The sequence below is a fragment of the Pantoea sp. Ap-967 genome, from assembly GCF_011752565.1.
Lineage (GTDB): Bacteria > Pseudomonadota > Gammaproteobacteria > Pseudomonadales > Pseudomonadaceae > Aquipseudomonas.
In genome coordinates this window covers 1-115,343 of record NZ_VWXK01000010.1, presented here as the reverse complement: position 1 = coordinate 115,343, position 115,343 = coordinate 1, and the positions used below count along the sequence as shown (strand labels likewise).

At 64.5% G+C, this 115,343-nt stretch carries 94 protein-coding genes; 43 read left to right on the top strand and 51 right to left on the bottom strand.

All coding sequences use genetic code 11. The features are described from left to right. Positions 1 to 309: 309 nt before the first annotated feature. Both F3J45_RS12925 and desA read right to left on the bottom strand, forming a co-directional pair. Positions 310 to 1,296, bottom strand: a complete 987-nt coding sequence (locus F3J45_RS12925) for a sensor domain-containing diguanylate cyclase (protein WP_167062794.1) — start codon at positions 1,294 to 1,296, stop codon at positions 310 to 312. A 142-nt stretch (positions 1,297 to 1,438) separates the two neighbouring features. Further along, a complete protein-coding gene (gene desA / locus F3J45_RS12920) occupies positions 1,439 to 2,623 on the bottom strand; it encodes a delta-9 fatty acid desaturase DesA (RefSeq protein ID WP_167062790.1) in 1,185 nt (394 codons plus the stop codon). A 149-nt stretch (positions 2,624 to 2,772) separates the two neighbouring features. On the opposite strand from desA, the gene dibA reads away from it, so the two are divergent. After that, entirely contained in the window at positions 2,773 to 4,668 is a 1,896-nt protein-coding gene (gene dibA, locus F3J45_RS12915; RefSeq protein ID WP_167062787.1) for a phosphodiesterase DibA, read from the top strand. An 84-nt stretch (positions 4,669 to 4,752) separates the two neighbouring features. On the opposite strand, the gene F3J45_RS12910 is transcribed toward dibA, so the two are convergent. From F3J45_RS12910 to tcyJ, 9 genes are all read right to left on the bottom strand, one after another. Further along, positions 4,753 to 5,397 (bottom strand): methionine ABC transporter permease, encoded by a 645-nt coding sequence (locus tag F3J45_RS12910; protein WP_167062784.1) that lies wholly within the window; start codon positions 5,395 to 5,397, stop codon positions 4,753 to 4,755. Then, positions 5,387 to 6,496, bottom strand: coding sequence for a methionine ABC transporter ATP-binding protein (locus F3J45_RS12905; protein WP_167062781.1), 1,110 nt, complete (start codon positions 6,494 to 6,496; stop codon positions 5,387 to 5,389). The genes F3J45_RS12910 and F3J45_RS12905 overlap by 11 nt, the downstream gene beginning before the upstream one ends. A gap of 1 nt (position 6,497) precedes the next feature. After that, positions 6,498 to 7,298, bottom strand: coding sequence for a MetQ/NlpA family ABC transporter substrate-binding protein (locus F3J45_RS12900; protein ID WP_167062778.1), 801 nt, complete (start codon positions 7,296 to 7,298; stop codon positions 6,498 to 6,500). Then, positions 7,291 to 8,676 (bottom strand): LLM class flavin-dependent oxidoreductase, encoded by a 1,386-nt coding sequence (locus F3J45_RS12895; protein ID WP_167062775.1) that lies wholly within the window; start codon positions 8,674 to 8,676, stop codon positions 7,291 to 7,293. The genes F3J45_RS12900 and F3J45_RS12895 overlap by 8 nt, the downstream gene beginning before the upstream one ends. Continuing rightward, the gene (locus F3J45_RS12890) at positions 8,676 to 9,857 is read right to left on the bottom strand and encodes an SfnB family sulfur acquisition oxidoreductase (protein ID WP_167062772.1); all 1,182 of its coding nucleotides are present in this window, start codon (positions 9,855 to 9,857) and stop codon (positions 8,676 to 8,678) included. The genes F3J45_RS12895 and F3J45_RS12890 overlap by 1 nt, the downstream gene beginning before the upstream one ends. Before the next feature lie 118 nt (positions 9,858 to 9,975). Then, on the bottom strand, positions 9,976 to 11,217 hold the full coding sequence (locus F3J45_RS12885; protein WP_167062769.1) for an SfnB family sulfur acquisition oxidoreductase: 1,242 nt from the start codon (positions 11,215 to 11,217) through the stop codon (positions 9,976 to 9,978). Positions 11,218 to 11,463: 246 nt separating this feature from the next. Then, positions 11,464 to 12,222: an L-cystine ABC transporter ATP-binding protein TcyN gene (gene tcyN, locus F3J45_RS12880; protein WP_167062766.1), complete on the bottom strand. Its 759-nt coding sequence runs from the start codon at positions 12,220 to 12,222 to the stop codon at positions 11,464 to 11,466. Positions 12,223 to 12,224: 2 nt separating this feature from the next. After that, the gene (tcyL, locus tag F3J45_RS12875) at positions 12,225 to 12,890 is read right to left on the bottom strand and encodes a cystine ABC transporter permease (RefSeq protein ID WP_370526374.1); all 666 of its coding nucleotides are present in this window, start codon (positions 12,888 to 12,890) and stop codon (positions 12,225 to 12,227) included. Continuing rightward, the gene (tcyJ, locus tag F3J45_RS12870) at positions 12,890 to 13,684 is read right to left on the bottom strand and encodes a cystine ABC transporter substrate-binding protein (protein ID WP_167062760.1); all 795 of its coding nucleotides are present in this window, start codon (positions 13,682 to 13,684) and stop codon (positions 12,890 to 12,892) included. The genes tcyL and tcyJ overlap by 1 nt, the downstream gene beginning before the upstream one ends. Before the next feature lie 337 nt (positions 13,685 to 14,021). Between tcyJ and epsC the strand changes: the two genes are divergently transcribed. Beyond that, on the top strand, positions 14,022 to 14,954 hold the full coding sequence (gene epsC / locus F3J45_RS12865) for a serine O-acetyltransferase EpsC (protein ID WP_167062757.1): 933 nt from the start codon (positions 14,022 to 14,024) through the stop codon (positions 14,952 to 14,954). A gap of 240 nt (positions 14,955 to 15,194) precedes the next feature. Then, positions 15,195 to 17,198, top strand: coding sequence for a choline transporter BetT (betT, locus tag F3J45_RS12860; protein WP_167062754.1), 2,004 nt, complete (start codon positions 15,195 to 15,197; stop codon positions 17,196 to 17,198). 81 nt (positions 17,199 to 17,279) lie between these two features. On the opposite strand, the gene tauD is transcribed toward betT, so the two are convergent. From tauD to tauA, 4 genes are read right to left on the bottom strand one after another with little or no spacing between them, the layout of a single operon-like run. After that, a complete protein-coding gene (gene tauD, locus F3J45_RS12855; protein WP_167062751.1) occupies positions 17,280 to 18,113 on the bottom strand; it encodes a taurine dioxygenase in 834 nt (277 codons plus the stop codon). A gap of 47 nt (positions 18,114 to 18,160) precedes the next feature. Next, positions 18,161 to 19,000, bottom strand: coding sequence for a taurine ABC transporter permease TauC (tauC, locus tag F3J45_RS12850; RefSeq protein ID WP_167062748.1), 840 nt, complete (start codon positions 18,998 to 19,000; stop codon positions 18,161 to 18,163). Beyond that, positions 18,997 to 19,779: a taurine ABC transporter ATP-binding subunit gene (tauB, locus tag F3J45_RS12845; protein ID WP_370526373.1), complete on the bottom strand. Its 783-nt coding sequence runs from the start codon at positions 19,777 to 19,779 to the stop codon at positions 18,997 to 18,999. Before tauB ends, tauC begins: the two co-directional genes overlap by 4 nt. A 30-nt stretch (positions 19,780 to 19,809) precedes the next feature. Then, positions 19,810 to 20,781 (bottom strand): taurine ABC transporter substrate-binding protein, encoded by a 972-nt coding sequence (gene tauA / locus F3J45_RS12840; RefSeq protein ID WP_167062742.1) that lies wholly within the window; start codon positions 20,779 to 20,781, stop codon positions 19,810 to 19,812. 501 nt (positions 20,782 to 21,282) lie between these two features. Between tauA and F3J45_RS12835 the strand changes: the two genes are divergently transcribed. From F3J45_RS12835 to F3J45_RS12805, 7 genes are all read left to right on the top strand, one after another. After that, positions 21,283 to 22,611 (top strand): OprD family porin, encoded by a 1,329-nt coding sequence (locus F3J45_RS12835; RefSeq protein ID WP_167062740.1) that lies wholly within the window; start codon positions 21,283 to 21,285, stop codon positions 22,609 to 22,611. Between the two features lie 163 nt (positions 22,612 to 22,774). Next, the gene (locus F3J45_RS12830; protein ID WP_016497546.1) at positions 22,775 to 23,413 is read left to right on the top strand and encodes a peroxiredoxin; all 639 of its coding nucleotides are present in this window, start codon (positions 22,775 to 22,777) and stop codon (positions 23,411 to 23,413) included. Positions 23,414 to 23,749: 336 nt separating this feature from the next. Then, positions 23,750 to 24,715, top strand: a complete 966-nt coding sequence (locus tag F3J45_RS12825) for a sulfonate ABC transporter substrate-binding protein (RefSeq protein WP_167062738.1) — start codon at positions 23,750 to 23,752, stop codon at positions 24,713 to 24,715. 59 nt (positions 24,716 to 24,774) lie between these two features. Continuing rightward, positions 24,775 to 25,923: an FMNH2-dependent alkanesulfonate monooxygenase gene (ssuD, locus tag F3J45_RS12820; RefSeq protein ID WP_167062736.1), complete on the top strand. Its 1,149-nt coding sequence runs from the start codon at positions 24,775 to 24,777 to the stop codon at positions 25,921 to 25,923. A gap of 10 nt (positions 25,924 to 25,933) precedes the next feature. Continuing rightward, a complete protein-coding gene (gene ssuC / locus F3J45_RS12815; protein WP_159412850.1) occupies positions 25,934 to 26,731 on the top strand; it encodes an aliphatic sulfonate ABC transporter permease SsuC in 798 nt (265 codons plus the stop codon). Then, positions 26,728 to 27,543 (top strand): aliphatic sulfonates ABC transporter ATP-binding protein, encoded by an 816-nt coding sequence (gene ssuB, locus F3J45_RS12810; protein WP_370526371.1) that lies wholly within the window; start codon positions 26,728 to 26,730, stop codon positions 27,541 to 27,543. The genes ssuC and ssuB overlap by 4 nt, the downstream gene beginning before the upstream one ends. A 44-nt stretch (positions 27,544 to 27,587) precedes the next feature. Then, complete coding sequence (locus tag F3J45_RS12805; protein ID WP_003255829.1) at positions 27,588 to 27,803, top strand: molybdopterin-binding protein; 216 nt, start codon at positions 27,588 to 27,590, stop codon at positions 27,801 to 27,803. 154 nt (positions 27,804 to 27,957) lie between these two features. On the opposite strand, the gene F3J45_RS12800 is transcribed toward F3J45_RS12805, so the two are convergent. The 4 genes from F3J45_RS12800 to F3J45_RS12785 all read right to left on the bottom strand — a co-directional run bounded on the left by F3J45_RS12800 (position 27,958) and on the right by F3J45_RS12785 (position 33,023). Further along, entirely contained in the window at positions 27,958 to 28,584 is a 627-nt protein-coding gene (locus F3J45_RS12800; protein WP_167062734.1) for a TetR/AcrR family transcriptional regulator, read from the bottom strand. Next, on the bottom strand, positions 28,584 to 30,161 hold the full coding sequence (gene gshA, locus F3J45_RS12795; RefSeq protein ID WP_205299761.1) for a glutamate--cysteine ligase: 1,578 nt from the start codon (positions 30,159 to 30,161) through the stop codon (positions 28,584 to 28,586). The genes F3J45_RS12800 and gshA overlap by 1 nt, the downstream gene beginning before the upstream one ends. Before the next feature lie 154 nt (positions 30,162 to 30,315). Then, positions 30,316 to 30,699, bottom strand: a complete 384-nt coding sequence (locus tag F3J45_RS12790; protein WP_167062730.1) for a PaaI family thioesterase — start codon at positions 30,697 to 30,699, stop codon at positions 30,316 to 30,318. Beyond that, positions 30,699 to 33,023 (bottom strand): Tex family protein, encoded by a 2,325-nt coding sequence (locus F3J45_RS12785; protein ID WP_167062727.1) that lies wholly within the window; start codon positions 33,021 to 33,023, stop codon positions 30,699 to 30,701. Before F3J45_RS12785 ends, F3J45_RS12790 begins: the two co-directional genes overlap by 1 nt. 217 nt (positions 33,024 to 33,240) lie before the next feature. Here F3J45_RS12785 and ompR point away from each other — a divergent pair, with 217 nt between their 5' ends. Then, positions 33,241 to 33,981, top strand: a complete 741-nt coding sequence (gene ompR, locus F3J45_RS12780) for a two-component system response regulator OmpR (RefSeq protein WP_167062724.1) — start codon at positions 33,241 to 33,243, stop codon at positions 33,979 to 33,981. A 13-nt stretch (positions 33,982 to 33,994) separates the two neighbouring features. Further along, positions 33,995 to 35,308, top strand: coding sequence for an ATP-binding protein (locus F3J45_RS12775; protein ID WP_167062721.1), 1,314 nt, complete (start codon positions 33,995 to 33,997; stop codon positions 35,306 to 35,308). A gap of 83 nt (positions 35,309 to 35,391) precedes the next feature. On the opposite strand, the gene rimK is transcribed toward F3J45_RS12775, so the two are convergent. Further along, a complete protein-coding gene (gene rimK / locus F3J45_RS12770) occupies positions 35,392 to 36,297 on the bottom strand; it encodes a 30S ribosomal protein S6--L-glutamate ligase (RefSeq protein ID WP_015268602.1) in 906 nt (301 codons plus the stop codon). Then, the gene (locus tag F3J45_RS12765; RefSeq protein ID WP_167062718.1) at positions 36,294 to 36,776 is read right to left on the bottom strand and encodes an ATP-dependent zinc protease; all 483 of its coding nucleotides are present in this window, start codon (positions 36,774 to 36,776) and stop codon (positions 36,294 to 36,296) included. The genes rimK and F3J45_RS12765 overlap by 4 nt, the downstream gene beginning before the upstream one ends. 109 nt (positions 36,777 to 36,885) lie before the next feature. Here F3J45_RS12765 and F3J45_RS12760 point away from each other — a divergent pair, with 109 nt between their 5' ends. Continuing rightward, positions 36,886 to 37,287 (top strand): RNA-binding S4 domain-containing protein, encoded by a 402-nt coding sequence (locus F3J45_RS12760; protein WP_167062715.1) that lies wholly within the window; start codon positions 36,886 to 36,888, stop codon positions 37,285 to 37,287. A gap of 25 nt (positions 37,288 to 37,312) precedes the next feature. Here F3J45_RS12760 and F3J45_RS12755 read toward each other — a convergent pair whose 3' ends face one another. Next, positions 37,313 to 38,107 (bottom strand): phosphatase PAP2 family protein, encoded by a 795-nt coding sequence (locus F3J45_RS12755; RefSeq protein ID WP_167062712.1) that lies wholly within the window; start codon positions 38,105 to 38,107, stop codon positions 37,313 to 37,315. A 118-nt stretch (positions 38,108 to 38,225) separates the two neighbouring features. Between F3J45_RS12755 and hslO the strand changes: the two genes are divergently transcribed. From hslO to F3J45_RS12715, 8 genes are all read left to right on the top strand, one after another. Further along, on the top strand, positions 38,226 to 39,125 hold the full coding sequence (hslO, locus tag F3J45_RS12750; protein ID WP_167062709.1) for an Hsp33 family molecular chaperone HslO: 900 nt from the start codon (positions 38,226 to 38,228) through the stop codon (positions 39,123 to 39,125). A gap of 179 nt (positions 39,126 to 39,304) precedes the next feature. Next, complete coding sequence (locus tag F3J45_RS12745; protein ID WP_167062705.1) at positions 39,305 to 40,852, top strand: phosphoenolpyruvate carboxykinase; 1,548 nt, start codon at positions 39,305 to 39,307, stop codon at positions 40,850 to 40,852. Between the two features lie 374 nt (positions 40,853 to 41,226). Then, the gene (leuA, locus tag F3J45_RS12740; protein ID WP_205299785.1) at positions 41,227 to 42,921 is read left to right on the top strand and encodes a 2-isopropylmalate synthase; all 1,695 of its coding nucleotides are present in this window, start codon (positions 41,227 to 41,229) and stop codon (positions 42,919 to 42,921) included. 12 nt (positions 42,922 to 42,933) lie between these two features. Continuing rightward, a complete protein-coding gene (locus tag F3J45_RS12735; RefSeq protein ID WP_167062699.1) occupies positions 42,934 to 43,668 on the top strand; it encodes a helix-turn-helix transcriptional regulator in 735 nt (244 codons plus the stop codon). Between the two features lie 191 nt (positions 43,669 to 43,859). After that, entirely contained in the window at positions 43,860 to 45,293 is a 1,434-nt protein-coding gene (locus F3J45_RS12730) for an efflux transporter outer membrane subunit (RefSeq protein ID WP_205300496.1), read from the top strand. Then, positions 45,290 to 46,444 (top strand): HlyD family secretion protein, encoded by a 1,155-nt coding sequence (locus tag F3J45_RS12725; RefSeq protein ID WP_167062695.1) that lies wholly within the window; start codon positions 45,290 to 45,292, stop codon positions 46,442 to 46,444. Before F3J45_RS12730 ends, F3J45_RS12725 begins: the two co-directional genes overlap by 4 nt. Further along, positions 46,437 to 47,951 carry a DHA2 family efflux MFS transporter permease subunit gene (locus F3J45_RS12720; RefSeq protein ID WP_167062692.1) on the top strand — a complete coding sequence of 505 codons (1,515 nt, stop codon included), beginning with the start codon at positions 46,437 to 46,439 and terminating at the stop codon, positions 47,949 to 47,951. The genes F3J45_RS12725 and F3J45_RS12720 overlap by 8 nt, the downstream gene beginning before the upstream one ends. A gap of 129 nt (positions 47,952 to 48,080) precedes the next feature. Further along, on the top strand, positions 48,081 to 48,521 hold the full coding sequence (locus F3J45_RS12715; protein WP_167062690.1) for a thioesterase family protein: 441 nt from the start codon (positions 48,081 to 48,083) through the stop codon (positions 48,519 to 48,521). A 67-nt stretch (positions 48,522 to 48,588) separates the two neighbouring features. On the opposite strand, the gene F3J45_RS12710 is transcribed toward F3J45_RS12715, so the two are convergent. The 3 genes from F3J45_RS12710 to fdhD all read right to left on the bottom strand — a co-directional run bounded on the left by F3J45_RS12710 (position 48,589) and on the right by fdhD (position 52,529). Continuing rightward, complete coding sequence (locus F3J45_RS12710; RefSeq protein ID WP_167062688.1) at positions 48,589 to 49,065, bottom strand: glycine zipper domain-containing protein; 477 nt, start codon at positions 49,063 to 49,065, stop codon at positions 48,589 to 48,591. A 282-nt stretch (positions 49,066 to 49,347) separates the two neighbouring features. Continuing rightward, positions 49,348 to 51,693, bottom strand: coding sequence for an FdhF/YdeP family oxidoreductase (locus F3J45_RS12705; RefSeq protein WP_167062686.1), 2,346 nt, complete (start codon positions 51,691 to 51,693; stop codon positions 49,348 to 49,350). A 5-nt stretch (positions 51,694 to 51,698) separates the two neighbouring features. Then, positions 51,699 to 52,529, bottom strand: a complete 831-nt coding sequence (gene fdhD, locus F3J45_RS12700; protein WP_167062684.1) for a formate dehydrogenase accessory sulfurtransferase FdhD — start codon at positions 52,527 to 52,529, stop codon at positions 51,699 to 51,701. A gap of 175 nt (positions 52,530 to 52,704) precedes the next feature. On the opposite strand from fdhD, the gene lysM reads away from it, so the two are divergent. Then, positions 52,705 to 53,145, top strand: coding sequence for a peptidoglycan-binding protein LysM (gene lysM / locus F3J45_RS12695; protein ID WP_167062682.1), 441 nt, complete (start codon positions 52,705 to 52,707; stop codon positions 53,143 to 53,145). 87 nt (positions 53,146 to 53,232) lie between these two features. On the opposite strand, the gene yrfG is transcribed toward lysM, so the two are convergent. Further along, entirely contained in the window at positions 53,233 to 53,895 is a 663-nt protein-coding gene (gene yrfG, locus F3J45_RS12690) for a GMP/IMP nucleotidase (RefSeq protein ID WP_167062679.1), read from the bottom strand. Positions 53,896 to 53,959: 64 nt separating this feature from the next. Here yrfG and nudE point away from each other — a divergent pair, with 64 nt between their 5' ends. Both nudE and cysQ read left to right on the top strand, forming a co-directional pair. Next, the gene (nudE, locus tag F3J45_RS12685; RefSeq protein ID WP_054903565.1) at positions 53,960 to 54,526 is read left to right on the top strand and encodes an ADP compounds hydrolase NudE; all 567 of its coding nucleotides are present in this window, start codon (positions 53,960 to 53,962) and stop codon (positions 54,524 to 54,526) included. A gap of 11 nt (positions 54,527 to 54,537) precedes the next feature. Beyond that, complete coding sequence (gene cysQ / locus F3J45_RS12680) at positions 54,538 to 55,341, top strand: 3'(2'),5'-bisphosphate nucleotidase CysQ (RefSeq protein ID WP_205300507.1); 804 nt, start codon at positions 54,538 to 54,540, stop codon at positions 55,339 to 55,341. A 183-nt stretch (positions 55,342 to 55,524) separates the two neighbouring features. On the opposite strand, the gene F3J45_RS12675 is transcribed toward cysQ, so the two are convergent. Genes F3J45_RS12675 through rfbC form a run of 5 tightly spaced genes read right to left on the bottom strand, consistent with a single transcriptional unit; the run spans position 55,525 to position 60,637 of the window. Continuing rightward, positions 55,525 to 55,980 (bottom strand): YiiD C-terminal domain-containing protein, encoded by a 456-nt coding sequence (locus F3J45_RS12675; RefSeq protein ID WP_167062672.1) that lies wholly within the window; start codon positions 55,978 to 55,980, stop codon positions 55,525 to 55,527. After that, positions 55,977 to 57,386, bottom strand: coding sequence for a sigma-54 dependent transcriptional regulator (locus F3J45_RS12670; RefSeq protein WP_167062669.1), 1,410 nt, complete (start codon positions 57,384 to 57,386; stop codon positions 55,977 to 55,979). The genes F3J45_RS12675 and F3J45_RS12670 overlap by 4 nt, the downstream gene beginning before the upstream one ends. After that, entirely contained in the window at positions 57,383 to 59,197 is a 1,815-nt protein-coding gene (locus F3J45_RS12665) for an ATP-binding protein (protein WP_167062666.1), read from the bottom strand. The genes F3J45_RS12670 and F3J45_RS12665 overlap by 4 nt, the downstream gene beginning before the upstream one ends. Before the next feature lie 37 nt (positions 59,198 to 59,234). Next, on the bottom strand, positions 59,235 to 60,095 hold the full coding sequence (gene rfbD, locus F3J45_RS12660; protein ID WP_167062663.1) for a dTDP-4-dehydrorhamnose reductase: 861 nt from the start codon (positions 60,093 to 60,095) through the stop codon (positions 59,235 to 59,237). Further along, on the bottom strand, positions 60,092 to 60,637 hold the full coding sequence (rfbC, locus tag F3J45_RS12655) for a dTDP-4-dehydrorhamnose 3,5-epimerase (RefSeq protein WP_167062660.1): 546 nt from the start codon (positions 60,635 to 60,637) through the stop codon (positions 60,092 to 60,094). The genes rfbD and rfbC overlap by 4 nt, the downstream gene beginning before the upstream one ends. Before the next feature lie 454 nt (positions 60,638 to 61,091). Between rfbC and aguA the strand changes: the two genes are divergently transcribed. Continuing rightward, positions 61,092 to 62,198: an agmatine deiminase gene (aguA, locus tag F3J45_RS12650; protein WP_167062657.1), complete on the top strand. Its 1,107-nt coding sequence runs from the start codon at positions 61,092 to 61,094 to the stop codon at positions 62,196 to 62,198. Positions 62,199 to 62,673: 475 nt separating this feature from the next. Here the strand turns inward: aguA and F3J45_RS12645 are convergent, their stop codons facing one another. After that, the gene (locus F3J45_RS12645; protein ID WP_167062654.1) at positions 62,674 to 64,770 is read right to left on the bottom strand and encodes a TonB-dependent siderophore receptor; all 2,097 of its coding nucleotides are present in this window, start codon (positions 64,768 to 64,770) and stop codon (positions 62,674 to 62,676) included. Here F3J45_RS12645 and F3J45_RS12640 point away from each other — a divergent pair. Continuing rightward, on the top strand, positions 64,769 to 65,044 hold the full coding sequence (locus F3J45_RS12640; protein WP_167062651.1) for a hypothetical protein: 276 nt from the start codon (positions 64,769 to 64,771) through the stop codon (positions 65,042 to 65,044). The two genes, F3J45_RS12645 and F3J45_RS12640, sit on opposite strands and share 2 nt — an antisense overlap. Before the next feature lie 198 nt (positions 65,045 to 65,242). After that, positions 65,243 to 66,547 carry an OprD family porin gene (locus F3J45_RS12635; protein WP_205300506.1) on the top strand — a complete coding sequence of 435 codons (1,305 nt, stop codon included), beginning with the start codon at positions 65,243 to 65,245 and terminating at the stop codon, positions 66,545 to 66,547. A 30-nt stretch (positions 66,548 to 66,577) separates the two neighbouring features. Here the strand turns inward: F3J45_RS12635 and F3J45_RS12630 are convergent, their stop codons facing one another. From F3J45_RS12630 to tssA, 13 genes are all read right to left on the bottom strand, one after another. Then, complete coding sequence (locus tag F3J45_RS12630) at positions 66,578 to 68,248, bottom strand: FMN-binding glutamate synthase family protein (protein WP_167062645.1); 1,671 nt, start codon at positions 68,246 to 68,248, stop codon at positions 66,578 to 66,580. A 139-nt stretch (positions 68,249 to 68,387) separates the two neighbouring features. Further along, a complete protein-coding gene (locus F3J45_RS12625; RefSeq protein ID WP_205300495.1) occupies positions 68,388 to 68,987 on the bottom strand; it encodes a hypothetical protein in 600 nt (199 codons plus the stop codon). 1 nt (position 68,988) lies between these two features. Then, positions 68,989 to 73,389: an RHS repeat-associated core domain-containing protein gene (locus tag F3J45_RS12620; protein ID WP_167062642.1), complete on the bottom strand. Its 4,401-nt coding sequence runs from the start codon at positions 73,387 to 73,389 to the stop codon at positions 68,989 to 68,991. A gap of 9 nt (positions 73,390 to 73,398) precedes the next feature. After that, positions 73,399 to 73,830 carry a DcrB-related protein gene (locus F3J45_RS12615; protein ID WP_167062640.1) on the bottom strand — a complete coding sequence of 144 codons (432 nt, stop codon included), beginning with the start codon at positions 73,828 to 73,830 and terminating at the stop codon, positions 73,399 to 73,401. Positions 73,831 to 73,838: 8 nt separating this feature from the next. Beyond that, a complete protein-coding gene (locus F3J45_RS12610; protein ID WP_167062637.1) occupies positions 73,839 to 75,782 on the bottom strand; it encodes a type VI secretion system Vgr family protein in 1,944 nt (647 codons plus the stop codon). A 23-nt stretch (positions 75,783 to 75,805) separates the two neighbouring features. After that, positions 75,806 to 78,466 (bottom strand): type VI secretion system ATPase TssH, encoded by a 2,661-nt coding sequence (tssH, locus tag F3J45_RS12605; RefSeq protein ID WP_167062634.1) that lies wholly within the window; start codon positions 78,464 to 78,466, stop codon positions 75,806 to 75,808. After that, entirely contained in the window at positions 78,459 to 79,499 is a 1,041-nt protein-coding gene (tssG, locus tag F3J45_RS12600; protein WP_370526370.1) for a type VI secretion system baseplate subunit TssG, read from the bottom strand. Before tssG ends, tssH begins: the two co-directional genes overlap by 8 nt. After that, positions 79,496 to 81,358, bottom strand: a complete 1,863-nt coding sequence (tssF, locus tag F3J45_RS12595; protein WP_167062631.1) for a type VI secretion system baseplate subunit TssF — start codon at positions 81,356 to 81,358, stop codon at positions 79,496 to 79,498. Before tssF ends, tssG begins: the two co-directional genes overlap by 4 nt. After that, on the bottom strand, positions 81,355 to 81,885 hold the full coding sequence (gene tssE / locus F3J45_RS12590; RefSeq protein WP_205300494.1) for a type VI secretion system baseplate subunit TssE: 531 nt from the start codon (positions 81,883 to 81,885) through the stop codon (positions 81,355 to 81,357). Before tssE ends, tssF begins: the two co-directional genes overlap by 4 nt. 84 nt (positions 81,886 to 81,969) lie before the next feature. Further along, positions 81,970 to 82,458: a type VI secretion system tube protein Hcp gene (locus F3J45_RS12585; RefSeq protein ID WP_167062628.1), complete on the bottom strand. Its 489-nt coding sequence runs from the start codon at positions 82,456 to 82,458 to the stop codon at positions 81,970 to 81,972. Between the two features lie 67 nt (positions 82,459 to 82,525). Next, positions 82,526 to 84,019 carry a type VI secretion system contractile sheath large subunit gene (gene tssC, locus F3J45_RS12580; RefSeq protein ID WP_167062625.1) on the bottom strand — a complete coding sequence of 498 codons (1,494 nt, stop codon included), beginning with the start codon at positions 84,017 to 84,019 and terminating at the stop codon, positions 82,526 to 82,528. 11 nt (positions 84,020 to 84,030) lie between these two features. Further along, entirely contained in the window at positions 84,031 to 84,546 is a 516-nt protein-coding gene (gene tssB, locus F3J45_RS12575) for a type VI secretion system contractile sheath small subunit (protein ID WP_167062622.1), read from the bottom strand. Positions 84,547 to 84,618: 72 nt separating this feature from the next. Further along, complete coding sequence (gene tssA / locus F3J45_RS12570) at positions 84,619 to 85,650, bottom strand: type VI secretion system protein TssA (RefSeq protein ID WP_167062619.1); 1,032 nt, start codon at positions 85,648 to 85,650, stop codon at positions 84,619 to 84,621. Between the two features lie 396 nt (positions 85,651 to 86,046). On the opposite strand from tssA, the gene tagH reads away from it, so the two are divergent. From tagH to F3J45_RS12500, 14 genes are all read left to right on the top strand, one after another. Continuing rightward, a complete protein-coding gene (gene tagH, locus F3J45_RS12565) occupies positions 86,047 to 87,423 on the top strand; it encodes a type VI secretion system-associated FHA domain protein TagH (protein WP_167062616.1) in 1,377 nt (458 codons plus the stop codon). Between the two features lie 38 nt (positions 87,424 to 87,461). Then, the gene (tssJ, locus tag F3J45_RS12560) at positions 87,462 to 87,956 is read left to right on the top strand and encodes a type VI secretion system lipoprotein TssJ (protein WP_167062613.1); all 495 of its coding nucleotides are present in this window, start codon (positions 87,462 to 87,464) and stop codon (positions 87,954 to 87,956) included. A 15-nt stretch (positions 87,957 to 87,971) separates the two neighbouring features. Then, positions 87,972 to 89,306 (top strand): type VI secretion system baseplate subunit TssK, encoded by a 1,335-nt coding sequence (gene tssK / locus F3J45_RS12555; RefSeq protein ID WP_167062610.1) that lies wholly within the window; start codon positions 87,972 to 87,974, stop codon positions 89,304 to 89,306. 6 nt (positions 89,307 to 89,312) lie between these two features. Then, on the top strand, positions 89,313 to 90,617 hold the full coding sequence (locus F3J45_RS12550) for a DotU family type VI secretion system protein (RefSeq protein WP_167062607.1): 1,305 nt from the start codon (positions 89,313 to 89,315) through the stop codon (positions 90,615 to 90,617). Beyond that, positions 90,614 to 94,120 (top strand): type VI secretion system membrane subunit TssM, encoded by a 3,507-nt coding sequence (tssM, locus tag F3J45_RS12545; RefSeq protein ID WP_167062604.1) that lies wholly within the window; start codon positions 90,614 to 90,616, stop codon positions 94,118 to 94,120. Before F3J45_RS12550 ends, tssM begins: the two co-directional genes overlap by 4 nt. Beyond that, positions 94,117 to 94,779, top strand: a complete 663-nt coding sequence (gene tagF / locus F3J45_RS12540) for a type VI secretion system-associated protein TagF (RefSeq protein ID WP_167062601.1) — start codon at positions 94,117 to 94,119, stop codon at positions 94,777 to 94,779. Before tssM ends, tagF begins: the two co-directional genes overlap by 4 nt. Next, positions 94,776 to 95,498, top strand: a complete 723-nt coding sequence (locus F3J45_RS12535; protein WP_167062598.1) for a PP2C family serine/threonine-protein phosphatase — start codon at positions 94,776 to 94,778, stop codon at positions 95,496 to 95,498. Before tagF ends, F3J45_RS12535 begins: the two co-directional genes overlap by 4 nt. Continuing rightward, positions 95,495 to 98,425 carry a serine/threonine-protein kinase gene (locus F3J45_RS12530; RefSeq protein ID WP_167062595.1) on the top strand — a complete coding sequence of 977 codons (2,931 nt, stop codon included), beginning with the start codon at positions 95,495 to 95,497 and terminating at the stop codon, positions 98,423 to 98,425. Before F3J45_RS12535 ends, F3J45_RS12530 begins: the two co-directional genes overlap by 4 nt. Then, entirely contained in the window at positions 98,425 to 99,141 is a 717-nt protein-coding gene (locus F3J45_RS12525; protein WP_167062592.1) for an ABC transporter ATP-binding protein, read from the top strand. The genes F3J45_RS12530 and F3J45_RS12525 overlap by 1 nt, the downstream gene beginning before the upstream one ends. After that, positions 99,141 to 100,343, top strand: coding sequence for an FtsX-like permease family protein (locus F3J45_RS12520; RefSeq protein WP_167062589.1), 1,203 nt, complete (start codon positions 99,141 to 99,143; stop codon positions 100,341 to 100,343). The genes F3J45_RS12525 and F3J45_RS12520 overlap by 1 nt, the downstream gene beginning before the upstream one ends. Next, on the top strand, positions 100,336 to 102,144 hold the full coding sequence (locus tag F3J45_RS12515) for an SUMF1/EgtB/PvdO family nonheme iron enzyme (protein ID WP_167062586.1): 1,809 nt from the start codon (positions 100,336 to 100,338) through the stop codon (positions 102,142 to 102,144). Before F3J45_RS12520 ends, F3J45_RS12515 begins: the two co-directional genes overlap by 8 nt. 73 nt (positions 102,145 to 102,217) lie before the next feature. Continuing rightward, a complete protein-coding gene (gene tagQ, locus F3J45_RS12510) occupies positions 102,218 to 103,123 on the top strand; it encodes a type VI secretion system-associated lipoprotein TagQ (protein ID WP_167062583.1) in 906 nt (301 codons plus the stop codon). 113 nt (positions 103,124 to 103,236) lie between these two features. Next, positions 103,237 to 104,142 (top strand): NAD synthetase, encoded by a 906-nt coding sequence (locus F3J45_RS12505; protein ID WP_167062580.1) that lies wholly within the window; start codon positions 103,237 to 103,239, stop codon positions 104,140 to 104,142. Then, positions 104,142 to 104,564, top strand: a complete 423-nt coding sequence (locus F3J45_RS12500) for a hypothetical protein (RefSeq protein WP_167062577.1) — start codon at positions 104,142 to 104,144, stop codon at positions 104,562 to 104,564. Before F3J45_RS12505 ends, F3J45_RS12500 begins: the two co-directional genes overlap by 1 nt. Here the strand turns inward: F3J45_RS12500 and F3J45_RS12495 are convergent. Then, on the bottom strand, positions 104,561 to 105,940 hold the full coding sequence (locus F3J45_RS12495) for an ATP-binding protein (protein ID WP_167062574.1): 1,380 nt from the start codon (positions 105,938 to 105,940) through the stop codon (positions 104,561 to 104,563). The two genes, F3J45_RS12500 and F3J45_RS12495, sit on opposite strands and share 4 nt — an antisense overlap. A 1-nt stretch (position 105,941) precedes the next feature. After that, positions 105,942 to 106,658: a response regulator gene (locus tag F3J45_RS12490; protein WP_167062571.1), complete on the bottom strand. Its 717-nt coding sequence runs from the start codon at positions 106,656 to 106,658 to the stop codon at positions 105,942 to 105,944. A gap of 138 nt (positions 106,659 to 106,796) precedes the next feature. Between F3J45_RS12490 and F3J45_RS12485 the strand changes: the two genes are divergently transcribed. Further along, the gene (locus F3J45_RS12485; protein WP_167062568.1) at positions 106,797 to 109,094 is read left to right on the top strand and encodes a TonB-dependent siderophore receptor; all 2,298 of its coding nucleotides are present in this window, start codon (positions 106,797 to 106,799) and stop codon (positions 109,092 to 109,094) included. A gap of 21 nt (positions 109,095 to 109,115) precedes the next feature. On the opposite strand, the gene narL is transcribed toward F3J45_RS12485, so the two are convergent. After that, a complete protein-coding gene (narL, locus tag F3J45_RS12480) occupies positions 109,116 to 109,754 on the bottom strand; it encodes a two-component system response regulator NarL (RefSeq protein WP_167062565.1) in 639 nt (212 codons plus the stop codon). 579 nt (positions 109,755 to 110,333) lie between these two features. Here narL and narJ point away from each other — a divergent pair. Beyond that, positions 110,334 to 110,951 (top strand): nitrate reductase molybdenum cofactor assembly chaperone, encoded by a 618-nt coding sequence (gene narJ, locus F3J45_RS12475; protein ID WP_167062562.1) that lies wholly within the window; start codon positions 110,334 to 110,336, stop codon positions 110,949 to 110,951. 1 nt (position 110,952) lies between these two features. On the opposite strand, the gene F3J45_RS12470 is transcribed toward narJ, so the two are convergent. The 3 genes from F3J45_RS12470 to F3J45_RS12460 all read right to left on the bottom strand — a co-directional run bounded on the left by F3J45_RS12470 (position 110,953) and on the right by F3J45_RS12460 (position 115,056). Further along, entirely contained in the window at positions 110,953 to 113,469 is a 2,517-nt protein-coding gene (locus tag F3J45_RS12470) for a TonB-dependent receptor (protein ID WP_167062559.1), read from the bottom strand. Between the two features lie 100 nt (positions 113,470 to 113,569). Further along, entirely contained in the window at positions 113,570 to 114,544 is a 975-nt protein-coding gene (locus F3J45_RS12465) for a FecR domain-containing protein (protein ID WP_167062556.1), read from the bottom strand. Continuing rightward, entirely contained in the window at positions 114,541 to 115,056 is a 516-nt protein-coding gene (locus tag F3J45_RS12460) for a sigma-70 family RNA polymerase sigma factor (RefSeq protein ID WP_167062553.1), read from the bottom strand. Before F3J45_RS12460 ends, F3J45_RS12465 begins: the two co-directional genes overlap by 4 nt. Between the last annotated feature and the right edge of the window lie 287 nt (positions 115,057 to 115,343).

Here is a 115,343-nt window from a genome sequence, read left to right as displayed (position 1 = left end):
ATCGCTGAACCATTCAGCGACCCGGAAAGCCTAGAGAGACGGGTTTCCAGTAACAATCAGACGCGAGCCGACAGGGTTTGTAGGATATTTTGCGGGTGGTGCTGGTACCAGTGCGGTTTTGTAGGAAATGCCGGGGGATGTTGTGAGGCTTTTGCGCCTGTTCTGAGCTGGGGCTGCTGCGCAGCCCATCGCGAGCTTTGCTCGCTCCTACCGGATTTGCGTAGGCTTGGCCTGGTAGGAGCGAGCGCAGCTCGCGATGCGCCGTGCTGGCGGCGCTCGATCTCACAGGCGCAACCTCAAACCGGTCCCTCACCCCCGCACAATCTGGTTCTTCCCCTGCCGCTTGGCCTGATACATCGCCGCATCCGCCCGCGCAAACAAGCTATCCAGCACCTCGTCCTCATCCGTCAACCCGGTCAGCCCCTGGCTCACCGTCACGTTGTACGCCTCATCCCCATGGCTGAACCCCAACCGCTGAATCTCCCGCTGCAACCGCTCGGCAATCTGCTCGGCCACCTGTGCCGTACAACCAGGAAACACCGCCGCGAACTCCTCGCCGCCAATGCGCCCGAACAAATCACCCCGGCGCAATACCGCCTTGCCCGTGTCGGCAATGCGCTGCAGCACCTGGTCGCCCTCCTGGTGCCCGTAACTGTCATTGATGCGCTTGAAATCATCGATATCCAGCAACAGGAACGCCAGCGGCGTACCCGCTTCGCGGGCGTCGTCGAAGGCCTGCTGGGCGCAGTCGAAAAAATGCCGGCGGTTGCTGCTCTGGGTCAGCACATCGGTCGTCGCCAGGCGGTGCAGCTCGCCTTCGAGCTGTTTCTTCTCGGTGATGTCCTCGGCAATGCCAACGATGATTACCCGGTCGCCCTCAAGCTGCTGGTTGATGTAGCACTTGTCGCTCAGCCAGCGCACCTCGCCGCTGGCATTGAGAATGCGGTACTCGCGGTCTTCCACTGCACCCTTGAGCAGCACCTGGGCCAGGCTGCGTTCAGCGTATTCCAGGTCGTCGGGGTAGATACTGTCGCGCCATTCGTTGTAGTCGGCCAGCACCTGGCTGACCGGGCGGCCGAAGATGCGTTCGTAGGCCGGGCTTACATACAGCACCTGGCGGGTTTCCCAGTCAAAGGCCCACAGCACGGCATTGACGCTGTCGAGCAGCGAGCTGTAAAGCTGCTCGCGCTCGCTCAGGCGGGCAACCTCGCCCTGTGCGTGAAGCAGGGCCAGCAAGGTTTGGGCGGCGGCGGGAGGGGCATTGCCGGGCAGGGTGGAATCGATAGTCTTGGCCATGGGCACGGAGCGGTTTCTCGACAGGGAAGCGCGCGGCCAGCAACCAGCCCGCCCGCGGGCGATGTGCAGGTTTTGAGTGGATTTTCAGGGGTTAAGTTCCAGCCTGGCATGCCCCATTGCGGGGCATGCCGATCAACGGCGGTCAGGCCCCGGTGGGGCGCAGGGAGTAGGTTTTAAGCTGCGCGGCGAACTCGTGCAGGGCGTGAATGCCACTGGCTTCGGCTTCGTGCACCCAATCCTTCATGGCCGCCAGCATGTCGTGGCCATTGGCGCTGGTGCGGGCCCAGATCTGCTGCAGGGCCAGGCGCTTCTCGTAGATGGTTTTCAACGCCTGGCTGTGGGCGAGCAGCGACTCGATGCGCACATGGTGGCGGTCTTCGAGCAGGCTGGTTTCCCGCGACAGCAGGCGCTTGGCGCGGCGGAAGCGGTGGCGCACCGAGGCGTCGACCTTGGCCAGCTCCTGCTTGACCAACGGGCCGATCACCAGCTTGCGGTACTGGGCCATGATCTGGAACCGGTTGTTCAAGATGGCCATGGCGGTGTCCATGTCCAGGCTGGCCTTGCCCTCCACCCGGTGGGCGATGGGCGCCACGCGCTGCACCTTGGCCAGGCGCAGCAGGCTGAACAGGCGGATCCACGCCCAGCCCATGTCGAACTCCCAGCGTTTCACCGAAAGCTTCGCCGAGTTGGGGTAGGTGTGGTGGTTGTTGTGCAACTCTTCACCGCCGATGACGATACCCCACGGCACCAGGTTGGTGGCCGCGTCGCGGCATTCGAAGTTGCGATAACCCACCGCATGGCCCAGGCCATTGACCACGCCGGCCGCCCAGAACGGAATCCACATCATCTGCACCGCCCAGATGGTGATGCCGATGGTGCCGAACAGCAGCAGGTCGAGCACCGCCATCAGGGCGATGCCGCCGAGCTTGTAACGCGAGTAGAGGTTGCGCTCGACCCAGTCATCGGGGCAGTTCTTGCCGTAGATACGCAGGGTTTCGGGGTTGCGCGCTTCTTCCCGGTACAGCTCGGCACCCTTGCGCAACACCGTACCCAGGCCTTTGTACACCGGGCTGTGCGGGTCGTCGGGGGTTTCGCACTTGGCGTGGTGCTTGCGGTGGACGGCGGTCCACTCGCGGGTGTTCTGCGCCGTGGTCAGCCACAGCCAGAAGCGGAAGAAGTGCTTGAGCGCGCCGTTGAGCTCCAGGGCGCGGTGGGCGGAGTAGCGGTGCAGGTACACCGTGACGCTGACGATGGTCACATGGGTCATCAGCAGGGTGACGGCGACCAGTTGCCAGGCCGACAAGTCGAGCAGGCCGTTGTACCACATAGGCAGGAAAACCCTCGGGATTGCAGGGAAGAGGGGCTGATTATCCCTTGGTGGGGAAATAAAACCAGTCACCCTTTCAGATAGGAAGTCACGGCATGTTTCATGCCTTTATAATCGCCCTTCCTTTTCAATGGATTATTCGCTCCGACATGTCTGTCTCCGTCCGCGACGCATTGCGCATGGCTGCGCTCTATGTGGTGTTTTCGATCCTCTGGCTGGTGCTGTCGGAGGGGGTGCTGCGCACGATGTCCGACGACCCGCTGGCACTGACCGTGGGGCGGCAGATCAATGTGGTGATCTGGGTACTGGTCAGCGCCTTGCTGATTTTCGTGACCCGGGCGCGGCTGCTCAACTTCATCGGCATCGGCGCCCGGCTGCGCCGCGACGACCGTGAGCGCCTGCGCATGGCCGCGGCGGTGTTCGACAGCACTTTGGAAGGGGTGCTGGTGACCGACCGTCGCGGCCTGATCGTGCACGTTAACCGCGCGTTCATGCGCATCACCGGTTACCAACAGGAAGAAGTGCTGGGCCAGCGCCCGAGCAAGTTCAAGTCGGGCCGCCACGGGGTGCCGTTCTACCAGCAGATCTACGCCACCCTGGCCGAGAAGGGTGAATGGAGCGGGGAAATCTGGAACCGCCGCAAAAGCGGTGAAATTTACCCACAATGGCAGACGATCTGTGCCATTAGTGACGATAACGGTGAATTGAGCCACTACGTGGCAGTGTTCAGCGACATCAGTGCGATCAAGCATTCGGAGCAGGAACTGGCCTACCTGGCCCACCACGACCCGCTCACCGGGCTGCCCAACCGCCTGTTGTTCAACGACCGTGCCGAGCAGGCACTGGCTGCGGCGCAGGCCAACAAGCGCGGCTGCGCCTTGCTGCTGCTGGACCTCGACCATTTCCAGAGCATCAACGATGGCCTGGGCCATACCATTGGCGACCAGTTGCTCAAGCTGGTGGGCGAACGCCTGCGTGAGGTGCTGGGCAGTGGCGTGACCCTGGCACGCCTGGGCGGCGACGAATTTGGCGTGCTGGCGGAGAACTGCCAGCAGGTGGGCCAGGCCGGCAAGCTGGCGCAGCTGATTATCGAGCGCATGCGCGAGCCGTTCGACTTCGACGGGCATCGGCTGTTCATCAGCGCCAGCGTGGGCATCAGCCTGTTCCCCAGCGATGCCCTGAGCGCCGAGCAGTTGCTGCGCAATGCCGACTCGGCGTTGTTCAAGGCCAAGGGCAATGGCCGCGCCTGCTACGCGCTGTACACCGAGGAGCTGACCGCCCACGCCCAGCACCGGGTGGAAACGGCCGGCGAGCTGCGCCAGGCGCTGGCCCAGGACGAGTTGCGGGTGTTCTACCAGCCGGTACACGACCTGTTCACCGGGAAAATGGTCGGCGTCGAGGCGCTGGCGCGCTGGCAGCACCCCCAGCGCGGGCTGGTGCCGCCGGGTGAGTTCATTCCAATTGCCGAGCGCACCGGGTTGATTGCCGAGATCGATGCCTGGGTGCTGCGCCAGGCATGCCGGCAGATGGTGCACTGGCAAGGTGAAGGCCGCGGGTTGGCGTTCGTGGCGGTCAATATCTCCAGCCGCCTGTTTGGCCAGCACGAGTTGTACCGGCAGGTGGCCGAGGTGCTGCACGAAACCGGCCTGGACCCAGCGCTGCTGGAGCTGGAGGTGACCGAGAGTGCGGTGATGGAAGACCCGGAGGTGGCGCTGGAGCAGCTGCATCGCCTGCGTGAGCTGGGCTTGAACCTGGCCATCGATGATTTCGGCACGGGGTATTCGTCGTTGCTGCGGCTCAAGCGCATGCCGGTGCAGAAGCTGAAGATCGATCAGGGCTTTGTGGCTGGCTTGCCGCAGGATGACGATGATATCGCGATTGTGCGGGTGATCATCGCCTTGGCGCGGAGCATGGGCATGCAGGTGCATGCCGAAGGGATCGAGCAGGCTGAACAGGCACAATTTCTGTTGGCGCAGCAGTGCCAGTTGGGGCAAGGGTATTGGTTCGGGCGGCCAGTGCCAGCGGGGGCGTTGAATTGGGGGTGAGCAAGCGCGCCGCCGTGGCGGCGCATCGCGAGCTGCGCTCGCTCCTACCACCCCCGTAGGAGCGAGCGCAGCTCGCGATCCGCCTCAACGCTTGTTCAAGCCCTTCGCCAGCCGGTCGCCACCCAGCTGAATCACCGCCACCAACGCCACCAGCATGGCAATCACGGTCAACATGATCTGGCTGTCGAAGCGCTGGTAGCCGTACCGGTAGGCAATGTCGCCAAGCCCCCCGGCGCCAATGGCCCCGGCCATGGCTGATGAATTGATCAGCGTCACCAGGGTGATGGTGAAGCCACCGACGATTCCCGGTAGCGCCTCAGGCAGCAGCACGTGCCAAACAATGTGCCAGCGCCGGCAGCCCATGGCCTGGGCCGCCTCCACCAAACCATGGTCGACCTCGCGCAGGCTCACCTCGGCAATGCGCGCAAAGAACGGCGTGGCAGCAATGGTCAGCGGCACCACGGCGGCCCACACACCATAGGTGGTGCCCACCAGCAGGCGGGTGAAGGGGATCAGCGCGACCATCAGGATCAGGAACGGCACCGAGCGGAACAGGTTGACGAACGCGCCCAGCACCCGGTTCAGCAGCGGCGCCTGGAAAATCCCGCCCTTGTCGCTGGTGACCAACAGCACCGCCATCGGCACCCCAACCAGCAGCGCGATCAACGACGACACGCCCACCATCAGCAGGGTGTCGAGCAAGCCTTCAAGCAGGCGGTCAAACCACATGGCCCAGTACCTCCACGTCCTCGGCCCAGCGGCGGGCACGCTCCAGCAGTTGATGGGTGTCGTGCGGTGCGCCTTGCACCGCCAGTATCAGCAGCCCCAGGGCATGCCCGCCCACGGTTTCCACGCCGCCCTGGAGCAGGCGCACATGCCCGCCAAGGTCTGCGAACAGGTCGGACAGCGCCGGCTCGCCGAGCACGCTGAGCTTGAGTACCACGGCACTGTCGTGGCCAACGGGGCTGGCGCGCAGTCTGGCTTGCAGGGCTTCGGGCAGCTTGGTCTGCAAGGGCGCCAGCAGGGTACGGGTGACCTCGTGGCGCGGGCTGCCGAACACCCGCCAGACCTCACCCTGCTCCACTACTTCGCCGCGCTCCAGCACCACCACGCGGTGGCAGATGTCGCGGATCACTGCCATTTCATGGGTAATCAGCACCACGGTCAGGCCCAGGCGCTGGTTGATGTCGCGCAGCAGTTCAAGGATCGACGCGGTGGTTTCCGGGTCCAGCGCCGAGGTGGCCTCGTCGCACAGCAGAATCTCCGGGTCGTGTACCAGTGCCCGGGCAATGCCTACACGCTGCTTCTGGCCGCCGGACAGCTGCGCCGGGTAGACGTGGTGTTTTTCCTGCAGGCCAACCAGCTCCAGCAGCGCGCGTACCTTGCGCTGGCGCTCGGCCTTGGCCACACCGGCCACCTTCAGCGGCAGTTCCACGTTCTGCCACACGGTTTTGGCCGACATCAGGTTGAAATGCTGGAAGATCATGCCGATGCGCCGGCGCAGCGCCACCAGGTGGTCCTCGTCGAACGGCGCGATGTCTACCTGGTCGATCAGCACCCGGCCCTGGCTGGGTTGCTCCAGGCGGTTGATGGTGCGCAGCAGCGACGACTTGCCGGCACCGCTGCGGCCGATGATGCCGAAAATCTCGCCACGCTGGATGTTCAGGTCGATGCCTTGCAGGGCAGGTTGCGCTTGGCCTGGGTAGGTTTTGCCCAGGCCGATGAAGCGGATGTGGGCCTGGTTGACCTCCGGGCGCAGGGCCTGCTCCCTGGCCGTTGGCGGCGATGGTTGTGCGGTGGGCGCCCGGAGCGCGTTGGCCTGGCTCATGTCAGCCTTCCCAACCGGCCTGGTACAGGCTGCCGTGGGCTTTGTTCAGCGCGGCGCGCACCGCCGGCGAGTGCTGGTAGATATCGACGAACTTGGCCAGGCGGGGGTCGTCCTTGCTTTGCGGGCGAATCACGAACTGGATCACGTACTCCTTGTTTTCCAGGCCGTCGAACAGCAGCGCCGAGGTGGCATCGAAGCTGTTGGCCAGGCGGATGTAGGCCGGGTAGCCCTGCACCAGGTCGGCATCGTCATAGGCACGCACCAGCTGCACGGCCTCGACCTGAAGGATTTTCAGCTTTTTCGGGTTGGCGGTGATGTCGTCCTCGGTGGCCTTGTAGCCCACCCCGGGCTTGAGGGTAATCAGGCCAGCCTTGGCCAGCAGCTGCAGGCCCCGGCCACTGTTGATCGGGTCGTTGGCGATGGCCACGCTGGCGCCTTCTGGCAACTCGGCGAAGGATGTGTACTTTTTCGAGTACAGGCCGACGTTGTTGATGATGCCCGGGGCGTAGGGCACCAGGTTGAAGCCAGCGGCGGCCTTGGCATTTTCCAGGAACGGGATGTGCTGGAAGTAGTTCACGTCGATGTCGCCGCTGTTGAGGCTGACATTGGGGGCGATCCAGTCGCTGAATTCGATCAGCTTCACGTCCAGGCCTTGCTTGTGCGCTTCTTCCACCGCCGCTTCCAGCGGGATGGCGAAGGCCGAGGTGGTGCCGATTTTCAACGGCTCGGCGGCCAGCACGCTGGCGGACAGGCTCAGGCCCAGGGCGATGGCCGCGACGGGCCGAAACAGTTTCTCAAGCATGGTGCAGGGCTCCAGTCGGGGCAGGGGTGTGGCGGTAGGCCGAACCTGGGTGGTCGGCGGGCAAGTGCGGGTGGTCACCCTGGAACAGCTTTTCGCGCAGGGTGCCGTCGGCGTAGGCGGTTTTGTAGCGGCCGCGCTGTTGCAGTTGCGGCACCACCAGGTCGATGAAGTCCTCGTAGCTTTCCGGGGTGACGGTGCGGGTCAGGTTGAAACCGTCCAGGCCGGTGTCGTCGATCCAGGCGATCAGCTGTTCGGCCACCTGCTCGGGCGCGCCGACCAGGGTCACGTAGCGCCCGCCGAGGGCGTGCTGCTGCAGCAGGCGGCGGCGGGTCCAGGCGTTGTCCTGAAGCTGGCGGGTCGCCGACTGGATGGCGTTGCCCTTGCTGGCACCAATCGGCTCGTCCAGGCCGTAGGCGGCGAAGTCGATACCGGTGGAGGCGGCGAAGTGCGCCACGCCGGCTTCTGCGCTGGCATGCTGCAGGTATTCGGCATGCTTGGCCTGCGCCTGCTGCTCGGTGGGCGCAACGATCACGGTGATGCCCATGAACACCTTCACCGCCTGCGGGTCACGGCCTGCGGCCTGGGCCGCGGCGCGCACCTTGTCGACCTGGGCACGGGTGGCGGCCTTGTCCTGGCCGCTGATGAACACGCATTCGGCATGGTTGCCGGCAAAGGCCAGGCCACGTGGCGAGCTGCCGGCCTGGAACAGCACCGGGGTGCGCTGCGGCGAGGGTTCGCACAGGTGGTAGCCCTCGACCTGGTAGAACTCGCCCTGGTGGCGCACCTTGCGCACCTTGGCCGGCTCTGCGTACACCCGCCGTGCGCGGTCGTTGACCACGGCGTCGTCGGCCCAGCTGCCTTCAAGCAGCTTGTACAGCACTTGCAGGTACTCGTCGGCCTGGTCGTAGCGGCGGTCGTGCTCGGGCTGGTGGGCCAGGCCCATGGCCCGGGCGGCGCTGTCGAGGTAGCCGGTGACGATGTTCCAGCCCACCCGGCCGTTGCTCAGGTGGTCCAGGGTCGACAGGCGCCGGGCGAACAGGTACGGCGCCTCGTAGGTGAGGTTGGCGGTCAGGCCGAAGCCCAGGTGGCGGGTGACCGCGGCCATGGCCGACACCAGCAGCAGCGGGTCGTTGACCGGCAGCTGGATCGACTCCTTGAGGGGGACGTCCACCGACTGGCCATAGACGTCGTAGGTGCCGACGATGTCGGCGATGAACAGGCCGTCGAACAGGCCGCGTTCGAGCAGGCGCGCCAGGTCGGTCCAGTAGGCGAGGGTCTTGTACTGGGTGGAGGTGTCCCGTGGGTGGGTCCACAGGCCGTGGTTGATGTGCCCGATGCAGTTCATGTTGAAGGCATTGAGCAGGATCTGCTTGGCCATCAGATGGTCCCCCGGCGTGGTGGGTGCTCGTCGTTGAGGTAGTAGTTGCCGATGGCGTGGTACTTCCAGCGCACCGGGTCGTGCAGGGTGTGCACGCGGGCGTTGCGCCAGTGGCGGTCGAGGTTGTGCTCGGCCAGGGTGGCCTGGCTGCCGGCCAGCTCGAACAGCGTGGTGCCGGCGGCAAGCGAGATGTCGGTGCTGATGGCGCGGGCTTCGGCCACGGCAATGGACGCAGCGGCGACCTTGTCGGCGGTGCTGTCCAGCTGGGCCTGGTCGAGGTATTCGCCAGCCCGTTCCAGCAGCGCTTCGGCGGCGTGCAGGCGGATGGCCAGGTGGCCGAAGCTTTTCAGGGTCAGTGGGTCGTCGCTGGCCTTGTCCAAGCCCGAGTCGACCCAGGGCCGGCTGCGGGTACGCACGAAGTGCAGGGCGTCTTCGAAGGCGGCGCGGGCGATGCCGGTGTCGATGGCGGCGTGAAGGATCTGCGCCAGCGGGCCGACCGGGGTGGGGCGCTCGAAGGCGCTCTGGAACGGCACCACGTCGGCTTCGTCGACGTACACGTTGTCGAACTGTACCGAGCCGCTGCCGGTGGTGCGCTGGCCGAAGCCGCTCCAGTCGTCGATCACCTGCAGGCCCTGGCTGGCGGCGGGCACGAAGGCCAGTTGCTGGCGGCCTTGCTCGTCGATCACCGAGGTGGGGATACGCTGGGCGTAGAGGGCGCCGGTGGCGTAGAACTTGCGGCCGTTGATGCGGTAGCCGGCGCCGTCGCGGGTCAGGCGGGTGGTGCGGTCGTTGGCGGTTTTCGTGCCCAGTTCGGCCAGGGCATTGCCGAAGCGGCGGCCGGCCAGCACTTCGGCGTAGAGGCGGCGTTGCTGTTCGGGGCTGCCGTTCACGCGCAGCACTTCAAGGGCGTAGAAGTGGTTTTGCGGGATTTGCCCAAGGGAGGCGTCGGCCTGGGCGATGCGGGCGATCACCTTGGCCAGGGTGACGTTGGACACACCTGCGCCGCCAAAGGCCTTGGGTACGCTGATGGCCCACAGGCCAGAGCGGGTGAACAACTCCAGCTCAGGGTGGGGCAGGCGGCGTTCGCGGTCGCGCAGGGCGCTGTCGCGGTGCAGCTGCTGGGCAAGGTGCTCGGCGGCTTCGAGGGCCTGGGTGTCGGTGGTGATGAGCGATGTTGTCATGGTGGTCTCCGGGGCCATGGGGTCGTTTTGCGGCCCATTCGCGACCTTTGGTCGCTCCTACGGTAGGAGCGACCGTAGGTCGCGATTGGGCTGCAACGCAGCCCCCTACGCCCTCAAATCAGATCCAGGAATGCCGCGCAGGCAAGGTCCCATTCAGGTGGTAGGCCCCAACCGCGTGGTACTTCCAGCGCACCGGGTCGTGCAGGGTGTGCACGCGGGCATTGCGCCAGTGCCGGTCGAGGTTGAACTCGGCCAGGGTCGCGCGGCTGCCAGCCAGTTCGAACAGCTTCTCGCTGGCCTGCAGGGCGATCTCGGTGGTGAGCACCTTGGCCTCGGCCACGGCGATCGAGGCCCGCGCCGCGGCAGCGGCATCGACCGGCCCTGCATTGACCTCGTCGAGTACCCGCGCCGCTCTGCGCAGCAGCGCTTGGGCGGCATGCAGTTCAAGCTTCAGGCGGCCGATATCGGCAATCACGTACAGGTCATCGCTGGCGCGCTCGACCTTGGCCTCGACCCACGGCCGGGCCTTCTCGCGAACGAAGGCGATGGCATCGTCGATGGCGGCCTCGGCAATGCCGGCGTCGATGGCAGCCTGGATCAACTGCGAAACCGCACCCTGGATGTTGGGCAGGTCGTGCTGGCGCCAGTTGTCGATCACCAGCTCCGCGTCCACCGGCACCTGGTCGAGTAGCACGGTGCCGCTGGCGGTGGTGCGCTGGCCGAAGCCAGACCAGTCATCGACGATGCGCAGCCCAGGGCTTGCGCGGCGGATGAAGGCGAGGCGCTGGCGGCCTTCGTCGTCCAGGGCCTTGACCGCTACCCAGTGGGCGAACAGGGCGCCGGTGGAGTAGAACTTCTCGCCGCTAACGCGATAGCCATCGGCGCTGCGGGTGATGCGGGCCTTGAGTGTCAGGGTGTCCTTGGTGCCGCGCTCGGGGCCGGCGTTGCCGATGCGCCAGCCGTCCAGCACGCTGCGAAAAATCAGCGCCTGCTGGGCCTCGGTGGCGGTCAGGCGCAGCAGTTGCAGCAGGCCGAACTGGTTTTGCGGGATCTGCCCCAGGGCCGGGTCGGCGGCGCTGATGATGCGAAACACTTCGGCGATGGTGGCGAAGGATACGTCGGGGCCGCCGTGGGCCTTGGGCACGCTGATGCTGCCCAGGCCGCTGCGGGTGAACTGTTCGATCTCGGCCCAAGGCAGCTTGCGTTGGCGGTCGCGGCGGGCGGCCTGCTCACGGGCGGCATCGGCCAGTTCGCGGGCGGCTTGCAGGGCTTCGGCGTCGTTGCGCAACACCTTGGCCGGCAGCAGCAGGGGCGAGCTGTCGAGGTCGCTGTGGAAGGGGGTATTTGGCTGGATGGTCATCAGAACCGAACCTCACAAAGTGGATGCGTCGCTTCAGCTGATGGCGACAGGCTTGTGCTGGTCCGGTGGTCCGGTCCATATACCCTAATGGCTTATTAAAGGTTTATGAGCTAACTCTTTGGAATATAGATAGAAGAGGGGAGTTGTGTAGGGCGTGATGGCCTCTTCGCGGGGCGAGCCCGCTCCTACAAGCGAGCGCGATGCCCTTGTAGGCGCGGGCTTGCCCCGCGAAGAGGCCGGCAAGGTTTACTCGGAAGCCGCGGTCCCGAGGAACTTGCGCAAAAACTGCCGGGTACGTTCCTCACGGGGGTTGGCGAACAGCGCCTTGGCCTCGCCCTGTTCCACGATCACGCCTTTGTCGAAGAAGATCACCCGGTTCGCCACGTCCCGGGCAAAGCTCATTTCGTGGGTGACGATGATCATGGTGCGCTTTTCCTCGGCCAGGCCGCGGATGGTTTCCAGCACTTCGCCCACCAGTTCCGGGTCGAGCGCCGAGGTGGGCTCGTCGAACAGGATCACCTCAGGCTCCATGGCGAGGGCCCGGGCAATCGCCACCCGTTGCTGCTGGCCACCGGACAGGCGCCGTGGGTAGGCGTCTTCCTTGCCCGCCAGGCCAACCTTGGCCAACAGGCGCCGGCCCAGCGCGATGGCCTGCTCGCGCGGGGTTTTCTTGACGATCACCGGCCCTTCGATGACGTTGTCCAGGGCGGTGCGGTGGGGGAACAGGTTGAAGTTCTGGAACACGAACCCGGCTTGCTGGCGCAAACGGCGGATCGCGCCCTGCTGGCCACCCAGCGGGCGGTTGGCGTCGATGCTGATGCTGCCGATGCGGATGCGCCCGGCATCCGGGGTTTCCAGCAGGTTGAGGCAGCGCAGGAAGGTGGTTTTGCCCGAGCCGCTGGGGCCGATGATCGCCACCACTTCGCCCGGCTGCACGGTCAGGTCGATGCCGTTGAGCACGGTCTGGCCCTTGAACCGCTTGGTCAGGCCTTCTACTACGATCATCGTCAGTGCTCCTGGTCGTGCTGGTTGACCCGCGCTTCCATGCGGTTCTGGAAGTGCGCGAGGATGCTGCACAGCACCCAGTAGATCACCGCCACTGCCAGGTACATGGTGAACACTTCGAAGGTGCGTGCGGTAATCAGCTGCGCCTGGCGGAACAGTTCAGGCACCTGGATGGTCGCCGCCAGGGCGGTGTCCTTGACCAGCGAGATGAAGCTGTTGCCCAGCGGCGGCAGCGCAGTGCGCAGCGCCTGCGGCAGGATCGCCCGGCGCATGGCCTGGGTGCGGGTCATGCCGATGCTGGCGGCGGCTTCCCACTGGCCGCGGTCGATGGAAGAAATGGCCGCGCGCAGGATTTCGCAGATGTACGCGGCCATGTTCAGCGACAAGCCGATCAGCGAGGCTGGAATCGGGTCCAGTTCTATGCCGATCTGTGGCATGCCGAAGTAGATCACGAACAGCTGCACCAGCAGCGGCGTGCCGCGAAAGAACGACACGTAGATGCGCGCCAGCCAGTCCAGCGGCAGGATCTTCGACAGCCGCATCAGCGCCAGGGCAAAGCCCAGCACCAGGCCGAAGAACATGCCGCCGACACTCAGCAGCACCGTGTAGCCCGCGCCCTTCAACAGAAAGGGCGCGGAGTCGGTAACGAGTTGCAGGCTTTCAGCGATCATTGGGTGACGTCAGCACCGAAGTATTTCTGCGACAGCTTGGCCAGCGTGCCGTCGGCCTTGAGCTTGTCGATGGCCTTGTTGATGGCGGCCAGCAACTCAGGCTCACCCTTGCGCAGGGCCACGCCGCTTTCCAGGCGCGAGAAGGCGGCGCCGGCAAGTTCGGTGTCCGTGGCTTTTTGCGCGTATTCCAGGGCCGCCAGGCGGTCGATCAGAATGGCGTCGATGCGGCCGTTGCGAAGGTCGGCGAACTTGCTTGGGTCGTCTTCATAGGTGCGCACATCGGCTTTGGGCACGTCTTGCTTGACCCATTGCTCGTAGTTGGTGCCCAGGCCCACGCCAACTTTCTTGCCGGCCAGGTCCTGGGCGGTCTTGATGTTCAGCTGCTCGGCCTTTTTCTTCAGGATCAGCGCCTGGATGCCGGAGATGGTGTAGGGCTCGGAGAAGTCGTACTTCTTCTTGCGCTCATCGGAGATGGTCACCTGGTTCACCACCACGTCGAGGCGCTTGGACTCCAGGGCGGCAAGAATGCCGTCCCACTTGGTGGGCTGAATCTTGGCCTTGACCCCCAGCTCCTTGGCCAGCAGCTCGGACAGCTCCACTTCGAAGCCGGTGAGCTTGCCGTTCTCATCCTGGAAGCTGAAGGGCGGGTAGGTGCCTTCGAGGCCGACGTTGATCACGCCTTTTTCCTGGATGGCCTTCAATTGCTCGCCGGCGAAGGCTTGGCCGAGCAGGCCGGCGCCCAGCAGGATGGCCAGGCTGGCGTTGAGTAGCGGTTTGGCGAATTTCGACATGTCAGGCCCCGCGCTTGTTGTGGAAGTAGTGGGTGGCGACTATAGAATCCGGCTGATAGGCCAGGAAATAATAAAAACTTATGTTGTTATGCTTTTTAATGCATTTGTCATTCGATGGGTGCTTTGAGGGTAGGCCAGGATGCTTCCGGCGTCATCGCGGCTTATGCCCGGCTTGGTGCAGCGTGGAATAAAGCGTTGTTTTTTCCAAGGGGCGGATTTGCCGTAGAGTGGATTGCAGAGGGCAGGTCCGGCCCTTTCGCTCCTGTAGGAGCGGGCTTGCCCCGCGAAAGGGCCGGACCTGCCAATACAACTATGTCCCCTTCGGCAGGAGAACACCGTGAGCGAACAACCTTCATCCGGGCATTGGCAGTTGCACACCATCGTCAGCGGCCTGCGCGGCGCCCGTGAGCAGTGGCGCAGCCGCAATGGCCGCAGCATCGGCGAGCAGGGCGGGCGCGAACTGCCGTCGCGCGAGGCCATGCGGCAGATCCTCGAGCAGCTGTGCGGCGCACTGTTCCCGATGCGCCTGGGGCCGGTTGACCTGCGTGAAGAAAGCGAAGACTTCTATGTCGGCCACACCCTCGACGCCGCGCTGACCGCGTTGTTGGCGCAGGCGCGGCTGGAACTGCGCTATGCCGCACGGCAGAACCAAGGCGACCTGGCAGCGGTCGATGGCCAGGCCCTGCGCCTGATCCAGGATTTTGCCGCGGCCTTGCCGCAATTGCGGGTGCTGCTCGACACCGACGTGCTGGCCGCCTACCACGGCGACCCGGCAGCGCGCAGCGTCGACGAGGTGCTGCTGTGCTACCCGGGCATTCTGGCAATCATCCACCACCGCCTGGCCCACCACCTGTACCAGGCAGGGTTGCCATTGCTGGCGCGGATCAGCTCGGAGCTTGCGCATTCGGCCACCGGCATCGACATCCACCCCGGCGCGCAAATCGGCCAGAGCTTCTTCATCGACCATGGCACCGGCGTGGTGATTGGCGAAACGGCGATCATCGGCGAGCGGGTGCGGATCTACCAGGCGGTGACGCTGGGCGCCAAGCGCTTCCCCAGCGATGAGTCGGGCACGCTGCACAAAGGCCTGGCGCGCCACCCCATCGTCGAGGATGACGTGGTGATCTACGCCGGGGCGACCATCCTGGGCAGGATTACCATCGGACAAGGTTCGACCATCGGTGGCAATGTGTGGCTTACGCGCAGCGTGCCGGCAGCGAGCAACATTACCCAGGCGAATCTGCAGTTGGATTGTCAGGACAAGAACTGAGCCTGGATTTGTATGGGGTGTGCCGGCCTTTTCGCGGGGCAAGCCCGCTCCTACAAGGGTGCCCCGCGAAAGGGGCGGGGCGCCGATCAGCGCCCCGGTTCGCATTGAAATGCGATCCATGTTTAACTTGAACGCTTGTTCAATGAAAAACGCTGGTCCGCTGCCGGTGTTCAACAGGAGGATTCCTTTGCTGAACCCGTTCATTCCGAGCCTCACCTCGATTGGCGAGGTGCCCGTTTCATGAGTGCATCGTCCCCCACCCTTGCCACTGGCAAGATCCGCATGAACCCCCCGGTGTTCTACTTCGCCGCCAGTTTCATCCTGCTGTTCGGCCTGGTGGTGATCGCCTTCCCGCAAGCTGCCGGTGAATGGCTGCTGGCAGCGCAGAACTGGGCGGCCAACACGGTCGGCTGGTACTACATGCTGGCCATGACCCTGTACCTGGTGTTCGTGGTGGTTACCGCGTTGTCCGGCTACGGCAAGATCAAGCTGGGCGCCGACCATGACGAGCCCGAATTCAGCTACCTGTCATGGGCCGGCATGCTGTTCGCTGCTGGCATCAGCATCACGCTGTTCTTCTTTTGCGTGTCCGAACCGCTCACCCACATGCTCACCCCGCCCCAGGGCGAGGGCGGCACGGCCGAGGCCGGGCGCCAGGCGATGCAGATTCTGTTCCTGCACTGGGGCCTGCACGGCTGGGGCGTGTTCGCCTTCGTCGGCATGGCGCTGGCCTACTTCGCCTACCGCCACAACCTGCCGCTGGCCCTGCGCTCGGCGCTGTACCCGCTGATTGGCAAGCGCATCAACGGGCCCATCGGCTACGCGGTGGACGGCTTCGGCATCATTGCCACGGTGTTCGGCCTGGGCGCCGACATGGGCTTTGGCGTGCTGCACCTGAACGCCGGCCTCGACTACCTGTTCGGTATCAGCCACAGCCAGTGGGTGCAGGTGATCCTGATTGCCCTGATGATGGGCGCGGCCGTGGCCGTGGCGGTCGCCGGGGTGGAGAAGGGCGTGCGGGTGATGAGCGACATCAACCTGTTCCTGGCCTGCGCGCTGCTGTTGTTCGTGCTGTTCGCCGGGCCCACCCAGCACCTGTTCAACACCCTGATCCAGAACCTTGGCGACTATTTGGGCGCCCTGCCGCGCAAAAGCTTCGACGTGTACGCCTACGGCGAGCAGCGCGACTGGCTGGGTGGCTGGACGGTGTTCTACTGGGCCTGGTGGATTGCCTGGGCGCCCTTCGTGGGGCTGTTCATTGCGCGGATTTCCCGCGGGCGCACCATCCGCGAGTTCGTGTTCGGCGTGCTGCTGATTCCGCTGGGCTTCACCCTGGCGTGGATGTCGATTTTCGGCAACAGCGCACTGGACCAGGTGATCAACCATGGCATGACCGCGCTTGGCCAGTCGGCGTTGGACAACCCGTCGATGAGCCTGTACCTGCTGCTGGAAACCTACCCGTGGAGCAAGACGGTGATCGCCGTGACGGTGTTCATCAGCTTCGTGTTCTTCGTCACCTCGGCCGACTCCGGCACCGTGGTGCTGTCGACGCTGTCGGCCAAGGGCGGCGGCGCCGACGAGGACGGGCCGAACTGGCTGCGCATCTTCTGGGGCGTGATGACCGCGCTGATTACCAGCGGCCTGCTGTTCGCCGGCAGCATCGATTCGCTGAAGTCGGCGGTGGTGCTCACCTCGCTGCCTTTCTCGCTGATCTTGCTGTGCATGATGTGGGGGCTGCACAAGGCCTTCTACCTGGAGAGCCAGCGGCAGATCGCGCAGATGCACTCGCTGGCACCGTTCGCCCAGACCCGGCGTGGCCGCGGCGGCTGGCGCCAGCGCCTGAGCCAGGCGGTGCACTTCCCGTCACGTGATGAGGTGTACCGCTTCATGGACGACGTGGTGCGCCCGGCGATTGCCGATGTGCGCGAGGTGTTCGAGCAGAAGGGGTTGGTGCTGGTGACCCAGGACGACCCGAGCCATGACAACGTCAGCCTCAAGGTTGGCCATGGCGAGGAGCAGCCGTTCATCTACCAGGTGCAGATGCGTGGGTATTTCACCCCGTCGTTCGCCTTGGGTGGGTTGGGTACGCAGGAGTTGAAGAACCGTCGCTACTACCGGGCGGAGGTGCATTTGAGCGAAGGCAGCCAGAACTATGACCTGGTGGGCTACAGCAAGGAGCAGATCATCAACGACATCCTCGACCAGTACGAGCGGCACATGCAGTTCTTGCATCTGGTCAGGTAGCTGCCTGTGCGGCCCCTCTCGCGACCTGCGGTCGCTCCTACCCGGTGTGTAGGAGCGACCGTAGGTCGCGAGAGGGGCCTTTCAAAAGGGTGCATCCCCAAGGATGGTCGCCCGGTGCATGACCCGCCGATTGGGCCGGTAGTCATCCACCGCAAAATGCTGGGTCACGCGGTTGTCCCAGAACGCCACGTCATTTTCCTGCCAACGCCAGCGAATGCTGAACTCCGGCCGCGTCGCATGGGCGAACAGCAACTTGAGCAGCGCCTCGCTTTCCAGCTCGCTCAGTTCATTGATGCGCGTGGTGAACCCCTCATTGACGAACAACGCCTTGCGCCCGCTCACCGGGTGCGTGCGTACCACCGGGTGCGACAGCGGCGGGTTGTTGCGCCGGGTTGCTTCCCAGCGCGCCAGGTCTTCAGGCGTGGTGCCGAAGCGCTCCAGCGGGAACGACTTGGTGAAGTCGTGGGTGGCGGTGAGCCCGTCGAGCAGCCCTCGCAAAGGCGCCGACAAGGCCTCGAAGGCAGCGATGCCGCTGGCCCACAGGGTGTCGCCACCAAAGGCCGGCAGTTGCTTGGCGCTGAGCACCGCGCCTAGCGCGGGGGTGGGCAGGAAGGTCACGTCGGTGTGCCAGACGGCATTGTCGCGCACGTCGGTCACCGCCGTGTCGAGGATCAGCACCTGGGGCGTTTCTGGCACGTTGGGGTAGATCGGGTGGATGTGCAGGTCGCCAAAGCGCGCGGCAAAGCGTGCCTGCTGCTCGGGCTCGATGGGCTGGTCACGGAAGAACAGCACCTGGTGCTGCAACAGCGCCTGCTCGATGGCGTCACGCTCGGCGGTGGTGATTTCGCGGCTGATGTCCACGCCACTGATCTGCGCGCCGAGCGCCGGGCTGAGGGGGGTGATGGTCAGGCTCATGTCGTTCTCTTCATCAGGCGCCAGTGTGCTGGCGTGGTCAGTCGTGTTCAGTGGCTCTGGCCATGCCAGGGCACCAGCTTGCGTTGCAGGGCACGCAGGCCCATCTCCAGGGCAAAGGCGATCAGGGCGATCAGCAGGATGCCCAGCACCACCACATCGGTAACCAGGAACTGCGCCGCCGACTGCACCATGAAGCCCAGGCCGCTGGTGGCGGCGATCAGCTCGGCGGCAACCAGGGTCGACCAGCCGACGCCCAGGCCAATGCGGATGCCGGTGAGGATGTCGGGCAGGGCGCTGGGCAGGATCACGTGACGAATCAGCTGTGCCTTGCTCGCCCCCAGCGATTGCGCGGCGCGCAGCTTGGCCGGGTCGACGGTGCGCACGCCGGTGGCGGTGGCAATGGCGATGGGGGCGAAGATCGCCAGGTAGATCAGCAGCACCTTGGACAGCTCGCCAATGCCGCACCAGATGACGATCAGCGGCAGGTAGGCCAGCGGCGGAATTGGCCGGTAGAACTCGATCAGCGGGTCGAGGATGCCGCGGGCCACGCGGTTGTAGCCAATGGCGATGCCGACCGGGATGGCGGTCAGGGTGGCGGCGGCCAGGGCCAGGCCGATACGCCCAAGGCTGGCGCCCAGGTGCTGCCACAGGCTGGCGTCCATGTAGCCCTGGGTGAGCAGGGTCCAGCCTTTGGCCAGGATGTCGCCGGGTGACGGCAGAAATAGCGGTTCGACCCAGCCGGCGGCCGTCACCAGCCACCAGGCCAGCAGCAGGCTGGCCAGGGTCAGGGTGCTGATCCAGCGGGTGGGCAGGGCGCGGCGCACCTTGGCGGCGGGCCGGTCGGGGGTGGCGTGCTTGCCGGCAACCGGCAGGTTCAGGCTGTTCATGCGCGCTCCTGCAGGCTTTGGCGTTGGGCGAACACGCGGGCCAACACGTGCTCGCGGGCTTCGATGAAACGAGGGTCGGACTTGATTGCCCGGGCGGGTTCGCCGGCGGCATAGCGCTGGCCGAAGTCCAGTTGCAGGCGCTCGACCACGCGACCGGGGTTGGGTGCCAGCAGCACCAACTCGCTGGCCAGGAACACCGCTTCCTCGATGTCGTGGGTAATCAGGAACACTGGCTTGGCGGTGCGTTGCCACACCTGCAGCAGCAACTCCTGCATCTGTTCGCGGGTGAAGGCATCCAGGGCGCCGAAGGGTTCGTCCATCAGCAGCACCCGTGGGTCGGCCGCCAGCGCCCGGGCCAGGCCCACTCGCTGTTTCTGGCCGCCGGAGAGTTGCCAGATACGCCGCTCGGCAAAGCCTTCGAGGTCTACCAGGGCCAGCATCTCGCGGGCCTTGGCCTCACGTTGGGCGCGTGGCACGCCAGCCAGCTCCAGGCCGAAGGCGACGTTGCCCAGCACGTTCTGCCAGGGCAGCAGGGCATCGTCCTGGAACACCACGCCCCGCTCGGCGCCGGGGCCTTGCACCGGGTTGCCGTCGAGGCTGATACGCCCGGCGCTGGGGGCGACGAACCCGGCGATCAGGTTGAGCAGCGAGGTCTTGCCGCTGCCCGATGGCCCGAGGGCCACCAACAGCTGGCGTGGGCCCAGGCTCAGGTTGATGTCGGCCAGCACCGGGGTGGCGGCGCCGGGGTACTGTGCGCTGATGCGCTCCAGCTCAAGCAAGGCCATGACAGGCTCCCTGGGTGATAAGCGTTAGTTGGGGATGTACTGGGCGCTGACGTAGGGCGCGTAGTCCGGCAGCACCGCGTCGACCTTGCCCTGTTGCTTGAGGAAGGTGGCCGTGTCGGTCAGCGCCTGGGTGGTGGGCGCGCCCAGTGCCTTGGCCTGGTCGGCGGCCAGCGGGTAGACGTTGCCCTGCAGCAGCAGCGGAATGTCGGTTGGCTTGGCCCCGGAAAGCTTGGCCAGCTTGGCCACGTTGTCTGGGTTGGCCAGCCAGGCTTGCGGGTCTTTGCGGTAGTCGGCGTAGGCGTCGAGGGTGACTTTGGCGAAGGCCTTGACCACCTCGGGGTGCTTGCTGGCGAAGTCCTTGCGCACGATCCAGGCGTCGAAGGTGGGCGCGCCTTGCTTGGCCAGGTCGCCGGAGGTAATCAGCACCTTGCCGTTTTCCTTGGCCACGCCCAGGGCTGGGTCCCACACATAGGTGGCGTCGATGTCGCCGCGCTTCCAGGCGGCGATAATTGCCGGTGGCGCGAGGTTGAGGATCTGCACCTTGGCCGGGTCGATGTTCCACTGCTTCAGCGCGGCCAGCAGGCTGTAGTGGCCGGTGGATACGAACGGCACGGCGACTTTCTTGCCGACCAGGTCCTGTGGGGTTTTGATGCTGTCGCGGGCCACCAGCGCTTCGCCGGCACCGATCTGAGTGGCGATCAGGAAGGTTTCGACCGGCAGCTTGCGGGTAGCGGCGGCGGCCAGCGGGCTGGAGCCCAGGTAGCCGATCTGCACGTCGCCACTGGCCACGGCGGTGATCACATCGGCGCCATTGTCGAATTTGCGCCAGTCGATGCTGGCCTTGCTGGCTTTTTCATAGTCGCCATCCACTTGGGCGACCTTGGCCGGGTCGACGGTGGTCTGGTAGGCCACGGTCAGGTCGGCGGCCTGGGCCAGCCAGCTGGTGCTGGCGAGGGTCAGGGCGGCGAACAGGCGCAGCGGAGCATGCGGGATCATGGTTGAACCTCTCGTCAGGCAATGTGGGGATTGGATGAAGAGAGACTAAATGATCTAAGAATTCTAAAATAAATAACTTTTTTGCATTAGCTTAGGATGCAAAGCTGTTAGCGCAGGTCAGGATCAGGGAATGCCCGATGGCGGAAGCTGGAAGGGCTGCTAGTCTCTTTTCCCTCCCAAAGGGGCGCAATGGAGTAGTTGGTCGGCAAACGTTTGCAAATAACCTAAAGGTATGATTGCGAGCTGCCGATACAACGTTTTGCAGTAAAGGTTCAGATGATATTCCGTAAAAATCTTAGGATTTCACAAAACGGTCATTTTGGATTTATAGGATTGTCATTATCCTGTAGCGCAGGAGTGTCTTAGACCAAAGTCGAGAAACGTTTGGAAATGATTGACTAAACGGTCACGGTTTTGGGCTAAATCGCCCATCCACGGTGAGCGGGGCAAAAGATCCCGCCGCCAGAGATACACAAGAATTAGAACGTAGAGGAGCAAAACATGTACAAGTCCAGCCTGGCTCTGGCCGTGGCACTGGGGGTTATCGCCCAATCTGCAGGCGCTGCCGGTTTCGTTGAAGACAGCAAACTGTCGCTCAGCTCGCGCACCATGTATTTCAACAACGACAACCGTGAAGGCGGCGCCGACAACCGTGAATCGGGTCAGGGCTTCAAGCTCGACTACATCTCCGGTTTCACCGAAGGCACCGTAGGCTTCGGCGTCGACGCCCAGGCCCTGTGGGGTATTCACCTGGATGGCGGCCGCGGCAAGCACCCAGACAACAGCAGCTTCTTCCCAAGCGATTCCGACGGCTCGGCTGTCGGCCAGTGGGCGCGCGTAGGCGCCAACGCCAAGGCTCGCTTCTCCAAGACCGAAGTTCACTTCGGTAGCGCTCTGGCGCCGAACCTGCCGATCCTGGTTTCCAACGACGGTCGTCTGCTGCCGCAAACCTTCGAGGGTGGCACCATCCAGTCGAAGGAAATCGACAACCTGACCATCAACGCCGGTCAGCTGACCCACGCCATGGGCCGTGCGTCGAGCAACCGTACTGGCCTGTCGGTCGCTGGCGCGACTGCAGACAGCAACAAGTTCCGCTACGGCGGCCTGGACTACAAGCTCACTCCAGACCTGACCCTGCAGTACTACTACTCGAACCTGGAAGACTTCTACAAGCAGCACTTCCTGGGCGCCACCCACGTCTTCAAGATTGCTGACAACCAGTCGTTCAAGACCGACCTGCGCTACTTCGACAGCAGCAGCGATGGCAACAACGGCCACGGCGGCGGCTTCAACTTCAGCAACAACGGTGGCTACGCCAAGAACACCGGCAAGGTCGACAACAAGACCTGGTCTGCCATGTTCACCTACACCCTGGGTGGCCATGCGCTGATGCTGGGTCGCCAGCAAGTCAGCGACGACGGTGCTTTCGTCTGGCTGAACCAAGGCAACGTGGTTGACGGCAACGGTCGCAACGAAGGCGCTGGCGGTTCCAGCTTCTACCTGTTCACCGACAGCATGATCAACCAGTTCGCCCGTGCTGGCGAGAACACCAACTTCGGCCAGTACTCGTATGACTTCGCCTCGCTGGGTGTTCCAGGCCTGAAGGCCTCGGTTGCCTACCTGCGCGGTGACGACATTCGTTACAAGAGCGGCCACGGCACCTACAACGAGTGGGAACGTGACGCCCGCGTCGACTACACCATCCAGGAAGGCACCCTCAAAGGCCTGGGCTTCAGCCTGCGCCAGGGCGTGTTCCGTGGTACTGGCGAAGCTAGCGCCGACCAGGACCAGACTCGCTTCATCGTGAACTACACTTACAGCTTCCTGTAAGCCGTAGCCACACAGAAAGCCTCGCCTAGTGCGAGGCTTTTTTGTGCCTGCGATTTGGTATGCATTAAGGTTATAAATAAATCATTATTTATTCTTTTTGTTTTTAATCGGATGCAGGCACATTGAACCCATACGGTCAGCACACTGCACAGGAGCCGCACCCATGAGCCTCAAACTCGGCGACATCGCCCCCGATTTCGAACAGGATTCCAGCGAAGGCAAAATCCGCTTTCACGAGTGGCTGGGCAATAGTTGGGGCGTGCTGTTCTCCCACCCGGCCGACTTTACCCCGGTGTGCACCACCGAGCTGGGCCTGACCGCCAAGCTCAAGGACGACTTCGCCAAGCGCGGGGTCAAGGCCATCGCCCTGTCAGTTGACCCGGTCGACTCGCACCACAAGTGGATCGAGGACATCAACGAAACCCAGAACACCGTGGTCAATTTCCCGATCATCGCCGACGCCGACCGCAAGGTGTCCGACCTGTACGACCTGATTCACCCCAACGCCAGCGACACCCTGACGGTGCGCTCGCTGTTCGTCATCGACCCGAACAAGAAGGTGCGCCTGACCATTACCTATCCGGCCAGTACCGGGCGCAACTTCAACGAGATCCTGCGGGTGATCGACTCGCTGCAACTCACCGACAACCACAAGGTGGCCACGCCAGGTAACTGGCAGGACGGCGACGAGGTGGTGATCGTGCCTTCGCTGAAGGACGAAGAGGAGATCAAGCAGCGCTTCCCGAAAGGTTACCGGGCGGTGAAACCTTACCTGCGGCTGACCCCGCAACCTAACCGTTGATGAATTCCTCGTTGCATTGCTCTTAGCCATAGCAGGGATATTCGGGCCGTTTCGACGGCCTTTTTTTGTGCCTGTGGGTTTTGTCATGCCTGGTAGGAGCGAGCGCAGCTCGCGATGCGCCGCGCGCGGCACCTGGCGAATTGAATAGGCTTTAATGGAATAAACAAATGAAAAAATATGATTTCTAGATATATAAACAGACTGGTAATGTTTCTTCAACCGAACACCCAGCAGCGCCGATACCACTAACCGGCACTGCCTTCGCTCCACCACCTTACTCGCCCGTCAACGAGGCAAGCAGGTGCAACCCGAACCCCATCGCATCAGGAGAGCGCCATGCGCACAGTCTTCTTGCGTCGAGGTCTGGTCGCCCTGTTTGCGGCGGCTGTCTCCTTCGGCGCCATCACCCAAGCCCAGGCAGAAAGCCTGCGCATCGGTTACCAGAAATACGGCACCCTGGTGCTGCTCAAGGCCAAGGGCACGCTGGAGAAGCGCCTGGCCGAGCAGGGCGTGCAGGTGCAGTGGACCGAGTTCCCCGGTGGCCCGCAACTGCTCGAAGGCCTGAACGTTGGCTCCATCGACTTTGGCGTCACCGGCGAAACCCCGCCTGTGTTTGCCCAGGCAGCCGGTGCCGACCTGCTCTACGTGGCCTACGAGCCGCCCGCCCCGCACAGCGAAGCCATCCTCGTGCCCAAGGGCTCGCCGATTCAGTCGGTGAAGGAACTCAAAGGCAAGAAAGTCGCCCTCAACAAAGGCTCCAACGTCCATTACCTGCTGGTTCGCGCCCTGGAAGACGCAGGCCTCAAGTACAGCGACATTCAGCCTGTGTACCTGCCACCTGCCGATGCCCGCGCCGCCTTCGAGCGTGGCAGCGTCGACGCCTGGGTGATCTGGGACCCGTACCAGGCGGCTGCCGAACAGCAACTGCAGGTCCGCACCCTGCGTGACGGCAAGGGCCTGGTCGACAACCACCAGTTCTACCTCGCCACCCGCAACTACGCCACCCAGCACCCGGCGGTGATCAGCACCCTGATCGACGAAGTGCGCGCCGTTGGCGAGTGGTCCCAGGCCAACCCGCAGGAAGTGACCCAGCAGGTGGCGCCGCTGCTCGGCCTGCCCGCCGACATCACCCTGACCTCGGTGAAACGCCAGGGCTACGGCGCTGCGCCGCTGACCCCGCAGGTGATCGCCGCGCAACAGAAGATTGCCGACACCTTCCAGGCGCTCAAGCTGATTCCCAAGCCGCTGAGCATCAAGGACGTGATCTGGACACCCCCTGCCAAGGTCGCCAGCGCGCCTTGACTGATTCGCCTGCGCCGGGGCACCGCCCCGGCTGAGCCACCCTTGAGGAGACAACTCCAATGAGCCTTAACATTTTCTGGTTCCTCCCCACCCACGGTGACGGCAAGTACCTGGGCACCTCCGACGGCGCCCGTGCAGTCGACCACGGCTACCTGCAGCAAATCGCCCAGGCCGCCGACCGCCTTGGCTTTGGCGGCGTGCTGATCCCCACCGGGCGCTCCTGCGAGGACTCCTGGCTGGTGGCGGCCTCGCTGATTCCGGTTACCCAACGCCTGAAATTCCTGGTTGCCCTGCGCCCTGGCATCATTTCGCCAACCGTGGCCGCACGCCAGGCCGCAACCCTCGACCGCCTGTCCAACGGCCGTGCGCTGTTCAACCTGGTGACCGGTGGCGACCCGGACGAACTGGCCGGTGATGGCCTGCACCTGAACCACCAGGAGCGCTACGAAGCCTCGGTGGAGTTCACCCGCATCTGGCGCAAGGTGCTCGAAGGTGAAACGGTCGACTACGACGGCAAGCACCTTCAGGTGAAAGGCGCCAAGCTGCTCTACCCACCGATCCAGCAGCCACGCCCGCCGCTGTACTTCGGTGGCTCGTCCGAGGCCGCCCAGGACCTGGCCGCCGAGCAGGTGGAGCTTTACCTGACCTGGGGCGAGCCGCCAAGCGCGGTTGCCGAGAAAATCGCCCAGGTGCGCGAGAAAGCCGTCGCCAAAGGCCGCGAAGTGCGCTTTGGCATCCGCCTGCACGTGATCGTGCGGGAAACCAACGACGAAGCCTGGGCGGCTGCCGACAAGCTGATCTCGCACCTGGACGACGACACCATCGCCCGTGCCCAGGCCTCGCTGGCGCGTTTCGACTCGGTGGGCCAGCAGCGCATGGCGGCCCTGCACAACGGTAACCGCGACAAGCTGGAAGTCAGCCCCAACCTGTGGGCCGGGGTTGGCCTGGTACGTGGCGGCGCCGGTACCGCGCTGGTTGGCGACGGCCCCACCGTGGCGGCCCGGGTCAAGGAATACGCGGCGCTTGGCATCGACACCTTCATCTTCTCCGGCTACCCGCACCTGGAAGAGTCGTACCGCGTGGCCGAGCTGCTGTTCCCGCACCTGGACGTGCAACGCCCGGAGCAGCCCAAGGCCGGGGGCTATGTAAGCCCGTTCGGTGAAATGGTCGCCAACGACATCCTGCCCAAGTCCGTCGCACAGAGCTGAGGGCCGGAGCATGAGTCGTGCAACTTCCACAACCCTGAGCCAGCGCCTGGCGCCCTGGGCGCTGCCGGTCCTGCTGCTGGCCGCCTGGCAACTGGCGGTCAGCGCCGGCTGGCTGTCGACGCGCATCCTGCCGGCACCCAGCGCGGTGGTCAGCGCCGGTGTCGAGCTGGTGCGCAGCGGCGAGATCTGGACCCACCTGGCCATCAGTGGCTGGCGCGCCGGGCTGGGCTTCGTCATTGGCGGCAGCATCGGCCTGGTACTGGGCTTTATCACCGGCCTGTCGAACTGGGGCGAACGCCTGCTCGACAGCTCGGTGCAGATGATTCGCAACGTGCCGCACCTGGCGCTGATTCCGCTGGTGATCCTGTGGTTCGGTATCGACGAGTCGGCGAAGATTTTCCTGGTCGCCCTTGGCACGCTGTTCCCGATCTACCTGAACACCTACCACGGCATCCGTAACGTCGACCCGGCGCTGGTGGAAATGGCCCGCAGCTATGGCCTGTCCGGCTTCGGCCTGTTCCGCCAGGTGATCCTGCCTGGGGCACTGCCGTCGATCCTGGTGGGCGTGCGCTTTGCCCTGGGCTTCATGTGGCTGACCCTGATCGTCGCTGAAACCATCTCGGCCAATGCCGGCATCGGTTACCTGGCAATGAACGCCCGTGAGTTCCTGCAAACCGACGTGGTGGTGTTGGCCATCGTCCTGTACGCCGTGCTCGGCAAGCTTGCCGACCTGGCAGCCCGCGGCCTGGAACGGGTGTGGCTGCGCTGGCACCCGGCTTACCAGGTTGCCAAGAAGGAGGGCGCATGATGACCGTGCTCAAGGAACAACCCCCGCGCCTGTTGCGTGGCATTCCACTGGCCAGCAACGGCCTGCGCAAGGCCTTTGGCCAGCGCGAAGTGCTCAAGGGCATCGACCTGCACATTCCGGCTGGTCAGTTCGTCGCCATCGTTGGCCGCAGCGGCTGTGGCAAGAGCACCTTGCTGCGCCTGCTGGCCGGGCTCGACCAGCCCACCGCCGGTGAATTGCTGGCCGGCGCCGCACCGCTGGCCGATGCCCGCGAGGAAACCCGGTTGATGTTCCAGGACGCGCGCCTGCTGCCCTGGAAGAAGGTCATCGACAACGTTGGCCTGGGCCTGCGTGGTGACTGGCAGCAACGGGCGCTGGATGCCCTGGAGGCGGTAGGCCTGGCCGACCGCGCCAACGAATGGCCGGCGGCGTTGTCCGGTGGCCAGAAGCAGCGTGTGGCCCTGGCCCGTGCACTGATCCACCAGCCGCGCTTGTTGCTGCTGGACGAACCGCTGGGCGCGCTGGATGCGCTGACCCGCATCGAGATGCAGCAACTGATCGAACGCCTGTGGCGTCAGCATGGCTTCACCGTGCTGCTGGTGACCCACGACGTCAACGAGGCGGTAGCCGTCGCTGACCGGGTGATCCTGATCGAGGACGGCGAAGTTGGCCTGGACCTCAACGTCGACCTGGCCCGGCCCAGGGCGCGTGGTTCGCACCGCCTGGCCGCGCTGGAAAGCGAAGTGCTCAACCGTGTGCTGTCGGTACCGGGCATCGCGCCCGAACCGGACCCTGTAGCCCCTTTGCCCACGCAGCTGCGTTGGGCGCACTGAATCACTCACTTACCCGACTGAAGCCATAGAAAAGGAAACAAGCCATGACCATCAAAGCGATCAACGTGCGCAACCAGTTCAAAGGCACCGTGAAGGAAATCCTCGAAGGGCCAGTGCTGTCGGAAATCGACGTGCAGACGGCCTCCGGCATCGTCACCTCGGTGATTACCACCCGCTCGGTACGCGAGCTGGAACTGCAGGTGGGCAGCGAGGTGATTGCCTTTGTGAAATCGACTGAAGTGTCTATTGCCAAGCTGTGATTGGCACCGCTGCGCGGCCCTACGGGTGTAGGAGCGAGCATAGCTCGCGATGGGGCGCGCAGCGGCCCCAGGGTTTCAGCTTCGCGGCTGATCACGCCGGGGCTGCTTTGCAGCCCATTCGCGAGCTGCGCTCGCTCCTACAGTGAAGGGCCGCTCAGCGCTTGGCCAGAAACGGCGGCAAATAAAGCCCCAGGTACGCCTCGAACACCCGCTTGCCTTCCTCGGCCATGCGCGGTGTGATCGCCTCGTGCAACTGCACCGAGCGCGCATACACCCGGTCGCTCAATTCCATCGCCAGGGCGAACACGTCCACGTCGGCCGGCATCACCGGCAGGTGGAAGTGCTGGTCGAACAGCTTGTGCATCAGCACGCCCAGCTCCATGTCGTGCTGGCGGTCGGCTTGCACCACTTCGCTCAGCCCGTGCTGAGCCAGAATCAGCTGCCGTGCGGCAGCGTCTTCATTGTAGATATCCAGCATGCGTTGCTCGATCACGCGCGACAGCGCGTGCCAGCTGGCAAACCCACTGCTGTCGATCGGCGCGCCCAAAGCTTCGCGAAACGCCCGGTGCACATCCGCGGTCAACGCCTCCAGCAAGGCCGGCACGCTGGCGAAGAAGTGATACACCGACGATGGCGGAATCTGCGCCCGCTCGGCCACGCTGTAGATCGACAGCGCCGCCACCCCCTGGCCCGCCAACAGCTCGCGGGCCGCGGCCAGGATCGCGTCGATCCTGGCCTGGCTGCTGGCCCGTGGCCGGCGCGGGGAGGCAGTGCGGTTCATCAGTTGCTGATCGCCAGGATACTGGCCTGGTAGGCACCGACGAACAGGTCGAAGTCGCCGACTTCTTCCTGCTCAAGCTGCGACTGCTTGGCCAGCGACTCGCGGGCGAGGGTTTCGAAATGCTGTTGCTGCTCGGCGGACAACGGCTGTTCGCGGAACGTCTCGGCGTGCAGGCGGCTCTGGCGCAGGGAGAACTGGATAAAGCTCTCGTCGTGCTCGGTCATGCGTGCCAGTACCTGGGCCGACGGGGTCAGCGACGGGTCATCGACCTTGGCCTGCTGGGTCGCCAGGGCCTTGGCATGCTCTTCGCCGCCCTGGGCGCGGTCGAGCAGTTCAGCCAACTGGCCAATGCGGCCGATCAGTTCGCTGGCCCATTCGCCCAGGCCCACTGGCTGGCCGTCGCGGTGCAGTTGCAGGCCCGGACGGCGGCCTTCCTTGACCACGGTGAGGAAGTTGCTGGTGCACTGGCCGCATTCGCCGTTGTCCAGCTGCGGGCTGTCTTCCAGGGCGCAGAACAGCAGGAAGGCGTCGAGGAAGCGCGCCTCGGTCAGGTCGATGCCCACCGGCAGGAACGGGTTGATGTCCAGGCAGCGCACTTCCACGTACTGCACGCCGCGCGACGTCAGGGCCTGGATTGGCCGCTCGCCGGTGTAGGTGACGCGCTTGGGGCGGATGTTCGAGTAGTACTCGTTCTCGATCTGCAGGATGTTGGTGTTCAGCTGCACCCACTCGCCGTCCACGTGCGTACCCACCTCGACATAGGGCGGGTAGGGCGTGCCCACCGCCTTGCGCAGGCTGTCGGTGTAGCTGGCGAGGTTGTTGTAGCACGGCGTCAGGCCGGCCTGGGCATTGCTCTGGTAGCCCAGGTCGCTCATGCGCAGGCTGGTGGCGTAGGGCAGGTAGAGGGTTTCGCCGTCGAGCTCTTCGAGCTGGTGCGGGCGGCCACGCAAAAAGCCTTTGTCCAGGGCCGGCGAGGCACCGAACAGGTACATCAGCAGCCAGCTGTAGCGGCGGAAGTTGCGAATCAGCGCAATGTACGCCGACGACTGGTAGTCGCGGTCGCTTTCCTGGCTGCCTTCGGCTTCGCGCAGCAGCGGCCACAGCGCTTCGGGCAGCGAGAAGTTGTAATGGATGCCGGCAATGCACTGCATGGTGCGGCCGTAACGCAGGGCCAGGCCCTTGCGGTACACATGCTTGAGCTTGCCGATGTTCGAACTGCCGTACTCGGCGATCGGGATGTCTTCCTCGGCCGGCAGCGCACAAGGCATCGACGGGCTCCACAGGTATTCGCCAGCCAGCTTGCCGTAGACGAAGCGGTGGGTCTGTTCGAGGCTTTCGAGCACCTTGGCCGGGTCTGCCAGGGCTGGGGTGATGAACTCCAGCAGCGACTCGGAATAATCGGTGGTGATTTGCTCGTTGGTCAGCGCCGACCCCAAGGCCTCGGGGTGTGGCGTCTGCGCCAGGCGACCTTCATCGGTTACGCGCAGGCATTCGCGCTCAATACCGTGCAGGCACTGCTTGAGCAGGGGGAGATTGGCGCCGAGCAGGCTCAGGCGGCGGTTGAGGAGGTCGCTCAAGATGTATTCCTTCACGCGTCAGTCGCCCCAATATGGGGGTAGAGATGACGGTCTACAAGGGTAGGAAGAAAGGAACTGGCGTTGTCGCCTGGTTTACGCGGTTCCGGCAGTGCCAGCGCACTGCCGAAAAATACCGCAGATACCCCTTGGTGAGCTAGAGAACCGCGAAGGTTCCTTGCGCTTTGGCCACCAGTTTGTCGCCTTGGACTACGTCGGCGTCGACCACCAGGGTGCGGCGCCCGGCGTGCAGCACACGCGCCGTGCACAGCACCTCGCCGTCACTGACGGCGCGCAGGTAGTTGATCTTGCATTCGATGGTCACGCTCTGCTGGTCGAAGCCATGGCTGGCCGAGCAGGCCAGGCCCATGGCGATGTCCACCAGGCTGAAGATCGCCCCGCCGTGCAGCTTCTGGCCACGGTTGCGCAGCTGCGGCTCAAGCGCCAGGGCCACCTCGGCAACGCCGGTATCCAGGCGTTGCACGCGGCAGCCCAGCAGCTGGCTGTAGGCGCTCTGGACCAAGTCCTTGGGAATTTCCATCACTTCTTCTTCAGCTGCTTGGCGTTGGCGAACAGGGCGGCCATGGCGTTGTTGGCCGGGGCTGCGGTGGCGGTTTCACGCGGGCGCGGCGCCTGCTGCTGGCGGTTGCCGCCGTTGCCACGGTTGCCGCCGCGGTTGCCTTCGACTTTCTCGCCCGGGGTGTCGCTCATGCGCATGGACAGGCCGACACGCTTGCGCGGGATGTCCACTTCCATGACCTTGACCTTCACCACGTCACCGGCCTTCACCGCTTCGCGTGGGTCCTTGACGAACTTCTCCGACAGCGCCGAGATGTGCACCAGGCCGTCCTGATGCACGCCGATGTCGACGAAGGCGCCGAAGTTGGTCACGTTGGTGACCACGCCTTCGAGAATCATGCCTGGCTCCAGGTCCTTGAGGTCTTCGACGCCCTCCTGGAAGGTGGCGGTCTTGAACTCCGGGCGCGGGTCGCGGCCGGGCTTGTCCAGTTCCTGGAGAATGTCGGTGACGGTTGGCAGGCCGAAGGTTTCGTCGGTGAACTTCTTCGGGTCCAGGCGCTTGAGGAAGCCGCTATCGCCGATCAGCGAGCGGATGTCACGCTCGGTGCCAGCGGCAATGCGCTGCACCAGCGGATAGGCCTCAGGGTGCACGGCGGAGGCATCGAGCGGGTTGTCGCCATTCATCACGCGCAGGAAGCCGGCGGCCTGCTCGAAGGTTTTCTCGCCCAGGCGGCTGACCTTTTTCAGCGCCGCACGGGTGGCGAACGGGCCATTGGCGTCGCGGTGGGCAACGATGTTCTGCGCCAGGGTGGCGTTGAGGCCGGAGATGCGCGTCAGCAGTGCCACGGACGCGGTGTTGACGTCGACGCCCACGGCGTTCACGCAGTCCTCGACCACGGCATCCAGGCCACGGGCCAGCTTGATCTGCGACACGTCATGCTGGTACTGGCCGACACCGATGGATTTCGGGTCGATCTTCACCAGTTCCGCCAGCGGGTCCTGCAGGCGGCGGGCGATGGACACGGCGCCACGGATCGACACGTCGAGGTCGGGGAATTCCCGGGCCGCCAGCTCGGAGGCGGAGTACACCGAGGCGCCGGCCTCGGACACCATGATCTTGGTGATTTTCAGGGCTGGGTACTTTTTCACCAGCTCGGCCACCAGCTTGTCGCTTTCACGGCTGGCGGTGCCGTTGCCGATGGCGATCAGCTCCACCGAGTGCTTGGCGCACAGCGCGGCCATGATGGAAATCGTGCGGTCCCAGTCGTTTTTCGGCGCGTGCGGGTAGACCGTGGTGTAGTCCAGCAGCTTGCCGGTGGCATCGACCACGGCGATCTTGCAGCCGGTGCGCAGGCCCGGGTCGAAGCCCAGGGTCGCGCGCGGGCCCGCCGGGGCGGCCAGCAGCAGGTCGTGCAGGTTGTGCGCGAAGACGTTGATCGCCTCGCCTTCGGCGTTGTCGCGCAGCTCGCCGAACAGGTCGGTTTCCAGGTGGGTGTAGAGCTTGACCTTCCAGGTCCAGCGCACCACCTCGCCCAGCCATTTGTCGGCCGGGCGGCTGCGGTTTTCGATGCCGACATGGTTGCCGATCATCAGCTCGCAGGGGTGCAGGGTGCCTGGCAGTTCTTCACCCACCTTCAGCGATGCGCTCAGCACGCCTTCGTTGCGCCCGCGGAAAATGGCCAGGGCGCGGTGCGACGGGGCGCTGCGCAGCAGTTCGTCATGGGCGAAGTAGTCGCGGAACTTAGCGCCTTCCTCTTCCTTGCCGGCCACCACGCGGGCGCTGAGCACCGCTTCCTGCTTGAGGAAGCCGCGCAGCTTGTCGAGCAGGGCGGCGTCTTCGGCGAAGCGCTCCATGAGGATGTACTTGGCGCCTTCCAGGGCGGCCTTGACGTCGGCCACGCCTTTTTCGGCGTCGACGAAGCGCGCCGCTTCGCTTTCCGGGGCCAGGTTCGGGTCGTTGAACAGGCCGTCGGCCAGTGCGCCAAGGCCGGCTTCCAGGGCGATCTGGCCCTTGGTGCGGCGCTTTTGCTTGTACGGCAGGTAAAGGTCTTCGAGGCGGGTCTTGGTGTCGGCCAGCTTGATCTCGCGGGCCAGTTCCGGGGTCAGCTTGCCCTGTTCCTCGATACTGGAAAGGATGCTGGCGCGGCGTTCGTCGAGTTCGCGCAGGTAACGCAGGCGCTCTTCCAGGTGGCGCAGCTGGGTGTCGTCGAGGCTACCGGTGACTTCCTTGCGGTAACGGGCGATGAAGGGCACGGTCGAGCCTTCGTCCAACAGGCCTACGGTCGCCTCGACCTGCTGGGGGCGTACGCCCAGTTCCTCGGCGATTCGGCTGTTGATGCTGTCCATGAGTACCACCTGACATGTCTGAATACGGGGGTCGCCGGCCGGCCGTTCGCCTGCTGGCGCTGGATGAAAGCGGCGCATTATACCCATCGTGAACCGCTTGCGGTGATGGCGCCCGGCCAGCCGGAAGTGGCGCCCGGGGAAAAATCTGCTAACAATGCTCACGGCACGCGCGGCATTGGCTACGCCATAATGCGCGGCGATATCAGAGGAGTTATTCATGACCGGCACCGCAAACACCGCAGAAGGTGACAAGATTCTCATCGTCGACGACGATCCGGGGCTCAGCAGCCTGCTGGAGCGTTTCTTCGCCAGCAAGGGCTACCGCGCCCGCGCGGTGCCCAACACCGAACAGATGGACCGCCTGCTGCAGCGCGAAGTGTTCAACCTGGTGGTGCTCGACCTGATGCTGCCCGGCGAAGACGGCCTGTCCGCCTGCCGCCGCCTGCGCCAGTCGAACAACCAGATCCCGATCATCATGCTGACCGCCAAGGGCGACGAGCTGAGCCGCATCAAGGGCCTGGAGCTGGGCGCCGACGATTACCTGGGCAAGCCGTTCAACCCCGACGAGCTGATGGCGCGGGTCAAGGCCGTGCTGCGCCGCCAGGCGCCGAGCGTGCCGGGCGCGCCGGGCAGCGAAGACGAAACGGTCACCTTCGGTGATTACGAGCTGTCGCTGGCCACCCGCGAACTCAAGCGTGGCAATGAAGTGCACATGCTGACCACCGGCGAGTTCGCCGTGCTCAAGGCGCTGGTGATGCACGCCCGCGAGCCGCTGACCCGCGACAAGCTGATGAACCTGGCCCGTGGCCGCGAGTGGGATGCACTGGAGCGCTCCATCGACGTGCAGGTGTCGCGCCTGCGCCGCATGATCGAACCGGACCCGTCCAAGCCGCGCTACATTCAGACGGTATGGGGCGTGGGCTACGTGTTCGTGCCAGACGGAAACGCCGGCAAATGATGCTTCGCCGTCGATGAAAACACCGCTGTGGTTCCCGCAAAGTTTCTTTGCCCGCACCCTGTGGCTGGTGCTGATCGTTGTCCTGTTCTCCAAGGCACTGACCCTGGTCTACCTGCTGATGAACGAGGACGTGCTGGTCGATCGGCAGTACAGCCACGGCGTGGCACTGACCCTGCGTGCCTATTGGGCGGCGGATGAAGAAAACCGTGACAAGATCGCCGAGGCGGCAGGGCTGATCCGCGTCACCGGTTCCGGCGTGCCGGAGGGGGAGCAGCACTGGCCGTACAGTGAGATCTACCAGCGCCAGATGCAGGCCGAGCTGGGTGAGAACACCGAGGTGCGCCTGCGCATCCATGCGCCACCGGCGCTGTGGGTCAATGCCCCGAGCCTTGGCCCTGGCTGGTTGAAGGTGCCGCTGTACCCGCACCCGCTGCGTGGGCAGAAAATCTGGAACGTGCTGGGCTGGTTCCTGGCCATCGGCCTGTTGTCCACGGCGTCGGCGTGGATTTTCGTGCGCCAGCTGAACCAACCGCTCAAACGCCTGGTGTTCGCCGCCCGGCAAGTGGGCCAGGGGCGCAGCGTGCGCCTGCCGATCAGCGATACGCCCAGCGAGATGGCCGAGGTGTACCGCTCGTTCAACCAGATGGCCGAGGACGTCGAGCAGGCTGGGCGCGAGCGCGAGCTGATGCTTGCGGGGGTTTCCCATGACCTGCGCACGCCGCTCACCCGGCTGCGGCTGTCGTTGTCGTTGCTCGACAGCGACAGTGAGCTGAGCGACGACATGGTGCGCGACATCGAGGACATGGACGCGATTCTCGACCAGTTCCTGGCGTTCATCCGCGATGGCCGGGACGAGCCGGTGGAGGAGATCGATTTCGCCGAGCTGGTGCGCGAAGTGGTGGCGCCGTACAACCAGCCGGAAGAACGGGTGCGCCTGTGCCTGGAGCCGATTCCGCCGTTCCCGCTGCGCCGGGTGTCGCTCAAGCGCATGCTGGGCAACCTGATTGGCAATGCCCTGCACCATGCGGGCAAAGGCGTGGAGGTTGCGGCCTATGTGTCTGGCGACGAGAGCGCGCCCTACGTGGTGCTCAGCGTGCTCGACCGCGGCGCTGGGATCGACGAGTCGGAGCTGGAAACCATCTTCAACCCGTTCATCCGCGGTGACCGTGCCCGGGGTGGCAAGGGGACTGGGCTTGGGTTGGCGATCGTCAAGCGCATTGCTGCGCAGCATGGCGGCATCGTGGAATTGCGCAACCGTTCCGGTGGCGGGATCGAGGCGCGGGTCAAGTTGCCGTTGGGGTTGTTGCTGCCGCGTAATGCGGTGTGAGGTTTTGAGCCTTATCGCGAGCTGCGCTCGCTCCTACAGGGCCGTGAAGGCTTGGTAGGAGCGAGTGCAGCTCGCGATGCATTTCAGCCCTTGCCCTTGGTCCGGGTCTGATTCGGCCCGCCATTTTTCTCCAGGTGCTCGATAATCATGCCGGCCACGTTCTTGCCGGTGGTCACCTCGATGCCCTCCAGCCCAGGCGAGGAGTTCACCTCCATCACCAAGGGCCCATGGTTGGAGCGCAGGATATCCACACCCGCCACGCTCAAGCCCATCACCTTGGCCGCACGAATGGCTGTCATGCGCTCCTCGGGGGTGATCTTGATCAGGCTGGCCACGCCGCCTCGGTGCAGGTTGGAGCGAAACTCCCCAGGCTTGGCCTGGCGTTTCATCGAGGCAATCACCTTGTCGCCGACGACGAAGCAGCGAATGTCCGCGCCGCCGGCTTCCTTGATGTACTCCTGCACCATGATGTTCTGCTTCAACCCCATGAACGCCTCGATCACCGACTCGGCGGCCTTGGTGGTTTCGCACAGCACCACACCGATGCCCTGGGTGCCTTCGAGCACCTTGATCACCAGTGGGGCGCCATTGACCATCTGGATCAGGTCGGGGATGTCGTCCGGTGAGTGGGCAAAGCCGGTGATCGGCAGGCCGATGCCGCGCCGCGACAGCAATTGCAGCGAGCGCAGCTTGTCGCGCGAGCGGGCGATGGCCACCGACTCGTTGAGCGGGTACACGCCCATCATCTCGAACTGGCGCAGCACCGCGCAGCCATAGAAGGTGACCGAGGCGCCGATGCGCGGGATCACCGCATCGAAGCCTTCCAGCGGTTTGCCGCGGTAGTGGATCTGCGGCTTGTGGCTGGCAATGTTCATGTAGGCACGCAAGGTGTCGATCACCACCATTTCGTGGCCCCGCTGGGTGCCGGCTTCGACCAGGCGGCGGGTGGAATACAGACGCGGATTACGCGACAGCACAGCGATCTTCATGCAGCACCTGTGACAGGAGATAGGGTGGCCGGATAGGCCGGTTTGTCTTGTACGTACTTCACGCCAGGGTTCACCACCAGCTGGCCCTGGATCAGCGCCTTGGAGCCCAGCAGCAGGCGGTAGCGCATGTTCTTGCGGCAGGCGAGGGTGAACTCGACCTCCCACACGGCATCGCCCAGGGCCAGCGACGTGCGGATCACGTAGCGGGTCTGCGCGTGGCCATTGGAGCTTTTGATGGTTTTCATGGTGACCAGCGGCGCTTCGCAGCGGCGGTGGCGCAACTGCACCACTGACCCCAGGTGCGCGGTGAACCGCACCCAGGGCTGGCCGTCGCGCTCGAACGGTTCCACCTCGGTGGCATGCAGGCTGGAGGTGCTGGCGCCGGTGTCGATCTTGGCGCGCAGGCCCGCCACGCCGAGGTCGGGCAGGGCTACCCACTCACGCAGGCCAATCACTGTCAGATGGTCAAATTTCTTCACGAAGCACACCCTGCGGATAAGGTGGTGAACTGTAAGCACGACGGGGACTTTTTGCATCCGTTAGTGAAGGTAGTACAGTTCGATGAAAGACAGAATTCGAGGAAACGCCATGGCACAAAAAGCCGAGGACGACGACAAGGTACGCCTGGACAAGTGGCTGTGGGCGGCGCGCTTCTACAAGACCCGCGCTTTGGCCAAGGCCGCCATCGAGAGTGGCAAGGTGCATTGCCGGGGCGAGCGCTGCAAGCCGGGCAAGGAGCCGCGGGTGGGCGATGAATTCGTGCTGCGCACCGGGTTCGACGAGCGCACCGTGGTGGTCAGGGCATTATCGGTGGTGCGGCGTGGGGCGCCAGAGGCGCAGACGTTGTATGAGGAAACCGAGGACAGCGTGCGCCGCCGCGAACAGGCGGCCGAGTTGCGCAAGGCGGGGGCGATGGGGGTAACGACCGATGGTCGGCCGACCAAGAAGCAGCGGCGGCAGATTCACCTGCTGCATGGGAGTTTTGAGTGATGAGGGCCGCCTTGCGGCCCCAAGTTCACCGAATGACGGCCAACCGCCGAACCACCGGCACCTTGCGGGCAATCGCAAACAACGGCGCCGTCCAGCGCAGCAGCAGGGCACTGCCCTTGGCCGCAAGCGGCGTATGGCAGCTCCAGCCCAATGCCAGCACCGCCATCAGCAAGCCACCGATATAGTCATCCTGCCCCCAGTGCGCACCGGCCACCAGCCGCGGCATCATGAACAGGAAGGCCAGTGCCCAGGTCACCAGGTGCTGCACCAGGCGGCGGCTGAACAGGCTCATGAACAGCGCCCAGATCAGCAGCACCGAGGCGTGGTCGCCCGGGAAACTGTTGCTGGAGCGGTCCTTGAGTTCCCAGGCTTTTTCCAGGTTCGGGTAGTAGCTGCTCAGGTGCACCACGTTGTCGAACACCATCGATGGGCTGTCATGTTGCCAACCCATTGCATCCACCCACTTGGAAAACAGTGCGCGAATCACCACTAATAGAATCAGCGTGACGAGAAAGCCGAAGAAGGCCTCGCGAACCTGGTTGGCCTTGAACACCCAGTTGCCGCGGATCAGCACGGTCAGCAGGATCAGGCCGACGACGATATCGAAGGGGCGCAGGCTGCCAACGGTCCAGATGTAGCGCCAGGCGGTGTTGTCAGCCAGGGGCGCATTGAGGCTGTGGAACAGCCATTCGTCGAAAGTCAGGCACAGGATCTGGCCAATAGGCCATAACCAGAAACACAGTAGAGCGATGGGTAGCAGCGTACAGGCTGCCAGTGGCCCCCAAGACCACCTTGCTTGGAACAGTGGTCGATTGTCCATAAAATACCTCTATTGCAAACAGATATCGGAGCACCTTGTGGGTGCTCTACCAGGGGATTTCGCCGTTCTGGATATCCCTTGTAACCATTTTGTCATCATTTTCAGATAGCCAAAACCTATGAGCGATTTGCCTGATACCGATTTCACCCAACGTTTCATCTTCGACGAGCGCGATGTGCGCGGCGAGTGGGTGTCGCTCGATGACAGCTACGCCGCGGTACTGGCGCGTCACCCTTACCCGCAGCCGGTGCAGACCTTGCTCGGCGAGCTGATGGCCGCCACGGCCTTGCTGGTGGGCGCGCTGAAGTTCGACGGCCTGCTGATTCTGCAGGCGCGCTCGGCAGGGCCGATTCCACTGCTGATGGTCGAATGCTCGGGCGAGCGCGATATCCGCGGCATGGCCCGCTACGAAGCCGACCAGATCCAGGCCGATGCCACCCTGGGGCAACTGATGCCCGACGGCCACCTGACCCTGACCATCGACCCGGTCAAGGGCCAGCGCTACCAGGGCACCGTCGACCTGGATGGTGCCAACCTGTCGGAATGCTTCACCAACTACTTCGTCCAGTCGCAGCAGCTGAACACCCGTTTCTGGCTCAACGCCGCCGAGGGCAAGGCCCGTGGCCTGCTGCTGCAGCAGTTGCCACGCGATCGCCAGCCTGACGATGAAGAACGCGAAGACAGCTGGCAGCACGTGATCGCCCTGGCCAAGACCCTCAAGCCCGAGGAGTGGGCCGAAGGCAACGAAACCCTGCTGCACCGCCTGTACCATGAGGATGCCGTGCGCCTGTTCGACATCCAGCCGCTGCGCTTCAACTGCAGCTGCTCGCGGGAGCGTTCCGGCAATGCGCTGGTCAGCCTGGGCGAGCACGACGCCAAGGCGCTGGTGGAAGAATGCGGTGGCAAGGTGGAGATCGATTGCCAGTTCTGCAACGAGCGCTATTTCTTCGATGCCAGCGATGTGGCGCAACTGTTTGCCGGTGGTGGCACGGAAGCGGCGTCAGAAACTCGCCACTGAAACGTTTAAGTTCAGGTGAATCTCCTGTCGAATTGCGCAAAAGCGCAGTTCTGACAGGAGGGGCCTACTTTTTTTGGGCGTTTCTGGCATAATCCGGCCACTTTTTTCGCTGTAGTAGTTTTTTCGAGACAACTACAAAACGTTTGGAGCACTCGGCCTCGGGCCGGATGGGGTATCTCATGACGCAAGCCAACAACACCGTGTACACCGACCTGAGCGTCGATAAGCTGGTTGAAGAAGCGCTGCAACGCGGTGAAGGCGTGCTGGCCGATACTGGCGCACTGGTAGTCGAAACTGGCCACCGTACTGGCCGCTCGCCGGCTGACCGTTTCATCGTCGAAGAACCTTCCACCCAGGCTGCCATTGCCTGGGGCCCGATCAACCGCAAGTTCCCGGCTGACAAGTTCGATGCCCTGTGGGCGCGCGTCGAGGCGTTCAACAACGCCCAGGATCACTTCGTTTCCTACGTTCACGTAGGGGCTGCAGCCGAGCACTACCTGCCGGTGAAGATGACCACCCAGACCGCCTGGCAGAACCTGTTCGGCCGTTGCCTGTTCATCAACCCGGAGCAAGGCCAGTTCAACCCGGCCGGTCGCGACCAGTGGCAGATCCTCAACGTCGCCAACTTCGTTTGCGAGCCTGAGCGTGACGGCACCAACTCCGATGGCTGCGTGATCATCAACTTCGCCCAGAAGAAAGTGCTGATCGCTGGCATGCGCTACGCCGGCGAAATGAAGAAAGCCATGTTCTCGGTGCAGAACTTCCTGCTGCCGGCTGCCGACGTGCTGCCAATGCACTGCGCTGCCAACATCGGCGAAGAGGGCGATGTGACCCTGTTCTTCGGCCTGTCCGGCACTGGCAAGACCACCCTGTCGGCCGACGAAAGCCGTTACCTGATCGGTGACGACGAGCACGGCTGGGGCGAAGGCGTTGTCTTCAACATGGAAGGCGGCTGCTACGCCAAGTGCATCGACCTGTCCGAGAAGAACGAGCCGGTCATCTGGAAAGCCATCAAGCATGGCGCCGTGCTGGAGAACGTCGTGCTCGACGCCAACAAGCACGCCGACTACGCCGATGTCAGCCTGACCCAGAACAGCCGCGCCGCCTACCCGCTGGAGCACGTTGCCAAGCGCGCCGAAGCCAACCTGGGTGGTGAGCCGAACGCAGTCATCTTCCTGACCTGCGACCTGACCGGTGTTCTGCCTCCGGTTTCGATCCTGAACAACGAGCAGGCGGCCTACCACTTCCTGTCCGGCTACACCGCGCTGGTCGGTTCCACCGAAATGGGTTCGGGCGGCGGCATCAAGTCGACCTTCTCCACCTGCTTCGGCGCGCCGTTCTTCCCGCGCCCAGCTGGCGAGTACGCCGAGCTGCTGATCAAGCGCATCAATGCCTTTGGCTCGAAAGTCTACCTGGTCAACACCGGCTGGACCGGTGGTGGCTACGGCGTTGGCAAGCGCTTCAGCATCCCAACCACCCGTGGCGTGATCGCCGCCATCCAGAGCGGTGCTCTGGTCGGCGCCGAAACCGAGCACCTGGACATCATCAACCTGGACGTGCCGAAGGTCGTTCCAGGCGTTGAGACCGAACTGCTCAACCCACGCGCTACCTGGGCTGACAAAGCTGCCTACGATGCTGCAGCCCAAGGCCTGGCCAAGCTGTTCATCGAAAACTTCAAGAAGTTCGAAGTTTCCGACGCCATCAAGGCCGCCGGCCCGCAGCTGTAAGCTGACTCAGCCGCAACCATAAGCTGCCTCGCCATACCGCTAGGCAGCGCTGCCAGCACTGGCCCAAATACCCCTCTCCGAGGGGTATTTTTTTGCGCCTCGGGTGGCCATCCAGTGATTTGCCATCAACTCCTCATGAACATCGTCTTTCGTTGCTATGCAGATAGCCCGTGAATATTTTTCGGCTGTTCAGCAATTAATAACCAATAAATTAAAAAAACGCGCAATTCTAAAAAACCTGTTCGCCGTCGTTGCGAAAAAACGCAATACAACCCAAGCCCTTCCAACTTAAATTGGATCCAATTCGTGATTTAGAGGTCGTCTCGGTGGGCGGCCAGTACGATCAGTGACAGGCAAAGGAGAACGCCGCCATGATGCTGAAGGATCCCTCTACCAAATATCGCCATTTCAATGTGGTGGATCTGCCGGACCGCACCTGGCCTGGCAACGTGCAAAAAGCAGCACCGACCTGGTGCAGCGTTGATATGCGTGACGGTAACCAGGCGTTGATAGAACCCATGAACGCCGAGCGCAAGCGTCGCTTCTTCGACCTTTTGGTCAAGGTAGGCTTCAAGGAGATCGAGGTAGGCTTCCCGGCAGCATCGCAGACTGATTTCGACTACGTGCGCGAGTTGATTGAAAGCGGTGCGATTCCCGACGATGTGACCATTCAGGTAATGACCCAGGCGCGTACTCACCTGATCGAGCGCACCTTCGAAGCCCTCAAGGGCGCGCCGCGGGCGATCGTGCACGTCTACAACGCCACCGCGCCCGTTTTCCGCGAGGTCGTATTCGGTGTCGACCGCGCTGGCTGTATCGACATTGCCACCCAGGCCACCCGCGAGATCAAGGCGCTGATGCAGGCCAACCCGCAAACCCAGTGGACCTACCAGTATTCGCCGGAAACGTTCTGTTTTACCGAGCTGGATTTCGGCCTGGAAATCTGCGATGCGGTCATCGCCGAGTTTCAGCCAACACCGTCCAACAAGATGATCCTCAACTTGCCCACGACCGTGGAGGTATCCACCGCCAATGTGTTCGCCGACCAGATCGAATGGTTTTGCAGGCATGTGAGCCAGCGCGACAGCGTGGTCATCAGCGTGCACCCACATAATGACCGCGGCACTGGCGTATCCACTGCGGAGCAGGCTTGCCTGGCAGGTGCCGAACGGGTCGAAGGGACCTTGTTCGGCAATGGCGAGCGTACTGGCAACGTCGACATCCTGACCTTGGCGATGAACCTGTATACCAGCGGTATCAGCCCTGAACTGGACTTCTCTGACATCATCCACGTTCAGCGTGAGGTTGAATATTGCAACCAGTTGCCCACTCATCCCCGCCATCCGTATGCCGGTGAGTTGGTGTTCACCGCCTTTTCCGGTTCCCATCAGGACGCCATCAAGAAGGGCTTCGCGCGCCGCCGCGACAACCCTGAGGGATACTGGGAAATCCCCTATCTGCCGATCGACCCAGCCGATATGGGGCGCAGTTACGAGGCTGTGATCCGGGTCAACAGCCAGTCCGGCAAGGGCGGAGTCGCCTATCTGCTGGAGCAGCAGGGCATCGTGCTGCCGCGTCGCCTGCAGATGGAGTTCAGCGGCCTGGTACAGCGTGTAGCAGATACTGCTGGCCAGGAAGTGACCAGCGACATGATTCTGTCCTGTTTCACCGAGAACTACCTGTTGCAAGGCAGGCCCTACACATTGACCCAGCCCATGCTCACCAGTGATGACGCCAGCTCCTACGTGAATGCGCAGCTGGTCTTCGACGGTGGCCGCCTGCCCTTGAGCGGTGAAGGTAACGGGCCGCTGGCTGCATTGGTCAACGCCTTCTGCGCGCTTGGCCTGAATTTCGACATCGCAGACTACCATGAGCATGCGGTGCGCGATGGCGCCCAGGCAGAAGCGATTGCGTACGTGGAAATCCGCGTCAACGGCCAGCTGCTTTTCGGTGTTGGCAGGGACAGCAGCATTCTCCAGGCTTCGCTGCAGGCATTGGTCAGCGCCGTGTGCAGGGCTACTCGCCAGGGCCTGCTCAAGCCATTGGGCAATGCTGTCGTCACGGCCTGAGGCGATATCAGCATGGAAGCCTTAGGAATGGACTACGGGCACGGTGAGGTGGTGGCCAGCCACTGCCACAGCGATGATCAACTGATCTACGCCTCCAGGGGGGTGATGCGTGTTTGCAGCGATGATGGTAGCTGGGTGATTCCCAGCGGGCACGCGCTATGGGTGCCCGCAGGGGTCAGCCACGAGATTCGCATGGAAGGTGATGTATCCATGCGGACCTTGCTGCTCAGCTCACGGGTGGATCACTGCCAGGTAATCGTGGTTTCCGGGTTGTTGCGCGAGCTGATTCTGGCAGCCTCGTGCATGCTCGGGCAGCGCGATGAGTTGCTGGGTGAGCATGTCCGTGCGCTGATCCAGCGCGAACTGGAAGCAGCAGAGCGGATCAATGCTTATGTACCGGTACCTCGGCATGCGAGGCTGCGTGCCTGGTGCGAACGCTTCTTCGACGACCCCGCCCAGGACTTGACGCTGGAGCAGTGTGGCGAGCAACTGAACATGAGCTCCCGTAGCGTGGCCAGGCTGTTTCAGCGAGAGGTGGGTATGTCGTATGGCGAGTGGCGTGCGCGTACGCGGATGATGCTTAGCCAGCGTTGCCTGGCTGATGGCATGCCGATCATCAACGTCGCGCTGGAGCATGGCTACCAGAGTGCCAGTGCGTTTGCCGCCGTGTTCAAGCGCATCCTGGGCTACACGCCCAGTGACTGGCAGGTCAGTATCCAGGAGGCTGCCGCGCCACGTGCGCATTGACGGCGGGTGCCAGGCGAACCGGATGCAACGTCCGGTTCGCTGCCTGGCAAGATTGTCTCGTTTGCGCGTACGGTTGTCCTGCTCACGGCAGAAGCGCCACCCCCTCCCTCGCTAATCTGGCAACACTCTCCCAATTGTGACGCCATGTGATGCCAGTATCGCGTTCATTCCCGTTTCCCCTTTGCGTGTGCATGTTTGCCCTCCTGTCGGCCTGTACTGCGCATGACTCGCGCACCCCGGCCGAGGCGTCGTTGCAGGCCGATGCACTGGCTGGCCGCTCCTCTGGGGTGAGCAGGCAAGCCTTGCCTGAAGGCTGGTGGATGCTTTACCACGACCCCCAGCTCAACGAGTGGGTGCAGCGGGCGCTGGCGCACAACCAGGACCTGGCCCAAGCGCAAGCCAACGTAAGAGCAATGTTGGCCGGTATCGATGAGTTCGATGCACAGCGCTGGCCTTCCACCTCCACCCGTTTCGCCGCGACCTACGGCAAGAGCGCCGACGACCAGACGTTGGCGCAAGCAACCGACAGCCATGCGCCGTCCCAGTGGACATTCAATCCAGGCATTGAACTGGCCTACCAGGTGGATGTGTGGGGGCAGGTACGCAACACGATCGAGCGCGCCAAGGCACAGGCTGACGCGTCACGTGATGCCTTGGGGCAGGTGCGCCTGGAGGTTGTGGCGCAGGCCAGCCGCGCCTATATCGACCAGTGTGTCTATGGTGCCCGTTTGCAGGAAGCCGAGCGCTCCTTGCTGACGCTGGACAGAAGCCTGCAGCTGAGCGAAAGGCAGCGCCAGGGCGGTATTGCCACTGAGCTCGATAGCGAGCGCCTGCTGAGCCTGCGCGAGCAGGTCAAGGCCGGTTTGCCGATGCTCGAAGCGCGCCGGCGCATGGCGTTGTACGAACTGGCCATGCTCAGTGGCCAGAACCCCGCACGCGTTGCTGTTGATACCGCCGCTTGCCGGACAATCCCCTCGCTTGATGCGCCGCTGCCCGGCGGCGATGGCTGGCACTTGCTCGAACGTCGCCCGGACGTGCGCAAAGCGGAGCGCGAGCTTCAGGCTGCGGCGCTGGAGGTGGCCATCGTGAAGGCCGATCTGTATCCGAAGGTGAGCTTCGGTGCCTCGCTGACGTCCTCCGACCATCACCTGTCGAACCTGGGTGACAGCCGCGCGGTGATGTTCGCCATCGGGCCCCTGATCCAATGGGAGTTTCCCAACCTCAAGGCCAACCAGGCGAGGGTGAGCAAGGCGCAAGCCTTGCATGAGGGTGCCGTCGCCCGCTACCGAGGTATGGCGCTGGCGGCGCTGAAGGATGTTCGCAAGGCCTTGGCCCGCTACGACGGTGAACGTCAACGGCTTCTTGCTCTGCAGGGGGCTCTGGCGCACAGCCAGCGCGGCTTTGACCTGGCTTCGGTGAATTACCGGGCCGGTACCCTCGATGCCTTGCAGTTGCTCGACGCAGAACGCGACCTGATCAGCGTTCGCGACCGCCATGTTCAGGCTTTGGGTGGGCTTGCTGGCGCACAAATCGATTTGTTCCGGGCCTTGGGTGGAGGCTGGCAACAGACCGCCCCCCCCACCACGGCCCAAGGGTTAGCTGCCGATACTGGAAAACAACCATGAATGTTGCCGTTGATGAACCGGTTCTCGCCAACGACGGGCGCCAGGATGATGCTGTTTCTCGCAAACAGGCCAGGCGCAGGCTGGCGTTGTACGGCGGGGCTGGTGTGGTGCTGGTCGGGGTGCTGGTATTTGGCGGTTACTGGTACAGCGTCGGGCGCTATCTGCAAAGCACCGATGACGCCTATGTGCGCGCTGACTGGGTGACTTCGAGTTCACGTGTGGCAGGTTTCGTCGCCAAGGTCGAGGTGGATGATGATCAACCCGTCAAGGCAGGCGATGTGCTGGTGCGCCTGCAGGATCGTGACTACCGCGCGCGGTACGAACAGGCCAAGGCCGATGTCGCTGAAGCTCATGCCGCCTTCACCGCTGCCCAGGCACTTGCCCAGGTGGCAGGGGAGCGTATCGCGCAACAGCAACAGGCGATCGTGCAGGCAGAGTCGGTGTTGCAAAGCACCGATGCCGAACGCCGCCGCACCACGCTGGACGTCAAACGCTACAAAGGCCTGGTGCGTGACAGTGCGGCCACCCTGCAACGCCTGGAGCAAGCCAACGCCAGCGCGGTGCAGGCTGGGGCAGCCTGGCAGGGCGCCCAGGCACAACTGCGCGAGCGCCGTTCCCAGTTGGCGATGGCCAAGGCCCAGGCAGCCTATGCCGATGCTCAAGTCGAACAGCGCCGGGCCGGCCAGGCCAGTGCCCAGGCCCGGCTGGTGCTGGCTGAACAGGATGTACAGGACACACTGATTCGAGCCCCGATCGACGGCGTCGTCGGCCAGCGTCGGGTACGTGCTGGCCAGCATGTGGTGGCCGGGCAGCCACTGCTGGCTGTAGTGCCGTTGCAGCAGACCTATATCGTGGCCAACTACAAGGAAACCCAGTTGACCCACATGCACCCCGGCCAGCCAGTGCGGATCAACGTCGACAGTTATTCGGACCGGCAGTTGCTGGGGCGGGTGGCCAGCGTCTCACCCGCTTCGGGCAATGTATTCGCGCTGCTGCCTTCGGACAATGCGACCGGCAACTTCACCAAGATCGTCCAACGCTTTCCCGTACGGATCCTGCTGGAGCAGCCGATGAGCGGGCAGCCGATTCTACCGGGCATGTCGGTGGTAACCACTGTTGACACGCGGCCGACGGAGTCAGCGGATGAATAGCGAGCAACCTGTCACGCTGCGTGCCTGGGTAGCTGTGCTGGGCGGATTGTTCGGCTGCTTCATGGCCGGCATGAATGTGCACGTGACCAGTGCGGCGCTCCCGGAAATCCGCGGCTCCCTCGGTGCGAGCTTTGAGGAAGGCTCTTGGATATCCACCGCTTACCTGGTCGCCGAGATCGTCATGATTCCATTGACGGCCTGGCTGGTCGAAGTCTTTTCCATGCGGCGGGTCATGTGGACGGGCTCGTTCATATTCCTGCTGGCCTCGATCGCTTGCTCCTGGGCGCCCAACCTTGAGGCGATGATCATCATCCGAGTCATCCAGGGGGCAGCTGGCGCCGTACTTATCCCCTTGTCATTCCAGTTGATCATCACTGAATTACCGGCCAGCAAGATGGCCATGGGGATGGCGCTGTTCAGCCTGGCGAACAGTGTGGCACAGGCGGCAGGGCCATCGATCGGTGGCTGGCTTACGGACGCCTATTCCTGGCGCTGGATCTTCTACCTGCAACTGGCACCCGGTATCGCCCTGTTGGCCGCCATTGCCTGGTCGATCGAAGCCAGGCCCATGAAGCTCGAACTCTTGCGGCATGGTGACTGGGTGGGTATTGCGGCCATGGTAGTGGGGCTGGGAGGGCTGCAGATTGTCTTGGAGGAGGGGGGGCGTCTGGACTGGTTCGGTTCGCGCTTCATTCTGGCGATGGCAATCGTGGCGGCCATCGCCCTGGTGGTGTTCGTGGGCACGCAGCTCTATGGCAAGCGCGCATTCATCAACCTGCGGCTGCTCGGGCATTACAATTTCGGCGTTGCCAGCGTTGCCATGTTCATCTTCGGGGCAGCGACCTTCGGCCTGGTGTTCCTGGTTCCCAACTACTTGTCCCAGTTGCAGGGTTTCAGCGCGAGCGATGTCGGTGTGGCGCTGATTGCCTACGGTGTGGTGCAACTGGTATTGGCACCGCTGATGCCACGCCTGATGGCTTGGACCAGTGCCAAGTTCATGGTGGCCAGCGGTTTTCTGATCATGGCACTGGGCTGCTGGCTGGGCGCGGGCCTGACCGCGGACAGCGCGGACAACGTCATTATTCCATCGACGGTGGTGCGTGGTATTGGCCAGCCCTTCATCATGGTGGCGCTTTCGGTGCTGGCAGTGGCCGGTTTGGACAAGCGTGAGGCGGGTTCGGCTTCTGCGGTCTTCTCCATGTTGCGCAACCTGGGCGGCGCTATCGGTACTGCGGCGCTCACGCAGGTGGTGGCCATGCGTGAACGTTTTCACAGCGAACGCATACATGAGCATGTATCGGTGTTTTCACCTGGGCTGCAGGAGCGGCTCGGACAGACCGTGCAGACGTGGCTGCCGGCGCAGCAACAAATACTCGAAGGGCTGGTGAACACGGTCCGTCGCGAAGCCTATTTGATGGCTTACAGCGATGCTTTTTATGTTTCTTGTCTGGCGCTGACGGGGTGTGCGGTGGCGGCCCTGATATTGAGAAAACAACGCGCTGGTTAATCTTAATTGACGGCGAAATAGATAGGGATAAGGGGTTGGTCGCATTCGTTAAGCCAGCTTTCATAGGCAGCTGCTAGACTTACTTGCTGTGGGAAGCTTCTCTTTGATGTAACCAACTGTGGATAACTCATGACCGAATCCCCAAACCGCACGGCCTTCTCCCACTTCCACCCCATCCTCACCCGCCCCCAGGACAACGACGTCAACGGCCACATTGCCGGTGCCACCGTGCACGGCTTTTTCGAGGCTGCGATCCAGGCGTTTCTTGTGGAGCAGGCTGACCTCGACCTGCGTGATGGCCAGTTGGCTGCGTTCGTGGTGAGTTCGTCGGCAGACTTCTTTGCCTTGCCGGGCTTTCCGGACGTGCTGGAGGTGGGGCTGGGGGTGACGCGCCTGGCGGGCAGTACCGTGGAGTACCGGCTGGCGCTGTTCCGCCCGGGGGAAACCGATGCCTGTGCGGCGGGGACGGTGGTGCAGGTGTTCATCGAGCGCGCAGAAGGGCGGCCGGTGCCCTTGCCGGAAACCCTGCAGGTGATCCTGGCGGGCCTGCAGCTCGAACCGCGGGCATGAAAAAGCCCCGCCGGTGGGGGCGGGGCTCTTCTCTGCTGGCTGGACTACCCGGGCAAGGCCTCAGGTATCAGTCACGCCAGTGGCGGTGATTACGGTGGCCGTAGTGGCGGCCACGGTCGTAATGACGACGGTCGTCATAGCCGCGACGGTAGCGGCGATCGTCATGGCGTTCGTCTTCGTCGGCCTTGTTGCCCATGTAGTTACCCAACGCACCGCCAGCACCGCCGCCTGCGGCTGCGCCAATCAGGCTGCCGGTGGTGCCGCCCATCGAGCGGCCAACCACGTTGCCGCCTGCAGCGCCCAGTGCGCCACCGATGGCGGCTTCGCCGCGCTGGTGCTTGTTGGCCCCCACCGCACTGCCGGCGGCGCCGCCCAGGCCGGCGCCGATGGCGCTGCCGGTGCTACCGCCGATGGACTGGCCGACGACCGAGCCCAGTACCCCACCCAATGCGCCGCCAATGCCGGCCTCGGTGGTGCCGCCTGCCATGGCAACGCCGCTGAGCAAGCTGAAAGACAACAACAGAATCGAGGAGTACTTCTTCATCAAGAGAGCCTCATAGGGATGACGAGGGCGAATTTGAGGCTAAGGCGGGTGGCTGGCAACGAAAATCCGACGAGTAACACGAGTTGTACACAATTCCATAAGTTACTGTATTTGCAGTGAAACTTAATCGATTTTCGTGGGTCTGAGGTCTTTATGGCAAAAGCCCTGGACCTTGCGGTTCAGGGCTTTTTTGGTTTTTGCGCCTATCGCGAGCTGCGCTCGCTCCTACGAAATCTACGTAGGTCTGGTAGGAGCGAGCAGAGCTCGCGATGCGGTTAACCGTCAGAGAATCCTGCCATCGTCCCGCGCGCGTTCGAGCTTGATGGCGACGAACTTGGACGTCGGTGTATGGCTGCCGTCACCGACGCTTTCCAGCGGGATCAACGGGTTCACTTCCGGATAGTACGCCGCCGCCTGGCCCGCCGGGATATCGAAGGCCAGCAATGTGAAGCCGTGCACACGGCGCACATGCGCATCCCCCCACAACGAGACGATGTCGACCTTCTGCCCCGGCTGGAAGCCCAGGCGGATGATGTCGGCTTCGTTGGCGAACAGCACCTCGCGCTGGCCACGCACGCCGCGGTAGCGGTCGTCCAGGCCGTAAATGGTGGTGTTGTACTGATCGTGCGAACGCATCGATTGCATGATCAGGTCCGGCAACTGGCCGCTGGCGCGCACGCGCTCGTCGAGCAGGGTGTCGGGCAGCAGGTTGGCCTTGAAGTTGGCACGCCCGGTGGCGGTTTTCCACTGGCGGCTGCCGGCACTGTTGCCCAGGTAGAAGCCCCCCGGGTGCTCCAGGCGCTGGTTGAAGCCGGCAAAGCCCGCGATGGTGTCGCCAATCAGGTCGCGGATGCGCGCATAGTCGGCCACCAGCCAGTGCCAGTCCACCGGGTGCTTGCCCAGGGTGGCGGCGGCAATCCCGGCAACCACCGCCGGTTCCGAGCGCATCTGCTTGGACAGTGGCTTGAGCTGGCCATTGGAGGCGTGGACCATGCTGAACGAGTCTTCCACGGTCACCGCCTGGGGGCCGTCGGCCTGCAGGTCGATATCGGTGCGGCCCAGGCACGGCAAAATCAATGCCTGCTTGCCGTGTATCAGGTGGCTGCGGTTGAGCTTGGTGCTGATGTGCACGGTCAGCTCGCAGTTGCGCAGGGCCTGGGCGGTGCGCTCGGTGTCTGGAGTCGCCTGGGCGAAGTTGCCACCCAGGCCGATGAACACTTTCGAACGGCCATCGAGCATGGCGTGGATCGCCTCGACGGTGTTGTGGCCGTTGTGCCGCGGCACCGGGAATTTGAAACGCTTTTCAATGGCATCGAGCAGGGCCACGGGTGGGCGCTCATTGATGCCCATGGTGCGGTCACCCTGCACGTTGCTGTGGCCGCGCACCGGGCACAGGCCGGCGCCGGGCACGCCGATGTTGCCGCGCAGCATCTGCAGGTTGACGATTTCCTGGATGGTCGGCACCGAATGGCGGTGCTGGGTGATGCCCATGGCCCAGCACATGATGACTCGCTTGCCACGGCAGTACATGCGCGCGGCCAGTTCGATATCGGCCAGGGTAAGGCCCGACTGCGCCTCGATGTGTGCCCAGGAGGTGGCGTCCACGGCGGCCAGGTATTCGTCCACGCCATGGCCGTGCTCGGCGATGAACACATGGTCGAATACCGCTGGCTCGCCCTTGGCCTGGGCCTCGCGTTCCCACTGCAGCACGAACTTGGCCATGCCGCGCAACAGCGCCATGTCGCCGCCCAGGGCCGGGCGGAAGAACGCGGTATTGGTCGGGCGGTCGCTGTTGGTCAGCATCTCCAACGGGTTTTGCGGGTGCTGGAAACGTTCCAGCCCACGTTCCTTGAGTGGGTTGACGCACACCACCTGGGCCCCGCGTTTCACCGCGTCGCGCAGCGGGTCGAGCATGCGTGGGTGGTTGGTGCCAGGGTTCTGGCCCCAGACGAAAATCGCATCGGCATGCTCGAAGTCGTCATAGGTGACGGTGCCCTTGCCGACCCCGACGCTCTGGCCCAAGGCCACGCCGCTGGCTTCGTGGCACATGTTCGAGCAGTCGGGGAAGTTGTTGGTGCCGTAGGCGCGCACGAACAGCTGGTAGAGGTAAGCCGCCTCGTTGCTGGCCCGGCCCGAGGTGTAGAACTCGGCCTGATCGGGCGTGGTCAGCTTGTTCAGCTCGCGGGCGATCAGGGCGTAGGCGGCGTCCCAGGCAATTGGCTGGTAGCGGTCGGTTTGCGGGTCGTAGACCATCGGCTCGGTGAGGCGGCCTTGGTACTCCAGCCAGTAGTCGCTTTGCTGCAGCAGCGCCGTGACGCTGTAGCGGGCGAAGAAAGCCGCATCGACGCGGCGCTTGGTGGCTTCCCAGTTGACGGCCTTGGCGCCGTTCTCGCAGAACTTGACCATGCCGCTTTCGGGCGAATCACCCCAGGCGCAGCCGGGGCAGTCGAAGCCGCCGTTCTGGTTAGTCTTGAGCAGGGCGCGGATATTCTTCAGCGCGTTGTCGCTGCCAACCCAGGCCTTGGCCACGCTGCGCAGCGCACCCCAGCCGCCGGCGGGGCCGTGGTAGGGCTGGTAGCGTGGGGTGGAAGCGGGGGCGTTGTCTGGAAGTTGCTGGTAGGAGGTCACGGCTGTTACGACTCCGCCGCAGGGCTGTAGACCCGCGGTGCACTGTGTTTGGGCAGGTGAATGAGGTTGAGGTTGTGCTTGCGCGCCCACTGCAGGGCAAGGCCGGTGGGCGCCGACAGGCTGACCAGGGTCTGGATGCCGGCGCGCAGCACCTTCTGGATCAGTTCCAGGCTGCAGCGGCTGGTGACGATGGCCAGGCCGCCGTCGGTGGCGATGCCCTCGCGCAGCAGGGCGCCGATCAGCTTGTCCAGGGCGTTGTGCCGGCCAATGTCCTCACGGCCCATCAGCAGCTCGCCGTGGGCGTTCATGAACAGTGCCGCATGCACGGCGCCGCAGTGTTGGCCCAGCGGGGTGAAGGCATCGATCCGCTCACGCAGGCCGGCCAGCCACTGGGCCGGGGGCAACGGCGCGCCCGGCAGCACGTTGAGTTCGGGCAGGGCCTGTTCCAGGGCCTCGACGCCGCACAGGCCGCAGCCGCTGGTGCCCGCCAGCTGGCGGCGCTGGTTTTTCAGGTTCCAGAACGCGCGGCTGGAAATCTCCAGGTCGGCGTACAGCGCCGAGCCACTGCCGGAAAGCTTGAGGTCATAGATTTCCGCGGTGCCTTCGACGATGCCGCTGCCCACGCTGAAACCGACCGCGAAGTCTTCAAGGTCGGTGGGGCTGACCAGCATCACGGCCTGGTTCAGGCCGTTGTAGACGATGGCCAGGGCCACTTCTTCGGCCAGCGGCGTGCAGGCGCGTTCGCCGTCGCTGAGCTGGGCGTAGTCGTAGGTATGGCTGGCGGCAGGCAGGGCCAAGGGTGTGGAGGCCGCGCAGACCGGAGGTTTGCTTTGCATCTGGGCTGAGCACCGGCGGCTATTTGATAGCACCAGCCTAGGCCGCCGGGTCGCGCGCGTCTAATCGCTAGGCTCTATGCCTTGATAGACCGCGTCGATTGGTCGCAGTGGGGCGCGGGGAGGGATCGTGGCCTAGACTGCTGGCTCCGAGGTTTACCTTAACAAGGAGCACGTCATGAGCCTGTTCAGTTTCGTGAAGGAGGCCGGCGAGAAGCTGGTCGACCTGCTGACTCCCGGCAATGCCAACGCCGAGGAACAGCTCAAGCAGCACGTGGAGAGTGTCGGCCTGGGCAACCCGAACATCAGCGCCACTGTAGAGGGTGACAAGGTCGTTCTCAAGGGCGAGGTGGCCAGCCAGGAGGAAAAAGAGAAAATCATCCTCGCCGCCGGCAATATTGCCGGGGTGGCCAGTGTTGAGGACCAGATCACCGTGACCGGGCCGGTAGTGGCAGCGGCAAGGTTCGTCACCGTGAAAAAGGGCGACACGTTGTCGGCGATCGCTGTAGTCGTGTATGGCAATGCCGGGCAGTACAACAAGATTTTCGAGGCCAACAAGCCGATGCTCAAGCACCCCGACAAGATTTATCCGGGGCAGGTGTTGCGGATTCCTGATTGATCTTTAGTGCCTGGTTTGGCCTCTTCGCGGGGCAAGCCCGCTCCTACAGGCGATGTGTAGGAGCGGGCTTGCCCCGCGAAAGGGCCGTCAAAGGCCAACCAATAATTCCCGGTAATCCTCGACCGCCGCGAACTCCTCGGTATCGCGTGGCTGCGCCCGGCTATCGGGCTGGCGCACCGCCAGCAGATGCCCCACACCAAAGCGCCGCGCACTGCGCAGGATGGCCAAGGTGTCATCGATGAACAGGCTGCGCTGCGGGTCGAAGCCGATATCCGCCTGCAAGGCATCCCAGAACTGCGGGTTTTCCTTCGGGTAGCCGTAATCGTGCGAGCTGATCAAACGCTCGAAATACGGCGCCAGTTCCACCCGCTCCAGTTTCAGCGACAACGAATCGCGGTGGGCGTTGGTGATCATCACCACCCGCTTGCCGGCCTTGCGGATGGCCGCGAGGAAGGTGTCGGCGTCCGGCCGCAGGGCGATCAGGTCGGCGATCTCGCGTTTGAGCTCGCGGATGGGCAGTTTCAGCTCGCGGCTCCAGAAGTCCAGGCAGTACCAGTTGAGCGTGCCGGCGTTGCGCTCGAACAGCGGCTGCAGCTCCATCTCTGCCATGGCCCGGCTGACCCCGTGCAGCTCGGCATAGCGCTGGGGCAGGTGGTCGAGCCAGAAGCGGTTGTCGTAGTGCAGGTCGAGCAAGGTGCCGTCCATGTCCAGCAGGACGGTGTCGATGGCGGACCAGGGAAGAACAGGCATGGGAAACTCTCGTTCAGTCGGCAAGCCACGGTATAGTAACCCGTTCACGCCAAGGAGCCGCCCCATGCGCCAGAAACCCACCGTCCTCAGCCGCGAAATCGTCGCCAGCAGCCGCCTGTTCCGCGTCGAGGCCGTGCAATTGCGCTTCAGCAACGGCACCGAGCGTACCTACGAGCGCCTGGTCGGGCGCGGCAACGGCTATGGCGCGGTGATGATCGTGGCCATGCTCGATGCCGAGCACGCGGTACTGGTGGAGGAATACTGCGGCGGTACCGACGAGTACGAGCTGTCGCTGCCCAAGGGCCTGATCGAGCCGGGCGAAGACGTGCTGGCGGCGGCGGACCGCGAGCTCAAGGAAGAAGCCGGCTTCGGCGCTCGCCAGTTGGAACACCTGACCGAGCTTTCACTGTCGCCGGGCTACATGAGCCAGAAAATCCAGGTGGTGCTGGCCAGCGACCTCTACGAGGAGCGCCTTGAGGGCGACGAGCCGGAGCCGATGCGGGTCGACAAGGTCAACCTGCGCGAGCTCTCGGCCCTTGCCATGCACCCGCAATTTACCGAAGGGCGGGCGCTGGCGGCGTTGTACCTGGCCCGTGACCTGTTGATCCAGCGGGGGCTGCTAGACGCATGAACGACCTGCAATTGATGCATGAAGTGGTCAAGCTCGCCCGCTTGGCGGGCGAGGCGATCCTGCCGTTCTGGCGCGCCGATGTGGCGGTGAGCAACAAGGCCGATGATTCACCGGTGACCGCCGCCGACCTGGCCGCGCACCGGGTGATCGCCGATGGCCTGTTGGCCCTGGCGCCGCAGATTCCAGTGCTGTCCGAAGAGGACTGCAACATCCCCCTGAGCGAGCGCCAGGGCTGGAGCCGCTGGTGGCTGGTCGACCCGCTGGACGGCACCAAGGAATTCATCGCTGGCAGCGAGGAGTTCACCGTCAACATTGCCCTCATCGAGCACGGTGAGGTGGTGTTTGGCGTGGTGACGATGCCTACCAACGGGCGCGCCTATTTCGGTGGCCGTAGCCTGGGGGCGTGGCGTGCCGAGGCTGATGGCGAGGCCTTGGCGGTTCAGGTGCGCACTGCGCCGCCTGCCGATGGGCGTTTCACCGTGGTTGCCAGCCGCCGCCATTCCAGCCCCGAGCAGGAGGCGCTGCTGGCAGGGCTGGGCGCGGCGGTGGGCGAGCTGGCGCTGGCCAATATCGGCAGTTCGCTGAAGTTCTGCCTGCTGGCCGAAGGCAGCGCCGATTGCTACCCGCGCCTGGCGCCGACCTCGCAGTGGGACACGGCGGCGGCGCAGGGGGTGCTGGAAGGTGCTGGGGGGGAGGTGATTGGCGTGGATGGGCAGCCGTTCCGCTACCCGGCGCGTGAGTCGCTGCTCAACCCGTTCTTCCTCGCGCTGCCGGTCAAGGCCGTTTGGCGCCAGGCGTTCCTGAGCCTGGTCTAACCTTCGAGCCCGCTCCTGTGGAACAAATCATAACTATCTGATTTAACCGAGAATCCTGTGGGAGCGGGCTTGCCCGCGAACACCGGCGAAGCCGGTGCCATCCACCGCGTCGCTTGCTTCGCGGCGGTTCGACGCCTCGACAAGCCCGCTCCCACAGGGAATTGCGGCAGCCCGCATGGCCCTCTAGCGGTGCAGGACGTATTGCCCGCTGAAGGTGACGGCGGGGGCGTCGCTGCCGGCATTGCAAACCGTGGTTTCCAGCGTCAGCCGTGCCCGGCCGCGGCGCTGATACATCGCCAGGAACCGCTCCCAGGCCTTGGCATCCGGCGCCGCGCAGCGCGCCACGGCGGCGCCGGTCACCGGCAACGGGTAACTGATCTGGCCTTCCTGGATGACGATATGCCCGTCATCGATGCCCAGCTCGCGCAGGCGCAGGTGCAACCAGCCCCAGCCCACCAGCACCGCGGCGCAGTACAGGCTGCCGCCGAACATGGTGCTCTTGTGGTTGACGTTGGCCGCCAGCGGCAATTGCAGGCGCAAGGCCTGCTGCTGCCAGTCGAGCACTTCCAGGCCCATTTCCCGGGTCAACGGGATGTCGCCGTGCAACACGGCCTGCAGGTACTGGCTATCGGAACTCATGGGCGGTTTTCCTCGTGGTCATCAGGCCCGCTGCTGCCGCCCTCGAAATGCAGGCCGTGCTTGCGCAGCTTGTCGTGCAGGGTTTTGCGCGGAATGCCGAGGGCTTCGGCCAGGCTGCGCATGGAGCCGTGGGGCTGGGCAAGCTCGGCGGCAATCAGTGAGCGCTCGAACAGCTCCACTTGTTCGCTGAGGTTGCCCAGCAGAATGGGGGCCGCAGGCGGTGGCGCGGCCGGCGCCTGGCCGTCGAGGGCCAGCTCCAGGCCCAGGGCGAAGCGTTCGGCAGCGTTCTGCAGTTCGCGCACGTTACCTGGCCAGCCATGGCGCAGCAGCATCGCCCGCTGGGCAGGCTGCAGGCTGTGTGGCGACAGGCCGTGGCGCTGGCTGGCGGCATCGGCGAAATGCTGGAACAGCACCAGGATGTCGTCGCCCCGCTCGCGCAGTGGCGGAATACGCAGCGGCGCCACGTTCAGGCGGTAGTAAAGGTCGGCGCGGAAGCGGCCCTGGTCGGCGGAGGTGCGCAGGTCTTCCTTGGTGGCGGCGATCACGCGGATATCCAGCGGGATCAGCTGGTTGCCGCCCAGGCGCTCGACCACCCGCTCCTGCAGCAGGCGCAGCAGTTTCACCTGCACATCCAGGCTCATGCTCTCGATTTCATCAAGGAACAGCGTGCCACCGTTGGCGAATTCGAACTTGCCGATGCGGCGCTTCTGCGCGCCGGTGAAGGCCCCCGGCTCATGGCCGAACAGCTCGCTCTCGACCACCGATTCGGCCAGGGCGCCGGCGTTGATCGCCACGAACGGGCCGTCGCGTCGGCTCGACAGGTCGTGCAGGGCGCGGGCCACCACTTCCTTGCCGGCACCCGTCTCGCCAAGAATCAGCACGTCGGCGCGGGTGCCGGCCAGGGCGCCGATCTGCTCGCGCAGGCGCTGCATCGACGATGACTGGCCGACCAGGCGGGTGGCCAGCTGCTGGCGGTCGCTCAGGGCCAGGCGCAGGCTGCGGTTGTCCAGCACCAGGCGGCGCAGGGCCAGGGCGCGGCGCACGCTGTCGAGCAGGGCATCGGTTGCGAAGGGCTTTTCCAGGAAATCATAGGCCCCGGCGCGCATGGCCTGCACCGCCAGTGGCACGTCGCCGTGGCCGGTGATCAGCAGCACCGGCAGCTCGTTGTCGCGGGCATGCAGTTGCTGCAGCAATTGCAGGCCGTCGATGCCGGGCATGCGGATATCGCTGACCACCACGCCCGGCCAGTCGGGCTCGATGCGCTCGGCCAGGCCCTGGGCCTCGGCCAGGGCCACGACCTTGAGCCCGGCAAGGTCCAGGGTCTGGCTCAGGGCCTGGCGCAGGTGCGGGTCGTCATCGACCAGAATCACCTGGGCCTGGCTGTCGATGTAAGGCTCGGTCGTCATGCCGAGAGGTCCTCCGAATTGGGCAGGGTCGCGCCGGGGGCGGCCACGCGCAGTTGCAGGGTGAGCAGGGCGCCCCCTTCCGGGTGGTTGGCCAGCAGCAGTTCACCGCCCAGGGCGCGCATTAGGCTTTCGCAGATGGCCAGGCCCAGGCCCAGCCCTTGGGTACGGGTCTTGGTGGTGAAGAATGGCTCCTTGGCGTGCTCCAGGGCCTGGCGGCTGAAGCCTGGGCCGTTGTCGCGAATGTACAGGTAGACGCATTCATCACGCCGTTCGGCACTGAGCCACAGGCGGCGCGGGTTGGCTTTCTCGGTCAGTGCATCGAGGGCATTGGCCAGCAGGTTGCCAAGCACCTGGCGCAGGCGGGTTTCACCGGCCTGCACCCACAAGGTGGCGTCTGGAAGGTCGCGAATCAGTTCCACCGCCATGGCCCGGCGGCGTTTGGCCAGCAGCGCCAGGGCATCATCCAGCGCCGGCTGCAGGGCCACGCTTTCCGGGGCATGGCGGTCGCGGCGGGCGAAGGCGCGCAAGTGGGCGATGATCGAGGCCATGCGCCCGGTCAGCTCAGCGATCAGCTTGAGGTTGCCACGGGCATCGTCAGTGCGCTGGTGGTCGAGCAGGATCTCGGCGTTTTCCGCGTAGCTGCGAATCGCCGCCAGTGGCTGGTTGAGTTCATGGCTGATGCTTGCCGACATGGTGCCGAGCACCGACAGCTTGCCGGCCTGAACCAGTTCGTCCTGGGCGCGAACCAGTTCCTGCTGGGCATTCTCGCGTTCGAGCACGGCGCTTTTCAGGCGCGTGTTGAGCCCTTCCAGGTCCGCGGTGCGCTCGACCACGCGCTTTTCCAGTTGCTGGCGGCCACGGGCCTCGAAGTCGATGCGGTCGATGTAATGGCGACGGCGCTGCATCACCAGGCCTGCCAGCAGCATGGTCACCAGCAGTGCGCCGCCGCCGATGGCCATTACCGTCTGCACAGAGCGGTCAACCAGGATGCGCGGGGCCAGGATGCTGACTTGCCAGCCGGTTTCCTTGATGTCGCGGGTCTGGGTGATCCAGGCGTCCTGGTTGAGCACCAGCGGTTGCGGCGCCTGGGTTGGGTAGGGCTGGATGGCGATGATCGCCTGGCGTTCCGCTTCGCTCAGGGCGCGGGTGGCACGGAAGCGCCAGTCGGGCCGCGAGGTAAGGATCACCACGCCGTTGTGGTCGGTCAGCAGCAACTGCTCGGGGGTGCGGCCCCAGAGGGTTTCGGTGTGGTCGAGGTCGACCTTGACCACCAGCACACCGACGATGCGTTCACGGTCGCGCACCGCGGCGGCGAAGAAGTAGCCGCGCTTGGCCGAGGTGGTGCCCTGGCCGAAGAAACGCCCCAGGCGGCCGGCCATGGCTTCATTGAAGTACGGGCGGAACGAGAAGTTGCGGCCAACGAAGCTGTCTTGCTTGTCCCAGTTGGAGGCGGCGAGGGTGTTGCCGCTGACGTCCATCAGGTACATCACTTCGGCGCCGGTCTGGTGGACGATGTCCTTGAGCAGGCGGTTGGCGTTGGTCACCGCTTCCAGGCGGAACGGGTCGGCCAGCACGCCGCGCAGGGCTGGCAGGTCGCCGAGAATCTGCGGCAGGGTTTCGTAGCGGTGCAGGGTGCCGAGCAGGTTGGCCACGTAGAGGTCGAGGGTCTGGCGGTTTTGCGAGGCCAGCTCGTCCTGGTAGTAACGTTCAGCCAGGTGATGCAGCGGCCACAGCAGCGGAGCCAGGCACAAGGCCAGCAGTGCCAGGCTGCGCCAGCGTGGGCGCCGTGGAGCGGTCGGTTTTGCAATCATCGCATCATGCGCCAGAAGGGTCTGGCGCAATTATGCGCTACTTGAGGCAGTCGATCAGCGCCTGCTGCCAGTGCGGCAGGTGCACATCCCATTCGTGGGCCAGGCGGCTGCAGTCCAGCCGAGAGTTCAGTGGCCTGCGTGCCGGGGTGGGGTATTGGCTGGAGGGGATCGGCAGCAGTTCTGCGCAGGGCAGGCCTTGGGCCTTGAGGTGTTCGCCGATGGCCTGGGCGAAGCCGAACCACGATGTCTGGCCCTGGGCGGTGAGGTGGTAGGTGCCCCAGGCGCCGGGTTGCCCAGCCTGCCAGCGCTCGACCAGGGCACGGGTGCTGGCGGCAATGGTGCCGGCCCAGGTTGGGGCGCCAACCTGGTCGTCAACCACGCGCAGCTGTGGCTTTTCCTGCAACAGGCGCTGCATGGTCAGCAGGAAGTTGCGCCCATGCCGCGAATACACCCAACTGGTGCGCAGGATCAAGTACTCGCCATCGACGGCGGCGATGGCCTGTTCGCCGGCCAGCTTGCTGCGGCCATACACGCCGAGCGGGTTCGGCCGGTCGGCTTCGGTGTAGGGCAGGGCCTTTTCACCGTCGAACACGTAGTCGGTGGAATAGTGAATCAGCGGCGCACCCAGGCGCACGGCTTCTTCGGCCAGCACCCGGGGGGCGTCGGCGTTGATCGCGTAGGCCAGGTCGGGTTCGCTTTCGGCCTGGTCGACCGCGGTGTGGGCGGCGGCGTTGATGATCAGTTGCGGGGCCAGGCGGCGCAGCGGTTCGCGCAGCGCTTCGGGGCGCGCCAGGTCGAGTTGGTCGCGGCCCAGGACATGCAGCTCGCCCAGGCCTGCCAGTTGTGCCCGGAGCGCCTGGGCGACCTGGCCATTGTGGCCACAGATGAGGATGCTCATGGGAACAGGTCCGCGTCGGCCAGCCATGCCCCGGCCTGGTCCTTGGCCGACAGCTGTGGCGGTGCTTCCAGGCCCCAGTCGATGGCAAGCTGCGGGTCGTCCCAGCGGATCGAGCGCTCGGCGGCGGGGTTGTAGTAGTCGGTGGTCTTGTAGAGGAAGTCGGCCGACTCGCTCAGCACCAGGAACCCGTGGGCGAACCCGGGTGGAATCCAGAACTGCAGGTGGTCTGTGGCAGACAGGCGGCGGGCCACCCAACGGCCAAAGGTGGGCGAGCTGCGGCGGATGTCCACCGCCACGTCGAGCACTTCACCTTGCACCACGCGCACCAGTTTCCCCTGGGGATTGTCGATCTGGTAATGCAGGCCACGCAGCACACCGCGTTGGGAGCGGGAGTGGTTGTCCTGAACGAAATGGCCGTCGAACCCGGTCTGTTTCTTGAATTCGCGGGCATTGAAGCTTTCGAAGAAAAAGCCGCGGCTGTCGCCGAAGACCTTCGGTTCGATGATCACTACATCGGGAATTTCGGTCGCTATGATGTTCATGGGATTTCTTCGGTCAGTGTGGTTGGGGTCCGACCTTGTGAGGTCCACGCTAATCCGCCGCCCTGGCAAGCAGAGCCTAGATCGGCTGGCTGTAGGCCATTACCTACCCACTCGCTGATTTCATCTTCGCCCCGTGTGCCAGGCCTTAAGCGTGGCTATGCAGGCAGAAAAATGAAACAGCTTTCATCTTGATACGTTTTGCCAGCCTGATGCAGCCTGCGCTTAGCGACTAGCTCAAAGGGCGTAATCAGGTATGACTGCTTGGGCCTTCTGTCGTTTTTTATCGGTAAAAAATGCGTTTATAGATTTTTTATAGAGCGTTTAGGCTTCTAAAGTCGATATCTATCGGTTATAAAATGGCCAGCCAACAGGGCTAATCAACGCCCTGCGAAATTGTCACCTCCATTTGCTATCCCATTTGACCATCGGCCTAGGGCCTTTGCAGAGGTTACCCATGAAAACCCTCAACTCCACCCCCCGCGCCGACGGTTTCCACATGCCCGCCGAATGGGCGCCGCAGAGCCAGGTCTGGATGGTCTGGCCGGAGCGCCCGGACAACTGGCGCCTGGGTGGCAAGCCTGCGCAGGCGGCCCATGTCACCCTGGCCAAGGCCATCGCCCGCTTCGAGCCAGTGACCGTGGCGGTATCGGCTGGCCAGTACGAAAACGCCCGTCGTCAACTCGACCTGCCGAACATCCGCGTGGTGGAAATCAGCAACGACGACGCCTGGGTGCGCGACACCGGCCCAACCTTCGTGATCGACGGCCAGGGGGAAGTGCGCGGTGTGGACTGGGGCTTCAACGCCTGGGGTGGCTTTGACGGTGGCCTGTACGCGCCGTGGAACCGCGATGAAGAACTGGCCGCCAAGGTGCTGGAGATGGAGCGCTGCCAGCGCTACCACACCGAGGGCTTCGTGCTCGAAGGTGGCTCGATTCACGTGGACGGCGAAGGCACCCTGATCACCACCGAAGAGTGCCTGCTCAACCGCAACCGCAACCCGCACCTGAACCGCGAGCAGATCGAGGAAATCCTGCGTGAGCACCTGGCGGTGGAAACCATCGTCTGGCTGCCCGATGGCCTGTACAACGACGAAACCGACGGCCATGTGGATAACTTCTGCTGTTACGTAAGCCCAGGCGAAGTGTTACTGGCCTGGACCGATGATTCCAACGACCCCAACTACGCCCGTTGCCACGCCGCGTATGAGGTGCTGAAAAACACCCGCGACGCCAAGGGCCGCGAGTTCGTGGTGCACAAGATGCCGATTCCAGGCCCGCTGTTCGCCACCCAGGAAGAATGCGATGGCGTCGACCACGTGGTCGGCAGCCAGGAGCGCGACCCGTCGGTTCGCCTGGCCGGCTCCTACGTGAACTTCCTGATCGTCAACGGCGGGATCATCGCGCCGAGCTTCGACGACCCGGCAGATGCCCAGGCCAGGGCGATCCTGGCCAAGGTGTTCCCGGGCCACGAAGTGGTGATGATTCCGGGCCGTGAACTGCTGCTTGGCGGGGGCAACATCCACTGCCTGACCCAGCAACAGCCGGCGCCCGTCAAGCGCTGATCACTTACGTAATTGGGGCCGCAGAGCGGCCCCAAACCGTGCAGTGAGCACAATGGCATAGGTTTTGTATTGTTTTCAGGGGGTTACCCGGACAGGCCGGGCTCTCCGTTCTGTAACAATCTTGACGTAAATTAGCCGCTCACGGGCCCAGGGAGTACGTGGACATGAACGCAGCAAGTGAGACGGCTTTGCGCCCATCGGCAGTGAATCACCATTCGCTCAGGGTTGTAGCGCAATGGTTGAAGCACCATGGAGGCAAACGGGTCAGGACGACCGACCCACGACGTCTGCTGAACGGCCGTTATCCTCACGGCCTGATCAGCGATGCGGAGCTGGAAGCACTGCTGGGTGTGTGGCACTGAAATACGGCACTTTGGCTGGCCCTTCGCGAGCTGCGCTCGCTCCTACAGGGGATGCTATTGCCCTTGGTAGGAGCGAGCGCAGCTCGCGATGAGGCCCGCAAAGGCACCCACCATCAGAAACTATAGGTCCCGGTAACCACCAGGCTACGCGGATCGCCCACCTGAATCTGCGCCGCACTGGTCGCGGAACTGTAGTAGGTCTTGTCGGCAATGTTGCTCAACGCCGCCCGCACATCCCAATCGCGGGTGCGGAATCCCGCCAGCGCGTCCCAACGCCCATAGCCCGGCAGCACCGTGGTGTTCTGGTTGTCGGCGTAACGCTCGCCCACCAGCGTCAAACCGGTTTCGGCGTACCAGCCCAATTGCGGCTTCCAGGTCACGAACAGGCTGCCATTGCGCTTGGCCACGTCGTTGATACGGTTGCCTTCCAGGCCGTTGTTGTCCTTGACCACCGTGGCATCCTGCAAGCCGATGCCACCGCGTACGTACCAGTTGCCAACGATGTTGCCGGTGGCGGTCAGCTCGATGCCGCGCGAGCGCTGCAGGCCGCTGAGCAAGGTAATTTCCGGGTTGTTCGCGTCGCGGGTGCGGCGGTTGTACAGCTCCAGCTCGTAGATCGCCAGGGTGGTGGTCAGGCGTTCGTCGAACCAGTCGCTTTTCACCCCGACTTCCTTCTGCCGGGTCAGCTCCGGGCCTGTTTCGTTGGTGTTGCCCGGCGCACCGGGGGTAATGCCGATCAGGCCGCCACCAACCGGGGCGAAGGTCTTGCTCCATGAGGCGTAGAACGAATGGTCGCGCCACGGCGTATAGACCACGCCCAGACGCGGGCTGGTGGTGTTGCTGTCTTGTTTCTCGGACAGGTTGCGCACCTTGTTGGTGGTTTCCACCTCGAACTGGTCGAAGCGCACCCCGGCCAGGATTTGCCACTGCTCGTTCAGGCGAATCTGGTCCTGCAGGTACAGGCCACGGCTGTCGACCACGGTGTGGTTGTTGCTCGACACCACCATGCGGCCATTGTGCTGCTGGCTACGGTCGGGGTCGTACAGGCCAAGGCTTGGCACTGGCCGGCCACCGGCCGAAACCGCGGCGGCGGTGTACAGCGTCGGGTCGCGGCGCTGGTTGCCGAACTCCAGGCCCAGCAACAGCTTGTGTTCCAGCCCCAGGGTGAGGAAATCGCCCTCGGCTTCGAGGGTGTTGAACAGGTTGCGGGTGTTCAGGTCCTGCTGCCAGCGCTGGCGGGTGACGGTCTGGTTGCTGGCGTTGTAGCCGGTGAGGTAGGTGTTGTCGAACTCGCTGTCGAGCTTGAACAGGCCCAGGGTATGGCGCACCTGCCAGGTGTCGTTGACCTGGTAGTTCAGGCGCGAACGCAGCGACTGGGCGCGGTCGTCGATGTAGTCGCGCTGGGTGTCGCCATAGGTGGTGCTGCGGCCAACGTCCGCCGGCCGGCCGTTGACGCCCGGGATGCCACGGTCGGGCGTGCGGTTGTAGCGGCTGTATTCGTACTGCACCAGCCAGTTCAGGTCGGGGGTCACCTGCCAGCTCAACGACGGCGCGAACAGTTGGCGGCTGCCATCGACACCGTCGCGGAAACTGTTGGCGTCCTGGTTGCCCAGGTTAAGGCGCAGGCTGACGGTGTCGCTGGGGTCGGCGCTGAGGTCGGCATACAGGCTGCGCAGGTCCTGGCTGCCGCCCTGGGCTTCGAGGGTCGAGCGGCGGCCATGCTCTGGCGCCTTGCTGACCCGGTTGATGATGCCGCCCTGGCTGCCGCGCCCGTACAGCACGGCGGCCGGCCCCTTGAGCACTTCGACCCGCTCGATGTTGTGCAGGTCGCGGATGTACTGGCTGTCGTCGCGAATGCCGTCCAGGTAGAAGTCGTTGCTGGCCTCGAAGCCACGGATACGCACGCTGTCGAAGCGGGTGTCGGCGCCGCTGCTGACGTTGGGGATGCCTTCCAGGGCCTTGCCCAGCGAATCGTTGCCGTAGTCGAGCACGTTGCGCGTCTTCACGGTGTCGATGGCCTGGGGTACGTAGCGCACCGGGGTAGCGGTGCGCGTGGCGGTGCTGACCTCCTTGGCGCGGGGGTCGTCGTCCTCGCGTTCAGCGGTAACCGAAAGCTCCGGCAGGGTGGTGGTGGCGGCGCTGGCAAGGCTGGCGCCCATTAGCAGGGACAGGCCGAGTGTCAGGGGTGAAAGGCGGCAAGGGGCAGGCATGAAGGCATCCGAACCAGGGCAGGTGAAAAAGGTGGCGCGAATGGTAATGCTTGTTATTTGCTGTTGCTTGGGTATTTGTAAAGCCCTGTCTTTACATTTGTGTCCGTATGTAACGAGTGACTTTTTCTTCCGTTTGTCGGGAATTTGCCTGACTGGTCAAGACTACGTTTCCTACAAAAGAGAATTTGCCTCCAGCGATGGCAAAGGGGCATGGAAATGCACCAGTCCTGCCAGTGATTTTGGTTATATCAACCTGCAATTCACGAGTTTTTGACATTTGTAATCGCACACGGCTAGGATTCGGCCAACGCTTGCTGGCCACCCATGGCCATGCTGCCGGAAAAGGCCTGTCACTCCACCCTCGGCGGGCTTTTCAGTTTGGATCCGCACAGCGTCGAACCTACGAAGGGGCGTTGGTTCCTGGCGCAATCGTGCACAGCGTTTTTGATTTAGAAATAAGGAAAACAACATGTTGAAAACCAGGATCAGCCTGGTCGCCCTGGCGATGATCGCCGCGACCCAGGCCCAGGCCAACGATCAGGCCGACAGCAAGGGCTTCATCGAGGACAGCCACGCCAACGTCCTGCTGCGCAACGCTTTCATCAACCGTGACAAGAAGCACGGCGTCAACGACCAGTCCCAGTGGGGCCAGGGCGTCATCGCCAACTTCTCCTCCGGCTTCACCCAAGGCACCGTCGGTGTCGGCGTGGACGCCTTCGGCCTGTACGCCGTTCGCCTGGATGGCGGCAAGGGCCGCAACGGCGGTGGCGGTATCGATTTCTTCAAGCGTGAGAACACCACCGACGCCCGTGGCCGCAGCGACGCTGCCGACCAACTGGCCCGTGGCGGCGCAGCCGTGAAGTTCCGCATCTCCAACACCGTGCTCAAGTACGGTGACCAGATGCCGGCCCTGCCAGTGCTGCAGTACGACGACACCCGCCTGCTGCCTGAGAGCTACACCGGTACCCTGTTGACCTCCAAGGAGATCCAGGGCCTGGAGCTGAACGCCGGCCGCTTCACCCGTGAAGTGCAAAAGAGCGCCGAGGGCCACGATAGCGGCCGCCTCAAGGCGATCAACGTGATCGGTGGTAGCTACAAGTTCACCGACAACTTCACCGCTTCGTTGTACACCGCCGACAACGAAGACGTGATGAAGAAGCACTACCTGGGCCTGAACTACGTCTACCCGATCGCTGCCGACCAGTCCCTGACCCTGGACTTCAACGGCTACAAGTCGAAGCTGGACAACAAGTTCATCCGTACCTGGGACCTGCCGGAAGGCGACCGCGACAACACCATCTGGAGCCTGGCTGCGACCTATGCGTTCGGCCCGCACTCGGTGACCATCGCCCACCAGCGCAGCACCGGCGACACCGGTTACAACTACGGTGGCTACCAGCGTAACGGCGGTATCGGCGACGGTGGTTCGACCATCTACCTGGCCAACTCCTACTGGTCCGACTTCAACGCCGAAGACGAGCGCTCCTGGCAGATCGGCTACGGCCTGGACTTCGGCGCCTTCGGCGTGCCGGGCCTGACCTACAAGATCGCCTACGTGGCGGGTGACAACATCAACACCCACGGCTTCGGCGAAGGTAAAGAGCGCGAAATCTTCAACCAGCTGCGCTACGTCGTTCAGGACGGCCCGGCCAAGGACCTGTCGGTCAAGCTGCGTGGTTCCTGGCTGCGTACCAACAACGCCGTTCAGCAAAATGGCTACAACGACGACGGCAACGAAGTCCGCGTATTCGTCGAGTACCCGATCAGCATCTTCTGATCCTGACCGCGTGATTCGAGCAGCCCTGGCCTATGCCGGGGCTGTTTCTTTGCGGCGTACGCCAGCTGCCGCCGGCGCTACCTGCCCATCCCCCGTCTCTGGCGCAAAGCTGTCACTGCGCGCCATTCGCCACATCCGTGCATAGAATTCGCTGCCAATCGAGCCGCTGAGCAATTCGCCAGGCTTGAGGAACGGGTGCAGGTCGGAAAACAGGCCGATCTCGCTGGGGCTGATACGCCGCGCCAAATGCTTGGGCTTGAGCTCCGAGGGGTGCTCCAGGCCCGCGGCCGCAAGCATTTCGGCCAGGGCATGCAAGGTGTTGCGGTGAAAGCTCGCCACCCGCTCAGCCTTGTCCGGCACCACCAGCGCACGCTGGCGCAGTGGGTCTTGGGTGGCCACGCCGGTCGGGCACTTGTTGGTGTGGCAGCTCTGCGACTGGATGCAGCCAATGGCGAACATGAAGCCGCGTGCCGAGTTCACCCAATCGGCGCCGATGGCCAGGGCGCTGGCGATATCGAAGGCGCTGACGATCTTGCCTGCTGCGCCAAGGCGGATGCTCGAACGCAAGTTCAGCCCCACCAGGGTGTTGTGCACGAACATCAAGCCTTCGCGCATGGGCACGCCCATGTTGTCGCTGAATTCGCGTGGCGCAGCACCGGTGCCGCCTTCCTTGCCATCGACGACGATGAAGTCTGGGGTAATGCCCGTCACCAGCATGGCCTTGGCAATGCCCATGAACTCCCACGGGTGGCCCAGGCAGAACTTGAAGCCCACCGGCTTGCCGCCGGACAGCTCGCGCAGGTGGCCAATGAAGTGCAGCAACTCCACGGGCGTGCGAAAGGCACTGTGGGCTGCCGGCGAGATGCAGTCCTCGCCCAGCTTGACGCCACGGGTGGCGGCGATTTCCGCGCTGACCTTGTGCCCCGGCAGAATGCCACCGTGGCCCGGCTTGGCGCCTTGGCTGAGCTTGAGCTCGATCATCTTCACCTGGGGGCTGCGCGCCTGTTCGGTAAAGCGCTGCGGGTCGAAGCGGCCATCCTCGGTGCGGCAACCGAAGTAGCCGCTGCCAATTTCCCAGATCAGGTCGCCGCCATGCTCGCGGTGGTAGGGGCTGATGCTGCCTTCACCGGTGTCGTGGGCGAAGCGGCCCAGGCGTGCGCCTTGGTTGAGCGCGGCAATCGCATTGGCGCTGAGGGCGCCGAAGCTCATGGCCGATATGTTGAAGATCGAGGCCGAGTAGGGTAGCCGGCACTGCGGCCCGCCGATGGCGATGCGAAACGAGGCCGGGTCGGGGGTGGCTACCGGCAGCATCGAATGGCTGATGAACTCGAAGCCCGGCTTGTAGGCGTCGTTGAGCGTGCCAAAGGCCTTTTCGGCGCTCTCGTTCTTGGCCCGGGCATACACCAGCGAGCGCTGCGAGCGGGAAAACGGCAGCTTGTCGTCGTCGCCTTCGATCAGGTACTGGCGAATTTCCGGGCGGATGGTTTCGATCAGGTAACGGATATTGCCCAGAATCGGGTAGTTACGGCGCACCGCATGGTGGCTCTGGCGCAGGTCGTTGAGGCCAACCAGGCTGAGCAGGGCGGAGACCAGGGTCAGTGGCCACAGCCAGCCGTGCTGGGTGAGCAGGGGCAGGCTGATGAGGGTGAACAGCAGGCACAAGGCCAGGCAGGCATAACGGCTGGGCAGGGAATGTTTCATGGGTCCATCGCAGGCAGGATGACCGGCCTAGGATAGGCAAACCCCAGGTTGGGAAAACCTGGGGTTTTGGTAAAAGACTGTTACCCGGTGAGCAGGTTGTGCCGTCGCTTGCAACTGCGCTAATGCAGCAAGGGCGTGCTCAACTGGCTGGCGCTATCAGGGTGAAGTCGAAGCAGCCAGGGCAGTGTTGTTCCAGCCACTGCTTGGCACGTTCGTTGAGGAAATAACCCCCGTAGACGTCAGCTTTGAAAAAATCGGCTTTGTCATCGGCCTTCAGCACCTGAAGGTACTTGCCCAGGTCATTTTCCGGTTGCTTGGGGTCTTTGCGCAGGCTGAGCTTGCCCACCACGAATGCCTGCCAGTACTCAGGCATGCGCTTTGCCAGCTCGGGGTCATGGGGGCGGCTATCGATGATCGATTCAGGTTCGCCCTCAAGGTCCAGGTGCTCGGTAATGGCTTTGTTGGTGTCCCAGTCTTGCCACTGAAGCTCGACGATGTGGGTCTTCTCCAGGTGTTCGAAGCGGTTGATGCCCTTCAGGTCGCTGCGCTCCAGGGCATCCTTGATCGCCTGGGTCAGCACCAGCACGCCAGAGCGTATGTAGGCCAACGGCGTATAGGGGCCGGTGCGCTCGATGCTGTCGATGTCGGTATCTTCGTCCCAGCCGATCATGCCGTAGGCCAGTACCGTGCCCCAGTCACCCCAAGGCCTGGCCACGTTGGTGAAATAGTAGATGTTCATGTCAGCCTCCACAGCCCTTGCCGTTTTTGCCATAGCGACGGACGTGGTTTCTTGTCGCCTTGGGCACGTTGTATTTGCGCATCATGACTTTTATCTGCTTCTGCAGGTCTTTCTGCGTGAAGTTGCGGTTGTTCTGGTGCCAGGCTTCCCAGTCCGAGTTCCAGCCCTTGGAATGGAGATCGGCATGGAACGCGTTCGGTATGCGTGAGATCTGTTTGTCGATATAGCGCTTGGGGTTCTTGATCCCGGCCGTTTTCATCTGGTTACGGAAATCCCGGTCTCGCCACATCTCCTGGGGAATCATGTGGTGATCTCGCAGGGCAGCCGGGCCATCGCGTCTACGCCATTCGGGCGTCGTCCGTTTTGTGCCGCTTTTGGTATAGCCCGTCAAGGTCAACCAACCCAGGGGGTCGACCCAGTTCACCGGGTTCGGCGCGTACCCGTAGAGTTGGTGACCGCCGGCCAGGCCTATCGGGTCGGGCTGGGTGAACCGGCCTATGTCCGGGTCATAGAACCTGAACGTGTTGTAGTGCAGCCCGGTTTCCCGGTCCAGGTATTGTCCTTGAAAACGCAAGTTCTGCTCTTGCAGGCAGCTCGCAGCACGAGACTCATCCAGGGTATGGCCCCAGCCCAGGTAGCTGGCTTGCCAGGCCATATCGCCCTGTTCGTCGGTCAGCCGTTCCGGCAGGCCGCTCACGTCGTTGTGAAAGTGCAGCACCTGTTGGCCTGGCCCGGTTCCGTCGATTCGCGCCAGCGGCTCATAGCCTTCGCCTTCGTAAAGGTAGAGGCTGACATGGCCATGGCGCTGTTCCTGAAGCAGCCGCAGGCCGTCCCAGGCAAAGCGGGTTTGCCCAAGCAGCTGCTCGTTTGCGTCGTACTCGCTTTTCTCCACCCGCCTGCCGAGTGGGTCGTAGCGCATGCGCACCCGGCGCTCGCGGCCGGCCTGCTGGCTACGGACCTCTATCAACCGATGTTCGGCATCGTAGCGGAACAATTGCGTTGCCCGCCGCCCGCTGCGTTTCTCGGCCAGCCGGCCAAAGGCGTCATAGCGGTAGTGCTTGTCCTGGAACGTATGCAGTCGATCATGCTGAACCTGCGACTGGGCTTCGTTGGCCAACAGGTTACCGACAGCATCGTAGTGGTAGGTCTCATGGCCGCCGCGAACCAGGTCATGGCTTCCCAGCAGGCGCCCACGGGCATCGTGCTGAACGACCTGATCGAGCAGCGCCTGGCCGGACACCTGGCGAAAGCGTCGGCTCAGGTAATCCCGCGGGTCGTACTCGAAGCGTTGCTGGTGAGGCGCCGGCAACTGCGCGGGTTGGTTGGCCGGGCCACATTTGCGGCTGCGCAACCGCCCGTTGCGGTCATATTCGCTGCGTGTGTGCAGGGCGCCCTGGGTACGCACCACCTCCCGATGCAGGCGATCGCGTTCGTAGTCGTTGATGACACGGCCGTCCAGGTTGATCTGATGCAGGTGGCCGCTGCCGTAGTACAGCCGGTTGATCCAGCGCCCGTCGAACAATTGTGTGCGGGTGAGGTTCCCCAGTTCATCGTACTGATGGCGCAGTACACCCTCGGCGCTGTGCTCTTCGACCAACTGCCCCATTTCATCGAACGCCATGGCGAGCGATTCGCCGTTGCCGTCGGAGTCTTGGAAATGAATGCCGGTGAGTTGGTCGATGGCGTCGTGCGTGTAAGTCGTGATGCCGTCCGAAGTGTGCTTGGTGAGCAAACGGCCCACGGCATCGCGTTCCAGCCGATGGACGATCGGTTCAACGGCGTCGGTGTTGGGGGCTGGGGTGTAGGCCACTTGCACGATGTTATGCAGCAGGTCGTGGCGATACTCCCTGCCGGTGCCGTCGAGAAACTGCTCGCGCACCAGGCGATCGGCGGCGTCCCATTGGAAGTGGAAGCGTTCGCCGTTCTCATTGGTCAGGCACAGCAAGCGCCCGTAGGCGTCGATCTGATAACCCAGGGTTCGCCCCAGCGGGTCGACGGCGTGGGTGAGTGCGCCGCTGACATCGAAGCAGTATTGGTTGACGCCACCCGCCGGGTCGATTGTCTGGACGAGCCTGCCCGCCGCATCGTAGCGGTAGCCTTCGCGAGTGCCGTCGGGCTGTACCACGGCAAGCAGGCGCCCGTCATGGTCGTATTCGAAGCCGGTCGACTCACCCATGGCGTCGGTCACCGAGGTGAGATAGCCATGGCGGTCGTAGCGGTAGCGGGTGACGTTGCCTGAACAGTCGGTTTCCTGCAGCAGCAGGCCCAGGTCGTTCCACCGCAAAAGCCGTGAGTGCCCCATTGGATCGATGATCTCAACGGGTTGGCCGTGCGGGTCATAGCGATAGCGGGTGACGTTACCCTGAGGATCGCTCTCGTGTATGCAGTTGCCCCGGGGATCGTAGTGATAGCGCCAGCGGTTGCCGGCCGGGTCCAGGGTGGAGCGGGGCAGCGCCCAGTGTTCAAGCCATTGGGTCGACTCGCTGCGCCCCAGCGGGTCGAGGGCCTGGGTCAGGTTGCCCGAGGCGTCATAGAAATACGCCCAGCGCCCGCCCAGCGGGTCGACGGCACCCAGCAGCTGGCGCTCGTCGTCCCAGTCGAACCGCCAAGTTGCACCCACGGCGTCGGTGTATTCGGTAACCTGGTACTGCGTGTTCCAACGGCGCGTGCTGACCCGTTGCAGACCATCGGTCACACGGGTCAGGCCCGCCTCGATATCGTAGTCGAAGCGGTATTCGTCACCGCCGTTGCTCCAGTAGCGCACCACGCGCCGTGCGTCAGCGGTGCTTGCCCACTCGTAGAAGCAGCGCAGGCCTGCGGCGTTTTCATGTTCTATCAGGTGGCGTTGGCTGTCGTAGGCAAAGCGGCGACGCAGTTGGCCCTTCCCGTCGAACACGGCAGCCAGGTCGCCGCAGGCATCGTATTGGTAGCTGGCCAGCAGCTGCTGGTCGCCGTCCTGGTGACGGCGTTCGATGCGTGCCACCCGTGTTGGCCAACGCACGTCCCGATGGATCTCGACCTGGACCAGGTCGAAGGTGTCGCGCAGCCTCGCCAGGCGACCGCTGTCGTCGTAGTCCAGGTAGATGCGATTGTCGTTGCGGTCACCCAGGGCGCTCAGGCGCAGGTGTGCCGGGTTGCCGGGCTCAGGCTGGAACAGCCGATAGAGCCCTTTGTCGATATCCTCGATCAGTACTTCGCCCTGTTGCGAGCGGCGTACGCTGAGCCCTTCGCCCACACTGAAGACAGCGTCTGCGCGGGCGATGTGCCCCATGTCGATGACCCGGGCCTGTTCATCGGTGAACAGCAGTTGCTCGTTGCCATCGTCGTCCAGGCGAATTTCAACGAACACTTCGTATTCGGTGCTCCAGCCGGCCCCGAACAGGCCATCGCGGCGTTCATCGCGGCTGTTGTAGAAGCGTTGCCAATCCAGTGGCAGCAGGGCCTGCAGGCTGAAATCGAGTTCTTCCGGCCCGTACAGAATTTTCGCGCCGGTAGGCGCATGCACGGGGTTCGGCGAGGCCGAGGTGGCCTGGACGATGGCATGGGTGACTTGCCCGGTGATGAAACTCGTGGCACCACCGAGCAACATGCAGCCGAACCTGCTGTAGAACTTTCCGCCGCGGCCACGCAGCAGCATCAGCGCGGTGATCGCCAGGCCGATGCCAGGTGTCTTGCCGCTGCGGATTTCACGCACCACGGTCGCCGGCCCACCGATTCGCACATTGCTCGACACCAATCCGCCATCGACGATCACGGCCTCGCAGGTGCTGCGATCACCGCTGCGAGCCGCCGGATGGCCGTTGATCAGGACCTTGCTCGAACCCTCGGCCAGGTATTGGGGTGGCATAGCCGGGTGCTTGGTGCAGAGAACCTTGTCGTCGTCTGCTTCCTGGGTGTTGGGTGCCGGGCTTGCCACCGTAGGCCGCCACATTTGCGAGAAGAAGCTCCCGGCCATGTCGAGAAATGTTTCTTCCTGCGCCTCACCCTGATCATGTTCAGCAACGCCTGGCAATGCAGCCATCGGCGCGAGCACGATCCCTGCAGCCCGTGCGGCGCGCTTGCCATTGATATGGGTGTCGCTGGAGCCGGTAGCGATGGTGGCTTGAACCGAAGGCGGAAAGAGGAAATTGCCTATGCCCTCGCATAATCGGCTAAGCCCCGTATCGGCACCGGTCTTGGCCATGGCCACCCCGACCACCAGGCCCACCACGGCCCCCAGCACGAAACAGCCCAGGCCGCCGGTCGCCACCGTGATACCCAGTGCAGCGGCGACTGCCGCAGTTGCCAGGGCGCCGATTGCCACATTGGCGGCAACCTCCAGCACGCCCCCGACAATGTCAGCCATGATCGAGGTGTGCAGCAATGCATCGCCTTCACGGGCGGCCCACAAGGCATCGGACATGATCGCGTGTCAGCCCAGATTGTCGAAATCGAGGGACTGCTTGAGCGCAGCCCAATGCGCCGCCTCAGCTTGCCCCAGCGGTTGGGCCTTGACGTAGCTGAGGGCGAACATCCTGCGCGTGCCAGGCAGCACCAGTGCCAACTGATACTGGTGGACCTTCTCCGTGCCTTTGCTGAACTGGCTGCTCAATTCGATGGCCGCGATCGACTGGGCGCCAACCTGCACCTGTTGCGCCGGCTGCATGCGCAGGTCTTTGACCTGCTGCTGCAGGCGCTGCAGCTGGCTGTCGAAGCTGCTCTGCAAGGTTTCGCCCTCGGCGAGCAGGCTACGGCTGACGATCAACGAGGTACCCAGCGCCTCGAAGCGCAGGATATTGATGCTGGTATCGTGCACGGCCGCGTCGGGCAGGCTGATGCGAAATTCGTTGAGGCGATAGCTCATGGGGACTCTCATTGCGTGCCAGGGCCAGGGAACATGGCCTTGACTGCGGTTTCGATGGTTTTCTGGATACCCTGGCCGTCTGGCGTGGTTTGCGCGCCGTTGCCGACGTTCAGGTCAAGGGTGCCACCGGTATTGATTTCGGCATCCTTGCTGGCATGAAAGCTGAACTGCTCGCAGCTGATGTTGATCTGGCCGCTGGCGTTGAGCTCGATCACACTCTTGCCGCAGACCAGGCGCAGGTTGTCACCTACCTCAAGCAAGTAACTCACCCCCACACTGTCGCGCTTGCTGGCCCCCACCATCACGGCGTCGTCCCTGCGCACGGCGCGCAGGCGGTCCATGCCGACCGTGACCGTCTCCATCGCGGCCACGCTATGGACGCGGCTGGCACCGACTGCCAGCGTCTGGTTCTGTTCCACCACGGTGTCCATGTTGCGTTCGGCATGCACGTAAAGCTGCTCGGCGCCCTTCTTGTCCTCCATGCGGATTTCGTTGAAGTTGGCCGGGCTGCCGCCCTTGCTCGAACGGCTTTTCATGCCGCTTTGCGTGGCGCTGCCGGGCAAATCGTAAGGCACGCCCTGTTCGGCGTTGTACACCCGGCCGGTGATGATCGGCCGGTCCGGGTCGCCTTCAAGAAAGCTGACGATGACTTCCTGGCCAATTCGCGGAATCTGCATCGAGCCCCAGTTCTTGCCGGCCCAGGCTTGGGACACACGGATCCAGCACGAGCTGTTCTCGTTGGACTGGTCATGCCGGTCCCAATGGAAGTGCACCTTCACCCGGCCATACTGGTCGGTCCAGATTTCCTCGCCGGCCGGGCCGACCACCACGGCGGTCTGCGGCCCTTTGACAATTGGTCGCAGGGTGCTGCCCAGCGGGCGGTAGCTCTGCTGCGCATCGATACAGCTGAGGTGGCTTTCGAACTGCGCCGTGCCGCTGCTCCCTGCGCCGCTTTCCAGACGCTCCTGGTGTATGTAGTAGCGGGCAGCGACGATCAGGTACTCGCGGTTCTGATCCTGGCGGCTGAAGCCCGTGAGGCTGAACAGGTGGCCGCTGCCAAGGCCCCGGGCGTTGCCGCGCAGCTCGACGCGCTCGTGCTGGCTTTGCAAAGACTCAAGGCGGGTGCGGGCGTAATGCTCGCCATCCTGGGTCTGCTCGTAGGCGCCCGGGTAGTCGTACAGCGGGTAGTCACCGGCCTGGTGCGGGCGGGGCATGGCCGAGCGTACATCGATGCGCGCGCTGGGGCGCTGGAAGTCATAGTCGTTGAGCTCCAGCGAGCCTGGCTGCACCTCCTGGGCCAGGTGCCAGTCGTTGATATGGTCGCGCTCGCGGTGTTGGCCGTCGGGCGGGTAGTAGGGCACGTTTTCGTAACCGGCCACCTTCTGGTGCGCGCCATAGGCATCGGCGAGCACCAGCACGTGGCGCTCCTGCTCGTGGCGGAAGAAGTAGTAGATGCCTTCCTCTTCCATCAGGCGGCTGACGAAGTCGAAGCTGCTTTCCCGGTACTGCACGCAGTACTCGCGTTCCCGGTAGCTGCGGCTCAGAGTGTCTTCGAAATCCGAGAAACCCAGGTCGCGAAAGACCTGCTTGATGATCTGCGGCGCGCTCAGGTGCTGGAAAATCCGGCAGTCACTGGTGCGCGTCAGTAGCCACAACCAGGGCCGCAGGGTGATCCGGTAGCTGGCGAATTGGCCCTGGTCGATCGACTGGCTGCAGCGGGCGACGATGCCATGGTAGTAGCGCGAATTGCTCAGGCTTACCTGCACGCTCAGGCACAGCGGCTTGCCCAGCAGCTGGTTGAGGTCTATGGCCGCATCGTCGCTGGTCAGCTGCAGCTCGAAGTCGAACAGGCGGCCGAGCTCTTCGCTGCCGCTCATGTCGCTGAGCACCAGTACATCGGGCCCCAGCGGGCTGTGGATCTGCGCCAGGCGCGTGAACTGCTTGAACAGCATGGCTGCTCCCGTATCTGCCGCCGTCAGCCGGCGGCGCCGAAGTCATAGTGCAAGTCGTTGTCGCGCCGGCTGATGGCAACGCTGGCCAGCGGCTTGCCTTCGAGCAGGCGGGTCAGGAACTCGCGGCTCATGTCTGGCAGCAGGCCGTTGGTGAGGATGGCGTCGATCATGCGGCCACCGCTTTCGGTTTCGGTGCAGCGCGAAACGACCAGCTCCACCACCCCCTCGTCGTAGCTGAAGCCAACCTTGTGGGTGGCTTCGACCCGTTTGCGGATACGCTCCAGCTGCAGGCGAGTAATGGCCTTGAGCATGGCGTCGCTAAGCGGGTAGTAAGGGATGGTCACCAGGCGGCCGAGCAGCGCCGGCGGGAAGATTTCCAGCAATGGTTGGCGCAGGCGGGTCGCCACCGATTCCGGGTCGGGTAGCGCCTGCGAATTGCTGCAGAGGTTGGCGATCAGTTCGGTACCGGCGTTGGTGGTAAGCAGGATCAGCGTATTGCGAAAATCGATCTGGCGGCCCTCGCCATCCTCCATCACACCCTTGTCGAACACCTGGAAGAAAATCTCGTGCACGTCCGGGTGGGCCTTTTCCACCTCATCCAGCAGCACCACGCTGTAGGGCCGCCGGCGCACTGCCTCGGTCAGCACGCCGCCTTCGCCATAGCCCACGTAGCCAGGTGGCGCGCCCTTGAGAGTGGAAACGGTGTGGGCTTCCTGGAACTCGCTCATGTTGATGGTGATCAGGTTCTGCTCGCCGCCGTACATCGCTTCGGCAAGAGCCAGGGCGGTTTCGGTCTTGCCCACCCCGGAGGTACCGGCAAGCATGAACACACCAATCGGCTTGTTCGGGTTGTCCAGGCCCGCGCGGGAAGTCTGGATGCGCTTGGCAATCATCTTCAGGGCGTGGTCCTGGCCGATGATGCGCTTGGCCAGGTGGCTGTCGAGGTTGAGCACGGTTTCGATTTCATTGCGTGCCATGCGCCCCACCGGGATGCCGGTCCAGTCGGCGACCACCGAAGCCACTGCCTGGTAGTCCACGGTCGGCAGGATCAGCGGGCTTTCCCCTTGCAGGTCGCCCAGGCGCTGCTGCAGGTCGACCAGTTTGTCGCGCAGTGCCGAGTGGCCCTGGTCGACCGCGCCCGCCTGCTCACGCAACTCGGCGCGGGTTGCCAGCAGCTCGTCGACCAGCGCCTTTTCTTCGGCCCAGCGGCTTTCCAGGCCAGCCAGGCGCTCGCGCTCCTCGGCCAGCAGGGCCTGGGCGTGGCCCTGGCGCTGCCCGGTGGCCACGCCGATGGCCGCCTCGCGGGCGATGATCTGCAACTCTACGTCCAGCGCCTCGATCCGCCGGCGGCTGTCGTCGACCTCGGCCGGCACTGCGTGCAGGCTGATGGCGACGCGGGCGCAAGCGGTGTCGAGCAGGCTCACTGATTTGTCTGGCAGCTGGCGCGCCGGGATATAGCGGTGCGACAGCTTCACCGCCGCCTCAAGCGCTTCGTCGAGCACCTGCACCTGATGGTGTTTTTCCATGGTCGAAGCCACGCCGCGCATCATCAGCAGGGCCTTGGCTTCGCTTGGTTCTTCCACCTGCACCACCTGGAAGCGGCGGGTCAGGGCGGGGTCTTTCTCGATGTGCTTCTTGTATTCGGCCCAGGTGGTGGCAGCCACCGTGCGCAAGCTACCGCGGGCCAGGGCCGGCTTGAGCAGGTTGGCGGCATCGCCGGTGCCGGCAGCGCCGCCGGCGCCAACCAGGGTATGCGCTTCGTCGATGAACAGGATGATCGGCTTGGGCGAAGCGTGCACGTCTTCGATCACTTGGCGCAGGCGCTGTTCGAACTCGCCCTTCATGCTGGCGCCGGCCTGCAGCAGGCCGACATCCAGGCTGCGCAGTTCCACGTCCTTGAGTGCCGGTGGCACGTCGCCGGCGACGATGCGCAGGGCGAAGCCTTCGACCACGGCCGTCTTGCCGACTCCAGCCTCGCCGGTGAGGATCGGGTTGTTCTGCCGACGGCGCATGAGGATATCCACCAACTGGCGGATTTCCTCGTCGCGCCCGACGATGGGGTCGAGCTTGCCGCTGCGTGCCTGTTCGGTGAGGTCGACCGTGAAGCGCTTGAGCGCTTCCTGCTTGCCCATCGTCGCCGGCGCCACGGCGCCGCTGGCCTCACCGGGCACGCCAGTGCTGAAACCATCGCTGGCGGCAAGGCCATTCTCGGGTGAGTCGCCGACGTATTCGTCGAAGCGCTCGCTCAGCGCTTCGGCCTTGAGCTTGGCGAACTCGCCCGACAGCCCCAGCAGGGCATTGCGCAGGCTTGGGGTCTTGAGGATGCCGACCAGCAGGTAACCGGTGCGTACCTGGCTTTCACCGAACATCAGGCTGCCGTACACCCAGCCGCGTTCGACCGCTTCCTCCACCTGCGATGACAGGTCGGTAATCGAGGTCGACCCCCGAGGCAGGCGGTCCAGGGCGTCAGTCAAGTCACGCGCCAGGCGCGCCGGTTCCACATTGAATTGGCGAACGATGCGGTGCAGGTCGCTGTCCTGAAGCTGCAGCAACTGGTGCAGCCAGTGGGCCAGCTCGACGTAGGGGTTACCCCGCAGCTTGCAGAATACGGTGGCGGCCTCGATGGCCTTGTAGGCGACGCTGTTGAGTTTGCCGAACAGCGCGGCGCGGCTGATTTCACCCATGGTCCTGGCTCCTTGTGTGTATGGCGACGACTGGCTGTGTGGCCTGCTTGGTGGCCTGCTTGGTGGCGTAGTGGCGTGCCAGCTTGAGGTCGCGAGCATCGTGCTCAGGGCGGCCTAGCCAGGTATCGAAGCCCAGGCGCTGGCCAGCGTTGAGTTGCAGCGCGGGCACCTGGCCCTGCGCGAGGATAAGGTTGAGGTCCCAGTCCAGCTCCTGGCCCAGGTATTCGGCGACCCAGGCCGCCAGCTCGACGAAGGCTTGGCCGCCGGGCAGCAGGGCGTGGTACTGGTCGAGCGTTAGCGGGCCAACGCACAGGCGGAACTTGTGCTGGCGGTCCCACACGTGGCTGCCCAGGCACAAGTCGACGCCCAGGCGGTTGGCGCGCACACTCAGCTGGCTGCGCTCGGGCAGTTCCAGCCACTGGCCGACGTATTCCTCCAGGCTGACCGGTACGCCGAAATAGTCGGCCAGGATGCTACACAGCCCGTCGGGATAGCGGGTCTGCGCTGCCAGGTGGCCGGACCAGTGCAGCTTCGCGGTGTCGGCCAGTGGCCCTTGGTTCTGCAGTTCGGCCTGCCCTCGGCCGCTCAGTGCGGCCAGGCGCGCAGCCCAGTAGTCATCACCGGGGCGGTCGTGGCTGACGGTTGGCCGGGCCTCGGCCCAGGCCCGGTAGAACAGGCTCAGCAGGCGGTGGTGGAAGATGTCCAGGAAACGCTTGCTGGTCGGGTCGGCATGGTTGCGCTGGCGCTCGCGTATGTATTCGGTAAGGTGCAGCGGCAGCGGGCCGTTGGGCCCTCCCAGGCCGAAGAAGAACTGCTCAAGGCGCGCCGGCCTGTCTTCGCTTGTGCTGACCGAGGCCAGGGTGGACGGCGCGAAGCCGCAGTCCAGGCGCTGGCCCAGGCGCACCGGCTCATCGGCCAGGCGCAACGAATGGCCGAAACGCGGCAGTTCAGGGTTTTCCGCTTGCAGCCGGCGCAACGCCTGGAAGAAGTCGTACTCCCACGGCTCGGCCTGCATGTTCGCCAAGGTATTCACAGCACGGGCCTGCGCCCGGGCTTGGCTCGCCAGCGCATGATCTCGCCACGTTCGCTGGTGCGCAGCACGGTTTCGGTAAAGCTGTTGACCGACACGTAGCGGGTTAGGAAACGCTCGAAGACCGCACCGAGCAGGAACACGCCGGTGCCGCGGAAGGCGTTTTCGTCGAACGTCAGGGTAATTTCCAGGCCCCGGCCAAACACGATCGGCCCCGGCATGGGCAGGCGTCGGGTGCAAGGCTGGCAGCTGACCTCGCGCAGGCCGTCGATCTGCAATTGCAAGGCGCTGTCCTGCGGGTCGCCATACAGGCGCAGCAGTTCGCGCAGGGCTGCAGCCCCCTGGCCCTGTTCGGCCAGCGACAGGTAGTTCAGCGACAACTGGCTGATCAGGCGCCAGGCGCGGTTGTCGTGGGCATGGCTGGCCTTGGGCCGGCTTGGGCCGGCCAGGCAGCGCACGGCGGCTACCGGGGCACTGTCGGCAAGGCTGAAGTCGCTGCGCCCGTCACCCACGCTCATGAACAGCGGCAGGTCGCGGTTGCTGCACAGGGCGCTGATGCCCAGCTGGCGCAGGTCGTGGCGGTACGGCGCCTGCTGGCCGTCGACCAGGCTGACGAAGGTTTCGCTGCCCATGTAGCTTGAGCGTGTGCCATTGCGCCGCTGTTCGCTGGACAGCACCCGTGGCTCGCGGCGCACGATGTAATAGGCTTGGTCACGGCCGTAGCGCGACGGGTCGCGTACCGCATAGAACGGCAGGAACGCCTGGTCCGGCCCGGTGCCGTGGCCAGTGACCTGCTGCAACGAGTGGATTTCGAAATCGGTTGGCCGGGTGCGGTCGGCGATCACGTGGTGTTCGTTGACCCGATCGCTCAGGTGGATGCGGTCGACCCGGCGTGGGAACAGGTTGATCGCCGGGGTGCAGAACGGCACCAGTTGGCTGTTGCCGACGCCGCCTTCGAGCGCCGGGTCATGGCGATCGAACAACACCAGCACTTCCAGTTCCTGGCCATCGCAGCGCTTGACCGCAGGGCCAAGGCCTGCGAATTCGACGAACAGAAAACGTTGCGGCAGGGCGAAGTATTCCTGCAGCAGGCGGTAGCCCTGAAATGCCTGGGGCACTACCGGCAGCGCCGCCTCTCGGTCATCGAAACCGCATGGCAGCAAGGCCTGTTCCACCGGGATGCGTTCAGCCCAGTCGGCCCCGGGCTGGCGCACGAACACGGCGCAGGCGCTGCCCAGCAACTGCTCGTATAACCGATACGGGGTTTCGTCGGCGCCGTTGAGGTACAGCGGCAGGCGCGTCAGCGGCAAACTGCTGAAGGGCATTTCGGCGCCGCTGCGCAGTGTCAGGCGCAGGCCGGCGCGTGCCCGGGGCTCGCTGGCCGCAAGGCGCCCGAGCACGGCGCCGGGGTTGCCGAAGTACTCGGCACCAGCCACCTGCAGCGGCCACAGGGTAACCTCCTGGGTGCTGCGAAACTCACAGGGCGTCTGTGAGTCGCGGCCCAGATTGGCGCGCAGCACACTGCCGCGTGGCAATGGGAAGCCCGCCGCCAGGGAGCCCTCGTCGGGGTCGGCCTGCAGTTGTACCACGGTCATCGACGGCGTGGGTGCCAGGTAATGCGGGTAGGCGATTTCCAGCAGGTTGTGGGTGAACGTCGGGTACTCGGCGTCGAGCTTCAATTGCACGCGCGCGGTCAGGTAGGCGAAGCCTTCGAGCAGGCGCTCCACATAGGGGTCGGCGCACTCGACCCCTGACAAGGTCAGGCGCCCGGCGATCTTCGGGTACTCCCGGGCGAACTCCTCGGCACCTTCGCGGATGTGCTGCAGTTCCTGGTTGTACAGCTCCAGCAGGCGCGGGTTCATGGCCGCCTCCGGCGATCGGCAGGGGCGACCCGGACATGGCCCGACTCAAGGTCGACATCCGTTTGCAGCAGCAGCGGCAGCGCCGCCGGCTGTGCCCACAGGTCGCCTTCGATCTCGAAGCTCAGGGCATTGGCATTCATCTCCCCGGGCGCGGCCTGGGCGCGCACTTTCAGGGTGTGGGCGAGAATGCGGGGTTCGTAGGTGGCGATGGCCTGGTGGATGATGCGCTCCAGGGCACCGATGTCGATGTTCGAGGCGCTGTTGCCCGCCAGCGCAGGCAGGCCGTAGTTGATCACCGACGCGCCAGCCAGGGTATTCAGGGTGGCGGCGCTGTCGAGTAGCGAAGTGGTGTTGAGCAGCCAGGCCAGATCGCGCAGCACCGAGGCCTTGAGCTGTTGCAGGCTGAGCACGCGCTTGTCGGCGGCTTCCTGCCGGTTGCCCGGCTCGTCGTCGGTCAGGCGGTCCAGCAGCGAGGGCTGCAGGCGGTCGCGGGTGGCGATCTCGGCTACCACTTCAGGAATTCCCATAGGCTGTGGTGGAACCCGTGGGAGCGGGCGTGCTCCCACAGGGCCAGTCAGTGGCCAGGTGGCCGGCCACCGTTGTCATCGGCGTCAGATCTTGACGTTGGAGCGGATGTTCCAGCCGTACTTGATCGGGCCGCCTTCCTTGCTGCCGTCGGCCTTCTGCGGCTGGTAGTCGACGGTGACCTTGGCGAAGTTCAGGGTCACGTTCTCGGTCAGGCGGTCATCGGTGCCCGAGCCGCCGGTACTCAGCGAGCTGATGAGCACTTCTTCGAGGTTGATGATCAGGTACTCGACCTGGCTCTCGCCGCCTGCCTTGCGCACGGTAAGCTTGACCTTGTCGATGTGCTTGCCGCTGGAGCAGTGCGCCATCAGGTTGGGGCTGGACTTGTCGATGTACTTGGTGAGCGACAGGTCCTGGATGTTGACCTTGCCGGCACCGCCGCCGCTGCCCATGTGCATGTTGCCGGACTGGGACATGCCCCAGTGCCAGTTGAGCACGTCGATTTCGTCTTTGTGGGCCTTGTCGTTGGACTCGCCCTTGATGTCGCCGATCTTGATGAAAATATCTACAGCCATGATGTCCTCGGGGGTTCAGGTCGGTTGGCAATGCCAGCGGGGCCGCCAGGCGGCCCCGGGGGGTCAATCAGGCACCTTTGGCCGAAGGCAGCTTCGACACCAGGCGCAGCGACACGGTCAGCCCTTCGAGCTGATAGTGCGGGCGCAGGTAGAAGCGTGAGTTGTAGTAACCCGGGTTGCCTTCGACGTCTTCGACCACCACTTCGGCGGCCGCCAGCGGGTGCTGGGCCTTGGTGGTTTCGGTGGAGTGCGCCGGGTCGCCGTCGACGTAGTTGAGGATCCAGTCCTGCAACCAGCGCTGCATCTCGTCCTTTTCCTTGAACGAGCCGATCTTGTCGCGCACGATGCACTTGAGGTAGTGGGCAAAGCGGCAGGTGGCAAACAGGTACGGCAGGCGCGCGGCCAGGTTGGCGTTGGCGCTGGCGTCCGGGTCGTCGTACTCGGCCGGTTTCTGCAATGACTGGGCGCCGATGAAGGCGGCGAAGTCGGTGTTCTTCTTGTGCAGCAGCGGCATGAAACCATTCTTCGCCAGCTCTGCTTCGCGGCGATCGGAAATGGCGATTTCGGTCGGGCACTTCATGTCCACGCCACCGTCGTCGGTGGGGAAGGTGTGCGCCGGCAGGCCTTGCACTTCGCCGCCCGACTCCACGCCACGAATGCGCGAGCACCAGCCGTAGTACTTGAACGAGCGGTTGATGTTCACCGCCATGGCATAGGCGGCATTGGCCCAGGTGTACTTGCTGCTGTCGGCGCCGTCGGTGTCTTCCTCGAAGGCGAATGCTTCCACCGGGTCGGTCTTGGCGCCATACGGCAGGCGCGCCAGGAAGCGTGGCATGGTCAGGCCGATGTAGCGCGAATCTTCAGATTCACGCAGCGAACGCCAGCCGGCGTATTCCGGGGTGGTGAAGATCTTGCTCAGGTCGCGCGGGTTGCTCAGTTCCTGCCAAGAACCCATGCCCATCACCGTCGGCGAAGCGGCGGCAATGAACGGCGCGTGCATCGAGGCGCAGACTTTCGACAGCTCGCCCAGCAGTTCGACATCCGGTGGCGACTGGTCGAAGTAGTAGTCGCCCACCAGGCAGCCATAGGGTTCGCCGCCGAACTGGCCGTATTCTTCTTCGTAGAGTTTCTTGAACACCGGGCTCTGGTCCCAGGCGGTGCCCTTGAACTTCTTCAGGGTCTTGTGCAGGTCGGTCTTGGAAACGTTGAGCACGCGGATTTTCAGCTGCTCGTCGCTCTCGGTGTTGTTGACCAGGTAGTGCAGGCCCCGCCAGGCGCTTTCCAGCTGCTGGAAATCGTTGTGGTGGATGATCTGGTTGACCTGCGCGGTCAGCTTGGCGTCGATCGCGGCAATGATCTGCTCGATCGAACCGATGGCGTCGTTGGACACCAGGGTGGTCTGCGCCAGCGCCTGCTCGGCCAGCGTGCGCACGGCACTCTCCACGGCTTCCTTGGCACGCTCGGTCTTGGGCTTGAATTCCTGCAGCAGCAGGTTGGCGAATTCGCTGGGGTCCTGGGTGGCCGGTGCCTGGGCCTGGGTGTCGCGCAATGGGTCGTTCATGGGCTGTCTCCTCAGGCGCTCGGCTCGGTATCGGCAGGTTTTGGCGCGCTGGCCAGGGCTTGCAGCAGGGCCGGGTCCTTGATGGCCTTGAGGATGATGTCCTCAGCGCCGGTCTTGCCGTCCATGTAGGTCAGCAGGTTGGCCAGCTGGGTGCGGGCTTCGAGCAACTGGTTCAGGGCATCGACCTTGCGCGCCACGGCGGCAGGGCTGAAGTCGTCCATGCTTTCGAAGGTGATGTCCAGGCTCAGGTTGCCTTCGCCGGTCAGCTCGTTCGGCACGTTGAACGCCACGCGTGGTTGCATGGCCTTCAGGCGCGAGTCGAAGTTGTCCACGTCGATCTCGAGGAATTTGCGCTCTGCCACGGCTGGCAGGGGGGCGGCAGGCTTGCCGGCGAGGTCGGCCATCACGCCCATGACGAAGGGCAACTGCACCTTCTTCTCGGCGCCGTACAGTTCGACGTCGTACTCGATCTGCACCCGTGGCGCACGGTTGCGCGCAATGAATTTCTGGGAGCTGTCTTTCGCCACGTTGTTCCTCCTGGGCGCCGGGTACGGCGGCTCTGTTCATGCGGGCGTCGGTGTGTTGTACGGGCCTTGAGGTCAGTCGTTCTCAGGGCCGCGCAGGTTTTCGTATTGCGAAAAGCCGTCGGGAATCAGGTTGCGCACGATGGTTTCGAAATCGGCATTGACCAGCTGCCTGGCGCGGCGCAGCAGCACCGGCAGCGGGCTGGATGGCTCGTGGCGGGCGTAGTACTGCAGCAGCCGATCCAGGCTCTGGGTCACGTCCTCGCGGCTGCTCACCTCGCCGGGGCGGGTGGCTGGGCGTGCTGCACTGGCCGGTGTCATTGGCAGGTCGGTCTGGTGGTCTGCCGGGGGCTGCTCATCGCCGTTGGCGGGTGGCGCGGCACCTTCCGGGCTGTAGTCGGCCAGCACCTGCTGCACCTGGCGCAGCGGCTGGCGCAGCGGCGAAAGGTCGACACCACTGGCCGAACCGACCTGGTCGTTGACCCGCTGCTCGATGGCGTCCAGCGCCTCGCGAGCCAGTTGCAGGGCCTGGCGGCACTGCTGCAGCTGCTCGGGGTCGGCATCACGCAGGGCGGCCGCCAGTTCCTCGGCGCTCATCTGCTCGCTGGCGAAGTGCTGCACGCCGGCGGCATGCAAAGCCGCCCGCAACGTGACCGGGCCAAAGGCGCGCGAGCGTACCAGCACGGCATCGCGCAGCAGGGTGATGTTGGCGTCGCAGGTGAGGCCGGCCAGGGCGTTGATGCGCACGGTCGGGTCGTTGTCGTCTGCAGCGTCCAGTTGCGGATGCAGGTGCAGCCAGTATTCGCCCAGCAGGTCGCGGATCAATTCGAGACTGGCGGCCAGGCCTGGCAGGCCCTGCAGGGCAAGGTTGGCCTGAACCAAGAAATGGGTGATGCGCAAGTCTTTGCTGCGCTGCAGCAGCGCGGTGCTTGCGCGTTCGATATCGCGCCACGGCGGTGGCTCGGCCGGTTGCACGGCGTCGCCCATGACGCGCTCGGGGCGGCCCTGGGCATCACGCTCTAGTTGCAGGAATTCGGCGTCGTATTCCAGGTCGTCGCCGCAGGGGAAATCTGCGGAAACAGCGGCGAGAAGCAGCGGCGAGTTCACCAGGATTCGATCTCCATATCAGCCCGTGGTGAGGGCTTGGTGCGGCGTTAATTGATTCTGTGAACGGCCGCACAAACTTGTCAAAGAATGCGAAGTTGATATCGCGGTGATATCATTTTGGCACTCTGAAGTTGCGCATTTATGGTTTATTTCCAAAATGATGTCAAGGTAAGCTACGCGCCGCAAGTGCCAGGTGTGAACCACTGTGCAGGCATGATGTCCATTCATCGGCGTGCTATCAAAGTGCCTTTAATTTGCGTTTCAATAGCGCACAGTTAGTACCTTGGTGGTAGCTAAAGCCCAGTATTCACGGGTGTTTGAGCAAGGTTTTGGTGAAGTGGCCTGCAGCCACCCAAATGAATGGAAGTTGGTTTCAAATATATGCAAGGAGGCATGATGGCACTTCGCCTGACTATTACCAGTTACCACAAGATCACGCCCGGGCAACGCCCGGAAATGGTGCTGGAGACAGGTGCCATCACACTCGGGCGAGCCACCGACAATGATTGGGTACTGCCCGATCCAGAGCGGTTGGTATCGTCGCGCCATTGTGTGATCCAGTTCAAAGATGGGCGGCCCTATCTCACTGACAACAGCACCAATGGCGTCGAGTTAGTTCACGCGGGCATCCGCATGCGCCGCGGTAACAGCGAGCCGTTGATGGATGGCGAAGTTATCCGCATTGGCGAGTACGAAATCCAGGTGCGCCTGGACCACGCGTTCGCCATGCCGCAGGCGGCGCAGGCGCAGGCGAACAGTTTCGAGGCACTGATGGCCAACCAGGTGGCGGCAAGTGCGCCGATCAGCGGGGCGCCAGCCGCCTTTCTGCAAGGTGCGCCGAGCCACGATACCCTGCCGGATCTGTTCGATTTCCTTGGCCCCGGCAGCGTGCCGCCCGCCAGCCAGCCGGACCATGTGCCGGCTCAGCAACACGACTTTCGCCCGCCCGCACCCGTGGCGCCCTTGGCACCCGCCGATTTGCCGGCTGCGGCGCCCACGGGGCTGATTCCAGAAGGCTGGGACGTGCTCGCTGACACCCCGGCGCCCCTGCCAGCGGCAACACCCATACCGGCCCTGCCGATGCCACCAGTCTCCGAGCCCGCGGCCGCCCAGCCTGTAGTCGCCGAACCCATTGCCGTCGAGGCCGCTGCGGTGCCGGCGGCCAGCGTCGCGCCCACGGGCGAGGCTGGCCTTCTACAGGCATTTCTGCGCGGTGCCGGTATCGAGCAACTGCGCATCGAGGCCAGCGACGCCCAGGCGCAGATGGAGGCCATCGGCCGCAGCTACCGCTTGATGGTGGAAGGGCTGATCGATGTGCTACGTGCGCGCAGCAGCCTCAAAGGCGAGTTCCGCATGCAACAGACCACCATCGCCCCGGTGCAGAACAACCCGCTGAAATTTGCCCCCAACGCCGATGAAGCGTTGTTGCTGCTGCTGCGCCAGCGCAGCCCAGCGTTCATGGCCCCGGACCAGGCCGTGCAGGACAGTTTCGACGACCTCAGGGCCCACCAGTTGGCGGTGATGGCCGGCGTCGAGGCCGCGATCAAGCACCTGCTGGCTCGCTTTGAGCCGGGCAGCCTGGAGCAGCGCCTAGCCCCGGCCTCGGGGCTAGGCAAATTGTTCGGTGGCTCGCGCCAGGCCCATTGCTGGCAGCAGTTCACCACGCTCTACCGGCAGATTGCCCAGGAAGCCGAAGACGACTTCCAGGACTTGTTCGGCCGTGAATTCAGCCGCGCCTACGAGGCCCACAGCAGCCGTTTGCAACGTTCCTGAAGGAACACAGGAAGCCCCGATACGTCATGAGGACGACAATGAACGCACTACGACTGCTCGGCGCCCTGGCCCTGGTGTTGCTGGGTGCCTGCAGCAAGGACGCCGCCCAGCCAACTGCGCAGGGCACAGCGCAACCCGGCGGGATCAGCCTGTACTTCAGCACCGGGGCAGGCTTGAACCCGGGTGCCAACGGCACGCCGGCACCGGTGCGGGTGCGAATCTTCGAGTTGAAGAACAGCGCCGCCTTCACGCGTGCCGATTACTTCACCCTCACCGAGCGTGCCCAGGCTGCGCTCGGCGCCGACTTGATCGACCAGGACGAAGTGTTGCTGCAGCCCGGCGCGCAGCTGCACCTTGAGCGCCCGCTCGACCCCGCTACTCGCCAGGTTGGCCTGGTGGTCGGCTACCGCGAGATCGATCAGGCGCAGTGGCGCAGCGTGCTGCCGGTGCCGCCTCGCGACTATCAGATCAGCCTCGATGCGCGTGCCGTGCGCAGCGCCGTGGCAGCCCCTCAAACAGCGCCTGCCCGGTAGGCATACGGAGTCTCCATGTCCTGGAACAATCGCGTGGTGTGGTCGGAAGGCATGTTCATCACGACCCAGCACTTCCAGCAGCACGACCGCTACCTGGAAAACCTCGTGGATGCCCGCAGCCGGCCGCTGAGCGCGGCTGCCTGGGGTTTTTCCGAACTGCTGATCGACCAGGGCCTGCTGGCCCAGGGCAAGCTGGCCATTCTCAGCGCGCGCGGCCTGCTACCCGATGGTACGCCGTTCGACATCCCACGTGACGACCTGCCACCGGCCCCCTTCGAGATCCCCGACGACCTGCGTGACTGCGTGGTGTACCTGGGCTTGCCGCTCAAGCGTGCCGGAGCCCGCGACACGGTCGACGAGGGCGAAGCCCTGGCGGCGGCGCGCTACGTCAGCCGCATCAGTGACGTGCGTGACGACAACGCCCCGTTTGAAAATCGCGCGCCGCTGGCCTTGGGCAGCCGGGCGCTGCGCCTGCTGCGCAGCGAAGACGGCCTGAGCGACCATGCGGCCCTGGGCGTGGTACGGGTGCGCGAGAAACGTGCCGACCGAGCGCTGGTGCTGGACGAGAGCTACATCCCGCCGCTGCTGGACATCAGTGCCAACAACGGCTTGGCCAGCATGCTTGGCGAACTGCTTGGCCTGCTGCACCAGCGCGGTGAGGCGTTGGCGGGGCGGGTGGTGGCGTCGGCCAACGGCGGTGCCTCGGAAATCGCCGATTTCATGTTGCTGCAGCTGGTCAACCGTGCCCAGCCGCTGGTCGAGCACCTCAACCAGTTGAGCCCGCTGCACCCCGAGCGGCTGTACAGCGAGCTGGTGGCGATGGCTGGCGAATTTGCCACCTTCACCCGCGACGGGCGCCGGCCACAGGGCTTCCCGGCCTACCAGCACGACGACCTGGCCGCGTCCTTCGCCCCGGTCATCGCCGCGTTGCGCGAAGCACTGTCGACGCTGATCGACAGCAAGGCGGTGGCCATCCCGATCGTCGAGAAAGCCTATGGCATTCACGTCGCCATGCTTGCCGACCGCAGCCTGCTCGACAGTGCCAGCTTCGTGCTGGTGGTGCGCGCCGACGTGCCGGGCGAGACGCTGCGCGGGCGCTTTGGCCAGCAGAGCAAGATCGGTTCGGTGGAACACATCCGTGACCTGGTCAACCTGCAACTGCCAGGTATCGGCCTGCTGCCACTGCCGGTGGCGCCGCGGCAGATCCCGTTCCATGCCGGCAGCACCTATTTCGAGTTGGACCGGGGCAGCGAGCACTGGAAGCAGCTGCAGCACTCCGGTGGCTTCGCCTTCTACGTGGCGGGGGAGTTCCCCGGCCTGAGCCTGGCCTTCTGGGCCATTCGAGGATAAGCCACAATGCAATCGGATGATCCGCAGGCGTTCGACCGCACCCAATTCATGCCGCGCCCCGGTGGCCGCGCTGCGCAGGCCGCGCCAGCTCAGGGCGCTGCGGCGCCTTTGAACGTTCCCGCCGAACCGCTGGCCGCCGGCCAAGCCCAGGGCCTCAACCCGCTGGAGCAAGCGGCCGGCCCCTTGCTGGCGCTGCTGACGCGCCTGCGCAACACCATCGCCCACCCGGCGCCGGCCAGCCTGCGCGCACAGCTGCTGGCCTACCTGCGCCAGTTCGAAGAGCGTGCCGAAGCCGCAGGCGTCGCCCGCAACGAGGTGCTGCTGGCGCGTTACAGCCTGTGCACCGCCCTTGACGAAGCGGTGCTGAGCACGCCTTGGGGCAGTGCCAGCGACTGGGGCAAGCAGAGCCTGTTGATCACCGTGCACAACGAAGCCTGGGGGGGCGAGAAGGTCTTCCAGCTGCTCGAACACTGCCTCCAGAGCCCCCGCGAGCGCCTGCACCTGCTGGAGTTGCTGTACCTGTGCACCAGCCTCGGCTTCGAAGGACGCTACCGGGTAATGAGCGGCGGACGCGCCCAGCTCGATGCCTTGCGCGAGCGTACCGCGGCTGCCATCCGCGCCGCCCGTGGCGAGCGCGAGCGCGAGTTGTCGCCGCACTGGCGTGGGGTGTCCGTGACCCGCGACCGCCTGGCCCAGTTCCTGCCGCCCTGGGTTGGCCTGGCCCTGGCCCTGGCGTTGCTGCTGCTGTTGCTGCTGGGCCTGCGGCTGAAGCTGGCCAGTGATGCCGAGCCGGTGTTTCGCGGTATCCACGCCCTGGGCGAGATCCCGGTGCAGGCCATGGACCGCCCGGTGGTTCAGCCCAAGCCTGTGGAGCGCCCGCGCCTGGCGGGCTTTTTGGCCGACGACATCAAGGCCGGCCGGGTTGCGGTGCAGGACGCGGTGGACCGCTCGGTGGTGACCATTCGCGGTGATGAGCTGTTCGCCTCGGCCAGCGCCAGCATCAAGGATGACTTCCAGCCGCTGATGCTGCGCATTGCCGAGGCCGTGGCCAAGGTCAAGGGCAACGTCAAGGTGACCGGCCACAGCGACAACCAGCGCATCGCCACCTTGCGCTTCCCGTCCAACTGGGCGTTGTCCCAGGCCCGCGCCGAACAGGTCAAGGAGCTGCTCGCTGCGCGTACCGGCCAGCCAGGGCGCTTCACTGCGCAGGGGCTGAGTGACACCGAGCCGCTGGCGTCGAACGACAGCGCACAAGGCCGGGCGAAGAATCGCCGGGTTGAAATCACCGTGCTGGCGGAGGGTGTGGAGTGAAGGCGTTCTTGAACATCGTCGTGCGTTGGCTGATCCCGCTGCTGGGGCTTGTCGCCCTGAGCCTGATCATCTGGTACGTCGGCCCGCTGCTTGACGCGCTGGCACCTGCGGCCCCGCGTTGGGCACTTATCATCCTGCTGTTCGCGCTGTGGCTCGGCTACCGTGCCTGGCGCATCCTGCAGGCTCGCCGGCAGGCGGCGAAGGTGCTGGAGAGCCTGGCGGCAGAAACCCCGCCGGACCCCGCCAGCGTGGCCACTGCCGAGGAGCTGGCAACCTTGCGCCAGCGCATGCTCGAGGCCGTGGCGCTGCTGAAGAAGGCGCGCCTGGGCGGCGACCAGCGGCGCAACCTCTACGAACTGCCGTGGTACGTGATCATCGGCCCACCCGGTTCGGGCAAGACCACCGCGCTGGTCAATTCCGGCCTGCATTTCCCACTGGCTGCGCAATTGGGCGAAGGCGCAGTGCGCGGGGTGGGGGGGACGCGCAACTGCGACTGGTGGTTCACCGACCAAGCGGTGCTGCTCGACACCGCCGGGCGCTACACCACCCAGGACAGCCATGCACAAGTCGACAAGGCGGCCTGGCTGGGCTTTCTCGACATGCTCAAGGCCCAGCGCGCGCGGCGGCCGATCGATGGTGCGTTCATCGCCATCAGCCTGTCCGACCTGTTGCTGGGCAGCGATGCCGAGCGCGCGGCCCATGCGGCGGCGATTCGCACGCGTATCCAGGAACTGTACAGCCAGTTGGGGGTGCGCTTCCCGATCTACCTGATGCTGACCAAGCTCGACCTGGTACCGGGTTTCATGGAGTTTTTCGACGACCTGGGCAAGGAAGAGCGCGCCCAGGTCTGGGGCATGACCTTCGCCCTGGATGAGGGCCAGCAAGGGGATGGCCCGCTGGCCAGTTTCGCCAGCGAGTTCGCCCTGCTTGAACAGCGCCTCAACCAACGCCTGGTGGAGCGCCTGCAGCAGGAACGTGACCCGTCGCGCCGCGACCTGGTGTACGGGTTCGTGCAGCAGTTCGCCGCACTGCGCGGCAACCTGCAGGCGTTTCTCCAGGGCGTATTCAAATCCAATGCCTTCGAGGCGAGGGCATTGCTGCGCGGGGTGTACTTCACCAGTGGCACCCAGGAAGGCAGCCCTATCGACCGGCTGATTGGCAGCATGGCGCAGAGTATGGGCCTTGACCGTGCGCACCTGGCGCGGCAGAACGGCAGCGGGCGTAGCTACTTCATCGAGCAGTTGTTCAGTGCCGTGGCCTTCGCCGAGCGCGGCCTGGTCGGCAACGACCCGAAGGTCGAGCAGCGGCGCAGGTGGATCGCCCGTGGCGCCCTGGCCCTGAGCGTGGCGTTGATACTGGTGGTCGGCACCCTGTGGGCACTGAGCTACCGGGCCAACCAGCAGTACATTGCCGACGTCGATAGCCGTCTCAAGCCGCTGGGCCAGAGCGTCCAGTCGCTGAGCCCGGCGCAGCGCAGCGTGATCGACGTGCTGCCCCTGCTCAACAGCGTGCGTCACCTGGCGGGCGACCCACCAGGCTGGGCCCAGGGCCTGGGCCTGTTCCAGGGCGACATGCTCGAAGGCGAGGCCGACAGCGTCTACCGCAAGCTGCTGATTGCCGTATTCGCCCCGCGCCTGGTCACTCGCATCGAGGAGCAACTGTACGCCGGCGGCCCATCCGATTACCTGTACGAAGGGCTCAAGGCCTACCTGATGCTGGCTGATGGCGAGCACTACGATGCCGACTTCATCAAGGCCTGGATCACCCTCGACTGGGAGCGCCAGCTGCCCCGTGACCTGGCGCCCGACGTGCGTCAGGCACTGGAGCAGCACCTGGCGGCGCTGTTCGACAAGCGCCCGCCGAATGCCCGGCTGGACCAACGCCTGATCGACGACACGCGCCGCCAGCTGCAACAGCTGCCGGTGGCCCAGCGGGTGTACGACCGGGTCAAGCGCCAGAAACTGCCCACTGGCGTCAGCGATTTCCACGTCAGCGATGCTGCTGGCCGTGATGCCGCCTTGGTGTTTCGCTTCAAAAGTGGCAAGCCATTGAGCGAGCCTTTGCCCGGGCTGTTCAGTGTCGAGGGTTACCGCAAGGCATTTCTCGCCGCCAGCCTGGCGCAGAGCACCACCCTGGCCGAAGAACGCTGGGTGCTCGGCCGCGCGCCGGGTGAGGCAGGTGATGCCAAGCGCCTGGCAGACGATGTGCTGCAGTTGTACTACCAGGATTACATTCGCCAGTGGGATGCGCTGCTGGCGGACCTCGACTTCGTACCGATCACCAGCGTTGGCCAGGCGGCGGATGTGCTGCGGCTGCTGTCTGGCCCGACCTCGCCGCTGAAGAAGCTGTTGCAGGCCGTGGCCAAGGAAACCAACCTGCAGCAGCCGGGCACCCTCGACCAAGCCAAGGCCAAGGCCGAGCAGGCTGGTGTCGACCAGTTGCGCCAGCGCCTGGGTGGGTTGCTCGGCGACACCCCGCTGGCCAGCGATAACCCCGCTGCCCGCGAGGTCGACCCGGTCACCGCACACTTCGCCGAACTGGCGGCGTTGGTCGATGGCGGCGAAGGCCAGCCCGCAGCCATCGATGGCCTGCTCGGCGACCTGAATGCGTTGTATGTGCAGGTCAGCGCCATGGTCGGTGCCAGTGGTGATGCCCTGCTGGGCGAGGCCAAGAACCAGGCCCAGGCTGCAGCGCAGCGCGTGGCGCTGGGCGCTGCGCGCCAGCCGGCGGTGGTGCAGAACCTGGTCAGCTCGGTGCTCGGCGCCACCCATGGCTTGGTGATGGGCGGTGTGCGTAACCAGCTCAACGCGGCCTGGACCAGTGAGGTGGTCAACGTCTATCGCCAGTCCCTCAGTGGCCGCTACCCCTTGGTGGCTGGCAGCGCGCGTGACGCCACGCTGGAGGATTTCGGCCAGTTCTTCGGCGTTGGCGGGGTGATGGACAACTACTTCCGCAAATACCTGCAGCCCTACGTCAACACGGCCAGCACACCGTGGAGCTGGCAGCCGGGTGCGGCGCAGAAGCTGGGCATCAATGCCGGCGTGCTGCATACCTTCCAGCGTGCGGCGACCATCCGCGACGCCTTCTTCCGCAACACCAGTGGCCTGCAGCCAGGCGTGCGCTTCGAGCTCAAGCCCGTGGCGATGGATGCCAGCATCACCCAGTTCCTGCTTGACCTCGATGGCCAGCAGGTCAGCTACGACCACGGCCCGAGCCGCCCGGTGGCGCTGCAGTGGCCCAACCCCAACAGCATCGGCGTGGTGCGCTTGTCGATCTCGCCGCCGGCCGCCAGCGGCCGCTCAGGGGTGACCTTGGAAGGGCCATGGGCGTGGTTCCGCCTGCTCGACCAGTCCGACCTGGTGGCCGGCAGTTCGCCGGAGCGTTTCAACCTGCGTTTGCGCGTGGATGGCGCCAGCGTGTCCTACGAGCTGCGTGCCAGCAGCGCGTTCAACCCGTTCCGCAGCCGAGTGGTCAGCGGTTTCAGCCTGCCGGAGCATCTGTGAACGACGTGGGTTTCTACGGAAAACTGGCCTGCCGGGGCGACTTCGTCAGCCGCGGCCTGCCGCAAGGGTTCATCAAGCCATGGGACCAGTGGCTGGCAGCAGGCCTGCAAGCCAGCCAGCAAGCACTGGGCGAGCGCTGGCTGCAGGCCTATCTGGTGAGCCCGTTGTGGCGCTTTGCGCTGGCGCCCGGGGTGTGTGGCGTGGATGCCGTGGTGGGCGTCTTGATGCCGAGCATCGACAAGGTTGGCCGGTATTTTCCGCTCACCGTGGCCCAGGTGCTGGCCCCGCAGCAACCCTTGGCAGCGCGGGTGGCCGGGGCCGAGGAGTGGTTCGAATCCGCTGAAGCTGCCCTGCTGGGCACACTCGAACCTGCTGCCAGCTTCGAGGGCTTCGAGGCGGCCCTGCCAGCACCTTCGCGTAATCCAATACCCCCGCTGCAGGACGAGCCGCGGGTGACCGTGGGTGGTTTGCAGCGGCTGGACGCAACCACGCCACAGGGGCGGGCGATGGCCCTGGCCGAATGTGCCTGCGCAGGCATGAGCCTGTGGTGGGGACGGGGCTGCGAACATATTCCAGCGGGGCTTATGCGCTGCGCCGGCTTGCCGCGCAGCGAAGATTTTGCCGATTTCCTGCTGGGTAATGAGGGGCAGCTTGCATGACTGACATGCATTACAAGGCAGCCAGCTACAGCCATGTCGGCATGGTTCGCAAGATCAACGAAGACGCCTGCCTGGAGTTGACTTGGGATGGCCTGTGGGCGGTGGCCGATGGCATGGGTGGCCATGCCGCAGGCGACTACGTCAGCAGCCTGGCGGTCGACAGCCTGCGCCAGCTGCCGATCATCCACGGCCTTGGTGATGTCGCCCAGGCGGTGCGCGACACCCTGGCCCGGGTCAACGGCAGCGTGCGGGCCGAAACCAGCCGCCGCGGCGTGGCGATGATGGGCAGCACCGTGGTGGTGCTGGCAGCCCGTGGCGCGCAGGCGATCGGCCTGTGGGCGGGCGATAGCCGCCTGTACCGCTTGCGCGACGGAAAACTCGAGCGCCTTTCCCATGACCACAGTTATGTCCAGGAGCTGCAGGACAGCGGTTTGCTCAGTGAAGCCGAGGCCAGGGTGCACCCGCGCGGCAACATTGTCACCCGTGCCATTGGCGTCGAGGACCACCTTGAGCTGCAGGCCGTGGACCTGCAAGTGGCACCGGGCGATACCTACCTGCTGTGCAGCGACGGCCTGAACAAGACCGCCGAAGACCACGAGATCGCCGATGTGCTGGGCCACGCCGACCCCTATCAGGTGGTCCGCAGCTTGGTACACCTGGGGCTGACCCGTGGCGCCCCCGACAACATCACCGCAGTGGTGGTCAAGGCGAACCCATGAGCACCCAGAGCATGCAGATACCCGGCTTCGACATCGACAGCGAAATTGGCCAAGGCGCCATGGCCAGCGTCTACCTGGCCACCCAGCGCTCGCTGCAGCGCAAGGTGGCGCTGAAGATCATGGCGGCGAGCCTGGCTGCCGACCCCACGTTCTGCGAACGCTTCCTGCGCGAAGGACGCACCCTGGCGCGGCTGTCGCACCCGCACATCGCCACCATCCACGACATCGGCAATGTCGGTGAGTTGTACTACATGGCCATGGAGTACCTGCCCAGCGGAACGCTCAAGGAGCGTATCGCCGCAGGCCTCACGCCTGGACAGGGGCTGGTCTACGTGCGCCAGATCGCCCAGGCGCTGGGCTATGCCCACGCCCAAGGGCTGGTGCACCGTGACGTGAAACCGGCCAATATTCTGTTCCGTGCCGATGGCACCGCAGTGCTGTCGGACTTCGGCATCGCCAAGTCACTGGATGACCGCACCCAGTTCACCCAGGCCGGTTTCGCCGTGGGTACGCCAAGCTACATGAGCCCGGAACAGGCGCGCGGCATGGACATCGACGGCCGCGCCGACCTGTATGCGCTGGGCGTGGTGCTTTACGAGATTCTGGTTGGCGAGCTGCCGTACCGGGGTACCGACGCGCTGTCCACGGCCCTGGCACACCTGACCCAACCGCTGCCGGAACTGCCCATCGAGCATGGCCAGTACCAGGGCATTCTGCGTGGGCTGCTGGCCAAGGAGCCCGAGGCGCGTTTCACCGACGCCGATGCCGTGCTCGCTGCGCTTGACCAACTCAAGGCCCCGGCCATCGCGCCTGCCGTTGAGCCGGAGCACACCTTGGTGCGCCCGCTGCCGGTCACGCCACAGGTTGCTCCCCAGGCGCCTGCAGCGCCGGCCTCCAGCAAACCGGCCAAGGCCGTGCTGGCGCTGGCTATCGCTGCGGCGCTGGGCTTGGGCGGGGCGTTCTTCTGGTTGTCCAAGGGCGACAGCCCGCCTGCCTCGGACACATCGGTGGCACAGGCCCCGGCTACCCATGAACGGGCATCGACGCCCCCGGTCGCCGCCTCGCAGGATGGCCGCCCATTGCTGATGCCCGGCAAGCAGACCTTGTTCCAGCGCGTGCTGACCAAGCCCGACGCGCAGCTGTTGGCGCAGCCTGGCTTGGCCGAAGGCAAGCCTTTGCCGGCGTTCTCCGTGCTCTACGTCTACCAGCGCAAACAGGTCGATGGCCAGGACTGGCTTGAAGTGGGCGCCGCCAGCGACGGCCAGCGCGAGGGCTGGCTGGCCGCCGCGCAGGCCAGCGACTGGAAGCAGAGCCTGGTGCTCAAGTTCACCGAACGGTCCGGGCGAGCGCCGATGATGTTCCTGCGCCAGGCCGATGATGTGCAGCGCCTGCTCGACGACAGCGGCAAGGCCCGCGAAGTGCTGCAGCAGGCCCAGCGCAGCCCCGACCAGGTGCCCCAGGTCATGGCCCTGGAGCCTGCGGCCAGCGCCGTGCCGCAGAATCAGTTCTACCTGATGCCGATTTTTGACTACCGGGAAAGCTTCGATGCCGACGGCCAGCCGGTGCAGTTGCTCAACATCGCCTCGATCGACCCCGGTAGCGACGTGCGCAGCCCGCAGCCACAAGCGGCGGGCGTGGCGGCTGCTGGCGACAACGCGTTTCGCACCGGCATCGTGCTGGTGGTGGATACCTCGGTGTCGATGCAGCCTTACATCGATCGGGTACGCCAGGTGGTGAGTGAGCTGCAGCAGCAACTGGCAAGCCGTGGCGAGCTGGGCAGCGTCAGTTTCGGCCTGGTGGGCTTTCGCAACAGCGTCAAGCGCACGCCTGGCCTTGAGTACCTGAGCAAAACCTTGGTCAACCTTGATGAAGGCCGTGATCCGGCACGCTTTCTCAAGGCGGCCGAGCAGGTCAGGGCGACCCAGGTTTCCAGCCACTCGTTCAACGAAGATGCCTTCGCCGGCGTGATGCAAGCGGTCGATGGCATGGACTGGTCCGGCTACGGCGGGCGCATCATCCTGCTGGTCAGCGATGCTGGCGCGCTGCGCAAGAACGACCCGTTCAGCAGCACGCAAATGAACGAGGCGCAGGTGCGTGAGGCGGCGTTGAGCAAGCAGATCAAGATCTACGCACTGCACCTGCGCACCCCGGCCGGGGTGAGGAACCATGCCTCGGCCGAAACCCAGTACCGCGTGCTCACCGCCGACAGCAACCCACGCATCGGTGACCTGTACGTGGGTGTGCCGGGCGGTGAGGTGGGCGCATTCGGCGAGCGGGTGCGGGAAATTAGCTCGACGTTCGCCGAGCTGGTGCACCAGGTGCGCAACCGTCAGCCTCAGCCGGTGCCGCTGCTGACCACAGGTGCGAGCCTGGCGGCCAAGTCCCAGGCCATCGGTTATGCCATGCACATGGACTTCCTCGGCCGCCATGGTGCCAGCCAGGCGCCCCAGCTGGTCAGTGCCTGGACCGCCGACCGCGACCTGACCAACCCGGCGCTGCCGAGCCTGCAGGTGTGCGTGATGCTGACCAAGCTGCAGCTCAACGACCTGCAGCAATCGCTGAAGCTCATCGTCGATGCTGCGCGCAAGACCCGCAGCTCGCCGGGCGACTTCTTCAACGAAATCGCCAGTGCCAGTGCCTACATGAGCCGCGACCCGGGCGCCCTGCGCAAAGGTGCCAACCTGGCCCAGGGCGGGGTGTTGGGCGAATACCTCGATGGCCTGCCGTACCGTAGCAAGTCGCTGGGCATGACCCAGGACCTCTGGCTGTCGCTGTCGGTGGCCGAGCAGGAGGACTTCATCGATGAGCTGGACTCGAAGATCCGCCTGTACGAAACCTTCCACAACGACATGGCCAACTGGGTGCGCTTCGGCAATGCCGAACCGGGCGACGCCCTTTACCGTGTCCCGCTGTCGACGCTGCCGTGATGCTTGGCCTGAACGGGGTGCGCAAGACGCGCGGGCAGGGGGCACAGCGTTACAGCCTGCACATCGACAGCCTGCAGTTGGCTGCGGGTGAGCGTGTGGCGCTGGTTGGCCCCAGCGGTTGCGGCAAGAGCACCTTGCTCGACCTGCTGGCCCTGGTGCTGGCGCCCGATAGCGCCGAGCGCTTCGAGTTGCAGGTGGCTGGCGCCCGGGAAGATATCGCCGGCCTCTGGCGCCAGCGCCAGATCGACCGCCTGGCGGCCCTGCGCAGCAGGCACCTGGGCTATGTGCTGCAGGCTGGCGGGTTGCTGGGGTTCCTGGACGTGCGCCGCAATATCAGCCTGCCCCGCCAGCTGCTGGGCCTGGCCGATGACGGCAGCATCGAACGGCTGGCCGGCGCGTTGGATGTACAGGACCAGTTGGCCAAGAAGCCTGCGGCGTTGTCCCTCGGCCAGCGCCAGAGGGTCAGTTGCGCCCGGGCGCTGGCCCATGCCCCCGGGCTACTGCTGGCTGACGAGCCTACCGCTGCGCTGGACCCGCTCAATGCCGGGCGGGTCATGCAGCTGTTGCTGGGGGAAGCGGCGGCGCGGCGGGTGACCTGCGTGATCGCCACCCATGATGAAGCGCTGGCACGTGATGCCGGGTTGCGCGTACTGCGCATGGCGTGCCAGCGCGACAGCGATGGCGGCGTCACCGCAAACCTGGAGCAGGCCGCCTGATGCGCCCGCTGCTAATTGCCGGGCTGGCCTGGCAGGACTATCGCAACGATGCGCGCCTGTCGGCGTGCAGTGTGCTTGCGTTGGTGGCAGTGATCGCGCCGTTGCTGGTGCTGTTCGGCCTCAAGTTCGGCCTGGTCGGCAGCCTGACCGAGCGCCTGCAGCGTGACCCGGGTGTGCGCGAGGTCATTCCTCTGGGGGGTGGGCGCTTCCAGGCAAGCTTTATCGAAGAGCTGGCGCAACGCCCCGAAGTGGCCTTTGCCATACCGCGTACGCGCCAGATTGCTGCCACCGCCGAATTGCTGCTGCCCGCCCAGGGCCGTGGGGTGACCGTGGAGATGCTGCCGACCGCTGCGGGTGACCCGCTGCTTCAGGGCGTGAAACCGCCTGCTGGCGCAGGCCAAGTGGTGCTCAGCTACACCGCGGCGGAAAAACTCGGAGCCAAGGCCGGCGATACGCTGCAGGCCAGCTTCAGCCGCCAACAGGCGGGCCAGGTGCAGTGGCGCCAGACGCCGCTGCAGGTGTCGGCCGTGCTGCCCTTGTCAGCGTTTGAGCGTGATGGGCTGTTTGCGCCACTGGAATTGCTCGAAGCGGTCGAGAACTACCGCGATGGCCGCGCCGTGCCAGCCCTGGGCTGGCCTGGCGAGGCCGAAGCCGACCAGGGGCAGCGGGTTTACCCGGCGTTTCGGCTGTACGCCCGTGAGCTGAATGATGTCGAGACGCTGCGTCAGTTCTTTGCCGAGCGCCGCTTGCTGGTGTCGACCCAGGCGGCGCAGATCGCCCAAGTGCAGTCGCTGAGCCGCAACCTGGGGCTGGTGTTCTGGATCATCGCCACTCTGGCCGTGGCCGGCGCCGTGGCTGCGGTTGCCGCCGGTGCGGTAGCTGCAGTGGAGCGCAAGCAGCGCGAACTGGCGGTGCTGCGCCTGTTGGGTTTTGGTACGGCGGCGTTGTTGTTGCTGGTGATGCTGCAGGCACTGTTCAGCGGCCTGCTGGCCGCCGCCTTGGCCGCCTTGCTGTACTTGCTGGCCGAATACGGCCTGAACCGGCTGTTCATGCAGACGCCTGGCGAGTTCGCCAGCCATCTGCTGCCCATGCACTACGTCTATGCGCTGACCCTCGTGCTGCTGGCCAGCACCGGCGCCGCCGCCCTGGGTGGCTGGCGGGTTGTGCGTATCGATGCCTGCCAAGGAATCCGTGATGTCTGACCTTCGCATCGGGGCAGCCGCCCTGGTATTGACCGCTCTTGGCCTGGCCGGCTGCTCGCCGGCCGATGGCGACGACCAACCCAAGGCCAGGGCCGAAGCGCCGGCTCAGCCCCAGGCTCATCCCCAGCCCCAGGCAGCTGGCCCAGTGGACACTGGCAAGCTGGACAACCCCAAGCCGCTGCCAGGTGATGTCAGCCTGCCGTTGCCCTGTGGTGGTGAGCTGGTGCTGCGTAGCGTGTACGTGCTGGCCCAGGGCAGCCTGGACGATCGAGAAATCAGCCTTGGCTACCCCTTCAGCGAGGGCGAAGCGGGCTACAAGCAGTCGTTCATTTCCGGCTACCGGCGTGATTTCATCAATGGCCAGTTCAGCCTCGCGGACCTTGCACCGCAGTGGCGCAAAGCCGTGGCCCCGCTGTTGCCCAACGTCGAGGCGGGCAGCCCGCTCAAGCCGATGATGTACTTCATCGGCAAGTACGAAGTAACGGCCCGCCAGTACGCCCAGGTGATGGCCCAGGCGCAAGCGCTGGCCGATGGCGACGTGCAGCCCGCCTGCCAGGCAGACACCAGCCAGGCGGGGCGCTTGCCCAAGGTCAAGCTGTCGCGCTTTGAGGCCGAACGTTTCGCTGCGGTCTACAGCGCCTGGCTGATGAAGCACCACCGCGACCTGCTGCCGGTCAGTGGCCGCGGCAGCAGCGCCGAGGATGGCGGCGTCGGCTTCGTACGCCTGCCCACCGAAGTGGAATGGGAATTCGCTGCCCGTGGCGGCTCGGCGGTTAGCCGCCAGGAACTGGAAGGGCGCCTGTTCCCGCGCAAGGCAGAGGGCGCCGAGGGTGACGGCCCGCTGGCCGACTGGGCGGTGTTCAACCAGGTTGCCGGTGGCACCGGCCAAGCCGCGCGGCTGATGCCCATCGGTACCCGCTTGCCCAACCCGTTGGGGCTGTTCGATGTGATCGGCAACGCGGCCGAGATGGTCCAGGAGTCGTTCCAGTTGGTGCACGCCGGCCGCCGTCAGGGCGCCTACGGCGGCTTTGTGGTCAAGGGCGGCAACTACCTCGAAGGCGAGGGCACGCTGTTCACCGGCATGCGCCGCGAGTACCCGCTGTTCGCGGCCGACGGCACCGAGCAGCGTAACGAAACCACCGGTTTTCGCGTGGCGATCGGTGCCTTGTCGGCGCCGCGTTCGCGCTACCAGGAACTGTTCGATCAATGGCAGAAGGAAGGCCGCCTGGCCAGCCTGACCGACGACATCGACGCCGCCCAGGACCCGACCAAGCGCCTGGACAGCATCATTGCCGCCACCCCAGACCCGCGCCAGCAGGCCGAATTGGGGCTGGTCAACGAAGAGCTCAAGCGCAGCGTCTCGCTGATCGCCCGCCAGCGCGAGGAAGCCGCCGGCAACCTGATCCAGTCTGCCGCGTTGGTGGCTGAAACCATCAACAACTACAACATCCGCCTGACCAACCTGAGCAACACCCAGGCCCAGGCCAAGGCCTCCGGCGACCAGACCAGCGCGCGCATGTATGGCGCGGCCATCGCCAATGGCCGCGCCGCGCTCGATGGCGCGGTGGCGATCTACATCGACAACCTGGCCAGCGGTGCGCGCTACACCGATGCGGTGATACAGGCGCAGTTCCAGCAGGTGAAGGAAGAACTCAATCGCAAACCGGTGCTGGGCAACAGCCTCATGGCCCGCGCCACCCTGTTCGTCCGCCACGTCGGGGAGTACCGCCAGAACCGGCGGGCCGATCCGGCGACGATCCTCAAGGAGCTACTGGCATCGGCGGCCCCTCGGTCCCCCTGACAGCAGCTTCCCATGACCTACCCCGGGAGGCATGACGCCCCCGGTCCGACCCACCCAAGTGAGAAACCTGAACATGTTCAGCCGAAAATCCAAGATCAACGCTTCCCAGGCCCGTACCGCCCTGCTGCTGGCCGCAGGCTTCAGCACCGTGCTGCTCGGCGGCTGCGCCAGCTCGCCTGTGGCCAAGGTCGGTGCCACGACCAAGGTCGAGTACTACCCAAGCTGCTACGAGCCTGTTTCCCACCTGCGTTCCACCGACGGTGACATGACCCGTTCGGTGGCCAGCGGCGCGGTGATCGGCGCACTGGGCGGGGCCCTTACCGGTGCCTTGGTCGACAAGGAAAACCGTGGCCGCAACGCCGCCATCGGTGCTGCCGGTGGCGCCTTGGTGGGTGGGGCCGCTGGTTACTACACCGAGCGCCAGAAGCAGATCAGCGACGACAAACAGCGCATAGCTTCGTACGCCAGCGACATCGACAAGAGCGCGGCTGACCTGGACCGCACCACTGCCTATGCCAAGGCTTCGCAAAGCTGCTACCAGCGTGAGTTCACCAGCCTGATCGAGGGCCGCAAGGCCAACCGCATCAACGATACCGAGGGGCGCAAGCGCCTGGCCGAGATCGTTTCGGGCCTGCAGGAATCGAACAAGCTGCTGACCGCGGTCAACGGCCGCCTGGGTGAAAACCTCGACAACTACACCCAGGCCTACGAGCAAGACCTCAAACAGGTTGGCGTGCAGCGTACCGAGGTGGCTGCGGTAGCCGCGCCTGCTGCAAGCACTGGCAAGAAGGCCGCCGCCAAGAAGGTGAACAAGGCCGTGCCGCAAGAGGCCGTGGCCACTGAGAAGACCCTGCAGAACGCTACCAGCAAGAAGGCCCAGGCCCAGCAGGTGGCCAATGCCGGTGCCGACCAGGTGAACAAGATGTGCCGCAGCCCCGATATGGGTGACTGGGCTCCGGTGCCTTGCCCGAACGTCTGAGTGAACCACGCCTCGCGCCGTGCGCGGCGTATCGCAAGCTTTGCTCGTTCCTGCCGCCCCGTGCAGGAGCGAGCGCAGCTCGCCGTCAGCCTTTTGCCCATGGAAAGTGATTCATGACCGATATCCTGGCCAACCCGCTTGGCAGTACCTCGCAGTTCCTGGCGCGTCAGCGCATCGAGGGGCTGCTCGACAAGCAGAAGTTGTTTGCCGCCATCGACGCCGACCCGGGCATTGTGGGCGCCGGTGTGGTGTTCATCGATGCCAAGTACAACGTCGTGGTGCTGCGTGAGTTTCGACCGATTTGCAGCATCCGGCCCAAGCGCCTGATCCTGCGCGAAATCAACCGCTACGTAACACCTGCCCAGTTCACCGAGCAATTGCAGAACAACCCGCGTGAATCGAAAGTGCTCAAGGAGGCGGGCAATGCGGCCCTGGCCTGCGCCGGCGCGTTCATTTCCTGGTGGGTGGTGTTCAGTGGCACCATCGCCGTACCGTTCACCGCCGGCACCAGTGCAGTGTTGACCTACATCAGCATTGGCGCCGCCGTGTCCAGCGGCTTGCAATGCGTCAATGGCGCCGTGCGCACCGTGGCCGAGGTGGCGGCCCCGGAGTTCAACGACCGGCTCGATGGCAACGAGTACTACACCGCCACCAGCACTGTCCTCGACTACATCGCGCTGATGGGGGTGGGCGTGAGCGGGCTGACTACCGTCAAGTACCTTCAGGTACACAAGGCTGCCACCGGGCGCAGTTGGTATGAGCTGGCCAAAAGCCTCAGCCGCCAGCAGCGCAAGGCGCTCACCGATGAATTGCTGTCGATCCAGAACCCAGCCCTCAAGCCCAAGCTGCTGAAGTTGGAGCAAGCTGCGGGCAACTTGCCCAAACGCTACACGCCGACCCAGATCAGCCATGCCACCAAGACCCTGGTACACGACAGTGTGGGCGCGGTGCTCGGCTTGGCTGGCAGTGGCACGGTGCAGCAAAGCATCGCCATCGGGTTATTCGAGGAGCAGGAGTGATGCTGGGGTTCAGCGATTTTCGCGCCTTTATGGCGCGTTACTTCCCCATCTTCATGCTGGGGTATTTTCTCTGCGTGCTGGCCATCGCGGTGTCGACCGTACTGTGGGTCAGCACTTTTTGGCGGCGTAACCCGGACAGCCCGTTCTACATGATGGCCTGCGCCGCAGTGCTGTCGTTGTTGCTGACGTTCGGCCACTACCTGATGGTTCGAGGGGTCAGCTGGTCACTGTGGGCCACGCTACCGGTGCCCGGTGTTGCCTTGCTGATGGGCTTGAGCCTGATTGGTGCGGGCAGCAACATGCTTGTGCTGGGCTTTGTCCTGGGGTTGCCATTGCTGGCCTTGCTCACGTTCAACAGCACCCGGCACCGGGAAATGCGCCAGCGCCTGGTGGCACTGCGCCAAGCGCGCCAGCAAGGCTAGGCGCCGCCATGGCGTGGCAGCAACACGCTGACCCGCAAGCCGCCGCCCTCGCGGTTGTGCAGCAGCAAGGCACCGCCGTGGCTGCTGGCGATGCGCTGGGCGATGCTCAAGCCCAGGCCATAGCCGCCCGAGGCCTGGTTGCGTGAGCCCTCGCCGCGCACGAACGGGTCGGTGATGGTCGCCAGCAAGGCCGGGGCGATGCCCGGGCCGCGGTCGTCGATATGGATGTACACGCCGGTCAGCGCGGTTTCCAGGGTCACCGACACCTGCCTGGCATAACGCAGGGCATTGGTCAGCAGGTTTTGCAGGCAGCGCTGCAGCAGCAAGGCATCGACCCACAAGGTGCCGCCCTTGCCCTGTACCGGCAAGGGTTCGGCCGGGGTGGCCAGGTCGGCGCACAGGCGTGCCACCAGGCGGTCGAGGTCAACCTGCTGCAGGTTCTGCTGCTCGCCGGCACGCAGGTAGTCGAGCACCTGGCCGATCATGCCGTCCATCTGCGTGATGTTCTGGCGCAGGCGCTCGCGCTGCTCATCGTCGGGCAGGCGTTCCAGGCGCAGGCGCATGCGCGTCAGCGGTGTACGCAGGTCGTGGGACACGGCGGCGAGGAAGTAGGCCTTGTCGTTGAGCATGGCGATCAGGCGTTGTTGCATGGCATTGAACGCCTGCGCGGCCTGGCGTACTTCCTCGGGGCCGTCGAGGGCCAGTGGCGCCTGCTCCAGGTTGCTGCCCAGGCCCCGCGCCGCATCGGCCAGGCGCCGCAACGGGCGCAGGCACAGGCGCACGGCAACCAGGCAGACCAGCAGCACGGCGACAATACGCAGGGCGTACACCCGCAGCAGGTAATCGCTGATCAACACCCAGGCCGACTCACCGCTCCAGCCTTGCAGTTCCTGGCCGTCGATGGTCAGCCAGTGGCCGTCGGCCAGGGGCACGGCGAATTCGATATGGGCCTGGGCGGTGCGCAGGCCGAACAGGCTGCGCCAGACGATTGGCCGGCCCAACTCGTCGGTCAGTTGCACCTTCAACAGGCGAACGTCCTGGGCGTGGCCCAGTTCGTACTTCAGCGCCTGGTGCAGCAGCAGTTCGACCCGGCGCCGCCCGCGGCGCTGGTCGTCTTCGCTGGCGGGCAGTTGCTCGGCGCAGCGCAGGTGGTAATGGGCCGGCACCTTCACGCGGCCTGCGTGGCAGTTGGCCTGGGCAATCAGCGGCGCGCTGCGCGCTGCAATCAGCCGCACGGGCGCCTCCAGCACCTGGGCGAAGCGCACGTCGAACCAGATGCTGCTGGACATCAGCTGGATCACCAAGGTGCCGCTGACCATGATCAGCAGCAACTGGCCAAACAACGTGCGCGGCCACAGGCGGCGAAGCCAGCGCATTTCAGCCGTGCGCCTCGGCGCGGGCGATGCTCAGCAGGTAGCCTTCGTTACGGATGGTGAGGATCTGCGCCGCACCGTTGGGTGCGTGGCGCAGTTGCTGGCGCAGGCGGCTGATGCACATGTCCACCGAACGGTCGTCGGGGTGGTGCTCGCGGCCGAATGCGCTACGCGTGAGCTGGTCGCGCGACACCACACGGCCCTTGGCTTCGAGCAGTTCATGCAGAACCCGGTAGTCGGAACGGGGCAGGGTAAGGGCTTCGCCGTCAGGGCGGATCAGCAGGCGCTTGACCGCATCCAGGCTGAAACCGCTGAAGTGCCGTGCCTCGGCGGCAGGCTCGGCATCTTTATCCAGGCGCTGCGGGCGGCGCAGCACGGCCTTGATGCGGGCGATCAGTTCACGCGGCTCGAAGGGTTTGGCCAGGTAGTCGTCGGCACCCACTTCCAGGCCGATGATGCGGTCCAGGGTGCTGCCCTTGGCCGACAGCATGATTACCGCGAGCCCCGGCGTGGCCTGCAGTTGCCGGCACAGGCTCAGGCCATCCTCGCCAGGCAGCATGAGGTCGAGCACCACCAGCTCGACCTTGGCGTTGGCCAATTGCTCGCGCATCTGCTCGCCATCGGCCGCCGCCAACACTGTGTAGCCCGCATCGGCCAGGTAATCGCAGAGAAGTTCGCGGATCTCGTCGTCATCATCGACGACAAGCAGGGTCGTGCTCATCGGGAATACACCTGTAGGGGAGGGCGGCTGGCGCTGGTTACGTTCTATTACATGCCCGTACATGCCGGCCATGGAGCCTGGTGGGCGGATGCCTAGAATCCTAACAAAAAATCATCTGCGAATACGAAGCCTTCCCAAATGAATCATAAACGCATCATCAACGACGTCTCTGGTACTACTCGCGGCGGCAGCCGCCTGCACCCCCTGGCCTTCTGCGTTGCCGTGGCCGTCAGTGGCGCGGCGGTTGCCGCCGACAGCAAGCCCCTGGAGCTGGACGCCACGCAGATCGAGGACAGCGCGCTGGTATCGGCAGATGAAACCGGCCAGCTCGGCTATACGGTGGAAAGCACCCGCAGCTCGACAGGCCTCAAGCTTACGCCGCGGCAAACCCCGCAGTCGGTGACTACCATCACCCGCCAGCAGATGGACGACCGCGCTGTGCATTCCATCGAGCAGGCCCTGGACACCACGCCAGGGGTGAGTTCCAGCAAGTCCGAAGTGGGTGGGCGCACCGACTTCCGCGCCCGCGGTTATTCGATCAGCAACTGGAAGGTCGATGGCCTGCAGTTCCAGGGCGGCTCGGATTTCAATGGCGGCGGCAATGCCCTGAACATGGACCTGTACGAGCGCATCGACATCGTGCGTGGCGCCAACGGCCTGCTCGGCGGCACCGGCGACCCGTCGGCCACCGTCAACCTGATTCGCAAGGCACCCACTAAAACCTTTGGCGGCAGCGCCTATGCCACCTACGGCAGCTGGGACAAGCGCCGCCTGGGCGCCGACCTGAACCTGCCGTTGTCCGAAGATGGCCGCCTGCGCTCGCGCTTCGTGATGACCCAAGGCGACGCCAACTCGTTCCGCGACAACCAGTCCGAGCGCTCGCGCGCGGCCCTGGCCAACTTCGAATTCGACATCGACGATGCCACCACCCTCGGTGCGGGTTACCAGTACGAGTACAACAAGGTGGTTGGCGGTGGCTGGGGCGCCAACATCCCCATCTGGTACCGCGACGGCAGCAAGACCGACCTGCCGCGCAGCACCAACGTGGTGCCGAGCTGGAGCTTTGGCGAGTACACCACCCGCACCGCGTTTGGCTCGCTGCAGCACCGCTTCGACAATGACTGGAGCCTGGACCTGAAAGCGGCCCAGAGCACGTCGGATGTGCTCAACCACCGGGGCCTGGCCAAGGTCAACTCGGCTGGCCGTGGCAGCTATGGCGGCTACTGGGACCAGGATGGCGGTGGCGCGGTGCTCAACGGCTTGCACAGCTCCAGCGACACCACCCAGCAATCGGCCCAGATCGACCTGTCTGGCCCGTTCCAGTTGTTCGGCCGTACTCACCAGGCCATGGTGGGTTACAACGACAGCCGCACCGTGGCCTGGTCGCCGCAGTACACCTGCACCATGGTCGGCGATGGCCGGGCCAGCGCACCGTCGCTGGGCTGCCAGTTCCGCGCCAACAACGGCTTGCCGATCAGCGACTGGCGCAATGGCGTGGACAGCGACTACGACATGATCGCCTCGCGCACCGGCCTGCACAGCAAGACCACCACCCGCCTGCAAGGCATGTACGCCGCTACCCGCCTGAGCATCACCGACCCGCTGTCGGTGATCGTCGGCGTGCGCACCACCGATTACTCGGCAACCACCCGCAGCGTGGCCGGCGTGCGCAGCAACCAGCAGAACAACGGTATCGTCACGCCTTACCTGGGCGCGGTGTACGACCTCAACGACACCTATTCGCTGTACGCCAGCTACACCGACATCTTCAACCCGCAAACCGCCGAAACCGAAAGCGGTACCAAGGTTGAGCCGATTCGTGGGCAAAGCTACGAAACCGGCATCAAGGGCGCCTGGCTGGACGGCCGCCTGAACGCCTCGGCGGCTTATTTCCGCACCAAGCAGGAAAACAAGGCCGTGCTCGACGATGGCCTGACCACGCCAACCGGCGGCGATGCCTACAAGGCCGGCACCGGCCAGGAAACCGACGGTATCGACCTGGAAATCGCCGGCGCCCTGACGCCGAACTGGAACGTATATGCCGGCTACACCTACCTGCACTTCCGCCGTGTCGACAGCGATGGGCGCAGCGACCCATCGCACCTGTTCAAGGCTTCGACCACCTATCGCCTGTCGGGCCCGCTCGATCGCCTGACCCTGGGCGCCGGGGTCAAGGCCCAGAGCAACATCCGTGCAATTTCCAGCCCGGCGGGGCAGCCGGTGAACGGTGTGAGTGCGGGCGCGTCGGACGTGAACTGGTCGGGGTATGCCATCTGGAACGCCATGGCCAAGTACCAGGTAACCGACGACACGGCGGTGAGCCTCAATGTGGATAACCTGTTCGACAAGCATTACTACACCCAGTACGGGTTCTATGCCGGGGCGATCTACGGGGACCCACGCAACATGTCGCTGACGGTCAGCACGGCGTTCTGACCTGATGGGCGCAGGCTGGGGTTAGCGCAGGTTTTCCAAGGCCCAGACGGCTGCGACTACCCGTGAGCGCAGCCCCAGCTTGTGCAGCAGGTGCTTCACATGCACCTTCACCGTGCCTTCGGTAATCCCCAGCTTGTTGCCGATCATCTTGTTGCTAAGGCCGGCGGCAATCATCTTCAGCACCTGCCGCTCGCGCTCGGTCAATTCCTGTGAACTGGCCGGGCTCGGCGGGCGTAGGGCCTGGGCCAGTACGCTGGCAAGCGACGGGCTGACGACCAGCCCTCCCGCCAGTACCTCACGCAGTTGCCCGATCAGCAGCGCTGGCTCCATGTCCTTGAGCAGGTAGCCATTGGCGCCGTAGCGCAGGGCGTCACGCACGTCTTGCTGGGCATCGGACATGGTGAACAGCAGGATAGGCCCGGCATAGCCGTTTTCGCGCAGGCGCTTGAGCGCCGCCACGCCATTGAGTTGCGGCATGTTGTTGTCGAGCACCAACAAGTCCGGCAGCAGTTGCTCGGCCATGGCGCAGGCCTCCAGGCCATTGCCGGCTTCGCCGACCACCACCAGGTCGCTCTCCAGTTCAATCAGCTGACGCACGGCGCGGCGCATCATGGGGTGGTCGTCGGCCAGCAACAGGGTGTAAGGGGCAGCAGCGGTCATGGTGAGGCCTAGGCGTGAGAGTGGCGCAGAAAACCGGGCGAGATGCTGCTCGCGCACGGGCGTCGGCCATTATTCAGCTGCGCACGCAGTGCGTCGCTGGCCGGCTGGAGAGTTGGGAATTTTCCCTGCTCTGCATCAGGTTTTGCAGACAACTTATTTGTCGTTTCAGGGCGGGAAGATGGTTTTCAGCCCGTTTCACGGGCGCCTACCTACAAAGAAGTCGACGGCCGCGAATGCAGCGTCAAAGGATCATGGGATACGCATGCAACTCATTGGTTTACCTGGGTAAACCGGTTTCTCCCTGACCTACCTCCTTGGGGGTAGATGCCTGCTGGGTGCGCCAGGCGAGGGGTGGCACACCTTGATGCAGGTCAATCGTTCGCGCGCATCAGCCTCCTAGCCTGCTGCTGGCACGGTGAGGCTGAGAGGAGTCGAACATGGCCGCCGCCTGATCCTTGCTGATACAGCGGCCATGAACTGCTGCGGCCTGGGCAACCTGCTCATGCTCTGCGGATGCCTCGACCCCGCCGGCTTGCCATTGACCTAGACCAACATCGCCCAACCGTGGGGAAAATGAACATGCGTATTCTCAAGGTAATTGCCCTGCTGCTCGACTACCCCGACAAGGCGTTGGTCGAGGGCTGCCAGGCGCTTTCGACGGCGATCGACAGCGCCGTTGAGATCAACCCGGCGCAGCGCGCCGCCCTGCGCGGCCTACTGGACGATCTGGCCGGCAACGACAGTCCGGCTGTCGTGCAGGCGCGTCATGACCGCCTGTTCAAGGATGGCAGCGGCTTGTCGCTGCTGTTGTTCGAACAGGTGCCGGGCAGCTCACGCGACCGCGCGCATGCCATGGCTGAACTGAAGGCGCGGTACCAGCAAGCCGGCCTGGTAATCGCCGTCGGTGAGCAACCCGACTATATCCCGCTGTACCTGGAGTACCTGTCCACCTGCGATGGCCACACCGCCCAGGAATGCCTGGCCGATGTAGCGCACCTGCTGGCACTGCTGGCGGCCCGCCTGGAAGAGCGCGACAGCCGCTATGCCGCCTGCCTGCGGGCGTTGCTGCAGATTGCCGGGGTCAGCCCGCAACAGGTGATGGAAGCCGCCCGCGAGCGCGTGCTGCAAGAGCTGTGCGATGTGGGCGGGCTACAGGTTGCAGGCGCGGGCTTGCCCAGCCACCCACCGCAAGCCTGAATCAGAAGGTTCCTCTCAAGGTCAGCATGTAATTGCGCGGGTCACCGTAGAAGTTGCCATTCGCGGCACTGGAGACGGTTTGGTAATAGGACTTGTCGAACAGGTTGTTGGCATTGAGCGACACGCTCCAGTGATCATCCACGCGGTATTTCAACAGCGCGTTCCACACGGCGTAGCCACTTTGCTTGTAGTCGAAGGGGATATCCTTCTGGAGGATGTTGCCACTGCCATCCACCCGCACTGTGGTGCCGCTGACATACGTCGCGCTTTGCAGGTCGACCCCGCCGCCCACGGTCCAGTCTGAGAATTCCCCAGGCAGTTGGTAGGTGGTCCATACCTTGAACTGATGCTTGGGCGTGATGGTGCTCAGCGCCGTGCTGTCGGTCTGGTTCTTGTTGTAGTTGTAGACATAGCTGGCCATCAGGTTCCAGTCCTTGCGGATTTCACCCGAGGCTTCCAGCTCGATCCCCTTGCTGATGACTTTGCCCTGGTTCAGGTAGCAGCAGCTGCCGCCATACAGCACCGACGTCCTCGGGTAGTTGGTGTCTTCCACGGCGCCGTCTTCGCGCTTGGTGTAGAACAGCGCGAGGCTGGTGTTCAGGCGGCCATCGAACAATTCACCCTTGATACCCACTTCGGAGGTTTTGCCCGTCAAGGGTTCCAGCACGGCGTTACTGCCCACCGGCCCGAGCATGTAGCTTTGCTGGGGCTTGAAGATCTTCGAGTAACTGCCGTACAGCGACCACTGCTCATCGAGGTCGTAGATGGCGCCGAAGTAAGGCACGAAGCGCGTGGGTTCGCGCATGTCGATGTCGCTTTGCACCACGCCTGCGTTGGTATACACCTGCTGGAAGTGGTAGCGGGCTGCCCGGCCACCCAGAATGACCTTGAGCGGGTCGGCGACCTGCAGCGTCAAGCGCCCGTACAGGCCATATTGCTCCTGGGTGTTGGGGCTGTAGTCACGCGGGGTTTCCAACGAAATGGTGGTGGGTTTCCAGTAGCCAGGGTCGAAGACGTCGATGGGCACGCCGGTGCCGGTGAACACGCCTGCGCCCTGCCAGCGGCTGGTGACGCGCTGGTAGTCGGCACCCAACACGAACTGGTGCTCGCGGCCGAAGGCATCGAAGCTGCCCGACAGGTTGCTGTCGATCAGGTCCTGGCTGGTGGAGTAGACGTTGTAGCTGGCGCGCCACACAGGGCCTGCCAAGGTCGACGGGTTGACGGCATTGCCCGATACCGCTGCCAGCGCCTTGCCGGCATCACGGGTGTTGGTGTACGAGACGTTCAGCTTCCAGTCGTTGTCGAAGTAGTGGTCGAGCTTGGTGAAAATCTCCTGGGAGATGTTGTCCATGTACGACCAGTTCTGCCCCAGGTTGGTGTGCCGCGCCAGGCCGATGTCCTTGCCATTGCTGTAGCGCGGCAGGCCCAGTGCAGAATTGGAGTGGGTGCTTTCGTACATGCCGCCCAGGGTGAGGATGGTCTGTGGGCCGAGGTCTACTTCGAACACGCCGTAGATGGTGGGCTTTTGCGTGGCCAGTTTATCGGTGAAGTATTGCCGGTCGGTATAGGCCGTCACCAGGCGGCCGCGCACATTGCCGCTCTCGGTCAGCGGGCCGGTCACGTCGATTTGCGAGCGGTAGTTGTCCCAGGAGCCGGCGGCGGCTTCGAACTTCAACTGGAAGTCCGACAGCGGGCGTTTGCGTACCAGGTTGATTACGCCACCGGGGTCACCCACGCCGCCGAACAGTGCGCCCGAGCCGCGCAGCACTTCCACGTGGTCGAATTCGACGAGGTTGTACAAACGGCGCGAGTAGAAGCTGGTGGCCACCGATGACAGCGCCATGGGCGCGGCCCCGTCGATCTGGATGCTGTCGATGTTGAAGCCGCGGGAATAGAACTCATAGGTATCGCTGGTGGTTTTCTGCACCGTGACCCCGGGGGCCATTTTCAGTGCGTCCTGCAGGCTGGTGACACTGCGGTCTTCGATCAGCTGGCTGGACAACACCGATACCGATTGCGGCGTGTTGCGCAGGCTGGTGGGGCTTTTCGAGCCCACGCTGACCGCCCCTGTGGTGTAGGAGCCACTGTTCTCGGTCATCTCCCCCATGCCCTGGCCACTGACCAAGGTGCTGCCCAACTCCAGCGCCGTGCCACTCTGGGTGGCAACCGGGCCCAGCACCCAGTTGCCATGGGCCGCCTCGCTGGCACCCAGCCCCGAGCCCTGAAGCAGCACGCCCAGGCCCTGCTGGACGGTATAGTCGCCTTTCAGGGCAAGCGCGTGCTTGCCCTGGGCCAATGCCGGGTCGAACGACAGGTTGATGGCGGCAACCTGGGCAAAGGCATTGAGCGACTGCTCCAGGGTGGCGGCGGGCAGGTCGTAGTGGCGTGCTTGCGCCTGCTGTGCCTGCACGGTGCAAACCGGCAGCGCCACGCTCGCCGCGCTGGCTAGCAGCACGCCACGCAGTGCCAGGGCCAGGCGGGTGATGGGGACGGGGCGGGGTGAGAACGCGGATGACATGTGAATCGAGCTCCATTCGTTTGGCAGGGTCTTTTCCCTGTTTGCCGAAGTGCTCGGAAAAACCCGCAGCCTGATGTTCATTTTTTCTTGCGAAGGTTGCTCAACCCGCAACGACCCGGCGCCAGAACCGGGTAGCCCGCTCGATCTTCACTGGCATCGAGCCTGCCAGTGCATCCAATGCATGGTCGATGTCCTCCAGCTGAAAGACCCCGGACACCTTCAACCCGGCCACCTGGGGTGCACACAGGATCCAGCCGCGCTGATAGCGGGCCAGTTCGGCAACCAGCGCCTGCATCGGCATGCTGCGAACGACCAATTGGCCCCGGGTCCAGGCGCTGGCATCCATCTCGCCCACGGGCAGCCTGGAGCAGCCGTCGAGGCTGATCGCGTACTGTTCACCCGCATTCACCAACTGCTGGCGTATACCTTGGTGAATGACTACCTGGCTTTGCTCGACCGCAAGCCTGGTGTGGCTATCGCCCTGGCGAACAGCGAAAGCAGTGCCCAGTGCCTCCAGGCGCGCCTGGGCCGTGTGCACCCAGAAGCTGCGCCGCCCGGTGGGCGAGCCGCTGTCAGGCCCTGTCTCGATGAAAATCTCGCCTTGCACAAGCGTGACCAGGCGCTGGCTGTGGGTGAAGGCCACGTTCACTGCGCTGTCGGTATTGAGGTGCAGGCGGGAGCCGTCAGCGAGCATCACCGCCCGCCGCTCACCCACGGCGGTGCTGTAGTCCGCCCCCCAGCGCCGAACAAGCCCCTGGCTCTGCCAGCCCATACCGCCAATGAGCACACCGGTGCCCAGCAACTGCAGCAGCCGCCGCCGGCCCAACGGGTGATGCTGCATGCGCTCCAGGGTGGCGTGGGCGACCCCGCCGGGCATGTCCGACAGGCTGCTGAACGTCGCTTCATTGGCCTGCAATGCTTGCCAGGCCGCTTCGTGCAGCGGATGACGCTGGCGCCATTGCAGGCAGCCCTGGACAACCTGCTCGTCGGCATACCCCGACTGCAGGCGAACCAGCCACATGATCGCCTGATCGAGCACGTCGTCTGGTAATTCGGGGCGGGTAGCGCCGCTCATAGGGTGGCGAGATAGCAATGGCGTATCGCCTTTGCCATGTAGCTTTCCACCGACCGCAGGCTGACGCCCAACCGCTCGGCAATGTCCTTGTAGCCCAGCCCATCCAGCCGCGACAGCAGGAAGGCCTTGCGCACCTTGGGCGGCAAGCCGTCGAGCAAGGCGTCTACCTTGGCCAGGGTTTCCAGCAGGATCATCTGCGCTTCGGGCGAGGGCACCAGGGGCTCTGGCAGGTGGGCGATGGCATCCAGGTAAGCCCGTTCCACACGGTCACGGCGCGTGCGGTCGATGACCAATGCCTTGGCGATGGTGCTCAGCCAGGCCCGAGGCTGGTTGACGTCCTTCAGGCGCTCGGGTTTGCCGAGGACTTTGACGAAGGTGTCCTGGGCGAGGTCCGCGGCATTATCCCCTTGGCGCAGGCGTTTGCGTAGCCAGTCGACAAGCCAGGCGTGGTGCTCGGTGTAGAGGGCTTGGATGTCGGCTGGGGCTGAAGGCGGGGCGGTTGGTGAGAACACGGCGGGCCTTGGGGTTGGATGCGGATGAGAATTTTTCGCAATGCTATATGGAGGGGCGTGGGGATGACAAGCGGGGAGGGATACGGGTTGATATTCGTTTAATACCTTGGACCCATGCGAATTCGTAGACAGCACTACGGTATCGCCAAATTGGCTATATGTAAGCGATCCATAAACCCCACCCGTTAAATGAAGGACGGGGAAATCATGTATTCGAGTCGGGCACCTGCCCCGCTTGAGTCTTTAACCCGAACAACTGGTCAGCTAGCTGTCGGCCTCGCTCCAGC

Bases quoted from the DNA above. Each gene is read 5' to 3' on its own strand.
- F3J45_RS12925 (WP_167062794.1), bottom strand. From the start codon at position 1,296: ATGGCCAAGACTATCGATTCCACCCTGCCCGGCAATGCCCCTCCCGCC.
- desA (WP_167062790.1), bottom strand. From the start codon at position 2,623: ATGTGGTACAACGGCCTGCTCGACTTGTCGGCCTGGCAACTGGTCGCC.
- dibA (WP_167062787.1), top strand. From the start codon at position 2,773: ATGTCTGTCTCCGTCCGCGACGCATTGCGCATGGCTGCGCTCTATGTG.
- F3J45_RS12910 (WP_167062784.1), bottom strand. From the start codon at position 5,397: ATGTGGTTTGACCGCCTGCTTGAAGGCTTGCTCGACACCCTGCTGATG.
- F3J45_RS12905 (WP_167062781.1), bottom strand. From the start codon at position 6,496: ATGAGCCAGGCCAACGCGCTCCGGGCGCCCACCGCACAACCATCGCCG.
- F3J45_RS12900 (WP_167062778.1), bottom strand. From the start codon at position 7,298: ATGCTTGAGAAACTGTTTCGGCCCGTCGCGGCCATCGCCCTGGGCCTG.
- F3J45_RS12895 (WP_167062775.1), bottom strand. From the start codon at position 8,676: ATGGCCAAGCAGATCCTGCTCAATGCCTTCAACATGAACTGCATCGGG.
- F3J45_RS12890 (WP_167062772.1), bottom strand. From the start codon at position 9,857: ATGACAACATCGCTCATCACCACCGACACCCAGGCCCTCGAAGCCGCC.
- F3J45_RS12885 (WP_167062769.1), bottom strand. From the start codon at position 11,217: ATGACCATCCAGCCAAATACCCCCTTCCACAGCGACCTCGACAGCTCG.
- tcyN (WP_167062766.1), bottom strand. From the start codon at position 12,222: ATGATCGTAGTAGAAGGCCTGACCAAGCGGTTCAAGGGCCAGACCGTG.
- tcyJ (WP_167062760.1), bottom strand. From the start codon at position 13,684: ATGTCGAAATTCGCCAAACCGCTACTCAACGCCAGCCTGGCCATCCTG.
- betT (WP_167062754.1), top strand. From the start codon at position 15,195: ATGAGTGCATCGTCCCCCACCCTTGCCACTGGCAAGATCCGCATGAAC.
- tauD (WP_167062751.1), bottom strand. From the start codon at position 18,113: ATGAGCCTGACCATCACCCCCCTCAGCCCGGCGCTCGGCGCGCAGATC.
- tauC (WP_167062748.1), bottom strand. From the start codon at position 19,000: ATGAACAGCCTGAACCTGCCGGTTGCCGGCAAGCACGCCACCCCCGAC.
- tauA (WP_167062742.1), bottom strand. From the start codon at position 20,781: ATGATCCCGCATGCTCCGCTGCGCCTGTTCGCCGCCCTGACCCTCGCC.
- F3J45_RS12835 (WP_167062740.1), top strand. From the start codon at position 21,283: ATGTACAAGTCCAGCCTGGCTCTGGCCGTGGCACTGGGGGTTATCGCC.
- F3J45_RS12830 (WP_016497546.1), top strand. From the start codon at position 22,775: ATGAGCCTCAAACTCGGCGACATCGCCCCCGATTTCGAACAGGATTCC.
- F3J45_RS12825 (WP_167062738.1), top strand. From the start codon at position 23,750: ATGCGCACAGTCTTCTTGCGTCGAGGTCTGGTCGCCCTGTTTGCGGCG.
- ssuD (WP_167062736.1), top strand. From the start codon at position 24,775: ATGAGCCTTAACATTTTCTGGTTCCTCCCCACCCACGGTGACGGCAAG.
- ssuC (WP_159412850.1), top strand. From the start codon at position 25,934: ATGAGTCGTGCAACTTCCACAACCCTGAGCCAGCGCCTGGCGCCCTGG.
- ssuB (WP_370526371.1), top strand. From the start codon at position 26,728: ATGATGACCGTGCTCAAGGAACAACCCCCGCGCCTGTTGCGTGGCATT.
- F3J45_RS12805 (WP_003255829.1), top strand. From the start codon at position 27,588: ATGACCATCAAAGCGATCAACGTGCGCAACCAGTTCAAAGGCACCGTG.
- F3J45_RS12800 (WP_167062734.1), bottom strand. From the start codon at position 28,584: ATGAACCGCACTGCCTCCCCGCGCCGGCCACGGGCCAGCAGCCAGGCC.
- F3J45_RS12790 (WP_167062730.1), bottom strand. From the start codon at position 30,699: ATGGAAATTCCCAAGGACTTGGTCCAGAGCGCCTACAGCCAGCTGCTG.
- F3J45_RS12785 (WP_167062727.1), bottom strand. From the start codon at position 33,023: ATGGACAGCATCAACAGCCGAATCGCCGAGGAACTGGGCGTACGCCCC.
- ompR (WP_167062724.1), top strand. From the start codon at position 33,241: ATGACCGGCACCGCAAACACCGCAGAAGGTGACAAGATTCTCATCGTC.
- F3J45_RS12775 (WP_167062721.1), top strand. From the start codon at position 33,995: ATGAAAACACCGCTGTGGTTCCCGCAAAGTTTCTTTGCCCGCACCCTG.
- rimK (WP_015268602.1), bottom strand. From the start codon at position 36,297: ATGAAGATCGCTGTGCTGTCGCGTAATCCGCGTCTGTATTCCACCCGC.
- F3J45_RS12760 (WP_167062715.1), top strand. From the start codon at position 36,886: ATGGCACAAAAAGCCGAGGACGACGACAAGGTACGCCTGGACAAGTGG.
- F3J45_RS12755 (WP_167062712.1), bottom strand. From the start codon at position 38,107: ATGGACAATCGACCACTGTTCCAAGCAAGGTGGTCTTGGGGGCCACTG.
- hslO (WP_167062709.1), top strand. From the start codon at position 38,226: ATGAGCGATTTGCCTGATACCGATTTCACCCAACGTTTCATCTTCGAC.
- F3J45_RS12745 (WP_167062705.1), top strand. From the start codon at position 39,305: ATGACGCAAGCCAACAACACCGTGTACACCGACCTGAGCGTCGATAAG.
- leuA (WP_205299785.1), top strand. From the start codon at position 41,227: ATGCTGAAGGATCCCTCTACCAAATATCGCCATTTCAATGTGGTGGAT.
- F3J45_RS12735 (WP_167062699.1), top strand. From the start codon at position 42,934: ATGGAAGCCTTAGGAATGGACTACGGGCACGGTGAGGTGGTGGCCAGC.
- F3J45_RS12730 (WP_205300496.1), top strand. From the start codon at position 43,860: ATGTTTGCCCTCCTGTCGGCCTGTACTGCGCATGACTCGCGCACCCCG.
- F3J45_RS12725 (WP_167062695.1), top strand. From the start codon at position 45,290: ATGAATGTTGCCGTTGATGAACCGGTTCTCGCCAACGACGGGCGCCAG.
- F3J45_RS12720 (WP_167062692.1), top strand. From the start codon at position 46,437: ATGAATAGCGAGCAACCTGTCACGCTGCGTGCCTGGGTAGCTGTGCTG.
- F3J45_RS12715 (WP_167062690.1), top strand. From the start codon at position 48,081: ATGACCGAATCCCCAAACCGCACGGCCTTCTCCCACTTCCACCCCATC.
- F3J45_RS12710 (WP_167062688.1), bottom strand. From the start codon at position 49,065: ATGAAGAAGTACTCCTCGATTCTGTTGTTGTCTTTCAGCTTGCTCAGC.
- fdhD (WP_167062684.1), bottom strand. From the start codon at position 52,529: ATGCAAAGCAAACCTCCGGTCTGCGCGGCCTCCACACCCTTGGCCCTG.
- lysM (WP_167062682.1), top strand. From the start codon at position 52,705: ATGAGCCTGTTCAGTTTCGTGAAGGAGGCCGGCGAGAAGCTGGTCGAC.
- yrfG (WP_167062679.1), bottom strand. From the start codon at position 53,895: ATGCCTGTTCTTCCCTGGTCCGCCATCGACACCGTCCTGCTGGACATG.
- nudE (WP_054903565.1), top strand. From the start codon at position 53,960: ATGCGCCAGAAACCCACCGTCCTCAGCCGCGAAATCGTCGCCAGCAGC.
- F3J45_RS12675 (WP_167062672.1), bottom strand. From the start codon at position 55,980: ATGAGTTCCGATAGCCAGTACCTGCAGGCCGTGTTGCACGGCGACATC.
- F3J45_RS12670 (WP_167062669.1), bottom strand. From the start codon at position 57,386: ATGACGACCGAGCCTTACATCGACAGCCAGGCCCAGGTGATTCTGGTC.
- F3J45_RS12665 (WP_167062666.1), bottom strand. From the start codon at position 59,197: ATGATTGCAAAACCGACCGCTCCACGGCGCCCACGCTGGCGCAGCCTG.
- rfbD (WP_167062663.1), bottom strand. From the start codon at position 60,095: ATGAGCATCCTCATCTGTGGCCACAATGGCCAGGTCGCCCAGGCGCTC.
- rfbC (WP_167062660.1), bottom strand. From the start codon at position 60,637: ATGAACATCATAGCGACCGAAATTCCCGATGTAGTGATCATCGAACCG.
- aguA (WP_167062657.1), top strand. From the start codon at position 61,092: ATGAAAACCCTCAACTCCACCCCCCGCGCCGACGGTTTCCACATGCCC.
- F3J45_RS12640 (WP_167062651.1), top strand. From the start codon at position 64,769: ATGAAGGCATCCGAACCAGGGCAGGTGAAAAAGGTGGCGCGAATGGTA.
- F3J45_RS12645 (WP_167062654.1), bottom strand. From the start codon at position 64,770: ATGCCTGCCCCTTGCCGCCTTTCACCCCTGACACTCGGCCTGTCCCTG.
- F3J45_RS12630 (WP_167062645.1), bottom strand. From the start codon at position 68,248: ATGAAACATTCCCTGCCCAGCCGTTATGCCTGCCTGGCCTTGTGCCTG.
- F3J45_RS12625 (WP_205300495.1), bottom strand. From the start codon at position 68,987: ATGAACATCTACTATTTCACCAACGTGGCCAGGCCTTGGGGTGACTGG.
- F3J45_RS12620 (WP_167062642.1), bottom strand. From the start codon at position 73,389: ATGTCCGATGCCTTGTGGGCCGCCCGTGAAGGCGATGCATTGCTGCAC.
- F3J45_RS12615 (WP_167062640.1), bottom strand. From the start codon at position 73,830: ATGAGCTATCGCCTCAACGAATTTCGCATCAGCCTGCCCGACGCGGCC.
- F3J45_RS12610 (WP_167062637.1), bottom strand. From the start codon at position 75,782: ATGCTGTTCAAGCAGTTCACGCGCCTGGCGCAGATCCACAGCCCGCTG.
- tssH (WP_167062634.1), bottom strand. From the start codon at position 78,466: ATGGGTGAAATCAGCCGCGCCGCGCTGTTCGGCAAACTCAACAGCGTC.
- tssF (WP_167062631.1), bottom strand. From the start codon at position 81,358: ATGAACCCGCGCCTGCTGGAGCTGTACAACCAGGAACTGCAGCACATC.
- tssE (WP_205300494.1), bottom strand. From the start codon at position 81,885: ATGGGAATTCCTGAAGTGGTAGCCGAGATCGCCACCCGCGACCGCCTG.
- F3J45_RS12585 (WP_167062628.1), bottom strand. From the start codon at position 82,458: ATGGCTGTAGATATTTTCATCAAGATCGGCGACATCAAGGGCGAGTCC.
- tssC (WP_167062625.1), bottom strand. From the start codon at position 84,019: ATGAACGACCCATTGCGCGACACCCAGGCCCAGGCACCGGCCACCCAG.
- tagH (WP_167062616.1), top strand. From the start codon at position 86,047: ATGGCACTTCGCCTGACTATTACCAGTTACCACAAGATCACGCCCGGG.
- tssJ (WP_167062613.1), top strand. From the start codon at position 87,462: ATGAACGCACTACGACTGCTCGGCGCCCTGGCCCTGGTGTTGCTGGGT.
- tssK (WP_167062610.1), top strand. From the start codon at position 87,972: ATGTCCTGGAACAATCGCGTGGTGTGGTCGGAAGGCATGTTCATCACG.
- F3J45_RS12550 (WP_167062607.1), top strand. From the start codon at position 89,313: ATGCAATCGGATGATCCGCAGGCGTTCGACCGCACCCAATTCATGCCG.
- F3J45_RS12535 (WP_167062598.1), top strand. From the start codon at position 94,776: ATGACTGACATGCATTACAAGGCAGCCAGCTACAGCCATGTCGGCATG.
- F3J45_RS12530 (WP_167062595.1), top strand. From the start codon at position 95,495: ATGAGCACCCAGAGCATGCAGATACCCGGCTTCGACATCGACAGCGAA.
- F3J45_RS12525 (WP_167062592.1), top strand. From the start codon at position 98,425: ATGCTTGGCCTGAACGGGGTGCGCAAGACGCGCGGGCAGGGGGCACAG.
- F3J45_RS12520 (WP_167062589.1), top strand. From the start codon at position 99,141: ATGCGCCCGCTGCTAATTGCCGGGCTGGCCTGGCAGGACTATCGCAAC.
- F3J45_RS12515 (WP_167062586.1), top strand. From the start codon at position 100,336: ATGTCTGACCTTCGCATCGGGGCAGCCGCCCTGGTATTGACCGCTCTT.
- tagQ (WP_167062583.1), top strand. From the start codon at position 102,218: ATGTTCAGCCGAAAATCCAAGATCAACGCTTCCCAGGCCCGTACCGCC.
- F3J45_RS12505 (WP_167062580.1), top strand. From the start codon at position 103,237: ATGACCGATATCCTGGCCAACCCGCTTGGCAGTACCTCGCAGTTCCTG.
- F3J45_RS12500 (WP_167062577.1), top strand. From the start codon at position 104,142: ATGCTGGGGTTCAGCGATTTTCGCGCCTTTATGGCGCGTTACTTCCCC.
- F3J45_RS12495 (WP_167062574.1), bottom strand. From the start codon at position 105,940: ATGCGCTGGCTTCGCCGCCTGTGGCCGCGCACGTTGTTTGGCCAGTTG.
- F3J45_RS12490 (WP_167062571.1), bottom strand. From the start codon at position 106,658: ATGAGCACGACCCTGCTTGTCGTCGATGATGACGACGAGATCCGCGAA.
- F3J45_RS12485 (WP_167062568.1), top strand. From the start codon at position 106,797: ATGAATCATAAACGCATCATCAACGACGTCTCTGGTACTACTCGCGGC.
- narL (WP_167062565.1), bottom strand. From the start codon at position 109,754: ATGACCGCTGCTGCCCCTTACACCCTGTTGCTGGCCGACGACCACCCC.
- narJ (WP_167062562.1), top strand. From the start codon at position 110,334: ATGCGTATTCTCAAGGTAATTGCCCTGCTGCTCGACTACCCCGACAAG.
- F3J45_RS12470 (WP_167062559.1), bottom strand. From the start codon at position 113,469: ATGTCATCCGCGTTCTCACCCCGCCCCGTCCCCATCACCCGCCTGGCC.
- F3J45_RS12465 (WP_167062556.1), bottom strand. From the start codon at position 114,544: ATGAGCGGCGCTACCCGCCCCGAATTACCAGACGACGTGCTCGATCAG.